Here is a 115,343-nt window from a genome sequence, read left to right on the forward strand (position 1 = left end):
ATTCTTCCGCCAGCAGGTCATTGACCAGCCGGTGCCGTGCCACCCGGTTCAGTCCGTCAAAACGCGCGCTTGTGATGGCGATGTTGAAATGCGTCTCACCTCCGCCACCGAGGGCTTTGGCTCCGGCATGATGGGCGTGGCGGGCGCTGTCATCCTGGATTTCGAGCTTTGTGGGCGTCAGTCCCTGCTGAAGAAGGATTGCAATCCGTTCGCGTCGGCTGGAGGGCTGTGCGGAAGGGTGTGAAGCTGTTTCAGGCATGATGAAAATCGTCCGGCTTGAGGAATGCCCGCTTGCATCGGGCGGCGGTGATTGCCCATATCAGACACCATGCAGCGCAAATCCACCAGACACCGGGCATTCGATCCCGATCCTGACGCGCCGGAACAGGTCTGCGACCATCCGGGCTGCAACGAGCTTGCCGGCTATCGTGCGCCGCGCGGGCGCGATGCCTTGCGTTCGTATTTCTGGTTCTGTCTTGAGCATGTCCGCGAATACAATTCCCGCTGGGACTTTTATCGCGGCATGACGCCGGGCCAGATCGAGGCGCATCTTCGGGCCGATGTTTCCTGGCAACGCCCCTCATGGAAGGTGGGCACCGGCACGGCGAACAAGGCAGAATTCAACGAAGACGACGTCATTGATCCGCTGGATATTCTTGGCGCGACGCGTCATAGCCGGGCGGAGCGGGCCAAGGATGCGGCACGACAGCGCGCGTCCGCTCAGGCCGCCGGAATTCCCGAGCCTCTGCGGCAGCCGCTGGCCACGCTGGACCTGACATGGCCCGTGTCTTTCGATGACGTGAAAAGCCGTTACCGTGCCCTCGCCCGCCAGCATCATCCCGACGCCAATATCGGCGATGCGACGTCCGAAGAGCGTTTCAAGGCCATTGGCTCGGCCTACGCCACGCTCAAAGTCCATTTCACGCGTCAGGACGATTTCGTTTCCTGAATTTTTAGACTGGAAGAGAGGGCGCCAAGGCCCCATCTTCTTCAGAACGTCCTGATCCAAGAGCCAGAGAAAGCCCCAGAGTCCCATGAGTGATTTTGCGACGATTGATACCCCGGAAGCCGTGACCACTGCTGAAAATTCCTCGGTCCCGACCAGCGTTCTCGGTGCGCCCGACCTCACGGTTTCCTCGGCAGAAATCTTCGGCATTCGCACGGACATGCAGGTTCCGGCCTATTCCATCCGCACGGAACATGTCCCCGATATCGATCCGTCTTACAAGTTCGATGAGGACACGACCCGTGCGATTCTGGCCGGATTCGCCTTTAACCGTCGCGTCATGGTTCAGGGCTTCCACGGCACCGGCAAATCGTCCCATATCGAGCAGATCGCAGCGCGCCTGAACTGGCCCTGCGTCCGCATCAATCTGGACAGTCACGTTTCGCGGATCGACCTGATCGGCAAGGACGCCATCGTGCTCAAAGACGGCAAGCAGGTCACGGAATTCCGCGAAGGTCTGCTGCCCTGGTGTCTCCAGCATCCCTGCGCCCTGATCTTTGACGAGTATGACGCAGGCCGTCCAGACGTGATGTTCGTCATCCAGCGCGTGCTGGAAGCGGAAGGCCATCTGACGCTTCTGGACCAGAACCGCGTCATCCGGCCGAACCCTGCTTTCCGTCTGTTCGCCACCGCCAATACGGTCGGACTGGGCGATACGACGGGCCTGTATCATGGCACGCAGCAGATCAATCAGGGCCAGATGGATCGCTGGAACATCGTCGCCACCCTGAACTATCTGCCGCTGGAACAGGAAGTCAGCATTGTCACGGCCAAGCTGAAAATCCCGGCGGACAATCAGGAGGCCACGACACTCGTGGAACGCATGGTTGCACTGGCGAACCTCACGCGTGCCGGTTTCATGGCGGGAGACATCTCGACCGTCATGTCGCCACGTACGGTCATCGCATGGGCAGAAAACAACCGTATTTTCAACGATGTGGCGTTTTCTTTCCGCCTGACCTTCCTCAATAAATGTGACGAAGCCGAGCGCGGAATCGTGGCGGAATACTACCAGCGCTGCTTCAACGCTTCGCCACTGGCCTGATCCCTTGTCCGCCCCCCAGACCTCCCTCACCGACGAAGAGCGGCAGGAACGCTTTCGTCAGGTCACCATCGCCACCCTGCGCGCCATGGGTGGCGCGCCGGAACAAGGCGTGGATTTTCAGGGTGCCGTCAGCGGAAACCGCAAGGCAGTGCCAGAAGCCGGAAATGTGGAGCTTCCCTATCTGTCGCGCCATATGCACGACTGGGAAATCCGCAAGATCCGGGGGGCTGCGGACGCTGCCGCTCTGCGAATGCGGTATCATGCGGACCGGAATACAAACGCCCCGGCTGAACCCGTAGCCCGGCAGGCTTTCGATGCGCTGGAGCAGGCGCGCTGTGAAGTCTACGGCTCCCGTCACATGGCGGGCGTCCGCGCCAATCTGGAGCAGAAACTCGCCCAGCATTGCGCCGAAATCGGCTGCAACCGCATGAAAACCCGCGAGGACATGCCTGCCCCGGTGGCGCTGGATCTGCTCGCGCGTGAAGCCATGAGCGGCCATCCGATGCCGGTTCAGGCAGGCCCTGCGCTTGATGAATGGCGCGCGGCTCTGACGCCTGCGGCAAAATCCGCCCTTGCCGACATGGCCCGCACCCAGAGCGATCAGACGGCCTTTGCACGCGCGACGACGCGCTTCCTCGGCGCGTGCCAGCTCACGACCGTTCCGGATGAAGACGAAGAGCAGGCCGCGCCGTCCGATCTGCCGTCCGATGAGGAAGAGACAACCGAAAGCGACGCTCCGGAAACCGAAGGGCAGGATCAGCAGGCTCCGGCCGCAACGGAAGAAGAAGACGGCTATCAGCCCGAAAGTGGCGAAACCGGCCTTTCGGGCGAAAGCGAAGCCACAGATTCCGCCGAAATGTCGGAAGATGGCACGGAAGAAGCCGCTGGCCCTTCGGATCAGCAGGCGGAAACAGGCCCGTCCGAAGCCCTCAATACCTATAAAGCCTACACCACGGATTTCGATGAGGAAGTGAACGCCTCCGATCTTTGCGATCCGGACGAACTGGACCGTCTGCGCCAGAAACTCGATCAGCAGATGTCCCAGCTTCACGGTCTGGTCTCGCGCCTCGCGCACCGTCTGCAACGCCGCCTCATGGCGCAGCAGCAGCGTCGCTGGGAGTTCGAGCAGGAAGAAGGCATTCTCGATGCCGGACGCCTGTCCCGCGTTGTGACAAACCCTACCCTGCCGCTGTCTTGCAAGCATGAATGTGAGACCGAGTTCCGCGATACGGTCGTCACCCTCCTGATCGATAATTCTGGTTCGATGCGGGGGCGTCCCATCGGAACGGCCGCTATCTGCGGCGATATTCTGGCCCGAACGCTCGAACGCTGTGGTGTGAAGGTGGAGGTTCTCGGCTTCACCACACGGCAATGGAAGGGCGGACAGAGCCGTGAACGCTGGCTCAAGAGCGGTCGTACTCCCCAGCCGGGGCGGCTCAATGATCTGCGCCACATCATCTACAAAGATGCGGACACGCCCCTGCGACGCGCCCGGCGCAATCTGGGCCTCATGCTGCGTGACGGCCTACTGAAGGAAAATATCGACGGCGAAGCCCTGCTCTGGGCCTGGAAACGCCTGCGTCGCCGGTCGGAGCACCGTCATATCCTGATGGTGATTTCAGATGGCGCGCCGGTTGATGACAGTACGTTCTCGGCCAATCCGCACAACTATCTGGAAGACCATCTGCGTCAGGTAATTGCCCGGATCGAAGCGGATCGGGCCACGGAGCTTCTGGCCATCGGCATCGGGCATGACGTGACGCGCTATTACCGCAACAGCGTCACCATCAGTTCCGCCGAAGACCTCGGCGGAACCATGATGGCTCAGCTCAGCGCCCTGTTCGCGCCTTCAACCGGGCATCGCGCAACGCAATAACGGCGTCCAGCATCCGGTTAGTATGGGTGGTTGTGGTGCGGTGATTGACGATCGCCGCACGCACCGCCAGCCGACCGTTGATCCTTGTCGTGGACGGCGCGGCGATTCCGCTTTCATGCAGATCCTGCACCAGTTCCGAGACTTCGGCATCTTCCAGACCGTCGAGTCCGAAACAGACGATATTCAATGTCACAGGCGCCAGCAGAACCAGTCCTTCGGTCCGTTCCACACGCCGCGCCAGATCGGCTGCAACGTCACAGCATGTCTCGACCATGTCTCCCATACGCTCGGACCCGTAATGGCCCAGCGTCATCCACACCTTGAGCGCCCGGAAGCCCCGCGATAGATCCGGGCCGAAATCGCAAAACCATGGGGCTCCTGCGGCAAGCCCGCGCTCCTCGCGCACGAGGTAATCAAGGGACTGCGCAAAAGCCGCTGCATGCTTATGGCTGTCTCGCACCAGCACGCAACCAGCGTCGTAAGGAACCTGCGCCCATTTATGAAAGTCAAACGCCAGACTATCTGCTTTTTCGATACCGGAAAGCTGATCTTTGAAACGTGGCGAAAGACAGGCCAGTGCTCCGAAGGCTGCATCCACATGAAACCAGAGTCCGGCTTCATGAGCGACAGCCTCGATCGCCACAAGATCGTCGATAGCTCCACAATCAACCGTGCCAGCCGTTCCCGCCACCATGAACGGCTCCAGACCAGCCTTGCGGTCTGCTGCGATCATGTCGCGTAATGCTCCGATATCCATCCGATGATCGGCCAGAACCGGAACACGCCGGAGCGCCTCGCTGCCGAGCCCAGCCAGATCGAACGCGCGGGGCAGACATCCATGGGCTGTTGTTGCGGCATAGCCGACAAGCCCGCGACCGCCGATCCCGTTTTTACGGATCGCAAGGTCCTGCGCGCGGCTCGCCGTAATGACGCTGATGAAATTGGCCATGGACGACCCCGTCACCAGACAGCCCGATCCGTCCTGAGGCATTCCGACCATCTGCAACGCCCAGCGGATTACTTCACGCTCGACTTCGATTGGCGCGTGATCGCGCCCACCACAATTGGCGTTCAGGCCCCCGGCCAGCATCTCGGCCAGCATGCCGACCGGCGTCCCTGCCCCATGCACCCATCCCATGAAACCGGGATGGGTATTTCCCACGCCATAAGGCACGACAAGTTCCTGATAGCGGCCATACAGATCGTCGAGGGAATGCCCCTTTTCCGGCAGACCTTCCTTCAGGCTCTGTCGGGCAGCAGACGGCATCGGTCGCCAGACGGGGCCGTCGCCCACATGTTCCATGCGATCGAAGACTTCATCCAGCATCCGATGTCCGATCTCACGGATGCCGTTCCAGTCCGTGGGGTCCAGTCCGGCCATGAAAATATCCCTTCACCTGAAATCCGTCAGGTGTCTGCGATACAGGGCCGGACACAGGATGTCACGTCAGCAGGGCATTCAGAACAGCGCCGAATACAGCGAAGAACTGCTGCTTGAACTGTCGCCCGTGAAAAGGGAAAGGATGCTGGTTGTGGAGCCGTTTCCTCCGTAGAGGGTCAGCATGCTTGCAGGTGTTGACGTCTTTGTGGGGTGGATCTGCAACAGAGCCAGATACTGCTGGGCGAACTGCTGGATTCCCTTGGTCGTACTGAGCTTGGACAGATCGAGTTTCGAGCCGAGCAGACGGACCTGCTGATCGTAATCCAGTGCCCCGAACTGCGTTGAATCGAAACCAGACACGACTTCCGCAACTTTCAGAAGTTTTGGGTCCGCCATCACGTTTTCAAGCGTCATATCCGTCCTGGCGGTCCGGGTGAAATACAGAGCATCTCCCAGACCCGGTGTTTCCGTCTCCAGACTGCTTTCATAGCTGTTGGTCAGATAGTTCTGGGTGATTTTCTGAATGGTGTCGGCGGAGGCCAACGGAGACGTTGACCAGTTGGAAAACGCTTTCGCAAATGCTTTCCATGACGAGTTGCCACTCGTCTGGGCAAGAGATTTGGCTGATGTCGGGTCCTGCGTCATCAGCTTCGTCAGAACGGCCGTCTCACCGATTGCCGAAGACATGCCATAGGCACCCAGCACGACTTTGAGGGCCTTGTAGTTTTTCAGAAGCTGCTGTGGCGTCTTGATCGAAGACGCATCATTCTGGAAAGCTGAAACAGCCTGCTGGGTAGGGACGCTTGTTTTTTCCCACTTGTTCGCTGAAGACTCTTCATTCTTGACGATGGAGACATACTGCGGAATGGCGGGCATAGCGGAAATGGAGGACGACACGCGCATTTCTCCGAAAGAGGAGGAGGTGCCATCATTTTACCGCTTCATTCCCTAATACGGTCTTAACGTTTCTTTCCCCTCTTCACAGTCCGGAACCCCCTCATGTCCCTGCGTCTTACCCTGCTCGCCGCGACTGCCGCACTCCTGACGCCCGTCATGGCCAGTGCGTCCGAACCTGCCGCCCTTCCCGCCTCGTGTATGACCTATGAACTGGGCGGCACCCAGAACACTGCACATGGACTGACGGCAAAGACCCTGCATGCCGCGCTGACCGGAACGGATATCACGCTCGACATTCATGGCGTGACCCTCTCCGACCCTTCCGGCCATGTCGAGACCGCAACTCTGGAGCGTTTCAATGCTGTTGCCGCCTATGCCGCACTCAGTGCCTTTCGCGGCGGCATCAGTCCCGCCTGCAAAAACCAGAGCCTGACAATCAACAGCAGCGACATTCGGGGTGGCACGCCGCAGGCCACATGGACGAGTGTGACGCTCGCTCGCCCCGGTCACGACATGACGATCCGCAAGGCGTCGATCCAGGCGGTCCAGACGACGCCGGATCTGCGCCTGAAGGTTGAGGGCACTGGCATCCACGATACCAAACAGCCACTCATGCCCACGCAGCTTTCAGCAGACCTGACGGTTCAGGGTCTCGACACCGCACGCCAGCAAATCACGATCAACGCCCTGCATGCCATCACGGGCAGCAGCGCCATCGACGGCAAGGGCACCATCTCGCCCGGCGCCACAGCATCTACGTCGACGGCGGACCTGCATATCGGCGTGACGAACGTCGATACCCTGATTGGTGAGATCCGTGATACGGCCCCCAAGAAAGTCGTGGCCGCACTCACAATTGCCCGACTGATGGGCCGTCAGAGCGGCGATACGACCCTGTGGGACGTCGGGCTGAGTGGCGGCGTCGTGACCGTCAACCGCATTCCGCTGCCGTTCTCAGTCCCCTGACGTTTCGGCTTCCAGCTTGCGGATCATTTTGCACAGGACGGTCGTGACCTTCTTGGCATAGCCAATGCGGGTCGCATTCGTCATTTCGCGGATGACCGCAAGCTTGTGATCGGGGCGGATTTTTACCCCTGATTCCTTCTTGCGCGTCACCCAGTCGATCAGCGCGGCGGGATTTCCGAAACGGTTGCGACGGAACTGGATCACCATACCCTTTGGTCCGGTCTCCAGACGCTCCACCCCGGCTTCACGGCACAGACGCTTGATCAGGACCACATCCAGCAGATTGCCGACTTCCGGCGGAAGCGATCCAAAACGATCAACCAGTTCCGCACGCATCGCCTCGACCTCGGCCTCGTTCGTCAACGCTGCAATCCGACGATACAGCCCCAGACGCACGGGCAGGTCCGGCACATAGGTTTCGGGGATCAGGACCGGCAGACCGAGAATGATGGTCGGGGTCCAGCTATCTTCTTCCTCCAGACGCTTGCCGCGTTCGCGACGCAGATCGACCACGGCGTCTTCCAGCATCTGCTGATAGAGTTCGATCCCGACTTCCTTGATATGTCCGGACTGTTCGTCACCCAGCAGGTTGCCCGCACCGCGCAGATCTAGATCGTGGGACGCCAACGTGAACCCGGCCCCGAGCGAATCCAGCGTTTGCATGATTTCGAGCCGCTTTTCCGACGAGGCCGAGAGCGGACGCGTCTGCGGCCAGGTCAGATACGCATAACCGCGCTGCTTGCCACGCCCTACGCGCCCGCGAAGCTGATAAAGCTGCCCCAGACCGAACATATCCGCGCGGTGAATGATGATCGTATTCACACTGGGCATGTCCAGCCCGCTTTCCACGATATTGGTGGAGAGCAGGATGTCGTATTTCCCGTCCGCGAACTCCGTCATGACCCGTTCGAGTTCGGTCGGCGTCAAACGGCCATGTGCCTGTACCGTCTTGGCATCCGGCACGATTTCCGCCAGACGCTCGGCCATCCTATCCATATCCGCCAGACGCGGCACGACACAGAAGACCTGGCCGCCCCGGAACCTCTCACGCTGGATGGCCTCACGGATCATGACGCTGTCGAAGGGCGTGATGAACGTGCGCACCGCCAGACGATCCGTCGGTGGCGTTGCGATCAGGCTCATTTCCCGCACACCGGACAGCGAGAGCTGAAGCGTTCTCGGAAGCGGTGTGGCGGAGAGCGTCAGGACATGTACGTCCTCCCGCAGCGCTTTCAAGCGTTCTTTGTGAGAGACGCCGAAATGCTGCTCTTCGTCGATGATGAGGAGGCCCAGACGCTCGAACGCAACACTTTTGGCCAGTAATGCATGAGTGCCGATCACGATATCCACGGTGCCATCCGCCATTCCTTCACGGACCTTCGTAGCCTCCTTGGGCGTTACGAGACGCGAAAGCTGCACCACATTGACCGGAAAGCCTTCAAAGCGTGCCGTGAAGCTCCGGAAATGCTGACGGGCGAGCAGCGTTGTCGGCACCACGACAGCGACCTGCATGCCTGAAAGCGCAGCCACGAATGCCGCCCGCAGTGCTACTTCCGTCTTGCCGAAGCCCACATCGCCACAGATCAGCCTGTCCATTGGACGCCCGGCGCTCATGTCTTCCAGCACATCCGCAATCGCACGGGACTGGTCCTCCGTCTCCATGAACGGAAAGCGCGCGCAGAACTCGTCCCACAGCCCCTCGGCGGGTGCGAGCGTTGGCGCGTCCTTCATGGCGCGGACTGCGGCGGTCTTGATCAGCTCGCCCGCCATGACGCGGATGCGGGACTTCATCTTGGCCTTGCGGGCCTGCCAGGCTGTTCCGCTAAGCTTGTCGAGCTGAACCCCGGCCTGCTCAGAACCGAAACGGCTCAGAAGCTCGATGTTCTCAACCGGCAGAAGAAGGCGCTGCTCCCCGTCATAGAGGATCGATAAGTAATCGTGCGCGACCCGGCCTTCCACGACCGTTTCAAGCCCCACATACCGCCCGATCCCGTAATCGGAATGAACGACCAGATCCCCGTCCGCAATTTCGCCGACCTGCGAAATGAACTGCTCGCCGCGCTTGCGACGGCGCGGCGGACGCGAGATCCGCTCGCCCAGAAGGTCCTGTTCGGAGACGAAGCACAGACGGTCCGAGACGAAGCCGCGCTCCAGCCCCAGCGTCAGCAGGCCGGTCGTGCCTTTCGGCATTCCCGCCGCATCCGGCCAGTCGTCATAGGATGTGACCGTGACGCCATGTTCTGCCAGAAGATGCGAAATCCGCTCCCGTGAGCCCCGGCTCCAGGCCGTAACATAGGTGCGCCGTCCGGCCTCGGCCCAGGTTTTCACCTGCTGGCCAAAAGCCTCGAACATCCCTGCCCGCGTTCCGTCCTTCGCACGCGCAAACAGTGGGCCGGGGCGGTATCCCGCATCCACGCCATGCGCCGTATCCGGCATGGCGAACGCGTTCAGAATGACGGACGGCACATCCGCCAGCATCGATTCCCAGCCGTGTGTATCCAGATAGAGCCGGTGCGGCGGCAGCGGACGATAGGGGATTTCGCCTTCACGCGTCGGAACGCGCCGGGCCTGATAATGATCGGCGATCATATCCAGTCGCGCCTTGAGGATCTCCGGTGCGTGCTGGTCGAAACTGACCGCACCACCCGGCAGATAATCCAGCAGCGTTTCCATCTGATGGCCGTCGCCGTCATGGAACAATGGTAGATAGTGCTCCAGCCCCGGATAGCGCCGACCGTCCGAGACATTCTCGTAAATTGTATCGGATATTGCAGCCGGGCCAAACGAATCGCGCCAGCCAGTGCGGAAGCGACTGATGCTGTCGGGGCCCAGCGAGAACTCGGATACCGGGCGCAGTTCGAAGCGCTTCAGGGTCTCGGTGGAGCGCTGCGTTCCCACGTCGAACGCACGGATGTTCTCGACTTCGTCTCCGAACAGATCGAGCCGGATCGGATCGCTTTCCCCGGCCGGGAACAGATCGAAAATGCCGCCGCGCGTTGCGAACTCGCCCGCTTCCATGACCGTATCGGTCCGGGTGTAGCCATTGGCGACCAGCAGTTCGATCAGCATGGCCTGATCAAGGCTCTCGCCCGTCTTCACGCTGATGGACTGTCCCCGAAACGCCGAACGCGGAGGCACACGCTGGATCAGGCTGTGCACGGTCGTCAGAACAATGCGCTGCGCCTTCGTGGACTCCAGAAGGCGGCAGAGCGTCCCTGCCCGTTCGGCGATCAGAACCGGATTGGGCGAGACGCGGTCGTAAGGCAGACAGTCCCAGGGCGGCAGTCGCAGGACTTCCACTTCGGGCATGAGCCACGCCAGCATGTCTGCCAGCGCCGCCACAGCAGCATCGTCTCGCGCGACGTGAAGCAGCGGGCCGTCATGCTCGGCAAGGCGCTGACGGAGAAGAAAGGCCACACTGCCATCAGGCACGCCCCAGACGGTCGGTCCGAAAGACCTGTCGAAGGACGTTGTGGACATTTCACGGGTCATGGTTTCGTTTTGTTCCATCCTGCTCATGCCCTATACCTTCCGTTCCATCGCCTGTCAGCCCGAGGAGCACGGGAAGCGCCCGTTGTCACGATGCCGTCCAAACAGTTCCTGCCCGATTTCGTCTCCCACGCCGACACAGAACACGCGCTCGCCCCGCTTTTCGAGCCGCTGACGAGCCTGCCCGGAATTGGTCCCCGACATGCCAGCCTGCTGGAAAAGATCGCGGGCGGTCGCCGGGTGCTGGACCTGCTGTTCACCTTGCCGGAGCGGGTGGTTGACCGGCGCATTCTGCGCACAGTTGCGGATGGACACAATCTCGTCCCCGGCGAAATCCTGACGGCGCATGTCCGGGTCGTTGCCCTGCGCAAGGCCGGGCGTCCCGGGCAGCCTTCCATTATCCGTACCGAAGACGATACCGGGAAGCTTGATCTGGTCTTCTTCCAGACGCGCAACATGCCCAGTCCGACCGTGGGCACCGAGCTTCTCGTATCGGGTAAAACCGGCAATTTTCAGGGCGAACTGACGATGCCACAGCCCGATCATGTCGTGAGCTGGGCCAAACGCGACAGTTTCCCCTCGCTCGAACCCGTCTGGCCGCTCACCGCCGGACTTTTCCCCTATACGGTCCGCAAGGCGATGCGTGCCGCTCTGCCCCTCCTGCCCGACCTGCCGGAATGGCTGGACCCGGCCCTTGTCACCCAAAGGAAATGGCCGTCCTTCACGCAGGCTTTGCGCCTGATGCAATCGCCCGAAATCATCCCGCCGGACATCGCGTGGGAGCCGGTCCGCAACCGTGCGCTGTCCCGTCTTGCGGCTGACGAACTGCTGGCGGATCAGCTCTGCTTCGGACTCGCACGCCTCAAGGCCCGCGAGCGGCACGGGCGCAGCTTTCCCGGAACCGGCGCGTTTCAGGAAGAAATGCTCCAGCGCTTCGGGCACAAACCCACCCATGCCCAGACGATGGCCATTGCAGAAATCGCCGCCGATCTTTCAGCCTCCAACCCCATGATGCGTTTACTTCAGGGCGATGTCGGCGCGGGCAAAACTTTCGTCGCAATGAACGCAATGCTTCAGGTCGTGGAATCCGGTGCTCAGGCTGCGCTCATGGCACCGACCGAAATCCTCGCTCGCCAGCATTTCGAAACGCTCTCCCGCCTCTGCCCGACGGAATGCGTCTATCTGAGCGGTACGATCAAAGGCGCGGCCCGGCGCAAGGTGCTCGCGGCCATCGCGGATGGCACGGCAAAAATCGTCATCGGAACGCATGCCCTGTTTCAGGATGGCGTGACCTTCCACGATCTCGGCCTCGCCGTCATCGACGAACAGCACCGATTCGGCGTCCGCCAGCGCATGAACCTGAGCGCCAAAGGCGAAGCGACAGACATTCTCGTTATGACCGCAACGCCCATCCCCCGAACGCTCCAGCTTATGGAATGGGGCGAGATGAGCGTCAGCCGTCTGGATTCCAAACCGCCCGGACGCCAGCCGATCCGCACGACCCTGCACAGCATGGACTCGCTCGACAGCGTGCTTGCAGGCATCAGCCGGGCTTTGCGTGATGGGGTGCAGGTCTTCTGGGTCTGCCCGCTCATCGAAAACAGTGAAACACAGGCTGCGGCAGCAGCAGAGGAACGCTGGGCCTCGCTGGAGCAGCGGTTTGAGGGGCTTGTGGGTCTTGCGCACGGCAAACAGGACATTACCGTCCGTCAGGAAGCGCTGGATACGTTCCGTCTGGGCAAAACGCGGCTTCTTGTCGCCACGACCGTCATCGAAGTCGGCGTGGACATCCCTGCTGCGTCCGTCATGGTGATCGAACAGGCCGAACGGTTCGGACTGGCCCAGCTTCACCAGCTTCGTGGCCGCGTCGGTCGCGGCTCGAAACAGTCCTTTTGTCTCCTTCTCCACGACCGGAGCGCCACGCCCACCGCTGTCCGGCGTCTGAGCCTCCTACGCGACACCAATGACGGTTTTCTGATCGCTGACGAGGACTACAGGATCCGCGGGGGCGGAGACATCGCAGGGGACCGCCAGTCCGGCCTTCCCGGCTTTCGTCTGGCACAGGGCGCGCGCCTCGCACTGCTGCTGACCGCCATGCAGCAGGATAGCGAACGTGAAATCGCCCGTAACCCACAGCTTGAAGGCGTGCGCGGCCATGCACTCAGACTTCTGCTTGAAATATTCGACCGCAATGATACCGACAGACTTTTGATTTCCGGTTAGACAGAAAAATTCACGCCGATATAATACTGTGAATTTATCAGTAATGCGTTCAACCGAATTTCATGGAGTCCACAAATGGTGAGCAGTCCTGCCAGAGACGCTCAGGAGAAGACAAAGCACGAATACTCTGGCGCCTCTTCAGAACGTCGATCGCTGCTCTTTCGCCTGCTTCTGCCTGCAACGGGTGGTTCGGCAGTCGCATTGCTCGACATTTCTGAAAACGGAACACCAGTCGTTCTCCAGTCCGCAGGAAGCCTGCCTGCCGCTCTGCACAAGATGGACGCAGGCAATATCATTCTGGATGCAGAACGCAGACGGGATGGCAAAACCGTTTTTTCGTGCCCGTTTTTTAAAGACTGGTCGCTTATCGGACTACCCATTGCGAATCAGGCATATGACAACGGCCCCAGACAGTTCCTCATTGCCCTTCGTCTGGAAGGCAACAGCTTTTCGTCTGTAGCTGAAAGCGCCATGCAGGGCGTTGCCAACCAGCTTTCAAGTGAAGCCCTGGAACATGCCGGAAGGTCCTCCCTTCCTGACCGCGAAGAAAGCCTTCTGGTTCTGAACCAGTTTATCGAAAGAACAGGAAAGCTTTCCCGCCGTGCGGTTTTCAGCCTCATTCATCTTAATCTCGATCATCTCTCACTGATCAACGAGCGTTACGGATGGGATACGGCTGACCTGATCCTGGCGGAAATGATCCGACGCTTAAAGTGCGTCCTGCCGGAAGGCGCTTTCCTGAGTTCGATCGGGGGCGGTCATTTCATGGTTCTGACCCCACCGGGCACAACGGCCGTCACCACCCGGTCTCTGGTGAACGCGATTCTTCAGATTTCCAGCACACCTGTTTCTCTGGAAATAGGGGCTGTTGCTTTCTCGATTTCTGCAGGCTGGAGCGTGTATCCACAGGATGCCGAAGATGCGAACCAGCTCATTCTCGCTGCACGCGCGGCTCTGACTGAAGCCAACCGTACCGGGGGCGGCCATGAGCGGCGCGCTAACGCAGAACTCACCAATACCTACGCCATCACGTCCAATCTTGAGCAGGATCTGCTCAAGGCCGTCGAGGATGGCGCACTTTTCCTCAAGTGGATGCCGATCGTCGATACGGAATCCCAGAAAATCGTTGGTCACGAAGCGTTGTTACGCTGGACCCGCCCCGGACACGGCGAAGTGGCACCGAACCTGTTCATCCGCTACGCTGAAGAAGCCGGTATCATCGAAGCGCTCGACAGCTGGAGTTTGCGCAATGCCTGTCTGGCTGCGCTGCGCTGGCCTACCCCGTTACGGGTTTGTGTGAATGTCTCGCCCGTCTGGCTGGTCAATGAGCGGCTTGCTCTCCTTGTCGATACTGTTCTGAAAGAAACGGGGCTTCCTCCGGGCCGCTTACAGATCGAACTTTCTGAATGTCGGCCATTCGGTCCATCCGATATCGCTTTTCGCGAACTCTCCCGCGTTCGCGCACTCGGCGTACGGCTTGCCATTGACGATTTTGGGGCTGGGTATTCTTCGCTAGAGCGTCTGCGGATTTATCCGCTGGACCAGATCAAACTCGATCGTGGCTTTGTCCAGTATCTGGGTGAAGACATGCGTGCTGACGAAGTGATGTACGCCATCCTGTCTCTGGCACGATCATTGAACATCACCTGTTGCGCAAAGGGCGTGGAAACCGAACACCAGATGGCCTTGCTGGATGCCAATGGTTGTGAGGAAGTTCAGGGCTATCTTCTTGGCGCACCAATCCGCGACAGCCATGTTCCACACCCTGCCATGACATAAAAAAGGCCGCCTTCTTTCAGAAAGACGGCCTTTTCGAATTGTCTGTCGGAGCAGTTCAGAACTTTACAGAAAGCTTGAGCGATCCATAGTTGAACAGACCGGCCTTTTGGGTCTGGAACTGTGCTGTCTGCCAGTTCTGGCTGTAAGACAGGCGTACGCCGTGCCACATCACCGCGACACCAGCATGAACCTCACCCACATCCCAGATCTTGTTCACATGCGGCGCATTGGGACGAACTGTGCTGCCTTGAAGCGTCACGTCATATCCCACGGCCTGACCTTCGACCCCACCGTAGAAATACCAGGCGAAAGGTCGAGTCGCACGGAACGCATCCGTTCCGTCCAGCCCCGGACCGATTGTCGCATTGCCGAAATCGCTGTCGAGCCCCTGACCGATACGGAACGTCGTCGCCACGTCGGCATAGGTCCGGTAATCACCGGCAGCTCCTGAGATCGCGGGCAGCACGTCAGCATGAATGCCATAAACATTCAGGACTGGCAGGCGCCAGATCCGCCCGGCCTGAACCTGAAAGATCGGCTGGTTTGCAAGCTGATGCCCCCAACCCGTGCTCGGCGTATCGCTGATGGCTTTGTGGAACCCATTCTGGACCTGACGCCCGAGTCCTGATGGACCAAGCATGCCGAACTGGACGCCCATTACGGTCCGGGACAGATCAGTATCGTTGATAAGATTGACAGTCCCCAGCAGCAGTCCCGCATAAGGCCGGTCACCCTGCGGGGGATTATCAGCCTGTGTATCGCGCGGCGTATCAATGATCTGCTGCAAACCGATGCTGATGCGCTGGACGCCTTCTCCCATCAGGATACGGTTCAGCTTTGCAATCGGGCGCGGCAGGTTATCGGTCCCGGAGGTCCAGTTGATGCGCAGACCAGACGTATAATACTGATCCGATGTGCCTTTCAGAGTGGAAATGGCGTCATTCTCACCCTGAACAGTCCAGGTTCCATAAGGATCCTGCAATGGTGTCGCCATGGCGGATGAAGACAGCGCCAGCACGGCAGTGGCTCCAATGGAAAAAGTCAGTCTGCTTCGCATGGGCACCTCTGTTACGCGCGGGATCCGGGACCATCAAGTACTGGAAAACGTGTGTATGTCATTTCCAGAAGCGAAATCAAAGTGTCGACGGGACACATCACAATCTTAAAATTAGCGCGAGTTATGTTTCAGCCCGATATTCCCTGTGGCAGAGAAGGAAAAAACCGTGCTACAGCTTATTACAGGAGAAAAGCAGCATCGTTTTTTTCCAAATTTTTGAAATTACGTCACGGCAGGGTCCGCCCTATCATGACACCCCAGTCTCGGGATTAGACCGTTGAGAAACAACAGAACCGACCGCAGCAGCTTCAACTCACCTCGCCGCGGCGGGTTTGACGACACATACTCGTCCCAGCCGTCCTATGGCGACCGTGGAGGCTTTGGTGGTGGAAATGGTGGCGGTGGTGGCGGCTACGGCGCACCTCGTCGCAGCAGCAACAGCTTCGTCGCAGCTTCAGGCCCGGAAATCAGCTCCCGCGTGAAGTGGTTCAACACCGAAAAGGGTTTCGGTTTCGTTGAACTATCCGATGGCTCGGGCGACATCTTCCTGCACGCCAATGCTCTCACCAATGCCGGTGTCAGCGCCGTGAACCCGGGCGCGACCGTTGTGGTCCGCATCGGCCAGGGCCCGAAGGGTCGTCAGGTCGCTGAAGTTCTCTCCGTTGACGAAAGCACGGCAGAAGCACCGCGCCCGCGCGCTGCTTTCGGCGATCAGCCCCGCTTCGGTGGCGCATCGGCACGTCCGGGCCGTCCGGCTCCTGACCTGTCCCGCGCTGAAGATATGCGTGGCACGGTCAAGTGGTACAACGCCACGAAGGGCTTCGGCTTCATTACGCCGGAATCCGGTGGCAAGGACATCTTTGTCCACGCTTCCGCTCTCGAGCGTTCCGGTCTGCCGACGCTTGACGAAGGTCAGACAATCAACGTTAAGGTTGTTCAGGGCCAGAAGGGTCCGGAAGCTGCTGAAATCAGCGCTGACTGAACGACCCGGACTTCGGTCTGAGTAAAAAGAGCCGCTGCCAGCTTCTGCTGCAGCGGTTTTTTTTGTGTCCAGAATTATAGCCGCTGTCTTAAGACATAAAAAAAGGCCGGATCAAATCCGGCCTTCAGGGTTTTTACCCATAGTCTTTACCACTACTGCGAACTAATCTGGCTTTGTCCCGTTTCCAGTCCCGCTCGGCAATAGCATGTCGTTTGTCTTCCTTGCGACGCCCCTGACCCAAGCCCAGCGTCACTTTCGCCATTCCGCGATCATTGAAATGGATATCAAGCGGCACCAGACTGGCGCCCGCACGACTGACCGAATCCAGAAAATGAACGATCTGCTTGCGATGCATCAGGAGCTTGCGTGGCGCTCGCGGCTCGAAGCGCGAGAGGACACCTCCCTGATATTCCGGAATATAGGAATTAAAGAGCCAGATTTCGCCATCACGCTCGGCTGCATAAGCCTCCGTGATCGTCGCCCGTCCAAAACGAAGGCTTTTAACCTCTGGTCCCTTCAGAACAATCCCTGCTTCCGTCGTCTCCAGAATCGTATAGTCAAACCGACCCTTGCGGTTCTGAGCGGCAATACCATGAGAAATCATGCCGCTTTTGGTTTTCTTCCCCGCCATACCTGTGCTCAATCCAAAAGTTCGAGAGCACGCAGGGCTTCGTCAATAGCCAGACGAGTCGCTTCCTGAGGCTCTGCCAGAGGAAGACGCAGCGTCGCACCGCACAGACCGAGCCGCGACATCGCGTACTTGACTGGCCCCGGATTGCTTTCCATGAACATCGCGTCATGCAGCGGGGTCAGATGGTCCTGAATGGCGATCGCATCTTCGATCCGCCCTTCCTGCCAGGCCAGATGCATATCCGCGCACAGATGCGGCACGACATTGGACGTCACACCAATACATCCATCACCACCCGCAGCCAGGAACGACAGAACGGTATTGTCGTCACCAGCAAGCTGGTTGAAAGGCTTGTTTACTGCCCGACGGACCGCGATCGGCCGTGCCATATTGGCCGTGGCATCCTTCGTTCCAACGATATTGGGATGTTCTCCCAGACGCGCCATGGTCGACACTGAAATATCGACAACGGATCGACCCGGAATACAGTACAGGAAAAGCGGTAGGGGGGTGGCATCTGCAATCGTCATAAAATGACGGTACAGCCCTTCCTGAGATGGCTTATTGTAATACGGCACAACGACTAGAAGACTGTCCGCCCCAACAGAATGGGCATGCTTTGCCATAAGAACGGCTTCAGAGGTGCTGTTCGAACCCGCTCCTGCCATGACTCGCACCCGGCCATTCGCAGTCTCGACACAGTGCGCGACAACCCGGCCATGCTCTTCATGTGAGAGGGTTGGGCTTTCACCTGTTGTTCCGGCAGGGATCAACGCCGTAGTGCCAGCGTCAATCTGGCGCTCGATAAGCTTCGCCGAAACGTCGAAATCAATCCGCCCGTCCGTATGCATCGGGGTCACCAGAGCCGTCAGCGACCCCTGATACATGCTCGTGTCAGCCATTGTTTCGCCTTCTGTCATGGATTCCTGTCCTGCCATCACGCTGAGTGCCGTGAGAGGCTGCTTGGGTAAACACCCAGAATTCTGAGATCATCGCTGACCTGCTCCAGTTCCGCGAACGCACTGGCCAGTGCTGCCTGTTCGGGATGTCCCTCGACATCCATCAGGAACTGCGTCGCAGTGAACGAGCCGTCCAGCATGTAACTTTCGATCCGCGTCATGTTGATACCATGCCGGGAAAATCCACCCAATGCCGCATAGAGCGCACCCGGACAGTTTCCGACCCGCATCAACAGTGTCGTCAGCACATCTGTGCGTTCAGGCGAGGGAATGCAAGACTTGCGGGAGACACGATAAAAGCGCGTCGTGTTGTGAGAGGCATCCTCCACATTGCTGCGCAGTACCTTCAGTCCGTTCAGTTCAGCCGCAAGTGAGGAGGCAATGGCCGCATCTTCTACCCGTCCCCACTGCGCGACCATTTCGGCCGCGCCCGCTGTATCGAACTGCACCACCGGCTCTACCCCAAGCTCGCTAATCAGCTTGCGAACCTGTCCCAGAGCAACCGGATGCGTATGAATGCGCCGGATATCCTCGACCTTTGCCCCCGGCACCCCCAGAAGACAGTGCTCTACGCGCTGGAAATATTCCCCAACGATATGAAGTCCGGCATCAGGCAGCAGGGAATGAATGTCCGGAACGCGCCCGGCGAGTGTGTTTTCGCAGGCCAGCAGCGCCTCTTCGGCGCGCCCGTCATGCACGGCGTCAATCGCATCGGCAAAGGTCGGGCAAGGCAGCGTTGTCCAGCCCGGACGCGCCTGACGGCAGGCCAGATCGGAATAGGCGCCCGGACGGCCCTGAAATGCAATGACCGGCATCAGACCAACCCTCTCACATGCTCAAGATCAGCAGGCGTATCCACCCCTTGGGGGGCATGGTCAATCCTCGCACAGCCGATCGTCATGCCAGCCTGTAGTGCACGAAGCTGTTCAAGGCTTTCCCGTCGCTCCAGAGCAGAAGGCGTAAGAGCCACAAAACGCTCCAGAGCGGTCCGTCGCCAGGCATACACGCCTACATGATGCCAGTGCGGTCCGTCACCCCACGGGATAGGCAGGCGCGAGAAATACAGCGCCCGCGTCACATCCGCTCCGTCAAAATCACACGCAATCTTGACGACCTGCGTAGCATCGCGCTCGGCATCGCTCATCACAGGAGCGGCCAGTGTTCCGATATCGATCGCCGGATCTTCAAGCGGTTTCAGAACGGCGGTCAGGCTGGAAGGCGCAATCAGGGGCAGATCGCCCTGAAGGTTGATGACCACATCATGAGCGCCATCAGGGTCCACGTCCGACAAAGCGGCATGAACACGATCGGAGCCGCTCGCCAGATCCGAGTCGGTCAGCACGCCCCTTACGCCGGATATCCCTTTGACGGCCTCCAGAATTTCCTCGTCTCCCGCTGCTACAACGACTGGGCCGATCTGTGCTGCCAGAGCCTGACGGGCGACCCGGACGATCATGGGAACGCCACCAATATCAGCGAGGGGCTTGCGCGGCAGACGGGTCGAAGCAAGTCTGGAGGGAATGACGATGATCGGATGCATGGCTCCTCTGATGCCGCCCGCCACCACGGGCGTCAATCTCATGCAGCGCTCACAGGACGGGAATAGACACAAATCATGACTGAAACCGTGGTGCAAAGTGCCATTGATGCCGCAACAGCCTGTGCGGATACCGCCCGCAAAATCGTCCTGCCCTATTTCCGCACATCTCTGCGCGCCGATGCGAAATCCGATGACAGCCCCGTCACCATTGCGGACCGTCAGGCAGAGCAGGCCATGCGCGACATTCTCGCAGAGCGCCTACCGGAACATTCCATTCTCGGGGAAGAAAGCGGCATCAGCGGCACGAATGGCGACTGGCTCTGGGTTCTCGATCCCATTGACGGCACCCGCGCCTTCCTGACCGGTCGTCCCACTTTCGGCACGCTCATTTCCCTTTTCCATAAAGGTCGTCCTGTGCTCGGGCTGATCGATCAGCCCGTGACCGGGGAGCGCTGGATTGGTGTTTCGGGACGACCCACGCAGTTTCTGTCCGATCGCCTGCCCGGCACGATTGGTACCCGTCTCTGCCCGAAAGCCGCGGACGCAGAACTGTCCTGCACTGCCCCGGAAATTATGACCGCCGGTCATGCGCCCCGCTTTGCCAACCTGCAGAAGCACACCCGCCGCACATCCTGGGGCGGAGACTGCTATGCTTACGGCCTCCTTGCCCTTGGGCAGATCGACATCATTGCGGAATGCACCATGAATCCGTGGGACTGGGGCGCGCTCGTTCCGGTTGTAGAAGGTGCGGGAGGCCGCATCACGGACTGGCAGGGACAGCGACTGACTCTCGAAAGCGACGGCACCGTCCTCGCCTGCGGAGACGCAACCCTGCTTCCCGAACTCGTGCGCCATCTTTCCTGAAACCCGCTGATCGGCTAGGGAGGGGACCCCGGCGGAAGTGGCGGCAGACATCAGCCGGGGCCGGTCTGGTCACGGCCAGATCTGGTAAAACCAGTTTGAATTGAAACCGGAGCCTTCCGGTTCATGACCGGGACGGATTTATGGAAACGCAGTTCTCTCTCCCCAAGAACAAGATCCGCATTCTTCTTCTGGAAGGCATTCACGAAAGCGCCGCTTCCCATTTCGCCGCAGAGGGCTATGCAGAGGTCACGCGGGTCAAGGGTGCGCTTGAAGGCGATGCGCTGAAAGAGGCCCTTCAGGGTGTGCACATGGTTGGCATCCGCAGCCGGACCCAGCTCACACAGGACGTCCTTGAATCCGCAGACCGCCTCATGGCCATTGGCTGCTTCTGCATCGGCACCAATCAGGTCGATCTGAATGCCGCACGCATGCTCGGCATTCCCGTGTTCAACGCGCCCTTCAGCAATACCCGTTCCGTGGCAGAACTGGTTATGGGCGAGATCGTCATGCTGCTCCGTCGCATCCCGTCGCGCTCGGAAGCCTGCCACAAGGGCGGCTGGGACAAATCCGCCACCAATGCCTGGGAAGTCCGCGGCAAGACGCTCGGTATCGTCGGCTACGGCTCCATCGGATCGCAGTTGTCCGTCCTCGCCGAGGCTTTCGGCATGCGCGTTCTGTATTTCGACGTGATGCCACGTCTGCCACACGGCAATGCCATCGCCGTTTCGACCCTGCATGATCTGCTGGCCGAGTCCGACATCGTCAGCCTCCACGTCCCGCAGACGCCTGAGACCGATCTGCTGATCGGAGAGACGGAAATCCGGGCCATGAAACCCAATTCCATCCTTCTCAATAACGCGCGCGGCAGCGTCGTGGACCTCGACGCCCTCGCTGCCGCCCTCAAAGACGGCCATCTTATGGGTGCTGCTGTCGACGTGTTCCCCGTCGAGCCCAAGAAGGCTGGCGAAGAATTCAAATCCCCGCTTCAGGGTCTGGAGAATGTCATTCTCACGCCGCATATCGGCGGCTCCACTATGGAAGCGCAGGAGCGCATCGGCGTTGAAGTCGCGCGCAAGCTGGTCGATTATTCCGACGTGGGGTCCACGATTGGGTCGGTCAACTTTCCCAGTGTCCAGCTTCCCGAACGCCCGCGCGGCACGCGCTTCATGCATGTCCACGCCAACCGACCAGGCATCATGCGCCAGATCAACGATCTGTTCGCCGCACACAACTGCAACGTGACCGCCCAATACCTCCAGACGGATGGCGAAGTGGGATATGTCGTCGTCGAAGCCGAGTCAGAAGGCTCTGACATGGACACGACGCTGCTGGACGGCCTTAAGGCACTGGATGGCACACTTCGTGCCCGTCTGCTGTACCAGCGCTCCTGAGATTTTCCGTTAACCAACAAGAAATAATTTCGGGCTAGGATTTGTCTCATGACGAGTCCTAGCCCGCATATACCTGCCCTTGCCCGTATCCAGAGCTTTGCCTTCTCGGGCATCGAAGCCGTTCCGGTTAAGGTCGAGGTTCAAGTGTCCAGCGGCCTTCCGGCGTTTCTCGTCGTAGGGCTGGCGGACAAATCCGTCGGGGAAGCCCGCGAACGTGTCCGTGCTGCATTAACAGCCATGGGACTGGCGCTCCCGCCCAAACGCATTCTCGTCAATCTCGTCCCTGCCGATCTTCTCAAAGAAGGCGCGCATTTCGATCTGCCCATCGCACTTGGGTTGCTTTGCGCTATGGGCGTTCTGTCTTTTGAGGCTGTCTCGGCCTATGCCGCCGTTGGCGAACTCTCACTGGATGGGCGGATCAACCCCGTTGCTGGCGTTCTTTCGGCTGCCATCGGCGCCGTCGCGGACAAACTCGGCCTGATCTGTCCGATCGCGCAGGCTCTTGAAGCACGCTGGGGCAATGGGAGCACGGACGTTCTCGGGGCGCCCACGCTTGCCGCTCTCGTCTCCCATTTTCAAGGGCAACAGATCCTGTCTCCGGCACCGCTGCCAAGTGAACAGGTTCTTGAATACGGACCGGATCTTTCAGATGTCAAAGGCATGGCGATCGGACGGCGCGCTCTGGAAATTGCCGCCGCAGGAGCACATTCCATGCTCATGAGCGGACCGCCCGGTGCCGGGAAATCCATGCTCGCTAGTCGTCTGCCTGGTATTCTTCCCAATCTGACACGCGAAGAAGCGCTTGAAACCAGCCGGATTCACAGTGTCTCCGGCATCCTACAGAATGGAAGACTGGTCGTTCGGCCGCCCTATCGCGCACCGCATCACAGCGCGAGCCTTCCCGCCATCGTCGGAGGCGGCGCGAAAGCCCGGCCTGGCGAGGTCAGTCTGGCCAATAATGGCGTCCTGTTTCTCGACGAGTTGCCGGAATTTTCACGCTCCTGTCTGGAGTCCCTGCGTCAGCCCATCGAAACCGGCAGCATTTCCATTGCCCGCGCGGCCCATCACACGACCTATCCCGCGCGCTTTCAGTTCATCGCGGCCATGAACCCGTGTCGTTGCGGCTATCTGGGCGATCTGGAGCGAAGCTGCCGTAAGGCCCCGCGTTGTGGCGAGGATTACACGGCCAAGATTTCCGGCCCGATGCTCGACCGTATGGATCTCTGCGTCCAGATCGAGCCGCTCTCTCCGATCGAGATCAGCCGAGCCCCGAAAGGCGAAAACAGCGCAGCGGTGCGGGCCCGCGTGGAAATTGCCCGCAGGCGCCAGATTGTCCGTCAGGGCGTTCCGAACTCGCAGGCGTCCCCGGACGATCTGGACATGGACGATGACGCCCGCTCTCTCGCTGAACAGGCTGCCGAAAAGCTGCGCCTATCCAACCGTGGCATCACGCGCCTGATCCGCGTCTCCCGCACCATTGCCGATCTGGAAGGAACGCAGAGCATCCAGCGCCATCATGTCGCTGAAGCCCTGACGTTCCGCCGCCGCTAAGGTTCAGAACTGAAGGCCATCCAGTCCGCGCGCCAGATCGGTTTTCAGGTCCTCAACGTCTTCAAGCCCGATATGGAGGCGGAACGTCGCCGATGTCGGACCGCCCTCACCCGTAACACGCCGGATATGCCCGGTCGTCGGCAGGACAAGGCTTTCATAACCGCCCCACGACGCCCCGATCCCGAACAGGCTCAGTCCGTCGATCATGCGTTCGGTTGCCTCGACGGAAATGCCCGGCTGAAGCTCAACCCCGAACAACCCGCAGGCGCCTGTGAAGTCCCGCTTCCAGAACTGATGTCCCGGACAATCTTCAAGTGCCGGATGCAGCACCCGTGCGACTTCGGGGCGCGTTTTGAGCCATTGCGCGATGTCCAGAGCTGACCGTGCCTGATGCGCCAACCGCACGCCCATCGTTCGCAGGCCGCGCAGCGTCAGCCAGCAGTCATCTGGCCCCGCGCACTGACCGAGTTGGATCGCCGCATCACGCAGCGTTTTCCAGTGAGCTTCGTCATTGACCGTGACCGATCCCATGATGACGTCCGAATGCCCGGCGGGATATTTCGTCAGAGCCTGAATTGACACGTCCACCCCATGAACGAATGGCTGAAACACGCCGATCCCCCAGGTGTTATCCAGCATGAGCAACGCCCCTGCCTCATGCGCCACTTCGGCCAGCATCGGCACATCCTGCACCTCAAACGTATGGCTACCCGGGCTTTCGGCAAACAGAACCTTCGTCTCGGGGCGGATGAGCGCCTTGATTTCGGCGCGTGAGGCCATGGGCGGATAATAGGTTGTCACCACACCCAGCCGCTGAAGCATTGTCCCTGCAAAACGTCGCGTGGGGCCATAAACCGAATCGGGCAGAAGCAGGTGATCGCCGCAGCCGAGAAACGCCAGAAGCGGCATCGTACATGCCGCCAGCCCCGAATTGACGACCTGCGTATGTGTCCCGCCTTCGATCAGGCTGAGCATTTCTTCAAGCTGGTGCTGGATCGGCGATCCCATCGCCCCATACACCGCCTTGTGCGCGTGGCTGCGTCCGTCTGTTCTGTTCATGGCCTCCAGCGTCGGGAACAGGACCGTCGAACCCCGGCTGACCGGCGCGTTCACGAACTCTCCCGTCTCGGGAAGATCATGCGAGCGTCCCTCCCGCACCAGCATCGACGCCATCCGGCCCCATCCTGCGCTTACCCGCTGCTCCAGATCACTCATGCTCATGCCTCTTCCGTCACAACCGGCGCGTCGGGATCACTTCCCCATTCCGCCCAGGACCCATCATACAAAGCCGCGTCGTCATAGCCTGCGATTGCCAGTGCCACCACGATCGTTGCAGCCGTCAGACCAGAGCCACAGCTTGCAATGACGGAGCGTCCTTCCGCAGCAGCCAGAATCTGTCTAAGTTCGTATGGCGGCAGAAAACGGCCATTTCCGTCCACAAGGCGCGTCCAGTCCATGCTCTGCGCACCCGGCATGTGGCCGCCTCTCACACCCTGACGGGGCTCCGGCACCGTCGCGGCGAAGCGACCTGCACTTCTTGCATCCAGCACCAGCGCATCCGTCCGTTTCAGCGCCTGACGTATATCGCTAGCGCCAGCCAGCAGCCCGTAACGCGGGCGGGGGCGGAAAACCGCAGGCGTGATCGTAGGTGCCGCACCACTTTCGACCGGGCCGCCTGCCTTCACCCACGCCTCAAGACCACCATCCAGAATCCGTGCTTTTCGGTGTCCGAACAGCCGAGCAAGCCACCATCCACGGCAGGCGCCCACACTTCCACGCCCGTCATAGAAGACGACCGGTGTCTCCTCACTCACGCCCAGTTCACCCATCAGCCGGGCAAACCGCGCCGCACCCGGGACCGTGTGGGGAAGAGAGCTCTCCGGATCGGCAAAGACGTCGATATCGAATCGCCGAGCAGTTGGGAGGTGCTGTGTGGCAAATGCGGAATCAGGATCGCCCTTCTGCCCCGGCAAAAGCACGCTGGCATCAAGGGGAATGAAGCGGCCGACCTCGGAGATCAGGGTCGCGGCATCAACAAGTGGCGAGATCGTCATGCCCACACCATAGGTCGAGGGATGCGCCCGGCGCCAGAGCGTGCCAATGTGTCGTTCAATGAGCACGCAGCCCACCCAGTCATGCAATCCGTGTCGTCCGTCTTTTTCCAGACAGGAGTACATCCACGCATGACGACCGAACGGATTATCCTTGGCTTGGTACTGGCGGGAATCGCTTATGGATGCGGCATCATCCTGTGGCCGTTTCTCTCGGCCATTCTGTGGGCCGCGATCCTCGCCTTTACGACATGGCCGATCTATCGGCGGATGCGTCGCCATGTCCGTCCGGTTCTAGCAGCCCTTGCCATGATGGCCCTGAGCGCATTGTTCATTCTGGTCCCGATGACGGTGCTGACAAGCGCAGGCATCAACGACATTCCCGGCACGATCTCGGAAATCGACACCCTGATCCTGCATGTCACCAGTGCGAACCCGCCCCCGGAATGGATGAACCGCATCCCCATGGCAGGCCCGCATCTCGTCAATGCCTGGCATCATTTCAGCCATGACGTCGGCGCTTTTGCGACTGAAGTTCTGCGCCCCTATGCCGGGCAGATCGCGCATGTCACCTTAACAGTGCTTTTACGTCTCGCAAGCGGTCTCGCCGAGTTGGTCATGGCGCTGTTTGTCGCATTCTTCCTCTGGCTGAACGGCGATACGCTCGGCAATACCATCGCGGCCCTGATTGACCGTATCGCTGGCCCGCAGACCACACCACGGCTCATCAACATCATTGGCCGCACCGTACGCGGAACGGTCTATGGAATCCTCGGTACGGCGCTGATCCAAGGTGTTCTGACCGGAATCGGCCTCATGCTGGCAGGAGTGCCGTCTCCCGTTCTGCTGGCGGGCATCACCGCTTTTGTTGCGGTCTTCCCGATCGGTGCGCCTCTGGTCTGGGTGCCAGCCGCCATCTGGCTGGGCATGACGCATCATGTCGGGCATGGGCTGTTTCTTGCGACTTATGGCGTTCTCATCATCTCCGGCGCGGACCACATCATCCGTCCGGCCTTCATCGCCCGGGGCGCCCAGCTTCCCTATCTGCTGACCGTCCTCGGCGTTCTGGGGGGGATCGTGACCTTTGGCGGCGTCGGTATCTTCCTCGGTCCCGTTTTGCTGGCGGTCGGCTACACCCTGACCAGCGAATTCGCTGCCGGTCCCCATCACCGCGAACGTAAACCTCTCTATCTGTCGGAGCCTCCGAAATGACGGTATTTCCTCAATCCGGAGCCTCTTTCAAGATCCTGAGCTGGAATCTTTACCGCTGGGAAGGTGCCTCGCTTGAGGACGTCCTGACCGTCATCCGTGCAGAAAACCCAGACATCGTCGTGATGCAGGAAGCGCAGGAGGCCGTGGACGAACTCCCCGAAATCCTCGGCGGCTATTACGATCGCATCCCGCTTCCCGGCCGTCCGCATGGAACCGCCTGCTGGAGCCGCCTGCCCTTCACCCGTCCGCCGTCATTCTGCCGCCTGCCGCGGGGCCTGCTGGTCAAACGTACGGCACAGCTTATTGATTTCGGCAGCTTTTCGCTCGCGAACGTCCATCTGTCTCACGGCCAGTTGCTCAACCGGCGGCAGCTTCGCAGCATCAGCACCAATATGCGACACCGTGCCGTCATCATGGGCGATTTCAATCTGGTCGGCCCTGTCCTGCTTCCCGGATTTCTTGATGTCGGCCCGCAGGAGAAAACGCACCGGATGCTGAACCATCTTCCCCTCCGGCTGGACCGCTGCCTCGTGCGCGGACTGGCGCGCATGGAGGCCCGCGCTCTGCCGCGCTTCGGCTCGGATCACCGACCCATCTGCGTTACGCTCAGGTTGGGCGCCTGACACCTCTCAGAGATACGGCAGCAGAAGCCTGACGGCATTATTGCGCATCCGGATCAGGAATGGCTTGCTGTCCAGATCATGATGGGTCAGCCGGTTGCGACGATGCGTTTCCATGAATGTGGCCAGCTCTTTCGCCACGTCCCGGTCATAGATTTCCAGATTAATCTCGAAATTCAGTCGCAGAGAACGCATGTCGATATTCGCGCTTCCGACAAAGCTCCATTCATCATCCACGACCATCAGCTTGGAATGATTGAACGGCGGGTCTGCCATCCAGACCCGGCACCCCGCATCCAGAAACTGCCGCAGATTGGCGTCCCGCGCATGATCGATCAGGGCATGATTGCTGCTCTTCGGTACGACGATATCAATGACCACCCCCCGAAGTGCCGCCAGAATAAGCTCGGTCGAGAAGCGGTCATCCGGCAGGAAATAGGGCGTCATCACCCAGATATGGCTCCGCGCCAGCGCGAAGGCCTGCAACATCCCGTATTCGATCTTTTCCAGATCCGTATCCGGCCCTGACGTGACGATCCGCATGGGAACGTCCCCTATCGGCAGCGGCTCAGGCAGATAACGCTCGCCCTGAAGCTCTTCACCCGTTGTGAACGACCAGTCCCACGCGAACGCAACTGCAAGCTGATGCACGATTGGACCGTGAAGACGAAAATGCGTATCCGCCACCGGCAGCTTTGTCCGCAGGCGGAGCATGTTCTCCTCGCCGATGTTCAAGCCACCCATGAATCCGACTGTCCCGTCCACCACAAGGATCTTGCGATGGTTGCGCAAATTGATAAATGGCATGCGCCAGGGCCAGACCGAATGCATGAAGCGCGCGCAGGCCACACCCTCCTGTCGCAGGCGGCGTTCAATGCCGCAGCGGAAATACCCGCTCCCGATCCCGTCCACCAGAACACGGACCTCCACGCCTCGCCGTTTGGCCGCCACCAGTGCCTCCGCGAAACGCTGACCGACCTTGTCGTCACGGAAAATATAGGAACACAGGATGATCGACGTCTTCGCCTGCTCGATTGCTTCCAGCATTACGGGATAGGCATTGTCCCCGTCATGCAGACAGGTGATGGAATTGCCCCGCATCAGAGGCCGTTCCGTCAGACGCCCCAGCATTTTTGAAAGTGGCGCCAGAGTGCCGTCCACGGTCTGCCGGTACTGCGCCAGCGGATCGCGCCCCTCCCACAGATGACGGTTCACCATTTTCTGCGCCCGGCGCCGGACGCGATTGATGCCAAACATCAGATACAGAACCGTACCCAGAAACGGCGCAATCCAGCAGATGCCGATCCATCCCGTACAGGACGCCGTGTTCCGTTTGTGCACGAGTGCGTGAATCGTCACCAAAAGAGGGAGAGCCCAGCGCAGGATCTGCACGAGAATATGGAAAACGGTCCAGTGCAGCATAAATTTCCTTGTTATGGACGATCCGTGCGGACCATCTTTCGTCATCCTTTCGCAAAGATCATGGATGCGCCAGCCCCTGTCCTTGCGATAGGATCATCGTTCAGCCCGTCATCTGAAAAGGAGAGCGTCCCATGCAGCACCGCCCACAGCTCTTCTACACGACGGCTCCGGCCCCGTGCCCCTACCTGCCCGACCGGACAGAGCGCAAAGTCCTGACCGAACTGGCTGGCCCCGACGCCGTTGCCCTGCATAACCGTTTGTCACAGGCCGGGTTCCGCCGCAGCCATGCTATCGCCTATGCGCCCGTCTGTGTCGGCTGCCGCGCCTGCACCCCCATGCGCATTCCGGTCGCAACCTTCGCCCCGACCCGGACCCAGAAAAAAATCAGCAAGCGCCATGCTGATCTTATCGTCGACATGGTGCCTCCGGTTCCCACCGACGAGCAGTTCCGCCTGTTCGAGATGTATCAGGCTGTCCGCCATCCCGACGGCGACATGGCCCATATGTGCTGGCGCGATTATGCCGAACTGATCGCCAACACGCCGGTCGAGACGTTTCTGGCCGAGTTCCGCCGCCCCGATGGAACGCTTGTCTGTGTCAGCCTGATCGACCGTCTCTCGGATGGGCTGTCTGCCGTTTACACGTTCTATGACGTCAACGATCTGACGGCATCTTGGGGGACGTTTTCGATCCTGTGGCTGATCGAACAGACCGCCCGGATGGGACTGAAGCACCTGTATCTGGGCTATTACGTCCCCGGCAGCCCCAAAATGGCCTACAAAGCCGCTTTCGGACCTGCCGAGGTTTTTCGTGACGGCCACTGGAGCCTGCTGACCGGGCCCCTCCCGGCCTAACTGCCCTTAGCCCTTACGCAGCATCCATTGCGGGGCCGCGCGGCCCACGGCTCCCCGACGGCCTTCAAGTGGCGTCAGATCGGCCGTTGCACGGACGCGCTGACCTTCCTGCCACAACAGCCCATCAGACAGGGTCAGGGTCCGCATGTCCCGCAGCGTACTATCGCCCAGTTTCTGGAACGCGACACCGGCGCCACGAGTCATTTCCGGTACCTGTTCCAGCGGGAAAATCAGCGCCCGCTTGTTCTGCCCCAGCGTCAGGACATGCGTGCCACCCACCGGAATACAGGCAAAGACCTCGTCGCCATCCTTGACGTTGAAGACCTGCTTCCCCGTCCGCTTTTCCGCCACAAGTCCAGCTTCGGACACGATCATCCCACGGCCGGACGCAGACGCAATCAGGCGACGTCCTTCGTCCGAAACCGGGAACAGAGTCACGATCCGGTCTTCCTGCGGCACTTCCACGACGGTCCGGAACGGCTGCCCGAACCCACGACCGCGCGGCAGGTCAGCAGCCTTGATCGTGAACGCCTTGCCACTGCTGGAAATCAGGCACAGCCGGTCCGTGCTCTGGCACTCCACCGACAGCCAGCCCTCGTCGCCTTCCTTGAAGCGATGCCCCTGCGGATCAAGGCCGTGGCCCTTCATGGCCCGAATCCACCCTTCACGGGACAGCAGAACCGTCAGCGGTTCGCGGTCAATTTCCAGTGCCGCCGAGATATCAACCGGCTCCGGCGCTGCGGCAATCAGCGTCCGACGGTCACCAAGCGGACCTGACCCGAATTTCTTGATCGTGCCGTCCAGATCCTTGCAGATCCGCGTCCAACGCCGACGTTCCGAACCCAGCAGCGTTTCAAGCGCCTTCTGTTCGTCGGCGAGTTTATCGCGCTCACGCTGGATTTCCATTTCTTCAAGCCGCCGCAAAGAGCGCAGCCGCATGTTCAGCACGGCTTCAGCCTGAATATCCGTCAGGCTGAACGTGTCCATCAGGCTGGCCTTGGGCTCGTCTTCCTCGCGGATGATGCGGATCACTTCATCAAGGTTCAGATAGACTGCAAGGAAACCATCAAGAATTTCCAGCCGACGCAGAACCGCTGCCAGACGATGGTTCGACCGCCGCACCAGAACTTCATGAACATGGTCCAGCCATGCCCGCAGAACCTCTTTCAGAGACAACACACCTGGAACCCGATCACCGCCCAGAACATTCATGTTCAGGCTGAAACGGTTCTCAAGTGCCGTATTGCGGAACAGCGTCTCCATCAGGACTTCGGGCTCGACACCCTTGGTCTTGGGCTCCAGCACAAGACGGATATCGGTCGTGCTCTCATCACGGACATCGCCCAGAAGCGGCAATTTACGCTGTTCCATCAGGTCCGCGATCTGTTCGATCAGGCGGGATTTCTGCACCTGATACGGAATCTCAGTGACAATAATCATCCAGGTGCCGAAGCGGCCCTGTTCGACCTCCCAGCGTGCGCGCGTTCTGAAACTGCCACGACCTGTTTCGTACGAACGGATAATGGAGTCGCGCTCTTCCACCAGAATGCCGCCTGTCGGGAAATCCGGCCCCGGAATCAGATCCACCAGTTCGGCGATCGTTACATCCGGCTTCTCGATCAGAAGCTTGGCGGCACGACAGATTTCAGCAGCATTATGGGGCGGAATGCTCGTCGCCATACCCACTGCAATGCCTGCCGCGCCATTGGCCAACAGATTCGGAAACGTCCCCGGCAGCACGATCGGTTCGTGATCTTCATTATCGTAGGTCGCACGGAAATCGACAGCATCGTCCTGAATACCGTCCAAGAGCGCCTGTGCCACTTCCGTCAGGCGGCTTTCGGTATATCGCATGGCCGCCGCGCCATCGCCGTCGATGGAGCCGAAATTACCCTGCCCCTCGACCAGCGGATAACGGACTGCGAAATCCTGTGCCAGACGCACCAGCGCCTCGTAAACGGACGCATCACCATGCGGATGGAATTTACCAATCACATCACCGACGACACGTGCACACTTTTTAAACCCTGATGTGGGATCAAGGCGTAACTGCTGCATCGCATAAAGGAGGCGGCGGTGGACCGGCTTCAGGCCATCACGCACGTCCGGAAGGGAACGCGACATGATTGTCGACATCGCATACGCAATATATCGCTCGCTCAGAGCCTCAGCGAGCTTGGTATCCTCGATATGACCAGCCAGATCCGTTCCCATGGCGCTCCCCTTTTTCGAGCAGGACTTAGACACTGGCGTGCCCTTCTGTCCAGCGCCCTCCTTGTCGGCACGGCCGCCTGTTCACCATACCGTCCGATCCAGAAAGCCGAGATGTCTCTCGCGCTGGCAGGCTTTACAGCACACCCGGCCGACACAACGGCACGCTGGGCCATGATGAACCTCCTGCCCCCCGACACATTGGCCTACCGCATGCAGAACGGGCAACCGATCCTGCTTTACGCTGATCCCATCGCGTGTGGCTGCGTCTATATGGGCGACAAGAATGCCTACGCCGCCTACAGAGCCAGCCATCCGGTCGACCTTGCGCAGGAACAGCGCATGACAGCCGAGATTAATCAGCATCCCGGCTGGGACTGGTCCGTCTGGGCGAGTACGGCCGACGTGGATGTCGTCAGCGGCCTGCGTCCCGGTCCCAGCCACGTTTTTTACTAAACGGAGTCCACTGCATTGTCCGGGGGAGCGACCTGAAGCCGCTGCACATAATCAACCAGCCGCTCCCGTGCTGCTGGCAGGGGCTGGTGCCGCACACCGAAGACCCAACGCGACAGGAAATGTCCTGTCAGCGCAAGGCCATTTTTCCAGTCTTCAGGCGTCCCGTCGTCTGCTTCATTCATCATCAACGCGGGCAACGGCAACAGACGGTCCCGCCACTCTCCCGCGCCGTTCTGACACACGGCATGGCCGGAACGGGGAGACACATATACCAGATCTTCCCGCGCGCCCGTCACAGCACAGTCCGACAGATCAAGCCCATAGCCCAGTCCGGCCAGAAGCTGGCTTTCCCAACGCAGATAAGCCCCCATCGGGGCCGGATCCGGAGCCACACTGATCAGCGTCAGAAGTCGCACCAGCCGCATGAACAGTTCCGGATGCGCCTCACCCTGCGGCAGTGCTCCATCCACCAGAACACACGCACTGCTCACCATCTCAAGCTGGAGCGGCGCATCCAGAATACGTCCTGCTACGCACTGCACGGGCTCGGCTGTCAGTGTACCGAGCTGGTCCGCCAATCGCGCCCTCCAGCGCGCCATAACCAGATTGCCAGTCTGCCACAGGGAGGCCTGCCGACGTGACGTCCCGCCCCGCACCATTCCGTGCGAAACGCCGTGTTCCTCACTGAACAGATGGACCAGCGCACTGCCCTCGCCATAAGGCCGGACCGACAGAACCAGTGCTGCCGCTTCCCATTCCATCCCTGATCCCTCCGCACTGGCCAAAAACAAAAAAGCCCCCGCGCGCCAGAGCGCACAGGGGCCTTTTTACAGACTTTCACGTCCGATCTGAACCAGACAGATCCGGCTCAGATCGGAAACGGAAAAACCTTACTTGGTGCCAGCGGCAGCGGCGACTTCAGCAGCGAAGTCGCTCTCTTCCTTCTCGATGCCTTCACCGAGCTGGAAGCGCTCGAAACCAGCCAGCTTTGCGCCAGCCTTCTCGACAACCTTGGAGACGCGGCTTTCGCCGTCCAGAACCCACACCTGCTCCAGAAGAACGACTTCTTCATAGAACTTGCGGATACGGCCTTCGACCATCTTCTCAATAATGGCTTCCGGCTTACCGGACTCACGAGCCTGCTCAATCAGAACAGCGCGCTCACGCTCCAGGGACTCCGGATCGACGCTGGCAACATCCAGTGCAGCCGGACGGGTGGCTGCAACATGCATGCCGATCTGGCGGCCCAGCGTCAGCAGCGCGTCAGACTCGGACGGAGCTTCGAGAGCGGCGAGAACGCCGATCTTGCCGATACCCGGACGCAGGGCGCTGTGAACGTAGCTGGCAACAACGCCGGACTCGACCGACAGGACCTTGGCGCGACGGATGGCCATGTTCTCGCCAATCGTTGCGATCAGGTGCGTCAGTTCGTCAGCAACCGTACGGCCGGACGGAACCTTGGCAGCCTTGATGATGTCCAGATCGTCACCGACTTCGAGAGCAACATGAGCGACCTGCTCGACGAATGCCTGGAAGGCTTCGTTACGACCCACGAAGTCCGTCTCGGCGTTCACTTCGACCATAGCGGCGCGGTTCTTGCCGGACACAACGCCGACCAGACCTTCAGCCGTCGTACGGCCGGACTTCTTTGCAGCCTGGGACAGACCCTTCGTGCGCAGCCAGTCGATGGCGGCGTCCATGTCGCCGGCAGCTTCCGTCAGGGCCTTCTTGCAATCCATCATGCCTGCGCCAGTGGCTTCGCGCAGTTCGCGAACCAGGGCTGCTGTGATTTCTGCCATTTATCTCATCCCTCAAAAAAGATCATGCGGCCGGACGAACTCGCCCGGCCGCATGCCATGTTTCAGTTGCCGTTTTCCATGACCGGACCCCGGCAGTCTGTTCAGCCTGCGGAAGCGGGAGCTTCTGCGCCTTCAGCAGCGGCGGCTTCAAGAACAGCCGTCTCAGCTGGCAGTTCTTCGACAGCACCGATGTCCTGACCCGAAGCAGCCAGCTCGGCGGAAATACCGTCGAGAACCGCACCGGAAACCAGATCGCAATACAGGGTGATAGCGCGGATGGCGTCATCGTTGCCCGGGATCGGATAGGTCACGCCAGCAGGGTTGGAGTTGCTGTCCAGAACGCCGATGACCGGAATGCCAAGCTTCGTGGCTTCTTCAATCGCCAGCTTTTCCTTATTCGTGTCGATCACGAACAGCAGGTCGGGCAGGCCACCCATTTCCTTGATGCCGCCGAGGGAACGCTCGAGCTTCTCACGGTCACGCGTGATGTCGAGAACTTCCTTCTTCGTCAGACCAGCCGTGCCATTGGACAGCATTTCGTCGATCTGGCGCAGACGCTTGATGGAACCCGTGATGGTCTTCCAGTTGGTCAGCATCCCGCCGAGCCAGCGGTGGTTGACGTAGTACTGGCCGCAACGCTGTGCAGCTTCAGCAACATGGTCAGCCGCAGCGCGCTTGGTGCCAACGAACAGGACGCGGCCACCGTTGGCAACGGTGTCACGGACAACCTTCAGGGCGCGGTCCAGCATCGGAACCGTCTGCTGCAGGTCGATGATGTGAACCTGGTTGCGCACACCGAACAGGTACGGCGCCATGGCCGGGTTCCAGCGACGGGTGTGGTGACCAAAATGAACGCCGGCTTCGAGCAGCTGGCGCATGGTGAAATCAGGCATTGCCATGATTCAGAATTCCTTGCGTCTGGTTAAACCTCCGCATGGCAACGTCCCTTTGAAAAGGACACCAGATAACCCGAGAGCCATGCGTGCGGATTGTTTCCGTCAGGACAGATCCCGACGAAGAACGCTCGCGATATGGCGGAAAATCCCTGCGGACGCAAGCTCTGTCCGCAGAATTTCATACAATATCCACACGCAGGATCAGACCTGCTGCGCCTTTTCCACCCCCCGGATCGTCCGCAGCCGCTCCGCCAGTCGGGGGGTTACGCGGTACAGTCCCGGAATGGAGATTTCCACGTCCTGCGTTTCCTCAACGGAAGGCAGGAGCTTCACCCGACCAAATCCTCCCTGAACTTCTTCCAGAAGAGCCGTAAGTTCGGACAAAGCACTTTCCTGCTTCAGCCAGACACGAATTTCCGACCGTTCTGCCGCCGCAGCGGCCTCAAGATCAATGACGCTCTGGGCCGTAATCCGCAGCGCATCCCCGTCAATCTTGAGTTCGGCATTCACCAGAATGGCCTGTCCGGCCACCAGCAGATCTCGACAGGAGATCAGTGTTTCTGAAAAGAGCGTAACCTCGCATCCTCCGCCGCTATCGGACAGATTGACCCATGCCATCTTCTTGCCGGTCCGGGTCGGCCGCTCCTTGCGATCGACAACGCAGCCTGCGATCTTGACGCGCGTTGTCCCTGTTTTTGCAGCGTTTTCCAGGGCGTTGGATGGTGTAACCCCAAGTCTGCGCAACACACTGCGATAGGCATCGAGCGGATGAGCACTCATATGAAAGCCGATAGCCGAGGCTTCAAGCGAAAGACGCTCGAAATCTGGCCAGGGGCGCCCTTCGTTCAACCGCAGGATCTCACGTTCCTGCCCAACGCCGCCAAACAGGCCCGTCTGACCTACTTTTTCTTCCTGCGCACGCGCCTGAGCACGACGCAGGAGAATGTCAGCACTGGCAAAAACCGTGTGTCTGTCTTTGAGAAGACTGTCGAAAGCTCCTGCTTTTGCAAGACTTTCGATCTGGATCTTGTTCAGGCTCTTTGGATCACAGCGTTCGGAAAAATCCGTCAGATCCTGAAATGGACGTTCTCCGCGCGAAGCAACGACGCTTTCCATCGCCACGGCTCCCACACGCTTAATGGCTGAAAGCGCATAGCGAATACCCTGCTGTCCGTCCTCCATCATCTCGATGGAAAAATCTGCCATAGATTTATTGATATCAACGGGTAACACGGGAATCTTCATCCTGCGTGCTTCCTGACACAATGCTGCCAGCTTATCCGTTTTTTCCCGAGCCAAAGACATGCAGCCGGCAAGAAACGCTACCGGATGGTTCGCTTTCATCCAAGCCGTCTGATAGGACACCAGTGCGTAAGCTGCTGCATGCGATTTATTGAAGCCATAATCGGCGAAACGAGCCATAAGATCAAAGACTTCGATCGCCTTATCCTGCGGAATACCGCGGGCTGTGGCACCTTCAGTGAAAATCGCGCGCTGTTTTTCCATTTCAGAGGCAATCTTTTTGCCCATCGCACGCCGCAGCAGATCTGCACCACCAAGACTGTAACCAGCCATCTTCTGCGCGATCTGCATGACCTGTTCCTGATAGACCATGATGCCATAGGTCTCTTCAAGAATGTCGCGAATTTCCTCGTGCGGAGGCTCCCAGTGCTCGCCGTGTTTGCGCCGACAGTAATCCGGAATATTGGCCATCGGTCCCGGACGATACAGCGAAACGCCCGCAATCAGATCTTCGAGCCTACTGGCCGCCATCTGTTTAAGCATGTCCCGCATCCCCGCGCCTTCGAACTGGAAGACACCGGCCGTATCGCCCTTGGCCAGCATTTCGAATGTCTTCGCATCGTCCAGCGGAATACGTGAGAGATCGACTGTAATTCCTTGTTCTTCAAGGAAATCCAGTCCGCGCTTAAGGATCGTGAGCGTTGTCAGGCCAAGGAAATCGAACTTTACCAGCCCGGCCTGCTCGACATATTTCATGTTGTACTGCGTCACGAGCATGTCGCTCTTGGGATCGCGGTACAACGGCACCAGTTCCACCAGTTCTCGATCACCGATCACCACGCCCGCAGCATGGGTGGAGGCGTGACGGTACAGCCCTTCGAGCTGCAACGCGATTTCCATCAGGCGCTTGAGCGACTCATCACTGTCGCGCATTTCCTGAAGCCGTGGCTCTCCGTCAATTGCGTCCGAGAGCGACACGGGCTTGGCAGGATTGTTCGGGATCAGTTCGGCTACACGGTTGACCATGCCATAAGGCAATCCCAACACACGGCCCACGTCCCGCACTGCCGCCTTGGCCTGAAGCTTTCCGAACGTGATGATCTGCGCCACCCGGCTTCCACCGTATTCCTCGCGCACATAACGGATCACCTCATCGCGACGATCCTGACAGAAATCGATATCGAAATCCGGCATGGAAACGCGCTCGGGATTCAAAAACCTCTCGAACAGCAGCCCGAACGGAATGGGATCAATGTCCGTAATCGTCAGTGCATAGGCCACAAGCGACCCTGCCCCTGACCCACGTCCGGGGCCGACCGGAATGTCGTGCGCTTTTGCCCACTGGATGAAGTCTGCAACGATCAGAAAGTAGCCCGGGAACCCCATCCCCACGATGATATCGAGTTCTACCTGAAGCCGTTCTGAGTAAAGTCTACGCTTTTCCTCATCCGCACTGACCGCTTCAAGACGCTTTTCCAGCCCTTCCCAGGCCATGGCGCGCAGAGTTTCTTCTTCCGTCGAACCTTCCCGAACCTTCGGGCAGATTGGCAGAAGCGGCTTGCGCGTGCAGGCTGCCACCGCGCATTTTTGTGCAATGATCAGTGTGTTGTCGCAGGCTTCCGGCAGGTCGTGAAAGACAGCGCGCATTTCAGCGGGCGTTTTGAACCAGGCCTGTGGGGACACATGCCAACGATCGTCTTCTGCAATGGTTCGCCCCTGCGCGATGCACAGCAGCGCATCATGGGCTTCATGCATTTCAGGCTTGGGAAAGAAGCACTCATTGGTCGCTACCAGAGGAATGTTCATCTCATCCGCCAGCGGGATCAGAACACTCTCGACCTCCTGTTCTCCAGCCTCTCCAAGTCGGTTCAGTTCGACCGCGATATTCCCCCGGAAAGACGCTTCCAGCCTTGTCAGCAGCGCCTTTGCCTCCGACTTCTGCTCTTCAAGAATCAGCCTGTTGATCGGGCCGCGATTGCCGCCAGTCAGCAGAAACAGCCCTGCCGCGTGCTGGCAGAGAAATTCGACCGCAATGGAAGGATCGGCAGGATCGCCGTTCAGAAATCCTTCGGAAGACAGGATCTGGAGGTTTGCGAGGCCTTCCTCGTTCCGCGCCAGAAGAACCAGAGGCTCTGAAACAGCTCCCGGTTTGGTCGAGCAAGGTGGAAGTGAAATTTGGCAGCCCACGATCGGCTGGACACCGTTGCTCCGACAATAGAGCGAGAATTCAAGCGCACCGAAGAGATTGCCACTATCCGTAAGGGCAACGGCTGGCATGGCATTTTTGGCGGCCAGACTCACGAGTTCGGGAATCCGGATCGCACCCTGACTCAGGGAATAGGCAGAGTGATTTCTGAGATGAACAAAATCGGCATGAGACATGCCGCAAGTCTATCAGGGACGGCCATCGGATGCAGGAGTTTTTGAAACCTGCCGCTTCGATTCAGCGTCCTATAGCGAAACGAGTTTTCCATCCCGCAACGTCACGGTCCGGTCCATACGTGAGGCCAGTTCGTCATTATGCGTAGCGATCAGCGCCGCTGCGCCCTCTTCCCGCACGACACGCAGAAGCTCTCCAAACACATGATCCGCCGTGCCTATATCCAGATTGCCGGTCGGTTCGTCTGCCAGAAGAAGCTTGGGCTGATTGGCCAACGCTCTCGCAATTGCGGTCCGCTGCTGCTCTCCACCGGACAGGCGACCGGGCAGCGATTCAAGGCGATGAGAGAGCCCAAAGCGGCCGAGCAGATCCTTGGCGCGTGCGCGAGCCTGCTTCGGGGAAACGCCAGCAATGAGCTGCGGCAGCATGACGTTTTCGCAGGCCGTGAACTCACCAAGAAGATGGTGGAACTGATACACAAACCCGATCTGATCCCGCCGGATCGCCGTCCGCAATGTATCGCTCAATCCGCTTGCCGGACGATCTGCCACGAAAACCGTGCCTTCAGACGGCGCTTCCAGCAGACCTGCAAGGTGCAGAAGCGTGGACTTTCCTGTGCCACTTGGCGCAACGAGAGCCACGATTTCACCGGCTCGCAGCTCGAACTCGGCTCCGCTCAGGATTTCAAGCGTCTCTTCACCCGACCGGAAACGGCGTTTCAGGCTTTCAAGACGCAAGGCACTTGCCCCGACTGAACGGTCATTCATGACGCAGGGCCTCAATCGGATCGGTTCTGGCCGCGCGCCAGGACGGATAAAGAGTCGCCAGAAGCGAGAGCGCCAGAGACATTCCGATCACTTCCCACACTTGAGACCACACCAGTTTCGCAGGCAGACGCTCCAGAAAATAGACTTCCGGATTGAACAGATTGGTTCCAGTCAAAGACTGAAGCCACTGTCGGATCCGTTCAATATTCAGCGCAAAAGCAATTCCCAGCGCGGACCCCGCTACGGTTCCGACAATTCCGACAGACGCGCCGCACATGAGGAAAATCCGCATAATCGCGCCTCTGCTCGCACCAAGCGTCCGCAGTACCGCGATATCCCGCGTCTTATCCTTGACCATCATGATCAGCGACGAAATCACATTGAACGCCGCGACAAGAATGATGAGCGTCAGGATCAGGAACATGACGTTCTGCTCGACTGTGACCGCATCCAGAAAACCGTTGGCGCTCTGCGTCCAGTCCAGCACCCGCAGACGCGGGTCTTCCAGAAGCTCGGCAATCGCCTTGCGCGTCGGCTGGACATTGGACGGGTCATTCGTCGAAACCTGAATGAGCGAAACAGCCGAAGACCCCAGCATCAGGAATTTCTGTGCAGCCGGTAGCGGCATCAGAACGATGCTGGAATTGTAATCGTTCCAGTTGGCATCGAAAATGGCAGCAACATGATAGGTTTTCACGCGTGGCATGGTGCCGAACGGCGTCGCCTGCCCGTCTGGAGACAGCAGCGTGATCGGGGAGCCAACTGTCAGCCCTGCCCGATCGGCCATCGTCGTTCCGATCGCAACCGCGTCATCACCGGTGAAGTTATTAAGATTTCCTGCGATGATCCCGCTGCTCAGCGCCGTCCAGTCCCGCAGCGACTGCTGGGACACGCCCTGCATTTCCGCTCCGGACGAGAAACGCCCCGCCTCCACCAAAACGGTTCCCTGCGCCATGGGGATGACGGATTTTACGCCCGGAACCTGCCGGATAGCGGCCACATCGTTTTCATAAACTTCGATAGGGCGCCCGTACCCATACACGGTCAGATCACCGTGCAGCCCGAGGATGCGTCCCATCAGATCGGCCTTAAAGCCGTTCATCACCGACATGACGATGATGAGAGTCGCCACTCCAAGCGCTATCCCGATCAGGGAGAAAATGGCGATGATCGAAGCGAAACGTTCGCCACGGCGGGCACGGAGATACCGTCCCGCCACCATGCGCTCAAAGCGGCCGAACATCAGGCAGCTCCGATTTTGGCCAGAGCATCCTCGACCGACAGCTCAAACCGCTCGCCTGTAGCACGCTGCTTGAGTTCGACCTTGCCTTCCTTGGCGCCGCGCGGTCCGACGATGATCTGCCAGGGATGTCCCATCAGATCCGCATCGTTGAACTTCACACCCGCGCGGTCCGAGCGGTCATCATACAACAGGTTCTCAGGATCGGTGCCGTAAATGCTCTCACAAATCGCATCGCAGGCCTCATCACCCTGACGCAGATTCAGGATTGCCGCACGATATGGCGCGACCGATGCGGGCCAGATAATGCCGGCCTCATCATGCGACGCCTCGATGATTGCGCCGACCAGACGCGACACACCAATGCCGTAGGACCCCATCTGCGGATGGAACGACGCCCCGTCAGAGCCGATCACTTCAATACCCATCGATTCCGTGTACTTCGTACCGAAATAGAAGATGTGACCGACTTCGATCCCGCGGCCTTCGCGCTTGCGCTCCTCCGGGATTTTGGCCCATTCGGCCTCGTCGTGCTTCTCATCCGTTGCCGCATAATGATCGGTCACGGTTGAGAAGAATGTGGCGAGACTTTCGTGATCGTCACAATCGACCGGACGACCCAGCCAGTCCTGCTCTTCGAGTGCGGCATCGAAGAAGACGCCGCTTTCACCCGTCGGAGCAAGAACGAGGAATTCGTGGCTCAGATCACCACCGATCGGTCCCGTATCGGCGACCATCGGAACAGCCCGAACACCCAGACGCTGGAAGATACGCAGATAAGACAGCATCATCCGGCGATAGCTGGCGACGGCATCCTCGTATGTCGCATCGAAGGAATAGGCGTCCTTCATCAGGAACTCACGCCCACGCATCACGCCGAAACGGGGACGCACCTCATCACGGAACTTCCACTGGATGTGGTAGAGTGCCTTGGGCAGATCCTTGTAGGATTTCACGGACGCTCCGAAGATATCCGTGATCATTTCCTCATTCGTCGGCCCGTACAGCAGATCACGGCCATGACGATCCTGAATCCGGAGCATTTCCGGACCATAAGCGTCATAACGCCCAGAGCGGCGCCACAGATCGGCGGACTGAAGCGTCGGCATCAGGACTTCCTGTGCGCCGATAGCATCCTGCTCTTCGCGAACGATCTGCTCGATATTGCGCAGAACCCGCAGGCCTGCCGGCAGCCAGGCATAGATGCCCGAAGAGGTCTGGCGCACAAGGCCAGCACGCAGCATCAGGCGGTGAGACGCGATCTGCGCCTCGGCCGGCACTTCCTTCAGCGTCGGCTGAAAGGCTTTCGTCAAACGCATATGTTACTTCTCTCAGACGCGCAGCAGATGGACATCGACAAGCGGGCGCTTCTGAAGCTTCCGCCCCAGAGCACGGCGCAGGGCCGTTTTGGCCGCATCGCGGAAGGCTGCATCATCCTGACGCAGTTCATCCGGGATCTGGTCGATGGAGTCGGCAAATTCTTCCTGAATGCGGATGCTTTCCGGATCATCCGATTCCAGCAGGCCCGGCGCACTGATCTTCGGCTCACCAATGACATAACCTTCGTCATCGACGGCAAAACTGGCCAGCACGATGCCGTTGAACAGCATCTTGCGACGGGCTGCGAGAACACCACCCGTCATCGGCAGCAGACGACCGCCATCCAGTGCCAGACGGCCCGTCGGCGCCGTATCGACAACCTTCACCTCACCCGGAGACAGGTTGAGGATATCGCCATCTTCCAGCAGGATCGGCTCGGAACCCATTTCGTGCGCCAGTGCGGCATGGGCGGTCAGGTGACGCCATTCACCGTGGGTTGGGATGCTGTATTTCGGACGGACAATTCGATAGAGCGTGCGAATGTCTTCGCTGGTGGCATGGCCAGACGTATGAACCTTGGCGTCCTTATCTGTCAGAACCGTCACGCCACGGCGCGACAGATTGTCCTGCACAGCCATGACGGCCTGCTCGTTGCCCGGAATCATCCGCGAGCTGTAGATCACCGTATCGCCTTCGCCGAGGGCGATGTTCGGATGCGTGTCAGACGCAATTCGCGACAGGGCCGAGCGCGGCTCGCCCTGACTGCCCGTAATGATCATCAGCAGGCTGTCATCATCCACATCCCGCGCGTCCTGCTCGGTCAGGAACGGCGGCAGATCCTGAAAATAGCCGCACTCACGCGCAGCGGTCTCAAGGTTACGCAGCGAGCGCCCGACGATCATGACCACACGCCCCGAAGCCTGAGCGGCCTTGGCGATGCTCTCAACGCGCGCCACGTTACTGGCAAAACACGTCACGGCAATGCGGCCTTCCAGCCCCATGATCAGATCCGTCAGGCCCTTGCGGACGTCTGCTTCGGATTCAGACTTACCCGGCTTGAGCACGTTGGTGCTGTCACCGACCATAGCCAGAACGCCTTCGTCGCCCAGCTTGCCAAACGTCTCAAGGTCCGTCACCGGCCCGACCAGCGGGTTCTCGTCCAGCTTCCAGTCACCCGTATGCACGATCAGGCCGTGCGGTGTCCGCAGTGCCACGGCCTGAGCCTCGGCGACGGAATGCGTGACGGACACAAACTGAAGATCGAACGGTCCAACTTCAAAACGCGAAGCCGGACGGATAACGTGGATCTTCACCTGATTGTTCAGATGAGCTTCCTGCAACTTGCGCCGCAGAACCGCAGCAGCAAACGGCGTTGCATAAACCGGGCAGCGCAGATACGGCCACAGATGCGCCACCGCACCCAGATGATCTTCATGCGCATGGGTAATTACCAGACCGCACAGATCGCGCACACGATCAGCAATAAAGGTCGGGTCCGGCATCAGCACTTCGGCTTCGGGTGTGTCATTACCCGAAAATCCGATGCCGCAATCGATGGCAAGCCAGGTGTCGCGACCGTTCTTGGTGAGGCAGTAGAGATTGAAATTCATGCCGATCTCGCCCGTCCCGCCCAAGGGCAGGAAAGACAGACCGTCCGGTTTTTCCGTCATGATAGTTCCTTGCAGATACGATATAAAATTAAAACGAGAGTCATTGCCCGATGCCCTGTGGGCGCTCAGGGGAATAGGAAAGAGGCGGACCTGTATTGCGGTCCGCCAGAAGGCGCAGGCCATCCAGCGTCAGATCGGGCGCCAGCACGTCGAAAAGCGGCGTTCCCTCAGAGAACAGCGGGGCCAGACCACCTGTTGCAATCACAGTCGGTTTTGCGTCCATTTCATCGGAAATACGACGGATCAGTCCCTCGACCAGCCCGACATAGCCCCAGAACAGGCCGGAGCGCATCGCAACGCTCGTATTGCGACCGATTGCCGTTGTGGGGCGTCCGATGCTCATGCGCGGCAGGCGTGCCGCAGCACGATGTAATGCATCAATCGACAGGTTTACCCCCGGAGCAATTGCGCCCCCACAGAACTGGCCCGCCGTATTGACGACATCAAACGTTGTCGCAGTACCAAAATCGACAACGATCAGAGGAGTGCCATAAAATTCACGCCCCGCCAGACCGTTCAAACGCCGGTCCGCACCCAATTCGTTCGGGTTTTCAACAAGGACGTCGATGCCCCAGTCCAGCCTTGCATTGGCGACAAGGGGCACGACATCCAGCCATTCACGACAGAAACGGCGCAGTTCATATAGCGCCACGGGAACCACGGTACCGATAATGGCGCGACTGATCTTTTTCGCATCCAGACCCAACCGGTCGAAAAGAGTCAGAAGCCACGCCGCATATTCATCTGCCGTCCGTGCTTCGTTCGTCGAGATTCGCCATTGTCCGAGCCACGACTTTCCGTCGTGTACAGCGAACACGATGTTGGTGTTTCCAGCATCAATGACGAGAAGCACGTTGCGATCCGGTCCTTCAATCCAGCAGAATATCGCCGGTTACAACCGGAATGGTTTCACCGTTGGAAAGGGTCAGCAGCAGGCGTCCCTGCGCATCAAGCCCTGAAAATGAACCTGTAATATAGGTTTCACAACCCTGAACCGCAAGCCGCGACCCGACCGGATGTGCACGGGCCAACCACGCGCTCCGGATCGGTTCAAATCCCTGCTCTACCAAAATGTCGGTCCAGCGCTCAATCTGCGCGACCAGAATCTTACCAAACGCTTTCGCGGATGGCGCAGCAGTTATTTCGGAAAGTGCGGCAAGACGGCGGCCGGGGATCTCGGGAGCCTGCGTCAGATTGGCTCCGATTCCCACGACGACCCATGGCCTGCCCTGCGGCCCACCCGCCTCGATCAGTACACCAGCCATCTTGCAGCCATCCAGCAGCAGATCATTGGGCCATTTTACCATAAAAGGCGTCGGGCCCACAGTCGCAGGATAGAAATGCGTAGCGGTCTCGTACAAGGCTACCGCAGTGAGAAATGGAAGAGCCGTTATGAACGCAACAGGGTCAGCGGGACGAAGCAGAAGCGAAATCGCAAGATTTCCTCCTGGGTCAGTCCAGGTCCGTCCGCGAGTGCCGCGCCCTGATGTTTGGGAAAAAGCCTGAACGGCCAGATATTCAGGCTCGCCAGCCTCAGCTCTGATTTTGCACAGATCGGAAGTGGAGCCGAGCGTTTCATAGTATTCGAAACGCCAGTTCATGGCTGCATTGTATTCATGATGGTGGGCGATGACGGGATTGAACCGCCGACCCTCTCGGTGTAAACGAGACGCTCTACCGCTGAGCTAATCGCCCTCAGAATGTTTGTGAGGTCTATATACACGGTTTCGGATGGCGGTAAAGCCACCCGAAACCGTTTTGTAAGCTTTCTCAGCTCACGGCGTCCTTCAGACCCTTGCCCGGCTTGAAGCGGACAGAGGTGGATGCCGGAATGTCGATTTCTTCGCCCGTACGCGGGTTACGGCCCTTGGCGGCCTTACGCGTTGCGGTCACGAAGCTGCCGAAGCCGACGAGACGGACTTCCTGCTTCTTGGCAAGCGTCGCTTCGATCGTGCTGAACACCGCATCGACAACTTCGCTGGCCTTTGCCTTCGGAAGATCGGCTGCGTCTGCAACGGCGGCGATCAGTTCCTGCTTGTTGAGGGGCTTCTCCATGATGTGCCTTTCTGGTGTTAGAGCGCCTGAGCCGGGCTCAGATGAGTCCCTTCTGGCTCAGGCGCCTTGTTCGATCTGCGGCCGCACTATGAAGCGGATTTTTCCGGCGTCAACTGCCAGAATCGCAGAAGATCGTCCGTGTTAGTGGGGAAGTGCCTGCGGAGCCGCTTTATCCACCGTTATTTCACTGATGGGATCAACATTTTCATCCCATTCAATGGCTTCCGGCATACGAGTCAGCGCAATCTTGAGCACTTCATCCACGTGGCTCACGGGAATGATCTTGAGCGCGTGCCGGACATTATCCGGCACCTCCGCCAGATCCTTCTCGTTATCCTTGGGAATCAGGACCGTCTTGATCCCTGCCCGCAGGGCTGCCAGTAGCTTCTCCTTGAGCCCTCCGATCTCCAGAACCCGGCCCCGCAGAGTGATCTCGCCCGTCATGGCGACATCCCTGCGGATGGGGATCTGCGTCATGATGCTCACCAGAGACGTCGCCAGCGCAATACCGGCAGACGGACCGTCCTTGGGCGTTGCACCTTCAGGAAGATGGATATGGATGTCCCTCTTCTCAAACAGCGGCGGCCGGATCCCGAAATCCTGTGCCCGTGAGCGGACATAGGAGAGCGCAGCCGAGATGCTTTCCTGCATGACTTCGCCGAGCTTGCCGGTCTGCTTGACGTTCCCTTTGCCCGGAACCATCACGCTTTCGATCGTCAGGATCTCGCCACCAACCTGCGTCCAGGCCAGCCCCGTCACAACGCCAACCATATCCTCCGTCTCGGTCTCACCGTGACGGAAACGACGGACACCCGCATATTTCTCAAGGTTTTTCGGTGTGATCTCGACATGCTTGACGCCGGTCGTGATGATTTCCTTGACCGTCTTGCGGGCCAGCTTGGCAAGTTCGCGCTCAAGATTTCGCACACCGGCTTCCCGGGTATAGGCCCGTATCAGTTCACGGATCGTGTCATCCGTAACTGTCCACTCACCTGACTTGAGATTATGCGCCTCGGCCTGTTTACCCAGAAGATGACGACGCGCAATCTGCACTTTCTCATCTTCGGTATAACCGGAGAGGTTAATGATTTCCATGCGATCCAGCAGCGGCTGAGGCATGTTCAGACTGTTGGCCGTCGTGACGAACATCACGTCTGAAAGATCATAATCCACTTCGAGATAATGATCGGCAAACGTAGAATTCTGTTCCGGATCCAGCACTTCAAGCAGAGCCGAAGACGGATCACCGCGCCAGTCAGCCCCCAGCTTGTCGATCTCGTCGAGCAGGAACAGCGGATTGGAGGTCCGCGCCTTCTTCATGCCCTGAATGATCTTGCCTGGCATGGAGCCAATATAGGTCCGCCGATGACCACGGATCTCGGATTCATCACGAACGCCACCCAGTGACATGCGGATGTAGTTACGGCCGGTTGCTTTGGCGATGGAACGCGCCAGAGAGGTCTTGCCCACACCCGGGGGCCCGACAAGGCACAGGATCGGCCCTTTAAGCTTCTGCGAACGCGTCTGCACCGCCAGATATTCGAGAATACGTTCCTTGACCTTCTCCAGACCGTAATGCTCGGCTTCGAGCACGTCCTCGGCATGCTGGAACTCGCGCGTGATCTTCGAGCGCTTCTTCCAGGGAATGCCCAGCAGCCAGTCGAGATAGTTGCGGACCACCGTGCTCTCGGCTGACATCGGGCTCATGCCACGCAGCTTCTTCAGCTCGGCATGGGCTTTTTCTTTGGCTTCGCGGCTCAGACGGGTCTTGTTGATCTTTTCTTCAAGCTCGGAATTCTCGTCCTTACCGTCCTCGCCCTCGCCGAGCTCCTTCTGGATCGCCTTGAGCTGTTCGTTCAGGTAATATTCGCGCTGGGTTTTTTCCATCTGCCGCTTCACGCGGTTTCGGATGCGCTTCTCAACCTGAAGAACGCCAATTTCCGTTTCGATATGAGCGAACACCTGCTCCAGACGCCGTGCGGGAGACGCCGTTTCCAGAATGTCCTGCTTCTCGGAAATCTTGAGGTTCAGGTGGCTCGCAATTGTATCAGCCAGCTTGGAAATACCCTCGATCTGATTGATCGAGACCATGACTTCCGGCGGAATTTTCTTGTTGAGCTTGATGTACTGCTCAAACTGAGAAACCGTTGAACGGCTCAGCGCCTCGGTTTCGCTTCCCGGCGCCGCATCCACGCCTTCTTCGGGAATTTCTTCAATTTCAGCTTCGAAATGTCCGTCCACATCAAACAGACGCGTGATATGCACACGACGCGTCCCCTCGACCAGAACCTTGACGGTGCCGTCCGGCAGCTTCAGCAACTGCAGAATGGTCGAGACTGTACCGTAACGATAGATATCATCGACCGAAGGATCGTCCAGAGAGACATCCTTCTGCGCCACAAGCAGGATCTGCTTGCTCTCGCGTGTCACGGTTTCCAGCGCCTTTACCGACTTTTCACGCCCGACAAACAGCGGCACGATCATGTGGGGAAAGACCACGATATTACGCAATGGCAGAACGGCCATCACATCGTGACGCATAGGCTCCTGCTCGACTTCTACAACAGCAGGCGCTGCAGCCTTGCGTGGCTTACGAACAGCCTTCTTGGGCGCTGTTACGGGTGTTTCTGCAACAACCACGTCATCCGTCTTTTTTGTCCGGCGACGGGTTTTCGGCTTGGTATCGTCAGTCATTCATTTGATCTCCAGAGGGACGATCTTGCGATACCGACCTGCCTTGCAGCGTCAGTATCGCATCTCTTTCATGCCTGAGAGGCATGAATTGGGACAACCTCAGTCAGTTATGTCGAACCCCGAAGGCTCCGACACAAGAGCCTAAACCATTTTTACGCAGACTGTTCGGCAGGCTCCGACTTGCCTTTTCCATAGACATAGACCGGCTGTGCCTTGCTTTCAGCCACTTCGCGATTGATGACGACCTCTTCGACCCCTTCAAGGCCGGGAAGGTCGAACATCGTACCAAGCAGGATGTTTTCCAAGATCGAACGCAGGCCGCGCGCACCGGTTTTGCGCTCGATGGCGCGTTTGGCGATGGCAGCGAGTGCATCATCCGTAAAAGTCAGCTTGACGCCTTCCATTTCGAACAGACGGCCGTACTGCTTTACCAGAGCGTTTTTAGGCTTGCTCAGGATCTGGATCAGAGCGGATTCATCCAGATCATTCAGAGCAGCGATGACCGGCAAACGGCCAATAAATTCGGGGATAAGACCGAATTTCAGCAGATCTTCCGGCTCCACACTCTGAAGGATAGCTCCCAGACGACGCTCATCTTCGGAACGGACATCAGCTCCAAAGCCAATCCCCGAACCCTTGCCGCGGGCCGAAATGATCTTGTCCAGACCGGAGAAAGCTCCACCACAGATGAAGAGCATATTAGTCGTGTCGACCTGCAGGAACTCCTGCTGCGGATGCTTGCGGCCACCCTGCGGCGGCACGGAAGCAACCGTGCCCTCCATGAGCTTCAGAAGCGCCTGCTGAACACCTTCACCCGACACGTCACGCGTGATGGACGGGTTGTCGGACTTGCGAGAAATTTTGTCGATTTCGTCGATATAGACGATGCCACGCTGCGCCCTGTCCACATTGTAATCGGCGGACTGGAGCAGTTTGAGAATGATGTTTTCCACGTCCTCACCGACATAGCCGGCTTCGGTCAGGGTCGTGGCGTCGGCCATCGTGAAGGGAACATCAAGAATACGCGCCAGCGTCTGGGCGAGCAGAGTCTTGCCCGAACCCGTTGGACCAATCAGCAGGATGTTGGATTTCGCAATCTCAATATCGGTGCTCTTCGCGGCATGGGCGAGGCGCTTGTAGTGGTTGTGAACCGCCACGGAGAGCGCACGCTTGGCCTCGAACTGACCGATCACGTAATCGTCAAGAACCTTGCAGATTTCCTTGGGAGTCGGAACACCATCACGCGACTTCACGAGATGGGTCTTATGCTCCTCACGGATAATATCCATGCACAGCTCGACGCATTCATCACAGATGAAAACCGTGGGACCTGCAATCAGCTTGCGGACTTCGTGCTGGGATTTCCCACAGAACGAGCAATACAGGGTGTTCTTGGAATCGCCGGATTTGTTGCTCACTGCTGCTTCCTTTCCCTTACGCACGACATGGCCGCATTCACGCAGCAGACATGCGAAAGAACTTTAACTTTAGGCCGAGGTCAAAGCCTTCGGCAACCCCGGAGCCTGAAAGGCCCAAGACACGAAAAGCGGCATATCGGAATGCCGCTTTTCGGTTCCAAGAGGAGCATCGTGCTCCCCGTTCTGGAAATGCCTTAACTCGGGTCTGCTGTCGTCTCGTGCGGATTACGCTCGACGACCTTGTCGATCAGGCCGAACTCGCGGGCTTCATGCGCCGAGAGGTAGCTGTCACGTTCGAGCTTTTGCTCGATCTGCTCCAGTGTCTGACCGGTATGCTCGCGATAGATCTCGTTCAGTCGCTGACGGATGATGAGAATTTCGCGAGCCTGGATCTCGATATCCGAAGCCTGCCCCTGTGCACCGCCGGAGGGCTGATGGACCATCACGCGGGCATTCGGAAGGGCGTAACGGTGTCCCTTCTCCCCACCTGCGAGCAGCAGCGACCCCATGGACGCAGCCTGACCGATGCAGACTGTGCTGACCGGGCAGCGGATGTACTGCATGGTGTCATAAATCGCGAGGCCAGCGGACACGACGCCGCCCGGGCTGTTGATATAGAACGAGATTTCCTTGGTGGGATTAACGCTCTCAAGATAGAGAAGCTGCGCGCAGATCAGGGAGGAAACCTGATCGTAAACGGGTCCGGTCAGGAAAATGATGCGCTCCTGAAGGAGACGCGAAAAGATGTCGAAAGCGCGCTCTCCGCGGGCAGTCTGCTCGACCACCATCGGCACCAGAGAGTTGCTCAACACCTCGAGGGGATCACGATCCCGAATGGCCATGCTGTCTGTTCCTCAATGCCCGATAGGCTTTCTTCTACTCCCTAACATGGACCCGACATGGCGTTCCGTCAAAGGGAGCAGGCAGGAAAAAACGGGCACCCCGAAGAGTGCCCGCTGGTTCCCACGCCGAAAGATCAGAGTTCGGCGGGCGGGATTTCTGCCAGTTCTTCCGGCGTCACGTCCTTGTCGGTAACGTCGGCCAGCTCGATCAGGTAGTCGACGACCTTGTTTTCCAGAATCGGGCCACGGAGCCCTTCAACGGCCTGCGGGTTCTTGGAGAAGAACTCGAAAACCATCTGTTCCTGGCCCGGATAACGCTGGGCTTCCTGCTGCATCGCACCCAGAAGCTCTTCACGGGAGACCTGGATTTCCTGCTTGCGGCCGATTTCAGCCAGCAGCAGACCCAGCTTCACGCGACGCTCGGCAATGCGACGGTAGTCTGCCTTGAGGGTCTCTTCGTCCTTGCCAGCATCTTCTTCGTCCAGACGACCGGCCTTGCGGTCTTCTTCGACGCGGGCCCAGATCTGGTTGAACTCGGCGTCAACCATGCTGGACGGTGCTTCGAAGTCCGTCTTCTCGGACAGGGCATCCAGAAGATCACGCTTGATGCGCAGACGCGAGAGCTGCTGGTATTCGCCTTCAGCCTGCTCGGTGATGATCTTGCGGATCTGCTCGAGGTTCTCGAAACCGATCGTCTTGGCAAGCTCGTCGTCGATGGCCGGATCAACGGCCTTCTTCAGGGACTTCGCCTTGATGTCGAAAGTCACGGCCTTGCCGGCCAGTTCTTCGGCCTGATAGTCGGCGGGGAACGTCACGTTGATGACGCGCTCTTCGCCAGCCTTCATGCCTTCCATCTGCTCGGCAAAGCCGGGGATGAAGCCTTCGCCACCGATTTCGACATTTACGTCGTCAGCCGTGCCGCCGTCGAACGGCGTGCCGTCCAGCTTGCCCACAAAGTCAACGCAGACCACATCGCCCTGAACGGCTGCGCGGTCTTCTTCGATCGTCTCGAACTTGCGGCTGCGACGAGCAACGTCGTTCAGGGCCTTCTCAACGGTCTCTTCGCTGACCTTGGCGCCAAGGCGCGTCAGCTTCAGGCCGGACAGGTCGGGAACTTCGATTTCCGGGAGAACTTCGGTCTCAACCTTGAATTCGAGATCCTTGCCGTCTTCGATGGCGGAGACCACTTCGACCTTCGGCTGCATCGCCGGACGGACGTTCTGCTCTGCGAACAGCTTGGTCGTGGCGTCGTTGATCACTTCTTCCAGCAGTTCCGCATTCACGGAATCGCTGTAACGCTGTTTGACGAGGGAGGCTGGCACCTTGCCCGGACGGAAACCGGGCAGCTTGATCGTCTTGGCGACTTCAGCGAGTCGTGCATCGCGACGGGCCTGCAGGTCAGCAGACGGGACAACGACGGTGAAGGCGCGCTTAAGTCCTTCGTTGAGCGTGGGCGTAACCTGCATGAGCCAGGCGATCCTCTCGGTCGGTAGGTTGGTCAAATCTCTTTCTCGGGAAGCCGGGTTGGTGCGGGCGGAGGGACTTGAACCCCCACGACTTGCGCCACCAGAACCTAAATCTGGCGTGTCTACCAATTTCACCACGCCCGCAGCGCTCGGCTTCCTGGCTCGTGTTACCGAACCTCGGAAGCGCGGCCTTTAGCGCATGAAACGCGACTTCACAACAGGGAGTGGATCGCCTTTTTGCGTCCAGCCTCCTGCGCAAGGCGCGTGGCGGTCGCACGGGCCGCGCCAAGAGGCAGGTCCAGATCTTCTACCACAGGCCAGCCGCCATGAGCTTTTCCGGCCTCGATCCCCGCCTCTCCATGCAACCAGACGCCCGCACAACAACCTTCCCAGACGTCCATTCCCGCCGCCAGCAATGCAGCGATCACACCTGTCAGCGTATCTCCCGATCCCGCGGTCGCAAGAGCAGAAGAGGCATGATTATTAATGGCAATTCGTCCGTCAGAGGCCGCTATAATGGTATCCGGCCCCTTCATGACGACGACGGCATTGAGGCGTTTTGCGGCAGTACGCGCAGCCTCAATGCGATTTCCTTCGACAGGGCCGAACAGTTTGCGGAACTCCCTGATATGAGGCGTGACGGCTGCCACCCCCTCCAGACGGGACAGATCCTCCGCTCCCCACGCCAATGCTCCGGCATCGGCGATCACCGTACGACCGGATTTCAGAAGTTGCGGCAGGGTTGCTGCGACTTCATCTTCGGTCAGACCGGGTCCGCAGATCCACACTTTGCGCCGGACATCTTCCAGCAGTTCAGAAAGGGGATCGGCGTCCACAACCAGACCGGGATCGCCGAGTCGATAAGCCGGCGCGCCCTCGCCCGCCGAAATTCGAACCAGCCCCGCGCCGCTTCGTCGAGCCGCCGCTGCCGCAAGACGGGTCGCGCCCGGCATCTCAACTCCACCACACAGGCTGACGACCCCGCGACGATATTTGTAATCTCCCTCACCCGAGACGGGCAGGCTCCACAAACCGGGCTTGTTATGCTGCACGGTCGGTTGAATTCCCTCCCAAGCACGCTCAGGCATGCCGATATCGGCACAGATCACCTCGCCACACAGTCCAGCGCCCGGTTGCAGGACATGGCCGGGACGCGGACGGACGAAAGTCACGGTGAGGAGACAATTACGCGCCCGACCAAGAATTTCGCCCGACGCCCCCGAAACTCCGCTTGGCATATCGATCGCCACGACCTGACAAGCGGCAGCCAGCACGGAAGCGATCTCGTCCGAAACGGGTCGTTTCAGCCCGGAACCGAAGACTGCATCCACCACCAGATCCGCCCGCCCCATTTCTTCAACGGAAAACGGAACCGTCAGTCCCGTCCATTGCGCAGCCATTTCCGCTGCCGGTGTTCCTGCCTTCGGACTGGAGAGCACAGCCACACGGACCGACCAGCCCTGACGCGCAAGATGGCGCGCAACGACATAACCATCGCCGCCATTATTTCCCGGACCGCAGGCCACAGTGACACGACAGGGCGAAAATCGGCTCTGGATCACGCGGGCAACAGCCCACCCGGCGTTTTCCATCAAAAGCGTGGAGGGCAGAATGGCTGCTGCCGCCCGGTCCATCCGGTCGCTCTCGTCAGGGAGAAGAAGTGCAAAAGGATGTCGGGACATATCGGGGCAATCTCCTGCCGGATTCATGATGCAAAGCGCGATCTGCTTTTGCGTTACCCGGTTCACGATGGCACTTGTGCAATCACTCTGGCGCAAAGAGGGCTGCGTCGGGTATTCAAGGGAAACGCATTTCGGGAATGATCTTTCCCTCTCTTTCAATTTTCAACCCTGACGAGAACCAATGACAGGATCGATCATCTGGAGCCTCGTGCTCGCAATTCATGTGCTGTGCATGACTTACTGGGTTGGCGGGTCAATCTATTCGACGCTGGTCGTCCGCTCCACGGTCGGACTGCTTGATCCCGGACCGCGCAATTCAGTTCTGCTTCAGGGCTATACGCGCTTTTTCCGCGGATTATATCAAGTGGTGCCGTTTTCGCTGCTGAGCGGCTGGGGACTGGTTTTTCATGAAGGTGGATTTGGTGCCGTGGCCTGGCCCGTCAATGCGATGCAGCTCCTGGGGCTGATCATGGCAGTGGTTTTCATCATGACCGTTCAGGGGCCATTCCGTCGGGCACGCCGGGCCATGCGCCCCCAGGCCGCCCTGTTTGACACACTGCGCAGCCGCACCGCGATCATGGCGGGACTGGGTGTTCTGACCATCCTTGTCGCAGCAATGGCACGCGGCATCTGAAATCGTATGCGATACGGCGCTTTTGGGGCCGTATCGCTTGCCATTTCTGCCATTTATCGATAACGCACCAGTTATAGCTGCGGGTCCCTGCCCCGCCCTCAACTCCGGCCCGCACCTGTTGGGGTGCGCACCGTCAACGAGAGTCTCGAGAGTCATTTGAGCGCGAAAACGACCTCCGGTCCTTCCAAATCCCGTACGACTGCCACCCCAAAACGTGGCCGCCCTTCCGCTTCGCGCAGTGCCGCAGCCGAGGTTTCCCCGACTATTGCCGATGAAGGCGACACGTCTGCGACACCGGAAGCCCCTGCTGCCAAGGCTCCGCGAGCGCGGCGCTCGAAGACCGTAGCTTCCGCAACCCCGGATAAGACGGACGCAGCGAAACCCGCTACGCGCCGCTCCCGCAAGGTGACGCCTCCGATTGCCGAGACAGCCACCGAAAACGAAGCGTCTGTTGCCAAACCTGCCGTACGTGGCAGGAAGACTGTTGCGGAGCCGAAAATAGCCAGCGAAACATCACCCGCTCCCATCCGTCGACGTTCCCCGAAAGTGGTGGATGAAACGGTAGCTGAAGCCACTCCAAAACGCCGCGGTCGTCCGCGCAAGGTCGTTGCTGTCGAACAGCCGGAACTGGAAGTCGCTTCGGAAGAGACATCGAAGCCTGTCGAAGCTCCGCGCCGCCGCGGACGTCCCCGCAAAACGGACGCAGTTGCCACGGAAGCCACCGTCGAAAAGCCTGTTGCAGAAAAGGCAGAAAAAAAAGCACGTCCGGCCCGTCGCAAGGCTTCTGCTCCGGCAGAAGACGTCGTCGCGCCCGTCGCCGAAGAAACCCCTGAGGCAACAGCCGAACCGACCAAGAACGAAAAGGCTCCGGCTCGTCGCCGCCGTGCCAAGATTGTTGCTGCGGACCCCACAGTCATCGCAGAGGACGAGGCGGTCATGCCTGCCGTCGCTGAGGCTGTCGTGATTGCCGAGGATGCTTCCGACAAGCCCCGCTTTGCTGATCTGGGCCTTGACGAACCAATCATGCGGGCCATCCAGGAACTGGGTTACGAGCACCCTACCCCGATTCAGGCGCAGGCCATTCCCGAAATCCTGAAAGGCCATGATGTTCTGGGCGTGGCCCAGACCGGAACCGGCAAGACCGCTTCTTTCACGCTGCCAATGCTTCAGAAGCTCTCCGGATCGCGTGCCCGCGCCCGGATGCCGCGTTCGCTGATCCTTGAGCCCACACGTGAACTGGCTTTGCAGGTCGCGGAGAATTTCAAGCTCTACGGCAAACATCTGCGCCTGACGCATGCGCTGCTGATCGGCGGTGAAAGCATGGCCGAACAGCGCGACGTTCTGAATCGCGGCGTTGACGTGCTGATCGCAACGCCGGGACGTCTGCTTGATCTGTTCGGACGGGGCGGCCTGCTTCTCACGCAGACCAGTACCCTCGTCATCGACGAAGCCGACCGCATGCTGGATATGGGCTTTATTCCCGATATCGAGAAAATCGTCGGGCTGCTGCCGCCCCATCGCCAGACACTGTTCTTCTCGGCCACAATGGCTCCGGAAATCCGTCGTCTCGCCGATGCATTCCTCCGTCATCCGGTTGAAATCACGGTTTCGCGCCAGTCTTCCGTTGCCACGACCATCGAAGAAGCTCTGGTGATCGTGCCTGAGGACGAGAAGCGCCGCACCCTCAAGAAACTGCTACGACGCGAAAACGTCCAGAGCGCGATTGTATTCTGCAACCGCAAGCGCGATGTGGACATGATCCAGCAGTACCTGACCAAGCACGGTATAGAAGCCGGACATCTGCACGGAGATCTGGCGCAGTCGCTTCGGTTCTCGACTCTGGAACGTTTTCGTTCTGGGGAACTGAAATTCCTGGTCTGCTCTGATGTGGCAGCACGCGGTATCGACATCGGCGGCCTGTCACATGTCTTCAACTACGACCTGCCGTTCAATGCCGAAGACTACGTTCACCGGATCGGACGCACTGGACGGGCTGGCAAGGAAGGCCATGCCTTCAGTCTGGCATCGCCGCGCGATCGCAGACTCCTTGAGGCGATTGAGACCCTGACGGGTAAGGTCATTGCACGCCCTGCTCTCGAAGGCATCACAACTGTCGACTGGACTCCGGAAGACGGCGAACGCCGTCCGACGGAGGCCGCTCCTGCGCCTCAGGATACCTCCGAGGACAGCGAGCACCGCGCGCGCAAGCGTCGTCGGGGTGGTCGCAAGCGTAACCGTGGCGACCGTGAAGAAAACGAGAGCGTTCAGCAGGCAACTCCCGTTGCCGTCCAGCCTTCCGTCTCCGTAATCGAGGCTCCTGTGAGCCATCGTTCGGTTGAGCTGGCGCCCGCCTTCGAAAACGATGGCCCGAAAACCGGATTTGGTGGAGATACACCCGCCTTCATGCTGGTTCCGCGCCGTCGGAAAATCACGGTGTCCGGTGACACCGATCTCGCTGCACCTGTTCAGCATGATGGACGCCATTACGGTAATGAATGAAACCTTGACCGGAGTTGCAGAACTCCGGATTGAAGGACTGGGTGCAGCAGGCGATGGCGTTGCGCATCTTGATGGCCAGAGCGTCTTTATTCCGGGCACGCTGCCCGGGGAAGACGTTCAGGTCCGCCTTGCTTCCGGTCATCCTGAACTGATTGATATCGTTCACTCATCCCCTGAGCGTGTAACGCCGCCCTGCGACCTGTTTGGGGAGTGTGGCGGCTGTGCATTACAGCATCTTTCCCTGCCAGCTCTGCTGGAATGGAAATCGCAGCGCGTCCTTCATGCCCTGACGGCCGCAGGTTTCACCGATCTGCCACCTGCACAGATGTTCCAAACGGTGCCTGAAACACGGCGGCGGATGGATTTTGCTGTTCAGCGCGTGCCGGGCGGCGTGATTATCGGGCTGCACCGTCGCAATGGCGACCCTGTGGACATGACGGAATGTCACGTCCTGCACCCTGCAATTTTCGAGCTTCTGACACCACTACGTGATGTTCTGGGCAGTTTGGGAGCCCTGACGAGTCGTGGAAGCCTGATGGTCAACCTGCTCGACAGCGGGCCAGATCTGACGCTTCAGACCCCTGCTCCACTAACCAGCGCGGACCGCATCAAGCTGGCGGCTTTTGCGCGCGAACATCATCTGTCTCGCATCTCCTGGCAGGACCCGAAAGATCAGGGAATCGAGACCGTCGCGCATTCGGGAGCGGTGCGGGAAGAGTTTGGCGGGGTAGTCGTTTCACCACCACCTTCCGCATTCCTTCAAGCAACGGCCGATGCCGAAAAAGCCATTGTCACGGCGGTTCTAGATGGCCTCCCATCGTTGAACAAAAAGGATGTGACGGTCGAACTGTTTGCCGGTTGTGGCACACTCACCTTCCCCATGTCGGAGAAGGGGCGCGTCATGGCTTATGAGGGTAATCTGGCGGCAGCAAACTGCCTCAAAGCGGCGGCTGGTGGCCGACGCGTGGATGGTTTTCATCGGGATCTGGGGCGCCAGCCGCTTCTGCCGCATGATCTGAAATCAACACGGGCGGTTGTGCTCGATCCGCCTTATGGCGGTGCGGGCGCACAGACTGTGCCTCTGGCAAAATCTGCCGTGCCGGACATCGTTTATGTGAGCTGCAACCCCGTCGCGCTGGAAAAAGACGGCAGAGCGCTTTGGAACGCAGGATTTTCAGTTGTTGGCCTGACGATCGTGGACCAGTTCCTATGGTCCACGGAAGTCGAAGCTGTCGTCGTGCTTTCGCGGGATGCGAAGCGGATCAAACGTGAAAGCTCTCGCCGCAGCCGCAACGACCCTTCTCGTTCGGATTCCTGAACGTAAAACCGGATTCTAGGTCCTTGACCTCGTAATCCATGACAGTGCCGGTCAGGAACAGGGTGGCCTTGCGGTCCACCAAAAGGGTCACGCCCTGATCCTCGACCCTCTCATCCGCAGGCTGTGGTTCTGTGACGAAATTCATTTCGTAAGACAGACCCGAGCATCCACGCGTTCCTACGCTGATCCGCAGAAGGTGTCCCTGATGAGAGCCTTCATAAAGAGCTTTTAGACGCTTGGCAGCCTGATCAGAAACGCTCATGAGCGCAGGCAGCGGACGGCGCGTTGCAACATCGGACATGATGGTTTTCCCCGGATCAGAACATGTTAAGGGCAAGGCGGGCATCATCGCTCATACGGCTCATGTCCCACGGCGGATCCCAGACGATTTCGATCGTCGCCTGACTCACGCCCGGCACATGAGAGACGGCATCACGCACCATCTCGGGCAGTTCCTGCGCGCTGGGGCAATTGGGCGCCGTCAGCGTCATCTCCATATGGACGCGGCCGTCGTCGTGCAGGTCGATCGCGTAGATCAGGCCGAGTTCATAGACATTCACCGGAATTTCCGGGTCATAAACCGTGGCGATGGCGGCGATGACCGCGTCCTGATCAGGCGCAGTTCCAGTGGTCGGAACGCAGGCTGTATCTTCGGTGGTGGGGATATCGGTCATGGCTTCACTCATGTGAGCATCATCCGGGCCCGTTCAAGGCCCTCGATAAACGTGTCGATTTCATCGGTCGTGGTATAAATGCCAAAGCTGGCGCGCGCTGTTGCCTGAACACCCAGACGTCGAACCAGCGGCTCCGCACAATGCTGTCCAGCACGAATGGCAATCCCAAGCTGGTCGAGCAATGTCGCAAGATCATGCGGGTGTGCACCATCCATAATGAAGGAAATCACGCCACCGCGCTCCGCAGGTTCACCCAGAACATGCAGACTGTTGATTCCACGCATTTTTCCCAATGCGTAGCGGGTGAGTTCCGCTTCATGACGGGAGATGGCCTCATAGCCGATCTCTTCCACGAAACGGACGGCAGCCCCCAGACCAATCGTTTCCAGAATGGCCGGTGTTCCGGCTTCGAACTTGTGCGGAACATGCGCCCATGTCGCGCGCTCGAACGAGACGTTCTCGATCATGTCACCGCCGCCCATGAACGGCGGCATAGCGTCCAGAAGCTCCATCTTGCCCCAAAGCACACCGATGCCTGTGGGACCATAGAGCTTGTGCCCGGTGAAGGTGAAGAAATCCGCGTCAAGCTCCTGCACATCAATCCTGCGATGCACGACGGACTGCGATCCATCCAGCAGGATACGCGCGCCATAAGCGTGGGCAATTTCCGTCAACTTGCGGGCCGGGGTAATCGTTCCAAGCACATTGGACATATGCGTGACGGCCACAAGCGTCACCTTGCCATCCGACAGCAGCGCTTCATAGGCGTCCAGATCAATGTCGCCAGCATCGTTGATGGGAGCGACACGCAGATCAATTCCCACCCGGTCCCGCAGCATGAGCCAAGGCACGATATTGGCGTGGTGTTCCAGTTCGGAAATCAGAACCGCCTGCCCTGGTTTCAGCAGACTGCCGAAACTGTGAGCCACCAGATTGATGGCCTCGGTGCTGTTGCGGGTGAAGACGATTTCGCGATGATCGGGCGCATTAAGAAGGCGGGCGACGTCATGACGGGCGCGCTCATAGGCTTCCGTCGTGCGCTCGCTCATCCAGTGCAGACCGCGATGGATATTGGCATATTGATGATACGCCGCATCCCGCATGGCCTCGATCACGACATCGGGCTTCTGGGACGAGGCCGCGCTGTCGAGAAAAACCAGCGGGCGGCCATAAACGGTTTCGTTCAGGATCGGAAAATGAGCGCGGATTTCAGCCGTCGTTTTGCGGGACGGGACGCTGCTGCCGGTCATGACGCCATGCTCCGCACCAGCAGATCACGCAGGGCCTCATCGGCGACGAGATCCAGTGCGTCGATCAGGAACGCCCGCACGAGAATATCGCGCGCCTGCGCTTCGGGAACGCCGCGGGAGCGCAGATAGAAAAGCTGTTCGTCATCAAGAGCGCCTACAGTCGCGCCGTGGCTGCATTTGACGTCATCGGCATAGATTTCCAGCTCGGGCTTGCTGTTGATCTGCGCCTTTTCGGACAGAAGCAGCGCCTGATTCATCTGGTAGCCATCAGTTTTCTGGGCCACACGATCCACGAGGATCTTGCCCTGAAATACACCCTGCCCGGCGTCGGACAGAACCGTCTTGACGGTCTGGCGGGAACTGCCGTCTGGCGCAGCATGATGGATCATGGAGGTCAAGTCGTTCAGCCGCTGACCGTCTACGATCTGCACACCATTTACATGCACCATGGCATGCGGCGCTTTCAGCGTGACGACGGCTTCGTGCCGGGCGAGGTTTCCACCCTGATTCAGGGTGAAACTGTCATACTCGCCCTTCTCCGACACGTCGGCGGACACGATCGCAAGATGCGTACCGCTCAGACTCTCGCGCTGCAATTTAATGTGACGCAGCGTGGCACCTTTGCCCACGACGATATCGAAGCGCGGATTGGCGATATACCGCCCTTCGCCTGCATTGACATCGTACAGTGTGAGTGATGCGCCATCTTCCAGCACGATACGATGCTGAAGATGCGTCGAAACAGTATCGCCGCTAGACAGACTGATGAGGGTCAGTAGTTCTGCGTCCGTTCCTGCCGGAATGTGAAGATCGAGCCCCTGTTCGCCCAGCGCCATATTCAACGTCGCGGAAAAGACGCCTTTGAGCGGGGAAATAGGGCCCGGAGCCTGCTGGTCAACGTCCAGAGGAGCAGACAGCCCCTCTAACAACCTGCCATTGCCATAAACCATGCGCGCGCCGCTTTCTGGTAACGGCAAATCGTTCAGGAGTGCATTGACGGTTTCAGACGCCAGAGGAGCAGCCTGTGTCCATGCCGTGTCCGCGATAGACCGCAGCGGCGTATAGCGCCATGCTTCGACGCGACGTGTCGGCAGGCCGACTTCGGCAAGAGCGGCCCCGCGTCCAGAGGCGCGCTGGATAAACGCCTCCAGAGCCGGGGTATCCTGCGCCACGATTGGCTGTACGCTCACGCTGCCGCCTCGAGAAACTGGGTATAGCCCTGCTTTTCAAGCGTCTTGGCGATATCAGGGCCGCCGCTATGGATGATACGGCCATGCGCCATGACATGCACACGATCCGGCACGATATAGTCGAGCAGACGCTGATGATGCGTGATGACCAAAGCGGAAAAATCCGGGCTACGCAGAGAGTTCACACCTTCTGCCACGATGCGCAGGGCATCAATGTCCAGGCCGCTATCCGTTTCGTCGAGGATGGCAAAGGACGGCTGGAGCAGACGCATCTGGAGCACTTCGTTGCGCTTCTTCTCACCACCCGAGAAGCCGACATTGACCGCACGCTTGAGCATGTCGTCGGACATGGACAGATGCTTGGTCTCGGCACGGACAGCTTTGAGAAAGGCCACGGCATCCAGTTCAGCTTCACCACGCGCCCGGCGAACCGCATTCACAGCAGTCCGCAGGAAATTCGCGTTGTTCACACCCGGCAGTTCGACGGGCGACTGAAATGCCAGAAACAGACCCAGAGCAGCCCGTTCTTCGGGTTCAAGAGCAAGAAGATCCTGTCCCTTGAACGTGGCAGACCCACCCGTCACTTCGTAGTCGTCACGACCGGCAAGTACATAAGACAGCGTGGATTTACCCGAGCCGTTCGGTCCCATGATGGCATGGACTTCACCCTTGGGGACTTCGAGATCGAGCCCCTTGAGGATATCCTTGGGCGTGCCGTCGGCGTCGATGCGGGCCTGAAGACCCTGAATTTTCAGAAAATCGCTCATATTAACCCACACTTCCTTCGAGGCTGATCTGCAGAAGCTTCTGCGCCTCGACCGCGAATTCCATCGGCAGCTCTTTGAGCACCTCGCGGCAGAAACCATTGACGATCAGACCGACTGCATCTTCTTCCGAAAGGCCGCGCGAACGGCAGTAGAAGAGCTGGTCTTCAGAGATTTTTGACGTGGTCGCTTCATGCTCCACGCGTGCCGTCATGTTACGGCTTTCGATATAAGGTACCGTATGCGCGCCGCACTGATCGCCAATCAGCAGGCTGTCGCACTGCGTGAAATTGCGCGCATTGCGGGCTTTCGGCTGCATACGGACCAAGCCACGATAGGTGCTGTCCGACTGACCGGCCGAGATCGTTTTGGCGATAATCGTCGAGCGCGTGTTCGGCGCCAGATGGATCATTTTCGTGCCGGTATCGGCCTGCTGGTGGTTGTTCGTTACCGCAACCGAGTAGAACTCCCCGACCGATCCTTCTCCTGCCAGCACGCAGGACGGATATTTCCAGGTGATGGCAGAGCCGGTTTCAACCTGCGTCCAGGAGATCTTGGACCGTGCGCCGCGGCAGATTCCACGCTTGGTGACGAAGTTGTAGATACCGCCACGACCTTCATCGTCGCCCGGATACCAGTTCTGAACGGTGGAATACTTGATCGAGGCGTCTTCCATCGCGATCAGTTCTACCACAGCCGCATGAAGCTGGTTCTCATCACGCTGCGGCGCTGTGCAGCCTTCCAGATAGGAAACGGTTGCGCGGTCTTCAGCAATGATAAGCGTCCGTTCGAACTGCCCTGTATTGCGCGCATTGATGCGGAAATAGGTGGACAGTTCCATCGGGCAGCGGACGCCCTCGGGGATGTAGACGAAGGAGCCATCGGTAAAGACGGCCGAATTCAGCGCCCCGAAGAAGTTGTCGGACACCGGCACGACCGTACCCAGATATTTTCGGACCAGTTCGGGATGCTCGCGGATGGCCTCGGAAATTGGGCAGAAGATAACGCCAGCTTCCGCAAGGGTCTTGCGGAAGGTCGTTGCGACGGACACGCTGTCAAAAACGGCATCCACGGCAACTGGCAGGCGCGCTTCTTCAGCACCTTCCACACCGGCCAAAAGCGCCTGTTCGTGTAGGGGAATACCCAGTTTGGCGTAGGTCTTGAGCAGTTCGGGATCGACTTCATCAAGGCTCTTGGGACCAGGCTTCTTCTTCGGCTGGGCGAAGTAATGCGCGTCCTGGTAATCGATCGGCGGGTGATGGATATGAGCCCAAGTCGGCTCTTCCATTTCCAACCACGCGCGAAAAGCCTTCAGACGCCAGTCCAGCATCCATTGCGGCTCGCCCTTGCGCTCGGAGATCAGGCGGACCGTTTCTTCATTGAGACCCTTGGGCGCGATATCCATTTCGATATCGGTTTCGAAGCCCCATTCGTAGCTGGATTTCGCGAGCTTTTCGACTGTCTCGCGGGTTTCCGTCACGGCTGGCATGGTGTGTTGTCCTTAACTGACCGCTTCGGTCACGGAGGGGGACTCCGCTCCAACGGTGGCGGCAGGAGCCAGAGCAGGGCCGCGTCTTGGCAGACGCTCCGCATGCCGACCCATATCCGCCAGTGTAATGCTGTTGAGTGTGCTGAGGATGGCGTCGTTCACGACGTCCCACTGGCCCGACAAACCGCACAATGAGCTATGCTCGCATTCACGCCCGTCACAGCAGGCGGTAATGGCGATCGGCCCGTCTACTGCCGCGATGACAGCGGCGACGGTCACCTTCTCAAGTTCGCCCGCAAGACGGTAGCCGCCCCGGGCGCCACGATGGGAAAGGACCAGACCGCTGGAGGCCAGTCCCTTGAGAAGTTTGGCCACGGTGGGTTCGGGAACGCCGGTTTCTACTGCAAGGGCTGCGGCTGTTGCCAGTCCTTCATGACGACCGAGATGGACCAGAAGGACAGTGGCGTAATCGGCTAGTTTGGAGAGCCTCAGCATCGCTTGCACACTCGCATCTTGTTCTAATTCAAGACTTGTTAAGTCCTGATTTATTCCAAATGGCCCATACCGGAGCAAAGGTCAAGACTTCTGTGCCTGACCTTTCCCTGACATGGAATGTCACACACCAAAAAACAGCCGAGAAACGCCGTCAAGCACCGCTCCGGCGAGAAAACCGACCACCGTGCCATTGATGCGGATATAGGCGAGGTCGCGCCCGACACGCGACTCCAGTCGCGTCGCCAAATCATTTCCGTCCCACCCCGCCATGACGGCGGCGATGAACCCGGACAGTTTCTCACGCAGACCTGGCAGGATCCGCTGGACTGTGCTTTCGACAGCCTGATTGACTTTCAAACGCAGGACGTCGTTGGATCGCAGAGCACTCGCAAGCTGGACGACCGCGGCATCAATGACCGTAGCGCTCCAGCCGTCTTCCCGACTGCTGTCCTCCTCCACCATGCGCCGCAGACGGTCCCACAGTTCCGAACTCCATCCTTTCAGGCTGGTATGGGTCAGGACGGAGGTGATGGTGTCGGCCATATCCTTGCGGCGGACGGGATCATGTTCGATCCGGTCGATTTCGCCGCGAACCCATGTCGTAAATCCGTGCCGCAGGTCCGAGTCCATCGGATCGACCCGTTCGAACTCGGCATGTAGCGCCATGAGAACACGACTGGCGACTGAGCCGCCAATCGCCCATCCCAAGAAACGACCACCCTGTTCGCGCACACGTTCTTCAACAAAATGTCGCAGGTCCGACTCACGGGACGTCACGGTGGTCTTGATGCGTTCAAGCAGGAAGGACAGGACCTCCTGATGCATTTCGCTGTCCACCATGGCACGCATGCCACGGGAGACGAGAGGAGCCATTTCCTCTCCATTAAGCAGGACCGGAAGAGCGCGTGAGATGGCAGCCTTGGCCCGCCCGTCCTCCAGATGATCGAACATCAGGGGGATCGCGGACCGCATACTGTTGACGAGCGTTTGGCGTGTCGCAGGCTCGCTCAGCATATCAGCGATCAGACCGGAGAGATCGATTTTCGACAAAGCGCGGCGGACGTCGTCCTCAGTGAAGAACTGTCCCGAAATGAAGCGGCCCAGTGCCTGTCCGAGGCGCTCTTTCTGACGCGGCAGAATGGCCGTGTGCGGAATGGGGAGCCCCAGCGGGTGGCGGAACAGCGCGGTCACTGCAAACCAGTCGGCAAGCCCACCAACCACACCTGCCCTCGAACCTGCTCTCAGAAGGCCAAATGCCAGACTACCATCGCCGATATGACGGGCCGCCGCCAGCGTCGTACCTGCGGCAAGTACTCCCATGCCAACAAGCAGGCCACCGGCCATGAACCTTGGCGACAGACCTGAAGGGCCGGATTTTCGGGAAACGGGATGGGGCGTGTCCGCGTGCATCCGCACACAGATAGCATCATCCTGACGGGCTGTCGCGTCCAGAGCAAGGTTGCACTTGGCGGCAGGGCGTGAAAAGTATTGCGGCCCGTTTTTGGTCCATTTTTCTTTTTTCGCAGAAGCGAGACTGCTGCCGATGTCTGACTGCGCCTCCCGGCTCGATCCGTCTCTCCATGACCGTATTGACGCGATGACGTCCCGGCTCCTCCACGAACGCGATGGCCTCGAAGACCTGATTGCGTCCATCGGGCAGGATCTGTCCGGCGAGGATCCAGACGCGAACAAAGCGCGGCTCACCGAGATCGGGAACGTCGTGCGTGCCCTGCGTGACGAGCACTTCGTGGATCGTGCTACCCATCTGCGCGCCTATGTCGGCCTTGATGATGCCGTACCGCAGGAGCGTCTTGAGGCTGTAGCAAAGCGTCTGGTCGAACAGGCCTCGGATGCGGGGTCGCTGACCGTGCCAAAGATTGCTGCGGTTTTTACTGCGCATCCGACCTTCGCACTGGCGGACGGTGTGTATGACATTTTGACGCAGCGGGCCGAAAATCCCGAAATGCCGATCCCATGCCTGAAAACGCATCGCCGACCGGCCCCACCCACACTGGCGCAGGAACAGGCGCTCGCGCTTGCAGCCATCCTGCGAGGCCGTGATGCCCTTGATGATCTGACGGCAGCACTCCTGCGAGAGATGTCATATCGCTGGTCAGGAGAGAACAGTCAGGTCGATCCGGCTCCTGTGGTTCTGGCGAGCTGGGTCGGCTTCGATACGGACGGGCGCAACGATATCGGCTGGTGGGACACGCTCCGTATCCGCCTAGAACTGAAATCGTCCCAGCTTCATCGTCTGACGGACGGGCTGGCACGCCTGGGTCTACAGGAGAGCGCTCTGGCCATGCGCGCCCGCCGGGCAATCGAAGCCGTCAAGACTCAGCACGCCGCCTGTCCGACCGGGCGGGATGCCGCGCCGGAAATGATCCGCGATTTTGCCCAGACGCTGATTTCGCACCGCGACAAGGCGCTTCTGGACGCGGCTGAACTTCTGCCGCTCTTTCAGGATGCCGCTTCGGGGCTGGACGAAGACAGCCTGTTGCACCTGCGGACGCTGCGCGCTGGCTTCATGAGCCACGGCCTCGGGATCGCACGCATCCATACCCGGCTGAACGCGGCACAGATCTATAATGTGGCGCGCACACGGCTGGGTCTGACGGATGACCCCGCCCTGCCCTCGCGTCGTCGCGTTCTGCTGACGAAGATCGACGAGGCCCTGTCGGACCTGACGCCGCGCGCTGTGGATTTCGGCTCGCTGCTGGTCGAACCTGCATCCGCCGCACGGCTAATGATGACCATGGCGCAGATCCTGAAACACATCGATTCAGGATCGCCCATCCGCTTCCTCATTGCCGAGACGGAGAGTGGCTACACGCTGCTAGCGACGCTCTGGCTGGCACGACTGTTCGGAATCAAGGACCACCAGATCGAGATTTCGCCGCTCTTTGAGACGGAAAGCGCGCTGGAAAATGGCGAGACCATTCTGGAAGAAGCCTTCCGTTCAAGCCATTGGCGCGATTATCTGCGGGCGAATGGGCGACTGTCACTTCAGTTCGGATATTCCGATTCGGGACGCTATGTCGGACAGCTTGCCGCCACCAATCTGGTCGAACGCCTGCGGATGCGGACCCTGGGCCTGCTGGCAGAACACGGACTTGAAGACGTTGCCCTGACCCTGTTCGATACGCATGGCGAAAGTATCGGACGCGGCGCACATCCTTTCAGCCTGCGTCAGCGTCTGGATTATTTCTCTCCTGCCCGCACACGACTGGCCATGCGCGAAGCCGGGATAGGGTGTCGCGTTGAAACCGCATTTCAGGGCGGTGACGGCTACACGCTGTTTGGAACGAAGGCGCTTGCAGCGTCCACGATTGCCACTCTTGCCGAACATACAGCTGAAGTCCCACAGGATACGAAAGATCCGGTCTATACACGCCCGGACTTCGCAGCGGACTTCTTCTCCACCATCGCGCTCGACATGGGCGCGCTGGTGGATGATCCCGGCTATGCGGCCTTGCTCAGCGCCTTCGGGCCGTCACTGATCGACAAGACGGGCTCACGACCATCGGCTCGTCAGTCGGATGCAGCGACCGTGACGCGCATCACCCATCCGGGGCAGCTTCGGGCCATTCCCAACAATGCGATTCTCCAGCAGCTGGGTTGGTGGGCGAATGTGCTGCACGGACTGGGCAATGCGGCGCAACGCCATCCCGAGACATTCGAGCAGTTCGCAACAGAATCATCGCGCTTCCGCGAAGCCATGGATTTCGCACGTCAGGCGCTGGCCCATTCCGATCTGGATGTCCTGCGGACAACAATTCATCAGCTCGATCCTGGAACCTGGCTGGACCGTGCGGCCAATGCACAGAGCGACGAAGAACGGCAGAGCCTGTTGAGCATTTCGCACGGGCTGGAACTGCTGCGCTTCTGGACCAGCGGCCCTGCAATGTTCCGGCGCATTCAGACGGACCACATCGCGCTCCGTGCCGCATGGCCCGATGCGCCGCGCATGGCGGCTCGTGAAAAACTCCTTCACGCAATCCGCTTCGCCCTCATCGACCGTCTGTGGGGTCTCTCGACGCGCATTCCCTATTTCGGCCCCCGCAACAGCCTGACGCGAGAGTCCATCACGAACCTGATCCTCTGCCTGGATGTGCCGCGCGCATTGCATCTACTGGACGATCTGTTCCCGGTCACCGTTCCCAGCGTTGCCAATCTCGATTTCGGAGAGCCGGGCGATGCGGCTGAAGCTGGCGGCTTTGCACGCGAGCATCAGGAAATTTTCGAGCCACTGTCGCACTGTTTTGCGCTGCTGCGCGAAGTGGGGATCGCGATCATGCATGCCAATCGCGCTTTCGGCTAAGGAATGATACGCAGCCGGAACCCTTGTCGGTAATGGCTGCGTCCGTTTAGAAAGGTCCCGTAACAAACCCTAACGGAAAGTTCCTCTGCATGCTTCGCAAGGCCCTTCTTCTGGGTGCAGCCATGATGGCTGTGCCTGCTCTGGCCGCAGGTCCCGCCACACCGGCACCCAATGCTGACAGCGTGACGAATGGGACGGTGACGATCAATGGCGTCACGATCCCCTACCGGGCTATTGCGGGAACCATTCTGGTCCATGGCGCCGACTACAATGACTCCAGCGATGTTCTGGCCAAGCGCGGCACGAAAATTGATGGCGGCAAGGATGACGACAGCAAGAATGCGCCTGTCGCGTCCATGTTCTACACGGCCTATTTCAAGGAAGGCGTGCCGTCCGAAAAGCGTCCGATCACATTCCTTTATAACGGAGGTCCGGGATCAGCTTCGGTCTGGGTTCATATGGGCACATTCGGGCCACGTCGCGTCAATACGCCGGGCGACACGCATCTGCCCGCCGCCCCCTACGCGCTTATTAACAACCCACAGTCTCTGATGGACGTGTCGGACGTGGTGTTTGTCGATGCGCCGGGAACGGGTTTTTCGCGGATCGCAGGCAAGGATGCGGTCAAGGAATTTCTGGGCGTTGATGGCGACGGCGAGGCGTTCACGCATTTTATCTCTAAGTTCCTCGCCAAATATCACCGCTACAACTCGCCCAAATACCTGTTTGGCGAGAGCTATGGCACGATGCGCTCGGCTGTGGTCATCAACGACCTTGAGCAGGACGAGAATATCGACTTCAACGGCGTGATCCTGCTGTCGCAGATCCTGAACTACGACAACAGCGATGACAGCCCGCAGTTCAACGCCGGCATGGACGACCCGTATGTGCTGGCGCTACCGACCTATGCGGCCACAGCGTGGTATCATCACTGCCTGCCCGCCGAGCACCCGGATCTGAAGACGTTCCTGCACGAAGTCGAGCATTTCGCGATGACCGACTACACACTGGCGCTGCGCCAGGGTGCGGATCTACCGGAAGATCAGCGTCAGGCGATTGCGGCAAAGCTGCATGACTATACGGGCCTGCCCGTCGATTACATTCTGCGGGCGGATCTGCGCGTCAATGGCGGCGAGTTCGATCAGCAGCTCCAGGCCAAGACCGGTATGGCAACGGGCCGTCTGGATACGCGCTATTCAAGCCCGACGATCGATCCGATGAGCCAGGAGGTGGATTATGATCCGCAGTCCAGCGCCATCAGTTCGGCCTATGTCACGGCCTTCAATGACTATGTTCGCAACACCCTCAAATACGGTTCGGACGAGGACTATCGCCTCTTTAACAGCCAGGGCCATTGGGACAGTCATCACCGTCAGCCAGGTCACGGCTACCAGCCCAAGGGCGAGCCAAACGTCATGACGGATCTGGCCATGGCGATGAAAACCAATCCGAACCTGCATGTGATGCTCAACGCCGGTTACTACGATCTCGCAACGCCATATTTTGAAGGCATTTACGAGATGAAGCACCTGCCGATGGCAAAGAGCCTGCAGAGGAACATCGAATACGCACAGTATCCTTCCGGCCATATGGTCTATGTGGACCCGACGACGCTCCAGCAGTTGCATGATAACGTTGCGGCCTTCATCCGCCGGACTGACAATCTGCACTGATCTCTGACGGGACCGGAAAAGGCGGCAGAGGGGAAACCTTCCGCCGCCTTTTTTATGCGCTGGTGAAACGGAAGAAATGGGACACCGGCTTCGTTCAGCAAAAAATCAGACACAAAAAACCCCGCCAGATTGCTCTGGCGGGGCTTGATGTTTCAGCGAGGCTGAAGAAATCAGGCGGACTTCGCGATAATTTCGTCGGCCACGTTCCGAGGAACGGCCTCGTAGTGATGGAACTGCATGGTGAAGGACGCACGGCCCTTCGTGGCAGAGCGCAGATGCGAGATGTAGCCGAACATTTCCTTCAGCGGCACCTGTGCCCGGATCATGACGGTCGAACCAGACGTTTCCTGGCTCTGAATGATGCCGCGACGACGGTTAAGATCGCCGACAACGTCACCGACATGGTCGTTCGGGGTCGTGACTTCGACGTCCATGATCGGCTCGAGAATGACCGGGCCAGCCTGCTTCATACCTTCACGGAAAGCAGCCTTGGCAGCGATTTCGAAGGCCAGAGCCGACGAGTCAACGTCATGGTACTTACCGTCAAGCAGCGTGAACTGGAAGTCCACCGTCGGGAAGCCGGCGAGAACACCCGTAGTGCTCTGCATGCGGATACCCTTTTCGACAGCCGGAATGTATTCCTTCGGAACCGTACCGCCGACAACCTTGTTCGTGAAGATGATCTCATCCGGCTTGTCAGACGGAGCGAATTCAATCTTGACTTCAGCGTACTGACCCGAACCGCCAGACTGCTTCTTGTGGGTGTAGGTCTCGATATGGGACTTCGTGATCGTCTCACGATAAGCCACCTGAGGTGCACCAATGTTGGCATCAACGCCGTATTCACGACGCAGACGGTCCACGATGATATCCAAGTGAAGCTCGCCCATGCCGGACAGGATGGTCTGACCCGTTTCCTGATCGGTCTTGAGGTGCAGGGACGGATCTTCAGCCGTCAGCTTCTGCAGCGCCAGCGTCATCTTTTCAACGCCGTCCTTGGTCTTCGGCTCGACGGAGATGTCGATAACCGGAACCGGGAACTGCATCCGCTCCAGAACCACCGGATCAGCGCCGTCTGCCAGCGTGTCACCCGTGACGGTGTCTTTGAGGCCCACGAACGCGGCAATGTCACCGGCACCGACGGACTTCACTTCCTGACGCTTGTCTGCGTGCATCTGGAACATGCGGCCGACGCGTTCCTTGTGACCCTTCGTCGTGTTCAGGATGGTGTCACCGGAGTTCAGGACGCCACGATAGACGCGAACGAAGGTCAGCGTGCCGTACTTGTCGGAGATGATCTTGAACGCAAGACCGGCAAACTTGCCATCCGGATCGACCGGAACGATCGGCAGGAAGTTTTCGTCGACTTCTTCACCTTCCGGCGGAGCAATACGGATGCCCTCGACTTCGTCAGGAGCCGGCAGGTAGTCGATGACGGCGTCGAGCAGGGGCTGCACACCCTTGTTCTTGAAAGCCGTACCGCACATGACGGGACGGAATTCACCGGAAATCGCACCCTTCTTGATGCACTTCTTCAGGGTTGCAACGTCCACATCGCCCTTCTCGAAGTACTCTTCCATGGCAGCGTCGTCGACGGCGAGAGCCGTGTCGAGCAGGACCTGGCGGGCTTCGTCAGCCTTTTCCTTCAGGTCAGCCGGAATTTCTTCGTAGTGGAACTTGGCGCCGAGTTCGCCGCCTTCCCACACGATGGCGCGCATCTCGACCAGATCGACAATGCCAACGAAGTTTTCTTCGGCGCCGATCGGGAGCTGCAGCGGCACGGCCACGATGTCCAGCTTCTCTTTCAGCGTGCTGAAAGCGTAGTAGAAGTCGGCGCCGGTACGGTCGAGCTTGTTGATGAAGATAACGCGCGGAACGTTGTAACGGTCAGCAAGGCGCCAGTTCGTTTCAGACTGCGGCTGCACGCCAGCCACGCCTTCGATCACGAAGATCGCGCCATCCAGCACGCGGAGCGAACGGTTGACTTCGATGTTGAAGTCAATGTGGCCCGGGGTGTCGATGATGTTGATGCGGTGGTCGTTCCACTCACACGTCACGGCAGCCGAGGTGATCGTGATGCCACGCTCACGTTCCTGCGCCATGTAGTCAGTGGTGGTGTTGCCTTCGTGGACCTCACCGATCTTGTGAGAGACACCCGTGTAATACAGGATACGCTCGGTCGTCGTGGTCTTACCGGCATCGATGTGCGCGGTAATACCGATATTGCGAATCTTCGAGAGAGCCGACTTGGCTTCCTGAACGCTTTCGGACACGGAGAACCTCCAAAATACAATGAAAGGTGTTTCAGCCTGGACCGAAACACCTCCGCTGCGGCCCTGTGAAAGGACCGAACCTGATTTATCCCAGTGGCGGCTGAATGACCCAGACCGTCATGGTTTTCAAGAGCAATCTTGTTACCGAACAAAGTTCGGCAAAGATTCCTCAGGCGGTCTGGGCAGCCTTGCGTTCCTGAACGCGCAGGATACGGCGCTTGATAACCTGGGCTTCCGTCGGAAGCTTGCGGTTCGGCGTACCCAGCAGGAACGAATCCAGTCCACCGTTGTGCTCAACCGTGCGGATACCGTTGGTGGACAGGCGCATACGCACCGAAGCACCGAGAATATCGGAGATCAGCGTGGTCTCCTGCAGGTTCGGGAGAAAACGACGGCGGGACTTGTTATTGGCGTGGCTGACGTTGTTGCCCGTCAGCACGCCCTTGCCCGTGATCTGGCAACGGCGAGACATGGTGATACTTTCCTCGATGCTGGATGACGCAGGACAGCGAGGCCCGGCGTGTTCCGTAAATCAGGCGCGGCTTATGACGTATGGTTGGGGGCTTCGTCAACCCCCGGAGACGTTCAAGCGGCGTTTTCCCCGGCCTGCGCGGCCCACATTGCGGCATAATGGCCACCTGCGGACAGCAGTTCCGGATGGCTTCCCTGCTCCACCACGCGCCCCGCGTCAAGCACGACGATGAGATCGGCATCCTGCACGGTGGACAGACGATGCGCGACAATGATCGTCGTGCGCGCCTGGGAGAGGATCGCCAATTCCTTCTGGATGGCGACCTCCGTACGAGTATCAAGCGCACTTGTGGCCTCGTCCAGCAGCAGGATACGCGGGTCTTTGAGGATAACGCGAGCAATGGCCACACGCTGCTTCTCGCCCCCTGAGAGCTTCAGCCCCCGCTCCCCGACCACAGTCTCATACCCATCGGGCAGTTCCCGGATGAAGGCGTCGATCTGCGCGCTGCGGGCCGCATTTTCAATGTCTTCGCGGGAGGCTGACAGATCGCCATAAGCAATATTGTCGCCAATGCTGGAATTGAAGAGCACCGTATCCTGCGGGACCGTCCCGATGATGTTCTGAATGTCGGTCAGAGCGATTTCACGCAGGTCGTGCCCATCAATGCAGACCGAGCCTTCCGTGGGATCATAGGCGCGTGTCAGCAGACGCCCCAGAGTGGATTTCCCGGAGCCTGTATGGCCGACAATGGCCAGAGACGTGCCTGCGGGCACAGTGATGGAAACATCATGCAGGATCTGCCTTGCGGGACTGTAGCCGAAAGAAACACGGCGGAACGCAACCGCCGCGGCTCCCGCCTCCGACAGTTTTCCAGCAAGATGCACGGGGTGTGGAGCCTGAATAACTTCGGAACGGACGGCCAGCAATTCGAGATAGTTCTCCAGATCGATGCGCGCATTGCGCCAGCCTGCACTAACGTAGTTCAGGGCCCCGACGGACGAATAAAGACCGCTCAGATAACTGCCGATCAGGACAAACTGCGCCACCGCGAGACGATGGAGCACGATGTCATGCGCCGCCATGGCCAGAAGCGTTGTGGTCGTCGCGGCAATCAGAAAACCCCGACTGATCTGGGACAGGCTGACATAACGCTGAAGGCTGATTTCCGCCTTCCGAAGATCCCTGCGGGCTGCGTCGTAACGCTCGATCTCATGGCCTTCATTGGCAAAGCTGCGCACCGTCTCGAAGTTAAGAATACTGTCCACAAGCTGATGCTGTGCCTGGTTGCTGGCACGGTTCCGCGCCCGTCGGGCCGTCATCCTCAGACGGGTAAATACATAGGAAACGGCGGAATACAGCCCCAACGCTACCAGAAGCAGCGCCACATACCGCCAGTCGAAGATTTTCAGGATGACGGTCAGCGTCATAATGAGTTCGATGACGTTGGGCAGAACGTTGAACAGCGCCAGTGAGAGCAGTGTTCCAACGGCATCGGCTCCACGATCGAGTGTCCGGGTCAGGGAGCCCGTCTGTCGGTCCAGATGGAACCGGACGCTCAGATCATGCAGATGTCGCAAGCCGAGAACCGCGACACGACGTTCGAGATCCGTTTCAACCGGCTTAACCAGAAACTCCCGCAATGGGCTGGCCAGTCCGGAAATAATGCGGATGACCGCATACTGGGCGATCAGCCAGACCGGGACGGCCAGAAGGGTTTCGGGACGCGAAAGACTGCTGACCATGCGGCTGAAGAGCCAGGGCGTTGCAACCGCAGTCGCGCTCTCCACCAGAAGAATGACCAGCGCAAATCCGATACGCGTGGCATCCGGCCAGAGTTTCTCCGGTCGGATCAGGGGCCATAAAACACGAAGGGAAAGCGCTTCAGACGTCGAATCGGTTTTTTTGAGCATGGATCGACTATGTGGAAGTGCTGACGGCGCTTTGCAAATGGCCGTCCTGCATGCGACATATCGAGTTGTGTCGAATAAATCTTTCTCCCGCACCCTTGAGCCGTTTCTGCGACATATCGCAGCCTGCAACAGCGCCGTCCTGCCGGGCGGTCGTACTCCGTTCTTCTGTGCAGGTTCACAGATTGGGTGGGTCGGTCCGTCCACGGTGCAGGCTCTTGAAACCCTTGATGTTCGCGAAGCGGGGCAATTCGGCGTCAGTGCCGGAACAGACCTCTTTCCCCTCTCCCAAACGCTCTGCGAGATGGGCCTCTACGCCTCCCACAACGAAGCATTCGACGTGCGCGACGACAGGGGCGCCGTTCTCGGACAGGTGGACCGAGGTGCCATTCCGGTTCTGGGGCTTGCGGCCGAGGGTGTGCATCTGAACGGGCTGGTCGAGCGTGCGGACGGACTTTTCCTCTGGGTCGCACGGCGCAGCATGAGCAAGCGCCTCGATCCGGGCAAGCTGGATCATCTGGTTGCGGGGGGCATGAGCGCCGGCCTCGACCCGCAGACGACCGTGATCAAGGAAGCGCAGGAAGAAGCCGGGGTCCCAGCCGAAATGGCCGCAACAGCGCAGGCGGTTGGTCGGATCCACTATGCTCTTGAGCGGCCTGAAGGGCTGCGGCGCGATGTCCTGCACTGCTATGATCTTCTGCTTCCCGAAGACTTCGTACCCATCGCGGAGGATGGAGAAGTGGAAAGCTTCCACCTCCTGCCCATTCAGGAGGTTATGACACTGGTCCGGGACACTGACGACTTCAAGTTCAACGTCAATCTCGTCCTGATTGACCTTTTCCTCCGCCGTAGTCTTTTTGATCCGATCGACGCCGCCATTTTACGCCGTGCCCTCTCCGGGCAGGTCGCGTGAGAAAGGCATTCGTTTCCCTGATCCTGATGACACCTTTGCTGGGCGGATGCATTGTTCCCGTCAGTGTCACACCCAATCTGTGCCGGGAAATCGGCGCACATGACGGATTGCAGATCCGTCTGGCATTCGGCCTGACCCGCCCGGATGGCAGTGTGATCGAGAGGCAGGATTGGCAGAAATTTGTGGACAGTGAAATCACACCGCGCTTTCCGGCGGGTTTTACCGTGATCGACGCTCAGGGACAGTGGTATGATGCCGCTGGTCACAAAGTCATTCAGGAAGGGTCACGAATCGTCTGGATCGTTGCTCCGTCCTCGGACCGCAATCTTCAGGCTCATCTGAGAGCCATTCGTCAGATCTATCAGAAACGTTTCAATCAGCAGGCCGTTGGACTGACCATCCAGTCTGGCTGCTCTTCATTCGAAAGCCTTCCCGTGGAATAGTTCCACACTACGGAACCGCGTTTCCCGGTTTTTCTGATGTCTTCTTCATCCGGACTTTTCTCGTCAAGGCAGATCTCTCTGTACGGGACGACAGTTCAGGCATGTTTTTCTCCCGGAAGTCCCATGACCGATCTTTCTTCTTCCTCATCACCCGACACCATCACGATAGAGGCTTCAGCCTCCACAGGAACGATCCAGCGGCGCGCACGAGGCTTTCTGGCACTCTTCTTCGTAGCGATAGGGCTTTACACCCTCAAGGGCTTCCTGCCGGCGCTCCTGTGGGGCTGTGTGTTCGCAATTTCGATCTGGCCGCTCTATCGCCGGGCTGAACTGCGCTTTGGCCGCAGCGACTGGCTACCAATGGTCTTCACTCTGGCAGTGGCGCTGATCTTTCTGGTGCCTGTCTCGCTGGTTGGGGTGAAAGTCGCAGATGAAGCACGAAGCGCGCTGGAATGGATTGATGACGTCCGCAATAACGGCATTCCGATGCCGGAATGGGTGCCTCGTCTGCCCTTTATGGCCACTCAGGCCACCAACTGGTGGCAGAACCACATGACCAGCCCGCAACGCCTCTCCCATCTGCTGCATTCCGTCGATGTCGGGCACGGAATGCAGATGACCAGACAGGTGGGCACCCAGCTCGCCCGCCGGGGTACATTGTTCGCCTTCTCGCTCCTGACATTATTTTTCCTACTGAAAGATGGCGACAGCGTCATTCGCAAATGCCTTCTGGGATCACAGCGTCTGTTCGGTGAGCAGGGAGAAAGCCTCGCCAAGCAAATGATTTCGTCTGTTCACGGAACACTGGCCGGACTGGTTCTGGTCGGTCTGGGTGAAGGCGCGATCATGGGCATCGTCTATATGTCGACGGGCGCACCACAACCCCTGCTGTTTGCAATGGTCACGGCTGTGGCTGCCATGATCCCGTTTCTGGCATGGCCGACGGTCGGGCTGGTGGCGCTGCTGCTGCTGGCAAAAAGCAGCATGATCGGAGCGATCGTCGTAGCCGCCATCGGCTCCGTTGTGATCTTCATCGCAGACCATTTTATCCGCCCCGCCCTGATTGGTGGCAGCACGAAAATGCCATTCCTGTGGGTTCTGCTGGGAATTCTTGGGGGCGCCGAGACCTGGGGGCTGCTGGGACTCTTCCTCGGTCCGGCCATCATGTCCGCCCTACATCTGCTATGGACGCTCTGGACAGAAACAAATCCCCGCAAAGGGATCTATGCAAGAGACACTGAATTTTAAGGAAGTGTTATTACCGCAGGACTGGTCGGGCAGGCGGGATTCGAACCCACGACCCCCAGTCCCCCAGACTGGTGCGCTACCAGGCTGCGCTACTGCCCGTCGTCCTGCGGTGGCGGTGGTTTAGCAGTGTCCCACTCTCACCGCAATGGGGGATTGTGACTAAACTGGTAGAAGATTTCGCAAATTCTGAAGCTCTTCGAAAATTTCGCGCAGTTCTGCCCGCAGCAGACCGTTCTCGGCTTCGGTCTTTTCGAGTGCGCTGAACAGAAGTTCGTTCTCGTCGCGCAGGGTCACGAGAAGAGCAGAGTCATGGGCTTCGGCTTCGGCTTCGGCTTCGGCTTCGGCTTCGGCTTCGGCTTCGGCTTCGGCTTCGGCTTCGGCTTCGGCTTCGGCTTCGGCTTCGGCTTCGGCTTCGGCTTCGGGTGTCTTCTCTTCTTCCGGAATGTCAACCACCTCAGTCACGATGGCATGATGAGCTTCAGCTGGAAGTTCCGGGAAAATGATTTCATCGTCCGGCTGAGTCGTCGAAGGGGCATCAATATCTTCATCACAGATAGCTTCCACGACCGGCGCTTCTTCTGTAAGTGCCTGCTCTTCCTCAACCAGCGCGGCGGTGACGACTGGCGCAGAAACCAGTTCCGCGGTTTCTGCTGAAATTTCGGGGACTGCTTCCAGAGCAACCTCTTCTACAGCTTTCTGACCGGCCCGTGCTTTCTGCGCACGGCGTTCCCGCAGCACGCGCAGAACCCCCTGCCCCTTGTAGCCCTGCACATAAAGCAGGTCCGAAATCAGTCGAAGTGTCTCGATATGCTCGGGGCTGTAATAACGCCGTCCGCTTTCGCCACGAAACGGCTTTACACCCGGATAAATTGTTTCCCATGATCGCAGGCGGTGCTGGGGAATATGCAGTTCTTCGGCGACTTCGCTAATGGTCCGATAAGCATCCGGAGCCTTCCTGACCTTTTCAACGCCTGGCGAAATATCGTCATTCGGCAGCAGCGCGACGGCTTCGGGCATAGACTTATCTGTCATGGGACGATGCCTCGGTAACGACCGTCTCGGAGCCGTTCATACGGTCCCTCAACAATTGGGAAGGCCTGAACACCAATACAGCTCTAGGGAGGATGGGAACTTCCACGCCCGTTTTGGGATTACGCCCAATGCGCTCCCCCTTTTGGCGAACAGAAAAGGTTCCAAACCCGCTCAGCTTCACGGATTCTCCCGCCTCGAGCCGGTTGGAAATCGCACCCAGAAGACTTTCGAGAATCATGGAGGAATCGTGTCGGGAAAGGCCGACACGACTATAGAGGTGCTCAACAAGATTCGCGCGCGTGACTGTGCTCATGTCACTTGCGTATCATGCCACTCAGAACAGTCAAAGGAATCAATCATTAACCTACCCTAAACGAGGAGCAGGTTACATCCGGACGAGAGCGGATCCCCATGTCAGACCACCACCCAGTGCCTCCATGAGCACCAGATCGCCTTTTTGGATCCGTCCGTCCCGCACAGCCTCGTTCAGAGCCAGCGGAATGGAGGCCGCAGACGTGTTGGCATGACGATCCACGGTCACGACGACCCGTTCCGACGGCAGCGCCAGCTTCTTCGCCATACCTTCGATAATCCGCAGGTTGGCCTGATGCGGAACCATCCACTGGATATCCTGCCCTGTCAGCCCATTGGCCTCCAGCGCTTCATCTACGGCCTGCGACAGCTTGACTACGGCATGACGGAACACCTCGCGTCCCTGCATCCTGAGCTGCTGCGTTGTGGATGCACATCCCGCAGCACCATCCACATAAAGAATATCGCCAGTCCGGCCATCGGAATGCAGGTGGGTGGAGAGAATGCCCTCCTCCCCGTCACTGCTGGCTTCCAGCAATACTGCCCCCGCGCCATCTCCGAAAAGAACGCAGGTGGAACGGTCAGTCCAGTCCAGAAGACGCGAGAAAACCTCGCTTCCGATAACAAGGATCTTTTTCGCCTGACCTGCCTGCATCAACGCGCGGGCCGTCGCCAGCGCATAGACAAAGCCCGAGCAGGCAGCGCTGAGGTCAAAACCGAAACCTGTCGTCATACCGAGCAGGGCCTGAACCTGCACAGCCACAGCTGGGAAAACCTGATCTGGTGTGGCTGTAGCGACCAGAACGGCATCGACTTCAGATGCCTCAACGCCGGCATATTCCAGCGCCTGTCGGGCTGCTTCAGCCGCCATGCTGGCCGTGGTTTCGTCACCGGAAGCGATATGCCGCTGGGCAATGCCGGTTCGGGTCCTGATCCATTCGTCCGAAGTCTCGATACCGTATTTCAGGGCAAGGTCGTCATTGGTTACGACGTCGCGCGGCAAATAGCCCCCGACACCCGTCAGATGGACACGAATGGGATCGGACATATTTTTTCAGCTCACAGGTTCAGGAACAGCCTTGATGGACACGGCCTCAGTCGGTTCGGAAGTCCCCATACCCAACTGCTCCAGACGATCACGGATCTTGTCGTTAAGATGGTGCGTGACGGCATCCATGGCAACATCGACAGCGGCGGCAAAGCTCTCGCCATCTGCGCCACCATGCGATTTCACGACGATGCCGTTCAAACCAACAAACAGGGCTCCGTTGTAGCGACGCGGGTCAATCCATTCCCGCATCCGCTCCAGCCCGGGTTTGACCAGCAGATATCCAAGGCGGGTCAGCAGATTAGTTTCGAAAACGCGCCGCAGGAGGCCAAAGGCGAGCTTCAGCGCTCCTTCGCCGGTTTTCAGCGCGATATTTCCTGTAAAGCCGTCCGTCACGATCACGTCGGTCGTCCCGGCGGTGATGTCGTGTCCTTCAACAAAGCCATGGAACTGAGGCGCTAGAGTGCTGGCTCTCAGGCGCTCAGAAGCCTGCCGGAGACGGTCGTCCCCTTTCAGCTCTTCCGAGCCGACATTCAGGAGGCCTATTGTCGGAGAAGGAAGTCCGAGAGCGGCCTGAGCGAAGGCCTCACCCATAATCGCAAATTCGACCAGATTGCGCGCGTCGCAGGCGATGTTCGCACCGAGGTCGAGCATCACGACATCTCCACGTGCAGACGGCTGAACCGCTGCCATGGCAGGTCGGGAAATTCCCGGGAGTGCTTTGACGATAATTTTCGCAAGCGCCAGCATGGCACCGCTATTGCCTGCAGAGACAACGCCACGCGCTTCGCCCGCCGCGACAGCTTCCATGGCCATGCGCATGGACGATCCCCGAACGCGCAAGGCGGACGTTGGCTTCATGTCCATGGGAATACTGGCTTCTGAGTGACGGATGTCACACAGGCGCGCGGCTTTGGGGTGTTTGGCCAGAGCGGCCCGGAGGACGGATTCATCTCCGATCAGAAGAATGCGGGCCTTCGGGTGCCGGTCGGCAGCCAGATCAAGTCCGGCAAGGACGATATCCGGGGCCCTGTCACCACCCATTGCATCAACGGCGAGGGCATAAGGCCCGGAGGCCGCGACGTCACGTTCGGGCGTGACAGGCGCATTGGTCATTGAGACAGTTTCCCGGACAGCATCACAGATGCGGGGCCGTGCTCCTGGGAGGCGACGGACCCGCAGGTAAGGATCAGGCGCGGACGGCGGTCTTCAGGCCCTTGCCGCTGTTGCCAGCAGCGACCACTTCACGGCCGTCATAGTGACCGCAATGGCTGCAAACGTGATGCGGACGCTTCAGTTCGCCACAGTTCGAGCACTCTGCGTGCGCCTCGACGGTCAGGGCATCGTGGCTGCGACGCATGCCACGACGGGACGGCGTAGTCTTTCTTTTAGGGACGGCCATGGCTTTTATGCCTCTTTCTGCTTCTGTGTCGGCACCCCTGCTCCGCTCCCCGCGGCATCCGGTGCCCTGTTGTTCGTCGTCTCGTATTTACGTCGAGTTCAGGCGGGCGGCTCTAGCAGAGCCTGAGGAAACCCGCAAGTCAGACGTGGGATTTTATTCTTTCCTGTCCCCGTTTTTCAGTGCGGAAAGCGCCGAAAACGGATTGGGACGGCGTGGACCATCCGGCCCTTCGCCAGACAACTCAGCCCCTTCTTCCCCTTCTACAGGCGCTACGTCAACTGCATTTTCCAGACCGACGCCGGGTTTGCGCGGATACGGGTCGAGCATCAGAGCAAGCTGTTCAGCTGCAGCTTCGCCAATATCAAGGACCTTGCCGTCATGCGGAACTTCGTCCGGACCATCCAGATCGATGGAATCGATATCGAACTCGTCTTCCGGCATTTCCTCTGCGGGGATGAACTTCAGAAAGAAGGTTTCGGCCAGAACATCCTTGAAGGGCTCTGACGTAATGACACAGACCTGCGTAAGCTTTGCGGCAAGATGCCCTTCCGCCAGAACACTTCGATTGGTTGAGGGTGTCAGACGGAAACGGCAGGTCAGGGTTTCGATCTCGGGGATTCCCAGACGAGCCGCAAGGGCTGCCCGCTCGGCGGGCGTCGCCTCGATCGTCTCGTCCAGTCCCGATCCCAGCCGGTTGAAGAGAATACGTCGGGAAAATTCAGGAGAATGGGACATTCAGGCACTCCAGCCCCCGGAATATGGGGGAAATCGTTGACATGCAGGCGCCATTCGGGCACGCGCTCAGTGGAGCGGTTCTCTTGCACAGGATAGTTTCCGGATCCATGAATAACGCATCTTCCCTGACGCCCCAAAGCAGAACACACATCCTTCGCCGTTTCGCACAGGCGGGAGTGGCATGTGTTCCGCTGCTGCTCGGCGGATGCTCGTTCTTTTCTCCGATTCCCGAGCCTCGTGGCTCCCTGATCGAAAAGACCGACTACGCACAGCTTGTTCCCGGCACAAGCACCCGTACGGACGTGCTCGATCTACTGGGGTCGCCGACAGCGCATGCGACCTTCGACGACAACACATGGATCTATGTTTCCATGATCACGTCGCCCACACCGCTGACCTTCCCGAGTGTGAAAAAACAGGAAGTTGTTGTCCTGAACTTCGATAATGGCGGCGTCCTGCGCAAGGTGGACACGCTTAACAAGAAGAACGCGATGTATGTCGGCATGGTGGGCGCAAAGACGCCGACCCCAGGCACCAGCTCGTCCATCCTTCAGGAACTGCTGGGCAATGTCGGCCGCTACAACCCGATGAGCGGCATGAGCAGCCAGTTCGGCGGAAGCTCCGGGCCGATGGGCGGTCAGGGCACCGGTAATGGTGGCTCAGGTAATTCGCTGCCCTAAGACTTTGAAAGCCTGATTATTTGGGGAGGCTGAGCAGAACGCCCAGACCTCCCAGCGGACTGTCCATCAGACGGATGGAGCCGCCATGAGCGTGGATGATGTCCCGCACGATTGTCAGCCCCAGACCCCCGCCTTGTCCATCATGACTGCTGCTCGTACCGTTGAGCTCCGAAATGGCAGCCCGACGGCTGGCGGACAGGCCCGGTCCGTTGTCCTCCACAGTGATTTCGATATTCCGCTCTCCTTCACGCAGGGAAAAACGCATCGCACCCCCATGGCGGCGAGCGTTTTCTGCCAGATTCGTCAGAACGCGACGCAGGGCGTCAGGTCGGACGACAGCTTCCACGCCTTCCCGGCCTTCGACTCCCAGCACCTCTCCGCCCGCACGCAAAGTGGCAGCTGCGACATCATCCAGCATGCCTCTCAGGTCGGTCAGGACAGGATCTTCGGCCCCTTCTCCCCGCGCAAATGACAGATAACTGCCGATCAGGCGTTCCATGTCCTCGATATCCGTGACCATATCCGCCAGATCCGGTTTAAGGCTCTCGGCGCGGATCGGACCGAAGGTGGGGATCATAGCAACCGTCAGGCGCAATCGCGTCAGGGGGGTTCGCAAATCATGCGAAACACCAGCCAGAACAGCCGTACGCTGCGCCACGAAGCGGTTCACCCGCGCCTGCATGCGATTGAACGCAACAGCGGCCTGTCGCACCTCCCGCGCGCCCTGAGGGCGGATCGGTCCTTCGTCCCGTCCCATCCCGAACAGTTCGGCAGCACGGCCGAGACGGCGGATGGCGCGCACCTGATTGCGCATGAACAGCCCGGCGATCAGGAACAGCAGAATGGAACTGCTGACAGCCCAAACCACGAAAAGCCAGATCGGACCGATATTCAGGCGCTTGACCGGAACCATGACCACCATCACACCCTGCGGCAACTGGATCGAAGCCCGCACCGTCTGAGGGGCTTCAGACCAGTCCACATCATAGGAAGGGCCAAGGTTTTGCCGGATCGAGCGGGCAAAATCGTCATCCATTGGTCCCAGTACATGATTGGTACCGTACCGGGAGAGTTTTTCGGCAGGATGGAATGAAAAGCCTAACTGGGTCCGCGAGGAGGCATCCTGAAGGATGAGCGACCGCTCCGCTGCGGATGATGCGTGCTCGGTCATGGCGATGACGAGCGAGATCTCCCCCGTTACGCCATCTGAGAGGCGGCGAGAGACGACGTTCAGATAGGTTCCGTAAAACAGGCCAAGCGCGATCGCCTGCGTCACCAGCAGCGGAATGAGTACGATCAGCATTGACCGCCCCATGAGGGAGCGGGGCAGGATACGCCTCAGCGGTCGATCCAGCTTCTGCCAGGCATCGTCCCGCTCAAGTGTCGGGTCAGCGTCCCGGTTTGAGAACATAACCCTTGCCCCGTACGGTATGAAGGAAACGGGGCTCCTTGGGATCGACCTCAATCCGCCGACGCAGGCGCGTGACCTGAACATCGACGGCACGTTCGCCGATTTCGTCCATCTCCAACGCTTTGGCGATGGCTTCACGCGACAGAACCGTTCCCGGCTGACTGGTAAGAACGCCCAGAAGCGCGGATTCTCCTCCTGTCAGATGCACGGCTCCCTGAGGACCACTGAGAAGGCCGCGCTTGACATCGAATTCCAGCTCCCCCAGCCGCAAGATGTCGGGAACTTCGTCAACCACAGACAGTGCAGGAACCACGCGTCGAAGATGAGCCCTCAGGCGGAGCAGAAGCTCACGCGGCTCGAAAGGCTTGCCCAGATAATCGTCCGCCCCGGCTTCAAGCCCCCCGATCCGGTCGGCAGGCTCCCCCCGCGCCGTCAGGAGCAGAATCGGAAGCGAAAGACCATCCCTGCGCAGGCTGTTGGTCAGGGACAGACCATCCTCACCTGGCATGGTGACATCGAGGACGAGCGCATCCGGCTGGATCCGTTGCAGAACGTCCCGGGCCGCCACAGCATCAAGGGCGGTGCTCACCCGATAACCGTTCTCGGACAGGTAGCGCTGAAGCAGCCGCAGAAGACGCGGATCGTCGTCAACGACCAGAATATGTTCGTCACTCATGGGACGGAACTCCCGACTGGCATCTGAAGTGGTGTGAGGACGCGGCGAAACCCTTCCACAGCCGTCATGCCGGCTTCACGATAAGCCCGGGTCATCACTTCGCGGATCATGAGGAACAGTTCACGTTCAAGGGCTTCCCCTGCTTCTGTCAAACACAGAGGACGCTTGCGGCGGTCATGGCGGTCTTCTTCCTGCACGAGCAGTTTGCGATCTCGAAGATCGCCCAGAGCGCGGCCAAGAGACTGTTTGGTAATGCCGAGACTGTTCAGAAGCGCCGTGGGAGTAATTCCCGGATGCGCGGCAGTCAGGAAAAGAATGCGGTGATGTGCCGGTCCCAGCTCTTTCTCGCGCAGAAGACTCTCACAATCGGCATTCAGCGTCCGCCAAGCCAGCATCATGGCCTCATAGGACTGACGGATCCGGTCTTCCCGCAGATAAAGATGGGCCGTCGCGGATGAGGGGATGTCCATGGTTCTAGCCGTCACCGAAGGGTTTCCTCCACATATCCGAAGCGGTCGAAATCGTTGATGCGCTGCGGATAAAGAATGCCGTTCAGATGGTCGTTTTCATGTTGCAAAACATTGGCATGAAACCCCGTCGCCTCGCCTTCGACGAGCACACCGTCCTGATCCAACCCCGAGTAGCGCACGGCAGCATAGCGCGGCACATCAGCCCGTAGTCCCGGAATCGACAGACACCCTTCGGTGCAAGTCATCATCTCTTCGCCCAGAGGCGTAATTTCGGGATTGATGAGAACGCGGGGCAGCAATGCCTCCTCGGGAGTCGCCACACGGCTTGCAGGAACGTGATAGACGAACATCCGCAGCGGCTGATGGACCTGAGGTGCTGCCAGCCCTGCCCCACGGGCATCGGCCATCGTTTCCATCATGTCTGCGATGAGAGACTGGATTTCCGGGGCTTTCGGGTCGGAAACGGCCCGTGCCACCTGATGCAGGACGGGGTTGCCCATCCGGGCAATCTTGAGCAGGGCCATGAAATCTTCTTCCTTCAGACGGGCATTGCATCAGGTGGAACGCACATGCACGCCGCAGAGTGCGCTTTGCGAAGAATCCATTCAAGCATGGCCGAATGAATTGCGTTCCCCGCAAAAGATGTGTTAAGGGCACCATCCTTAGTTGGATTGCCATATCACGGGTGGCGCTGAAGAGCGGGCCCATAAGGAGTTGACGGCACCGTGCAGGTTCTCGTTCGTGACAACAATGTTGACCAGGCGCTTAAGGCGCTCAAGAAGAAGATGCAGCGCGAAGGCGTGTTTCGTGAAATGAAGCTGCGTCGCCACTTCGAAAAGCCCTCCGAGAAGCGCGCCCGCGAAGCAGCTGAAGCTGTTCGTCGCGCCCGCAAGATGGAGCGTAAGCGTCTGGAGCGTGAAGGCTTCTAAGTCTTCCCGTTTTCCGAACGGAAAAAGCCGCCTCCTTCGGGAGCGCGGCTTTTTTAATGCTTGAAGCCCTGGACCTCCCTCTGCCCGCCATAAGCGGACAGAGGAGACGCATAGCTTATTGCGCGTCCATCAGGCGATGGCTGAGATAGATGGCTTCCAGAGCCCGTTCATGCGCGACCTCCGCCGCATTGACCGTACCGGCATGGCCGCCTTCCACATCCTCATAATACAAGAAGGGCTGTTTCAGGCTTTCCAGCCGGGCCGCGAAACGGCGCGCATGGATCGGGCCGACGCGATCATCACGCGTTGACGTGAAAATAAACGGTTCCGGATAAGACACGCCGGCTCTAAGGTTCTGCAAAGGCGACATTTTCTGCCAGAATGCGCGCGGCCCAGGCTCCGAGACGCTGCCATACTCGGCAGCCCAAGACGCTCCTGCCGCCATCTGCTCGTAATTCATCATGTCCAGAAGCGGCACGCCGATGATCGCAGCGTTCCACAGTTCAGGGTGCTGGGTGAACTCTACCCCCGCCAGCAGACCGCCATTGGACCGGCCCCGCAGCCCCAGATGCCGTGGTGATGTGATGTGGCGCGCCGTCAGGTCGCGGGCGACGGCGGCAAAGTCGTCATAAGCCTTCTGCCGTCCTTCTCGACGCGCGACATCGTGCCATGCGGGACCAAACTCTCCGCCACCACGGATATTGGCCATGACGTAAACGCCGCCCCGGTCAAACCATGTAATCCCGAGATCGGGATGATAGACTGGCAGGTAAGACAATCCAAAACCACCATAGGCCGTCATCAGCGTCGGACGTGCGCCGTCCTTCTGCCAGTCTTTGGCGTGCACAATGAAATAGGGAATGGCCGTCCCATCCGTGCTGGTCACCGACATTTGCTCGACAACCAGACTGGACACATCAAACAGATCAGGCTGGCGGTACAGAGGTTGAGCTGTCTGTGCTGACGTATTCAGGCTCCAGATCTGTGGCGCCTGAATGAAGCCTTCAAGCTGGAGATATGCCTGCGACAAGCCAGGATCTGACGAAACGATTTCCGCGGCCATATTCTTTGGAAGATCAATGGACCGCGAAATCCATGCTCCAGTTGCGGCCCTACGAAAGAGCTTCAGGACAGGCTGAACGTTGTCATACAGAACAACCACCAGACCCTCTTTTGTCACCGCCAGAGCGTCCCCCATACCATCCCCAACCGTCTGACGGGACGTCGGAGAAAGTATAAGCTGAGGAACGGCAGGATTTTTCAGGTCTAATGCGACAATGCTGTCAGCGTGAAATGTCTGACCCGACACTGTCCAGCCCTGCAAGAGATGCAAAACCAGTTGGCCATCCAGATAGGACAGGCTGTCATATTTTTCCGGCAGAGGCAGCCGGGTCAGCGTCTGCGTTGCAGGATTGAACAGACTGACTTCCGTATGAAAGAAGTCCCGATGACGGCTGATCAGAAAGAGTTCGTGGCCTTTTTCATCACGCAAGCGCTCCGGCGCCACATCCATATCCGTGATCTGACCACGATAGACTTCGACGGCCTGATCCAGCTTCTGCCCACGATGCAAAAGCCGAACCGAATAGGGGTAGCCCGAATGCGTCAGGCCGGCATTGCCCGCCTCCCAGTCCCGCGAGACCAGAATTGTATTGGCATCAACCCAGATGACCGTCTGTTTCCCGGATGGAAGGTCAAAACCACCTTTTACAAAAGCATCCGATCTCGTGTCATATTCCCGGACCACATGAGCATCTTCTCCTGCCTGTGACAGAGACATGAGACACAACCGATCCTGCGGACCAAGGCAGTCCAGACCTTCCATGACCCAGTTGGTATGCTCTTTGTGCGCCAGCGCATCGAGATCGAAACGCGTTTTCCATTTCGGATGGCCGGACTGGAAGGAAGAGGTGGACGCGCTACGCCATATCCCGCGGATATGCCGATCATCCTGCCAGAAATTCCAGATTTCCCCGCCCTGCTGTGTCGGGAGCGCAAGACGTGCCGGGGATTGCTGGGCCGTCAGGATTTTCTGGTAGAGAGGCTTGTAGCGGGGATCAGAAGTGAGCGTCGCTTCTGTGTGGGCGTTCTGTGCCCTCACCCACTCCAAAGCCTTGGCACCATCCGTCTGACTGAGTTCGGCAGGTGATGGAAGAGAAGATGGACCCGCATAGGCTGCCAGAGGCAGAATGGAGAGAGACAGACAAAGTGCTCTCGCAAGAACAGAAGACATGGAACGCCTTTACGATACCGACAATATCGGCATCGTAAAGACATCCGGTCGATCAGGCCACAGCTGCTGCGCTGACGGCTTCTTCCACTTCCTGAAAGCTCGGCATCAGATCAGACGGAATGCTCTTGCGACCGATCTCGACACTGACCTGAGGAGCATTGCCCTGAAGATGCGCCACAATCACGGATCGCACGAGATCGAGATAAGAGGCCTCTTCCTCAACCACGCCTCCCAGCCGACTGGCGATGGGGGCGACAATTCCGTAGGCAAGAAGAATACCAAGGAATGTTCCCACCAGAGCGCCTGCAATCATTTCACCTAGGACGATGGGAGGCTTGCTGATGGAGGCCATGGTCTTGATCACACCGAGAACGGCCGCCACGATCCCAAGCGCCGGCAGCGCATCGGAAATGGACTGAAGCGCATGAGATAGATGCATTTCCTCACGCATGTTTTTCTTGAGTTCATTCCCCATTACTTCATCCATCTGATATGGATCGGTAGCGTTCATACCTGCCATCCGCAGGTAATCGCAGATGAACGAACAGACATGGGAATTGTCCCGGATTTTCGGAAAAGCGCTGAAGACCGTGCTGCCCTGAGGATCTTCGATATGGGCTTCAAGCGCCATGAACCCTTTGGAAGAAGCCAGCTTCGCAATATGAAACAGCAGGCTCAAAAGATCGACATAGTCTGAACGGCCATATTGTGAGCCTTTCATAGCCTTCTTGAGGCCCCCCGGCAGGTGCTTCACGGCCGCCATGGAGTTGGCCATCAGAAAGGTTCCGACGGCGGCACCCAGAATGGTCAGAAGCTCGAAGGGCATTGAGGAGACGAGGGGACCGATGGCCCCTCCGGATGCCACGAACGATCCGAAAACACAGCCCAGAACAACAACCAGACCGATAATGATGAACATTCGAAAACTTCCTGACTGACCTGAATTTATTGAGAAATATCGGGCGACAGCACCAGCACGATGCGACGGTTCCGCGGGCTGAGAGGCTGAGCAGGATCAAAAAGATTCCGATCGGCATACCCGCTTACGGATTTTAGCCGCCCATCGGGAAAACCGTTCTGAACCACCAGATCCCGCACAGCGACCGCCCTTGAACTCGACAGGCTCCAGTTGCTCATCTGTCCGGGACGGTAGGGCGCAGCATCCGTGTAACCGGCGATGGACAGCTTGCCATGCAATTTTTCGAGATAAGGCACGATAGTCTTGATCAACTGAACCGCATGAGCGTCAGGCGTAGACTTGCCCAAAGCGAACATCGGTTGATGATCGGAATCTGCAATCTGGATATGAAGACCATCATCGCCTGCTGAAACCGAGACCTGCGAGCGGACATCGGCCAGTTCCGGCGCATTGCTGATCAGAGCTTGAATTTTCTGGGCCGCAGCCATTCTGGCAGCCTGTTCGGCCTTCTGGTCTGCATTCTGGGGAGAAGACGTGACAGGCGGTTCGCCGGGCTGGATCTGATTGTCATGAAGCACGACGATCTGGGCCGTATGAGCACTGGAGGCAGCCTGGTCTTTGGCAGTCTGCGCGCCGGAAGCCCCCCCCTGAACGGGTTTTCCATACTGATCTTTACCAGGCTTCAGAGCGACCGCTTTTGTTTCCAGAGAAACGGGCTCGGGGGCCGCAGGCAGAACATTATCCACGGGTGGCGGCATATCTTTCCAGACTGCCATCGGGTTGAAAAAGTTGGCGATACCCTTTCGCTGTTCTTCCGTCGTGGCATTAATGAGCCACATGACCAGAAAGAACGCCATCATGGCCGTTACGAAATCGGCGTAGGCGATTTTCCATGCCCCGCCGTGATGGCCACCTTCAACAACGTCAAAACGTTTGATGATGATCTTTCGTACTTCTTTGCCGTTCTGGTTGGACATCCCGCCTCCTGAATGACCTCAGTATGGCAGGCGAGTTCTTAAGGAGAGGTTTAAGAACGCTCCGGCAACCGCACGCCTGTGACAAAATCCGGCTCATGCAGCGTGTAACAGCGGATGGCCTGGCCTCTGACTTCGCGACAGGATGTTGCAGTCTCCTGCCCCTCCTCACCATGCCTCTGTTCTTCAATCACAACCGTTTTTGCTGCTGCTGCCGCAGGCAGGCGGAAAAGGTGCCAGCGTGGATCCGTTCCGATAACAGGCAGAATATTCTGCGTGAATGCCAGACGGGACGCCAGACCATAATCCTCTGCTGCCAGAACCGTCGCGCCTTGCGCTTTTGCCTGCAAAGCAACCTTCCGGGAAAACTCATCCCATCCTCCTGTAAGACGCAATACCGGATCGCGATGCGGAACAAGATGGAGCGGCGAAAATATCGCCTGAATGCAAACGATCATGGTGATGACCAGGCCGCTGACAACAGGCCAGCGAATACGCCATCCGGCTTCAAGGGCGGCGATGGCAAGCACCGGATAGATGACGGCAGGCCAGTTTGGCTGTACCCGGTCTCCGAAAGCATGAGTGACAAACACGACTGTCGGCACCAGAGCCAGCCACGCCAGAAGCCGGTTACGCTTGAGACATACCCACAGCCCGACCGCAAACAGGATAAAAATAAGCGGCGTGGCAAGTCCGATCTGTCCGCCGATCAGTTCCCCCATGAACTGAAGCGCCCGCGCCGGATGCCAGTCGCCCGTCCGCCCTCCCTGCCTGATAAAGCTGGCCCAGTGATGTCCCGCATTCCAAACAATGACAGGCGACATCGCCATAAACAGCCCCGGAAGAGCCAGCCAGGGACCGGGCTGCTGGCGCAGACGTTTCGTCGTAAGAACCGCCCCTCCCAGCCCAAGACCGATCAGGACGGCGGTATATTTTGAATCAAACGCCAGCCCCAGTAAAAGGCCAGATCCGACCCACCATGGAAGAGCTGCGCGAGGTGTCAGTGCCGGGTCGATCGCGCGACTGAGTGTGTAGAGAAACAGCGTGATGAAGAACAGCAGCGGCGTATCGGGCGTCATCGTCGCAGCACCCAGACCGAGCATCAGAGTGGCATTCAGCAAAAGCGCAGCATTGAGCCCTGATTGCGGCCACGAACAGTCGGGTAACAGCCGTCGCGCCGCGTGATACAGCGCCCAGCTTCCCGGCAAAACAGAAAGTGGCCCAAGCAAACGAACACCCAGCGTCGTGTCCCCGCCGAGCCACGTTCCAATACCGATCCACAGAGCCACCATGAACGGATGGTCCAGATAGCCGGGCTGAAGATTGCGCGACCAGACCCAGTAATACGCCTCGTCCGGCGTCAATGGCACACTGGCTGCAAGGTACAGACGGATGATCGTCAGCCCAGCCAGAAGCCCCCAAAACAGCCGGGTATTCCTTACATTTTCACTCATGGTCTCAGCGCCAGACCAGCGTGGAGGACACCGCATAGTTCCAGACCACACCAACCACGGCTCCCGCCGCAGACGAGCGGTCCCAATGACCATGACCTGCACTGTCCAGCATCATCCGGGCAATGCCAATATTGGCGACGGCACCCAGAGAACAAACTGCAATGAAGATGGCCAGCCCCCTCCAGAGCTTTTGCCCTTTGAGGCGGCGATCATGATAGGTGAAGCGGTTGTTCAGCAGAAAATTTGTCAGGATCGCGACAGCGGTTCCGGCGAGTTGTGCCCAGGAAAAGTTCAGGGCGCATGCTCTTCCCAGATTCAGAACGCTCACATTTACGACGACGCCGATAAGCCCGACCAACGCGAAGGCCATGAAGCGTGTTGGCAGCCAACCATATGTCAGCTTGTCGAGCAGCATGGTCGCAAACTGAAGCAGCACCACGACATCAAGTTTGCTTTCGCCCGCAAGGCGGGGGCGGAAGACGAACGGCACCTCGACAATCCGGACGGTTTTAGGAGCCGACATCACCAGATCGAGCAGGATCTTGAATCCCGTCCCGGATAGGCGCGGCAGCAGGGATTCAAAAAGATCCCGGCGCATGGCGAAGAAACCGCTCATCGGATCGCTCAGCGGATGCGGCATAACGGCCTGCGCGGCCTTGATGCCTGCATCCGAAAGGAGATGTCTCCAACGTCCGGCCAGTCCACCACTATCGCCGCCATCGACATGGCGGCTGGCTACGACCAGTTCAGCACCGCTTTGCAATTCGGCCAACATGGTCCGCAGAACGGATTCATCATGTTGCAAATCGCCGTCCATAACTGCAACCAAAGGCGCGCTGGAAGACAGAATGCCTTCGATTACGGCAGAGGACAGACCGCGGCGACCAACCCGGCGCAGCAGGCGGACCCTCGGGTCCAGACACGCAAGACGGGAAACCTCATCCGCCGTACCATCAGGTGAGTTGTCATCAACGAAAATAACTTCCCATGCATTCCCTTCAAGCGCTCCCTCCAGTGCCGCAACCATCGGCGCCACATTGGAAACCTCATTGTAGCAGGGAACAACGACGCTCAGTTCGGCCGGAAGCGGCAGCAGCCGGGAAGCGATCATGGCGTCAGCCGGTCAGATCGGCACGCCGGCAAGATCGCGGCTCGTATGGATGGTCTGGAGGGTCTGGACGCGGACGACGTGCGGGCTGTCAGTCAGCAGGCGTGTCAGGGCGTTCTGATGGGCGGCGTCACGGGCGACCAGGCGCACGAGAAAATCTCCGCCGCCGCGGATCATGTGGCATTCACGCGTCTCAGGCCATGCGCCGACCTGCGCTTCGAAGGCCTCGAGAACGCTTCCCTTCTGGCTCTCAAGACCAATCAGGGCATAGAAGTTCAGGGACCAGCCCAGCAGGGCAGCATCCACTTCGGCATGATACCCCTTGACGATTCCCAGCTCCTCAAGCCGACGGACCCGCCTTAGACAGGGAGGCGCGGAAATGCCCGTACGACGGGCGAGTTCCACGTTGGTCATGCGACCATCGGCCTGGAGTTCGGCAATGATCTGCCGGTCGATGGCATCCAGTTCAATCGGTGCGGAGTGCGGAGAAGCGTTCATTTCAATCTGACGTATATGTCAGCCGACATGATCCGCAAAGATGGCACATGCGTCCGAAGTCCCTATATGAAGGGGCCTGATATCATTTGAGGACCAATCATGCCCGAAATCCATCATACGGATCTGCTGGTCGTGGGCGCTGGCCCTGCTGGCTACACGGCGGCAATCTACGCGGCCCGCGCAAGTCTTAAGCCGATTCTCGTGACCGGAATGCAGCCCGGTGGTCAGCTGACAATTACAACGGATGTGGAAAACTACCCTGGCTTTGCGACTCCTGTGCAGGGTCCCTGGCTGATGGAGCAGATGCGCGCGCAGGCCGAGCATGTCGGAACGCGCCTGATTTATGACCTGATCGTTCAGGCCGATCTGAAGAAAGGCCCGGGGCCAGATGGGTATTTCCGGCTGATCGGAGATTCGGGGGACGAGTTCCGGGCCCGGACTGTCGTGATCGCTACGGGCGCGCAGGCCCGGTGGCTTGGCCTCGAATCGGAAAAACGTCTTCAGCGCGGCGGTGTCTCTGCTTGTGCGACCTGTGATGGATTCTTCTATCGCGGTAAGACGGTGGCCGTGATCGGCGGCGGCAATACAGCAGTCGAAGAAGCCCTGTATCTGACGCATCATGCCGACAAAGTGCACCTGATCCATCGCCGGGACAGTCTGCGGGCCGAGCGCATCCTTCAGGAGCGTCTGTTCTCCAACCCGAAAATCGAAGTGCACTGGAATCAGGCCGTCGAAGAGGTTCTGGGTTCAGGCGAACCGGAAGTGGTCTGCGGGATCGCACTGAAAGACACCCAGACAGGCGCACTCTCCAGACTGAACGTCGACGGCGTTTTCGTCGCCATCGGCCATACGCCGAACACGGGTCCTTTCCTGCATGAAGTCGCCTGTGACAGCGATGGATATATCCTGACCGAAAGCGGCGGAACTGAAACATCCGTCAAAGGCGTGTTTGCGGCAGGTGACATTCAGGATCGTATTTTCCGGCAGGCCGTCACCGCGGCCGGAACAGGCTGCATGGCCGCTCTGGAAGCAGAACGATATCTTTCTGGCATACCTGCCATGACAAAAACTTGACCCTCGCGCGTGCTTCAGACAGTTTCGTCCATTCAACGACATATCTTGACGGATAACGCCGGGACATATGGGTAAAAAGGACGAGGACCGTCGCCTTGGCGAACGGGGAGAAAACCAGATGGACTGGGACAAGCTGCGGATTTTTCACGCTGTAGCTGAAGCCGGCTCCTTTACTCATGCCGGTGACCGGCTGGGACTGAGCCAGTCGGCAGTATCCCGGCAGATTTCCGCGCTTGAAGACGTCCTGCGCGTGCCGCTGTTCCATCGGCATGCGCGCGGGCTGATTCTGACGGAACAGGGTGATGTCCTGAACCGTACGGTCCGCGAAGTCTTTTCGAAGCTGGCCCTGACTCAGGCTTTCCTGAGCGAAAGTAAGGAGCGGGCCGCGGGGAAAATCAAGATCACCACGACAACAGGTTTCGGCCTGTCATGGCTTTCTCCGCGCCTGAACCGGTTTCTTGAACTGCATCCCGACATCGAAGTCACGCTTCTGCTCGAAGATGCCGATCTGGATCTGGGTATGCGTGAGGCAGATGTCGCTATCCGACTGCACCCGCCCACACAGCCCGATCTGGTGCAGCGTCATCTCGCTAATTTCCCCATGCCGATTTATGCAAGCGCCGCATATCTTGAGCGCCACGGGACACCACAGTCTATCGAAGATCTGGCTCATCATCAGATCATCAGCTTTGCAGGGTGGCATCTGCCACTGCCCAATGTGAACTGGTTGCTTGATCTTCTGCGTCAGGAAGGTGTTGCACGGCAGGGCAGCCGTCGTCTGGCGATCAACAACATCTCGGCCGTCGCGAATGCTATTGCAGCCGGGACAGGCATCGGGTCCCTGCCCCTTTACGCGGCTGCAGGTTATCCAGATCTGGTCCGTATTCTGCCGGACCAGCAGGTACCTCTGGTAGAAGCCTATTTTGTCTACCCTGAAGAATTGCGGACATCAAAGCGGATTGCGGTCTTCAGGGATTTTCTGCTTTCCGAAATCAGCAACCTCAAAGGCCAGGACTAAGGATAAAAAATCAGGGGGCTTTATGCCTCCTATCCCCTGCGACCATGAGTTGGGGTACAGGCATGAGGCCGATTGCTGGAGCGGAAGACTGCTTCCCCAATCGGCGCAAATCCTCCACCCCGCCCAAGGCGATGCGTATTATTGGGCATCTGCGCAAGGACGATGACACCAGACGCCATCCGGTAACAGACTGCTACCTGCGATGATCGGGTCTTTTTGTCATGATGAGCCAGAGAGCTTTCGACAGGTTGTGGCGATCCGTGAGCCCATGACGCCGCGGGCGTCACAAGCGAAGCCCCAAGAGACAAGCCCATAACCCAGACAAAAATCACCAGAAAATGCGGAAAAGGCTTCATGGCCTCATGATACCGCAAAAGCAGCTTGTCGAACCAGTCTTGACCGGTCCCGGTTATCACCTTGCAGCGCCTCTGATGCGCTTCGGACACAATAATGTCAGTTACCGGATTTCATTGAAGACAAGCGCTGATTGACACGCTCTCGGAGTTCTTTGCCTACCTTGAAGAACGGGACGCTCTTTTCCTCAACAGGCACAACGTCGCCCGTGCGAGGATTACGTCCCGTCCGGGCCGCACGTTCACGGGGAAGAAATGCTCCAAAACCGCGCAGTTCCACCCGATCCCCACGCGCAAGCGCAGAGCCGATCTCGTCAAAGACCGCATGAACGATGCGCTCTATATCGCGGGTAAGAAGGTGCGGATATGCTTCCGCCAGTTCGGCAATAAGCTCGGATCGAGTCATGACAGTTCTTCCACCTGACTCCGCGTTCTGAAACAGGCCATCAGAGTTGCAAAATCGCAACGGCTCCGTCAAGGGCTTCACGGTCGAGAGCACTGGAGAAACTTCCTCCAAGCAACCCTGTCAGAAGCGCCCTTTTGCCGGGCCACTCATACCACCGCTTCGAACGTTCGGGCACCAGCGGAAGAACAGGATAGGACGATGTCCCTATATTCAGCCGCTTTCTGAGCCATAACCTTGCCGCGTCTTCGTCTCCAAGTTCATCGACGAGACCCAGAGCAATAGCCTGCCGTCCTGTATAAGCACGCCCGTCCGCCAGGCTACGGACTTTTTCCTCTGTCAGATGGCGACCATCTGCAACCATCGAAACGAATTGAGCAAACAGATCGTTGACGATGCCTTGAAGCATCTGCCGCCCTTCGGGCGTCAGCGCACTGGTTGGATCCGTCTGATCTTTCATGGCGCCCGATGTGATGGCATTGACCCCAATTCCCAGACGCCCAAGACCAACCGAGACGTCAGGGCGCTGAAAAATGACGCCTATCGATCCCGTCAGAGTTGAAGGCAAAGCAACGATATGCTGAGCCGGCACGGAAAGCATATAGGCCGCCGAAGCTCCCATATCGCCCATTGAGACGGAAACTGGTTTGACGGCTGCAAAACGTTTAACTGCGTCATGAAGCCTTTCCCCACCAGTAACACCTCCGCCCGGGCTATCGACAACCAGAAGTAGCCCAGTCACATCCGGCGCACTCTGAGCCTGCTTCAGCGCGCGCACGATCTGCGAGACATTATTCTGGACAACACCAGTGATGGTGAGACGAACAATATGTGGTCTGTTGGTGAAATTTGAACCAACAGACCCGCTATGGCCCATCATCGAAATGACAAGGGCGCTGCAAAAAGCCACCAGCGCCCCGATCCGCCATAACACCAGCTGCCGATGCTTTGTCTGACTTGCCAGAAAAAGGTTTAGCTCAGCACTCATGAAGCGAATCCTGCTTCCGTTTTTCAGACACGGTCAGAGAACAATCAGTCTTCTTTCTTGACGCGACGCCCACGAGCAGATTCTTTCTTTCCCTCGCCGTTTGCCGCACTGATCTTCCGTCCCAGACCAATCTCACGCGCCAAAGCCGAGCGACGCTGGGCGTAATTCGGAGCTACAAGAGGGTAATCTGCCGGCAGACCCCAGCGTTCACGATACTGTTCCGGTGTCATGTCATAGGCGCTCTGAAGATGGCGCTTGAGCATCTTCAGTTTTTTACCGTCCTCAAGGCAGATGATGTAATCAGGAAAAACAGAGCGCTTGATAGGTACTGCCGGTTGTGGGCGCTCGGCCTGCGGCGCTTCCTCGGGAACTCCAGCCTTTGAAAGAGCATCATATACCTGCCGGATCAGGGTCGGCAGTGTTTCCGCCTCGAGGGCTCCACGAGACGCTTGGGCAGCAACGATCCTGGCGGTAAGTTCCAGAAGACCTGTATTGGAAGTGCTATCAGACATAATATTTTCACCCTATCTGTTCGAATGAATTTTCAGTTCCTTAACGCCTGTACAGGGTCAGGTAAATGCAGCATGGAAATATTTGACGTATTCCTTTTCCAATCCATGATTATCATCATATCAAAATAACCCGCAAACAAAAATAAGCCTATGCGCTTACAAAAGTATTCTGCGCTGCAGTTCACAACTGGGATGACGACATGATCAGAGAAACTGTCACGCTCTCAACAGCAAGTGATTTTTCCGGCTGGCGTGCATGGGCACGCAAACTGCTTCACGACAGAGTTCCCGCCAGTTCAATACAATGGATCGTGAGCCCTCCACCATTCCTGTATGCCCCTTCTGCCACAAGGCTTCTTCCCAACGCCCCGTCCACAACCAACCTGCCCCGCGCCCTTGCTTCACTCTTCCCGGCTGTATTCGTATCCGAAGACCCCGATAGACTTCACCTGCTGTATCTCACGCTTCAGACTTTACGTGACGGCATGTCAGTGCCCGATCAACTTATTGAAAGCCTGCGCAGACTCGCTACGGAAAGCCGTAAAAGAGCGCTCGACCTGCGTTGTCAGATGCCCGACGCGCGCAATCCGGAATGGCAGATCCTCCGCACCTCCCATGCGGCAGCCCTGATCGACAGTCAGGCAGACGCACTATCAAATTTACGTCCGGAACCGTGGGTCGTGATAGCACCCGACCGAACACTGTTCTGGAACGCCGGGGAATATCGCTTCGGACCGGGCTTCACCGGCGATGACCTGCCTCCATCAGAGCTTATTGAGACTGCACGCAGCCTCGCCAGCGCCGGCAACAAAAATGCCTTCTGGGACGGAATTGCACAGGTGCGACTACATCCTGAGTCGGAAAACATTGCGGCTTCTCCTTCACTCGCCAGCCTCCGCGCCAAGGCGATCGACTGCCAGATGTGTGAATTGTGCAGACCAGCGACACGGACTGTCTCCGGCGAAGGCGATCCCAAAGCCAGACTCCTCTTTATTGGTGAACAACCCGGAGATCAGGAAGATCTTCAGGGACGCCCCTTTGTTGGACCAGCAGGACAACTATTCGACCGTGCCCTGCGAGAGGCTGGCGGAAACCGGGCCGAGACGTGGGTCACCAATGCCGTCAAACATTTCAAATTCATTCCCAGGGGCAACCGCCGCATTCATCAAAAACCAGATGCATCCGACATAAGCGCCTGCGCCCCCTGGCTTATGACGGAACGTCGGGTTCTGGCTCCCAGAGTGACGGTGATGCTGGGCGTTACAGCAGCCAGCGCTGTCCTTGGGCGTTCGGTCACAGTGTCGCGCGAGCGCTCGAAGCATATTCCTTTGGAGGATGGAAGTATCGGTCTGGTAACCGTACATCCATCTTATCTGCTGCGCCTTCCCGATGAGGAGTCCAAGACACGCGAATATACAAAATTCGTAAACGATCTCCGAATGGCAATTTCCACTCTCGCCGGATAGTGCCGTTAGGGCTAAGAAACCCACGCAATGAGTGGCAGCACCATCTCCTCGGGACAACCGACTCCGGATAATACGACCACACGGCCTGCACCGCTGCGGCCGCGGGCGCGCCCTTTCCTCTCGTGGCTGTACGCTCCCAGCGCTTCATCCGTCACGTTTGCCCTGCGCAATACCATTGCCGCCTGTCTGGCAATTGGAATTGCATTCTGGATGGAACTGGACGACCCAGCCTGGGCCGCAATGACTGTGTGGGCCGTCGCACAGACCAGCCGGGGCGAAAGCCAGTCAAAGGCCAAATGGCGCATCGTCGGCACCATCAGTGGCGGCGTTGCCGCCATCAGCATCATGGCGCTTGCTCCACAGGCGCCATGGCTGTTTTTTCCCATGATCGCATTATGGATTGGCCTGTGCAGCGGCTTTGCAACATTCGTTAGCAATTTCCGCTCCTATGCCCTTGTTCTTGCAGGATATACCTGTTCCATCATCTGCATGGGCGCAGCGTCCAACCCCGACAATATCTTCATGGTGGCCATGTCGCGCGGCACCTACATCGTGCTCGGCGTGCTGTGTGAAGCCTTCATGGGGCTCATTTTCGCCACCAGTCAGGAACGGCACGCCCGCGCGCAGCTCAGGCAGAAACTTGAATCGGCGCTGGTTCTCGTCACGACGACCCTATGCAGCCTTCTGGGCGAAGAACGCGGAGCGCTGAACGCAGCCCGCCGCCAGTTCGGCACAATCCTCACCATCAATGACCAGATCGAATTTGCCGAAGTCGAAATGGGACCGCACGGCCATGAAGGCGACCATGCGCGCGCTGCCCTCGCGGCTGTCTCAGCCCTTCTCTCGCGCGGGTTCGGAATGGCCATGCGCCTTCAGGTGCTCAACCATAACCACCCTGCATTTACCAAAACCGCAGACGAGATCCTCGCTTTTCTAAAGCAGTTTCCACAACGCCTGCCCGACCAGAATTCCGTCCCTGCCCTCCTCGCGGATTTACAGCATTTCCGGGATGTCTGCCGCCTATACGCTGCGCCACATCGCGAAACAGACATTCGCCCCGATCTTGAACCCATCCCCGGACATGAGCCCTTTGACGCAATCGATACCAGCCCGGAGATGTTGGATGACAGGCTGGACGAGCGCGTGCTTTTCGTCTCACTCGGAGAGCTTTTGGGCGATCTGGAACAGGCCATCAAGGAATACGAGGCCAGCACGCACCGCATCAAAGGCGATCACTTCCATTTCCAGCTCGAAACCCATCGAGACACACGTGAAGCCGTGCATAACGGCCTGCGGGGAGCCTGTGCGGTTCTGATCACAGCCTATATTTACGAAGTGACAGCCTGGCCAAACGGCCTTGGTTTCATCGCCATTACGACGCTGGTTTGCGGACTTTTCGCCACGAAGGAAAATCCTGTTCTTGGCACCACGGAATTCCTCAAAGGTGCCGTGGCAGCCTATATCGTCGCGTGGTTTCTGGTCTTCGTTTTGATGCCGAAGGTCACGACTTTCGAGACCTTGACGCTCTTTCTGGGTCCCGCAATGTTTCTGGGCGGACTGGCCAAAGGAAATCCAGCAACAGCCGGTGGCTCGGCCGCTTACGGACTTCTGCTTCCCGCCATGCTCGGTCTGGAAAACCATCACGTCATGAACGAGCTCGCTTTTTATAATGGCAACATGGCGACCGTTCTTGCTGTCGCCGTCAGCGTGATCGTTTTCCGAAGCGTCCTGCCCTTCAGCAGCGATGCCGAACGCCTCCGCCTCCGTCGCGTCATGCTGGGCGAATTGCAACATCTGGCCCATCCGGGCTTTAAGCCGCGCATTAGTGTCTGGATCGGACGCAATACGGACCGCTTTGCCCGCCTGATCCGTCATGCAGGTCCAACACCTGCCCCGCTGATCGAAGCCTGCATCCTCGGAACGCTGGCAACCCTCACTCTCGGATTAAATGTCATCCGATTGCGCGCTTTGCTGGATCGCGAATATCTCCCAGAGAGCGCAAGACGGCCAATTCTGCTGGTTCTGCATTATGTTGAAGAATCAACCCGTCGCCACGACAAAGCCGCCCGCATCGCAGAAGCCGCAGTACGACGGCTACGCGTTCTCGATGCCCGGGAGACGGATCTGGTAACCCGTCTTGAGCTTACACGCGCCATCACCTATCTGGTCGTGATCGCCCATACCATGCGGACGAACGAAGATTTTCTCGATGCCAGCAGACCATTCCGTGGCGAAAGAAATAACCGCGTTCTTAAAACATGATTTGAACACTAAATTTATTTGTAAACTATTTTCAGAGCTTATCTTCATCTCTTTAAATGATCCCATTGAGTCCTACTCAATGGGAATAACTGCTAAAGCTCCAGCAGTATGCTTTATATTCTGTACATTAACCGCACTATCGGAACCGATGGCCGGAAAAACCATACTGAGGGCACACATAAGCCTCCCAGACATATGCTCCAAAATCAAACATTCAGAAATGCGGAACCAAACTGCAACACAACCATTCATAAAATTGCAGAGTGGTTGTTCTATTCTGCTTCCATTCAAAGATACAGAAATGCCCATTCCAATGAGAAAACAAAAAACCTTTTTAAAATATTTGATTATAGCATCAATCAGCTCATACGCCTTTTTCAGTCCAACCCAAGAGGTACTCGCGCGCGATGCTCCCCAACCGAACCATACCCTGACCACTCAAGAGGCCGTTAACCGTGCCTACAATAATTACAAATCGACAACAGATGGGTCTAATGCGTCGTATATTCCGTATTTAGAGAAAGCCAATAAAAGACTTTATGGAATTGTCATTGTCACGATAGACGGAAAAATTTTCAAGGCTGGAGATTCTGATTATTCTTTTCCAGTTGAATCAATTTCAAAAGTTTTCACCTTAGCGCACGTATTAAAAATACAAGGCGCAAAGAACCTGCAAAATAAAATTGGCGTCAATGCCACCGGACTTCCTTTTAATTCTGCTTTAGCTATTGAACTTAATAACGACAAACTGACAGGCAGCCCCCCACCTGGCAATCCTCTCGTAAACGCTGGTGCAATTGCCACTGCAAGCCTTGTCGAAGGCAAATCACTTGAAGAAAAATGGAATACTGTCATTAAGACAGCTTCTGCTTTTGCAGGACGCCCACTAAGTCTAAACAAAGATGTTTACGACTCTGAAATGTCAGATAACCAGCACAATCTAGCCATAGCTATTCTTCTGAAAAGCTATAATTATCTTTATGCCGATTCAATCGAGACCATCGATCTATACACACGCGAATGCTCTTATGACATTACAGCAAAAGATTTGGCTGTTATGGGAGCCACATTGGCTAATGGCGGAAATAACCCTCTTACACATCAAAATGTCATCGACGAGGAAACAAGTATGAGAGTTCTCGCAGTCATGGCGACTGCTGGCCTTTATAACACCTCGGGCGAATGGCTTTACAATGTTGGATTGCCTGCAAAAAGTGGTGTTGGCGGCGGTATTGTGGCTGTTGTACCTGGAAAAATGGCAATTGCAGTCTACTCATCACCTCTCGATCCCGCAGGAAACAGTGTGCGTGGACAACTAGCTATCCAGTCTATCGCACATGATCTAGGGATAAATATTTTCAAAAAAAATAGATAGGTATTAAAAAATATTAGAGTGAGTGACTGATGATGCCGTATGCTGAATAGATGTTAATTATTATTTTCCATTATGGCATCATAAATAATGCTTTCTACTCGGATAGACAATCTTATCTTGTGATTTCTGATCGACAAAACCCTACTCAATAGGGCACCGGATTTGCTGTGGCTTTGGACACAAAACGATTGGGCTGGTGCCGCCAAGTTATGAATGCCTTTGTCGAGGAGTATAGAAATTATTAATACGTTACAATACGTCATCTATTACCTATGGCCTTATCCTCCATGCTTGTCGACAGACAAACTTAGTCTTCAGGACTTCGAAAAAAGGTCAATAAAAGCAGTTTCCATGACTAGCATAGACGGATCATTCTGTAATCCGCAAGCTTCTTTCAGAAGTTATGGGAGCAATCTTGGCTGCCATCATTGGAGTGAAAGATATAGTTTATCGACTGTCGACCATATTTCTGTGCCAATTTAGGTACGAGGGGGATAGACCCGTTGCCCTTTATCAACTACCCGCCACGATCCTCACCAACCTCAAATTCCACCTCTTTAAACTTAACGGCCATTCGGGACTGCTGAAGAAGCTTCTTTTTAGTTGCGGAAACGATATTTCATACGTCAGAGGCCCGAGCCATTCGGTTTGATCAGAATAAAAGGACTGCCTGCATCTAGAGGGTTGTAAGTTCCGCCTTCCGGATCAAGGTAACGGGATATGAATGTCCATCAGCATCGCTATCCCCAAGTCCAATTTAATATCCTGTAAACTGCCCCCGCAGTGTGTCCACCAAAAATTGTTATAGTGCGCCATAGAATCGTTAAATTCGTCGCAAGCGTGCGGAATTCAAAACCTAAATTTGCACTATGTAATATATAAAATGGCGGAGAGGGTGGGATTCGAACCCACGGTACCCGCGAAGGCACAACGGTTTTCGAGACCGCCCCGATCGACCACTCTGGCACCTCTCCGTACGGCTCTGCTGTTGCGCTGAACCTGATCGACGGACGGGCTTATGACGGGGTTTATCCGATATTGCAAGAGGCTAGAAACGACTTCCTTCAAGAAATCTGATTGCAAAGTGGTTTTTTCGTCGTTTCTGATTGACTGAAAGTCCTCACTTCTGTATCGACCGCGACTGTTCCATATGGCCGTTTCTTGTGGCCATCGTGGAGCCAACGACAAAAAGCGACTGGGTCGCGCCAGACCGGGAACACCCGGCAGCAGCGGCCACGAGATCGGAACAGAGAGAGTTTCCAGAATGTACGCAGTCATCCGCACCGGCGGTAAGCAGTATCGCGTTGCTCCCGAGAGCATCCTTAAGGTTGAGAAGCTCAAAGCTGAAGCCGGCAGCACCATCACCTTCACCGACGTCCTGATGGTTGGCGGCGAAGGCACCGTAACCGTTGGCGCACCACTGGTTGCTGGTGCGACCGTGACGGCAACTGTCGTCGCTCAGGATCGTCTGCCAAAGGTGATCATCTTCAAGAAGCGTCGCCGTCAGAACAGCCGCCGCAAGAATGGCCACCGTCAGCCGGTGACCGTCCTGCGTATCAACGCGATCAACGCGGCCTGATTGGCCAGACACTTTAGGTAAGGACAAACAGTCATGGCACAAAAAAAGGCAGGCGGCTCGAGCCGTAACGGACGCGACAGTGCAGGTCGTCGTCTGGGTGTGAAGAAGTTCGGTGGCGAAAGCGTCATCGCAGGCAACATCATCGTCCGTCAGCGCGGCACGAAGATGAAGGCTGGCGCCAATGTCGGTATCGGTCGCGACCACACGCTGTTCGCTCTGACGGACGGCCACGTGCAGTTCCAGCGCCGCGCAGAAGGCCGCGTCCACGTTTCCGTGGCACTGCCGGAAGCTGCTGAATAAGCAGCCCGCTGTTCCAGCGCGAGCAGAAAGGGCCGGTCCTGTTCGGGGCCGGCCTTTTTGCGTATAAAGCGCTCCACACCTTATTCTTTTCGGACAATACGATGAAGTTTCTCGACCAGGCCAAGATCTATGTGCGTTCCGGTGACGGCGGGGACGGCGTGATCGCATTCCGGCGCGAGAAATACATCGAGTATGGCGGTCCGGACGGTGGTGATGGTGGTCGTGGCGGTGATATTGTGTTTCGTGCTGTACCCGGCCTGAACACACTGATCGATTTTCGCTACACACAGCATTTCAAAGCCCGTAAAGGCGGAAATGGCGCAGGTTCCAATCGGACCGGTGCAGCCTCTGCAACCGTCACCATCAATGTACCGATCGGCACACAGATTTTTGACGAAGATCGCGAAACCCTGCTGGCCGATCTTGATGTGGAAGACAAGGAAGTCCTGCTGTGCCGCGGTGGCGACGGCGGTCTGGGCAACACCCATTTCAAAAGCAGCACCAACCGTGCGCCACGCCGTGCCGATAAAGGCTGGCCGGGCGAAGAGCGCTGGGTGTGGCTGCGTCTCAAGCTGATTGCCGATATCGGCCTTGTGGGCCTTCCGAACGCGGGCAAGTCGACACTTCTCTCCGTCGCATCTCGTGCGCGCCCAAAAATTGCTGATTATCCGTTCACGACCCTGCACCCCCAACTCGGTGTGGTTCGCCTGAATAACACCGAAGAATTTGTGATCGCCGACATTCCCGGCCTGATCGAAGGCGCCAGCGAAGGCGCTGGCCTCGGGGACCGGTTCCTTGGCCATGTAGAGCGCTGCGCCACACTTCTTCACCTGATCGATGGGACGGAGAGCCAGGTCGTCAAGCACTGGCGCCTGATCCGCAAGGAACTTCAGGCTTATGATCCAGAGCTTGCGGCCAAGCCCGAGATTATTGTCCTGAACAAATGCGATTCCCTGACGCCCACGCAGCGATCCGCCAAAAAACGGGCACTGGCCAAAGCGTCCGGTGCCGAAGTGCTGATGCTGTCTGGCGCGACGCAGGAAGGCCTGCCCGAACTACTCCGGATGCTTCAGGATCGCGTGACGGCTGCCAAAAAGGACCGCCAGGGATGATCACTGCGGCTTGTGCTCCTCATCTGGCGCAAGCCCGCCGGATCGTTATTAAGATCGGGAGCGCGCTTCTGGTCGATTCAGCCAACGCCACCCTGCGACAGCAGTGGTTGCAGAGCGTGTGCGCAGACATCGCCGAACTGCGCGCGCACGGTGCAGAGATCATTGTCGTCTCATCGGGCGCGATCTCCCTTGCGCGACATCGTCTTGGTCTCACGTCCCGCAGACTACGTCTGGATGAGAAGCAAGCCATGGCCAGTGTGGGGCAGATCGGGTTGGCACAGGGCTGGAGTGCAGCGCTCGCAGACCACGATCTGGTCGCGGCACAGCTTCTCCTGACGCCGGACGATACAGAAAACCGTGAGCGCCACCTGAATGCCCGCGCCACGCTCCAGACACTACTCGATCTGGGCTGTGTGCCGGTCATCAATGAAAACGATGCCATCGCCACCAGCGAAATCCGCTTCGGTGACAATGACCGTTTGGGCGCCCGCGTTGCCCAGATGACAGGCGCGGACTGTCTGGTGCTGCTGTCAGATATTGACGGTCTCTATACGGCGGATCCTCGACAGGACCCTTCCGCACTACATATTCCCGTCGTGGAACAGATGACTGACGACATCATGGCCATGGGGGGCGAGCCGCCACCCGGCTATTCGTCCGGCGGAATGCGCACAAAACTTCTGGCCGCAAGAATTGCAACGCGCGCCGGTGCCAACATGGTCATTGCAGCCGGACAGGAACACCATCCTTTGCGCAGGCTGCAAAATGGCGCCCTCTGCACTTGGTTCCTGGCCCAGACCGATGCGGGCTCAGCCCGCAAACGGTGGATTGGCGGCAGTCTACAGCCCAAAGGATCGCTGACAATTGACGCAGGTGCGTGTCGTGCCCTTCGGGAGGGTGCTTCCCTCCTTCCCGCAGGCGTAACCGGACTTGAGGGCACGTTCGGACGTGGCGATCTTGTCGTCATCCGAGATGTTGAAGGCAGTGTGATCGGGCGTGGCCTGATTGGTTATGACGCGGACGAGAGCCTGAAGCTGATCGGACATCGCTCCGGCGAAATGGAGCAGCTTTTGGGATATCGCGGGCGGGATGCGTTAATTCATCGGGATGATCTGGCCCTCGATCATCCCTGATACGCCCTGCTCTGCTGCTCAGCCCCGTGGGGGCCAGCGCAGCTTTGGTTCGGAACGGGGCTGGTAAGCGTCATTCTCAGCAACCAATTTTGCAGACTGCTTCTTGTCTATGACGCGACCAAGGGGCTGGCGGGCAGTCTCTGTTGCGCCTTGCTCCCACGGAGCGCGTGACCAAGCCCGTTCTGACGCACCGGACAGGTCTGGAGCTGGTGCAGCCTTAAAACCCCGACGCGGCAGGGTCTCAGGGTCGTCCCTCCCCATCGCGTCCCGTCCCGAACCAATCTGCTCCGGACCATCTTCATAGGAGGGCAGGTCAGGACGCAGAGTACGTGCTGGCATCAGATAGTCTTCATCTATCCGCGCCATGCGCTCCTGAGATGCAGGGGCAGTCTGCGCCACCGGCTCCGCAGACAGAATATCCGGACGCATCGAGACCGCCAGACGCAGATTCAATACCCGGAGTTCAGCACGCATCTCGGCAATCTGGAACTCCAGATCCTGTAACCGGGGCTTGGTACCGAACACGGCGAAGGGCATGCACAGCAGTGCCAGCACGAAAAAAGCGGCCACCACGACCAGGCACCCGAAGGCCCAGCCTGGCAGCCAGGAAAAATCAGACATCATGAGGAGGCCCGGTCCAGTCTGAAAGTGGCGTGTTCGATCTTCCGACGTTCGGAATTACATGCCAAGGGCGCGACGATAGATATCAAGTAGGGTTTCCTGCTCCTCGATTTCAGCCGGCTCCTGCTTGCGCAGACGGATGATCTGCTTGATGACTTTTACGTCAAATCCGGCCGATTTGGCCTCAGAAAAAATATCCTTGATATCGCCAGCCAAAGCTTTGCGTTCTTCTTCCAGACGCTCAACACGCTCGATGATGGAGCGCAGACGGTCCGCAGCGATCCCGCCCGTGGCAGCGCCTTCGTTCTTGATTTCTGCATCCATGGTCCGGTTTCCTTATGTCGTCTGGGCTATGTTTTGCCGACGCTGCGCAAACACAGCATCCGCCGCGCGGCTTATCGTGATGAGGGCAGGACGGTCAACGGAATTATGTGCACGTTTCATGAACGCGTGAGCATGACGAAGCTTTTCTCCCGATGTCGTGCACCGCTCGTCCCTTGACAGAAAGCCCGCCGACAGGGAACTAAACGGTGCCTGAAACGGCCTGAACCTTAACCCTTTTTTCCCGGTCTGCGGGTTCGAGAGGTCAGAGAGTCTTCCATGGAACATTTTCAGCAGGTCGAGCCCTTCGACTATGTCATCTTCGGCGCCACTGGCGATCTCACGATGCGCAAGCTGCTGCCCGCGCTCTATAACCGCCTCCGTCTGGGGCAGATTCCGGATGATGCCTGCATCATCGGAGCCGCCCGGACAGAGCTGAGCCGGGAAGCCTATGTTGCGCGGGCCCGTGAGGCGCTTGAGCGCTTTCTTCCTTCGGATGTCCTGAGCCCCGGATTGGTGGACCGTTTTCTGGCCCGTCTGGACTATGTGACCCTCGACAGCAGCCGCGAGAGCACACAGTGGGACAGCCTCACATCCCTTCTCGCCAAGGCGCAGCCTGATCGTGTGCGGGTCTTTTATTTCGCAACCGCGCCGCAGCTTTACGGCAGCATCTGCGAAAACCTGCACCGATATGGGCTGATCACCCCCAGTTCGCGGGTGGTGCTCGAAAAGCCCATCGGAACGGATATGGCGACCGCAACCGCCATCAATGACGGCGTAGGCCAGTATTTCCCGGAAAAGCAGATCTACCGGATCGATCACTATCTCGGCAAAGAGACGGTCCAGAACGTTCTCGCCCTGCGTTTTGCCAACCCGCTTATCAATGCGGCATGGTCGGCAGAGCATATCGAGAGCGTGCAGATCACCGCCGCCGAGACGGTCGGCGTGGAAGGTCGTGCCGCCTATTACGATACGTCGGGCGCATTGCGCGACATGATCCAGAACCATCTGCTTCAGGTGCTGTGTCTGGTCGCGATGGAAGCGCCGGATTCCCTTGAAGCCGATGCTGTCCGCAACGCCAAGCTGGCCGTTCTGAACGCTCTGCGTCCAATGACCGAAGCCAGTGTGGCGACCGAGACCGTACGGGCGCAATACACTGCCGGCGTGGTCGGCGGTGAAAATGTTCCGGGCTATCTTGAAGAACTGGGCACGCCCAGCGCCACGGAAACCTATGCCGCCGTCCGCGCCTGGGTTGATACGCCGCGCTGGAAGAACGTGCCGTTCTATATCCGCACAGCCAAGCGCTCAGCCCGCAAGGTCAGCGAGATCGTCGTGACGTTCCGCCCGGCCGCCACCACAATGTTCGGCGCCACCCCCGCCAGCAACAGGCTCGTGCTGCGCATTCAGCCCAATGAGGGCGTGGAACTGCGCCTGAACGTCAAGAACCCCGCGCTGGACGTGTTCAACCTCCACACGGCGGATCTGGACACCTCCATCCGCATGGAAGGCGGGATGCCTTTCCCCGACTCCTACGAGCGGCTGCTGCTTGACGCGGTCCGGGGCGATCCGGTCCTCTTCATCCGTCGCGACGAGGTCGAGGCTGCATGGCGGTGGGCAGAACCGATCCTCGACGCGTGGAAACACAACAAAGTCTCCATGCAGACCTACAGCGCGGGGTCCTACGGTCCCGATCAGGCTACTCGTCTGCTCGCCGAGCATAACGACACCTGGCACGAAGCCTCGGAGTGACCACATTTGAGTGATGATAAAAGCGCCACGCCCCGTCTGGGCCGCGCGCCGGGAAAAAATACACGTCGCCAGCCCCGCAGCTTCAAACAGCTTCTGCTGCGGCGGCTTCTGATTGTCATCCCGGCTTTTCTGCTCATGTTCATCGCAGTCCGAAGCGGACTGCTGGACATGTCCTATGACAAGATCACGTTCAGCAAACTGAGCTGGTTCGATAACACTGCCCTGGTGGAGCATCTCCGTCTTGCGGTGGTGAAGGACAATCTGACGGATCTGCCACGCAACTGCCTCGTCTTCGTTGTTAATGGCAATGCATCTGACAATACGCCGACAATGGATGTGCTCGGACGCCACGGAAATGGCTGTCCCGGCGCAACACCGTCGGCGGACAAGCTGTTCAGCCTGAAGATCAACCGTTCCGAACGGACCGTGCAGACCGACGCCGGAACCCCCGGCTCGTTTCACGATCTGCCCCTGTAGCGTTTCCTGAAAAGGGGGAACGTCTGAGTTAGGACGTTCCACCCCTCTCCCGCGCAAAAGCCTCGCGCAGGAACATCCCCCCTTCCCTCAACGCCCGACGTCCGTCCCGGAACAGCGCATAGCCGTTCAGGAAACCATGAATCATGTGCGGGAAATTTTTCAGCACAACCGGCACGACGGCCTCATCAAGACAGCGGGCATAAAGCTCGCCCTCGCCCCTGAGCGGATCAAACCCCGCAGTGACGATCATGGCAGGCGGAAGGTTACTGAAATCATCTGCCAGCAGCGGCGAAAACGCAGGATCGAAAAGCTGCTCCGGGCTCGCCAGCGTCTGTCCGCAATACCAGTATAGAAGCTCCGCACTCAGCATGTAGCCGTCCGCATAATCCTGACGGGAGGGCGGAACGAACGGGCCACTCAAAGCGGGATAATATAAAAGCTGCGCGCTGAGCGGGCGTGCCCCCCGCGCCCTCACCCATTGCGTAAGCGCCGCGGACAGATTTCCCCCCGCACTGTCGCCCGCCACAGCCACAGGCATATCGGATGGCACCGTCCTGAAAATCCAGTCCAGCGCGGCTTTGGCGTCGTCCAGAGCGGCTGGAAAACGATTCTCAGGCGCAAGACGGTAATCCACCGACAGCACCATCGCCCCTGAAGAGGCCGCAAGACGGCAGCAGATCCCATGATGGGAGACAAGATCGCAATGCACGAATCCGCCGCCATGCAGAAACAGCACAATACCCCTGACTTTTCCCCGCGGACGGTACAGACGCGCACTGCGCGATCCCTCGGCTCCGGGAACACGAATCTCACGCCACCGCCGGATCCGCAGCGATGAAAGGCTGACCGGGAAACTCGGACGCCCCGTCACACGGCGGATCTGCCGCAGGGCGTCCGCAGAAGGCTGTGGAGCAGGGATGGGCGGAATTTCGTCAAGGACGATTTTACGCGGGACAAAACCGCGCTTACGGCTCTGGCGGTTCAGCCAGAACAGGAAGATCCGCAATGTCAGGGCCGGGGTCAGTGGCTTGGGCAGGCTCGGGCGCATGTCTGCATTATGCCGACCTGTCCCTGAAAAGTCTGCCCTTGACCCCGCAGGCATCCCGGAGCAGTGTCTGCCCCGCCAGACGGCTGGACGATCGCTGTGTGTGCGATGAGGATCGCATACAGGGAGGAAAGTCCGGGCTCCACGGGAAAACGGTACCGGTTAATTGCCGGCGGGGGCGACCCCAGGGACAGTGCCACAGAAAACAGACCGCCCGCCGGACTGTTTCCCCAGCGATTTATCGCCGGGAAAATACGTTGCGGGTAAGGGCGAAACGGTGCGGCAAGAGCGCACCGCATCTCCGGCAACGGCGATGGTCATGGTAAACCCTACCGGGAGCAAGACCGAATAGGAACGGCAGGTTTCCGCAAGGAAACCGGGGGCTTCTCGCCCCGTCGTTCGGGTTGGTTGCGTGAGGCCTGCAGCAATGCAGGTCCCAGAGGAATGATCGTCCCGCTTTCGGGCGGACAGAACCCGGCTTACAGGCCGTCTGGCACCCTCTGAAAATCTGTTCTTCCAGTAATTATCCCCCCGCCCAAAGAAGAACAAAAACAGAACAAATAACGGCAGGTATAGATCCGCCTCCGCGATTATCCTTGATAAACCCTAATAAACCGCAAAAATTTCCGTCACATTTCAACTTTTGAAAATGCCGCAGTTTTCTGCGGTTTTTTAATGATATCTGTTTGACGTCCCATGAAATCCCATGATATCCCAATAAAGACCAAGCCAAATAATCAGCAGCCGAATACCCGGTTCTGAATGCAGGAAGGAGGCACATCGTTCATGAGCATGTTCCTCGGCACGCATCAGAACCGTTTCGATGCCAAGGGGCGCGTCTCCATTCCTGCACCTTTTCGTGCCGCCCTGAAATCCCAGGCGCAGCCGGGTGATCCGCTGGTTATTCTTCGTCCGTCCCATCTCCACCCGTGTGTTGAGGGCTGGACGGTTGGCGCGTTTGCCTCCCTTGCCACCCCGCTTGACGAATACGATCCGTTTTCGGAAGACCATGAAGATCTGGCCGCCAGTCTCTATGCGGATGCCTATCCGCTGGACAGCGACAAGGAAGGCCGCATCATTCTTCCAGAAACCCTGCGCACCCACGCGGCGCTGACGGACGAAGTGTCTTTCATGGGGCTGGGACGGACATTCCAGATCTGGCATCCCGCCGCTGCCGAACAGCGCCGTCAGGCAGCCCGCAGCCGCGCAAAAACACTTGCAACCAGCCGTCGCCCCATCAGCGCACCCGCTGCCACCAACACTGCCGGAGCAGCCGAATGAACGCGATCACTCTGGTTCATTCGGGCCATGTCCCGGTCATGCTGCACGAGGTCCTCGAAGCCCTCGCGCCACGCGCTGGCGGCCGTTATCTGGACGGCACGTTCGGAGGCGGTGGCTATGCCCGCGCCATTCTGAACGCCGCTGACTGCACACTCGACGGCATCGACCGTGATCCGGCAGCCATCGAACGCGGAAACGCCATGGCCGTACAGGCCAACGGGCGACTGCGGATGCATCAGGGCACGTTCGGAGACATGGAGGCCCTGGTCGGCGCAGAAGGGCCGTTTGACGGCATCGTGCTGGATCTGGGCGTCTCGTCTTTCCAGATCGATCAGGCAGAGCGCGGTTTTTCATTCCGGAACGACGGCCCACTGGACATGCGTATGGGTTCGGACGGCCCTTCCGCTGCCGATCTGGTCAATGACCTCAAGGAAGCAGACCTTGCGGACATCCTCTACCGATATGGCGAAGAAAAACTCTCCCGCCGCATCGCGCGCGCCGTAGTGGCTGCCCGCGCCGAAACTCCGATCACTACGACCGGCCAGCTCGCCCACATCATCCGGTGCTGCGTCCCCCGTGACCGCGCCAATATCGACCCCGCAACCCGCAGCTTTCAGGGGCTGCGGATTGCCGTGAACGACGAACTGGGCGAGCTGGAACGGGCGCTGGAAGCCGCACCACGCCTTCTGGCGCCGGGCGGTATTTTCGTGGTCGTCACCTTCCATTCCCTAGAGGACCGTTTGGCGAAGCGCGCCATGGCCGTCCTTGCAGGACGGACGGGAAATCCTTCCCGCTACGAACCGGCTCCGCTCCGTCAGGACGCGCCGGCTTTTTCCCTTCTCCATTCCCGCCCCCTCTCCGCTACGGACGAGGAATCCCGGGAAAATCCGCGCGCGCGCAGCGCCCGTCTGCGTGCACTGGTCCGTAATCCCGTCTCAGGAATGTCCTCATGATCCGGCCCTTCACCGTCGCCTGCGCCGTCCTTGCCGCAGGATCCGGCCTGTTTCTCTATACGAAGAAGCATGAGACCACGGTTCTGGACCAGCAGATCACGAAAATCGTGCAGGACACGCAGCGCGTGCGAAGCCAGACCGCCATGCTGCGAACGGAATGGGCACTTCTGAACCAGCCGGACCGCCTCAACACACTCGCCGCCCGCTTCGTTCCGGCACTGCATCCGATGGAGCCGGACCAGTTCATCCGCATGGCGTCTCTTGAAGCGCATCTCCCGGCTCCCGGCTCCAAGGCACAGGCCGCAGATCCTCGCGAAGGGCTGCATGAGGTCGTCAACAGGGCCGCAGAAGCCGCGCATCTTCCCCTGCCCGCTCCGCAGACTGTCGTGCATACGCAGCCTCCCATCCAGACTGCTCCAGCACCCCGGCCTGTGGTCGTAGCCATGGCAAACCATCCGGCCCCGGTCGCCAAGCCTGCTGCGATCCCGGCGCGCTCCTCCCATGCCCATGCAGCAGATGTTCAACTCGCTTCCGCCGCCTCCCGTCCGGCTATTGCTCCCGTTCACAGCCATGCGGACCCTGCACCAAACGTCCATCTCGTGAGCTATCGTGAGAGCCACCCAGCGCCGCTGATGGTTGCTGCCTGGCATCCGCAGACCGTACGCGTCAGCCATGCTGCGGTGCCGACCCGCCTTGCGGAAGAACGTCCGCGAGTGCGACACGCTCAACTTTCTGCTCTGGCAAATGCAAATGACGCATTGCCCGCGCCGGTGCCGTTGGCTAACTGAAAGCCCTTTCATCGTTAACCGCTCGTTCAGCATTTTCGGATAGCTTAGGGCGAGCCTTTTAACAGGACGCACCCCCGCACGATGCCACAGGACGTGCCACCTTCTTCCGGTTCGCAGCGCCCCGCGCGTCAGGATGTGCCGTCAGGACGTCTCCGGAAAGGTGCGGGATCACGGAGAGGCATCCGCCTGAATCTTGACCAGATGCACGGTCGCCTTCTCGGCGTCGGGATGGGCTTTCTCGCGATTTATGGCGCTGTGGCCCTCAAGGCGACCGTCGCCACAGTCCTGATGCCCATGGAGCCGGAAAAGCGTCAGATCGCCCCGCAAGTTCCTGAAATTCCCAAGAGCGATCCGCGCGGAGAAATGTCAGGCGATTTCGTGCTGCCGACCGTCAAGCGCGCCACCATCACCGATCGGACCGGTCAGGCTCTGGCGCTCTCGCTGCCCGTGGCGCAGGTTTATGCCAACCCGATGGAACTGATCGACCCGGCAGACGCAGCAGACAAACTCCGCAAAGTCCTCCCACAACTGGATCGGGATGAGACGATCCGACGTCTGTCGCTGAAAAAACAGTTCGTTTATCTGGCACGCGATATTTCCCCCGTTCAGGAAATCGCCATCAACAATCTGGGCATTCCGGGCATCTATTTCGAAGCGGGCGAACGCCGTCACTATCCGCTTGGCCGCACTGCCGCCCAGATCATGGGCAGCGTCGATATCGACGATCATGGCATTGCGGGCGTGGAGCGGTATTTCGACAAGCGCCTGAACTCCGACAAGTCTCCGCTACGCCTGTCGTTGGACGTGCGTGTGCAAACCGTCGCGCATGACGAACTTCAGGCCGCGAAAGACGAGTTCTCCGCCATTGGCGCCAGCGCGATCGTCATGGATGTGCGCACCGGTGAAATTCTGGCCATGGTCAGCCTGCCCGATTATGACGCCAACGATTTCGGCCATGCGCCCAATGATGCGCGCTTCAACCGCGCCGTCACCGGCATGTACGAACCCGGTTCAACCTTCAAGCTTCAGACTGCCGCAATGGGCCTGCAACTCGGTGTCGTTCATATATGGGACCGTTTCTCAACCATTCCGATCAGGGTCGGCCGTTTCACCATTCGGGACATGAGAACGGATCATTTCGCGCCCTGGCTTTCC

102 protein-coding genes, 4 tRNA genes and 1 other RNA gene (2 of these 107 running past the window's edge) are annotated in these 115,343 nt (G+C 58.6%); 40 read left to right on the forward strand and 67 right to left on the reverse strand.

The features are described 5' to 3' along the window. Window positions 1-259, reverse strand: the 5' portion of a protein-coding gene (locus HKD21_RS05370; protein WP_194254581.1) for a BolA family protein. The gene continues 56 nt to the left of window position 1, outside the view; the window shows 259 of its 315 coding nt (coding positions 1-259); its start codon is at window positions 257-259; its stop codon lies off the left edge, out of view. A gap of 69 nt (window positions 260-328) precedes the next feature. Between HKD21_RS05370 and HKD21_RS05375 the strand changes: the two genes are divergently transcribed. The 3 genes from HKD21_RS05375 (at window position 329) to HKD21_RS05385 (ending at window position 3,927) form a co-directional block, all read left to right on the forward strand. Continuing rightward, the gene (locus tag HKD21_RS05375) at window positions 329-949 is read left to right on the forward strand and encodes a J domain-containing protein (RefSeq protein ID WP_194254582.1); all 621 of its coding nucleotides are present in this window, start codon (window positions 329-331) and stop codon (window positions 947-949) included. Between the two features lie 85 nt (window positions 950-1,034). Continuing rightward, entirely contained in the window at window positions 1,035-2,051 is a 1,017-nt protein-coding gene (gene cobS, locus HKD21_RS05380) for a cobaltochelatase subunit CobS (RefSeq protein WP_194254583.1), read from the forward strand. 4 nt (window positions 2,052-2,055) lie between these two features. Further along, window positions 2,056-3,927 (forward strand): cobaltochelatase CobT-related protein, encoded by a 1,872-nt coding sequence (locus tag HKD21_RS05385; protein WP_194254584.1) that lies wholly within the window; start codon window positions 2,056-2,058, stop codon window positions 3,925-3,927. Here HKD21_RS05385 and HKD21_RS05390 read toward each other — a convergent pair. After that, window positions 3,881-5,308, reverse strand: coding sequence for a pyridoxal phosphate-dependent decarboxylase family protein (locus HKD21_RS05390; RefSeq protein WP_194254585.1), 1,428 nt, complete (start codon window positions 5,306-5,308; stop codon window positions 3,881-3,883). The two genes, HKD21_RS05385 and HKD21_RS05390, sit on opposite strands and share 47 nt — an antisense overlap. A gap of 78 nt (window positions 5,309-5,386) precedes the next feature. Beyond that, a complete protein-coding gene (locus tag HKD21_RS05395) occupies window positions 5,387-6,205 on the reverse strand; it encodes a DUF1217 domain-containing protein (protein ID WP_194254586.1) in 819 nt (272 codons plus the stop codon). A 102-nt stretch (window positions 6,206-6,307) separates the two neighbouring features. Between HKD21_RS05395 and HKD21_RS05400 the strand changes: the two genes are divergently transcribed. After that, a complete protein-coding gene (locus tag HKD21_RS05400; RefSeq protein WP_194254587.1) occupies window positions 6,308-7,171 on the forward strand; it encodes a DUF2125 domain-containing protein in 864 nt (287 codons plus the stop codon). Here HKD21_RS05400 and mfd read toward each other — a convergent pair. Continuing rightward, complete coding sequence (gene mfd / locus HKD21_RS05405; RefSeq protein WP_194254756.1) at window positions 7,160-10,681, reverse strand: transcription-repair coupling factor; 3,522 nt, start codon at window positions 10,679-10,681, stop codon at window positions 7,160-7,162. The genes HKD21_RS05400 and mfd overlap by 12 nt on opposite strands. 72 nt (window positions 10,682-10,753) lie before the next feature. On the opposite strand from mfd, the gene recG reads away from it, so the two are divergent. Both recG and HKD21_RS05415 read left to right on the forward strand, forming a co-directional pair. Continuing rightward, window positions 10,754-12,883, forward strand: coding sequence for an ATP-dependent DNA helicase RecG (gene recG / locus HKD21_RS05410; protein WP_194254588.1), 2,130 nt, complete (start codon window positions 10,754-10,756; stop codon window positions 12,881-12,883). 75 nt (window positions 12,884-12,958) lie between these two features. Further along, window positions 12,959-14,662 carry a putative bifunctional diguanylate cyclase/phosphodiesterase gene (locus HKD21_RS05415; RefSeq protein ID WP_228121021.1) on the forward strand — a complete coding sequence of 568 codons (1,704 nt, stop codon included), beginning with the start codon at window positions 12,959-12,961 and terminating at the stop codon, window positions 14,660-14,662. Window positions 14,663-14,717: 55 nt separating this feature from the next. On the opposite strand, the gene HKD21_RS05420 is transcribed toward HKD21_RS05415, so the two are convergent. Then, window positions 14,718-15,719: a lipid A deacylase LpxR family protein gene (locus tag HKD21_RS05420; protein ID WP_194254589.1), complete on the reverse strand. Its 1,002-nt coding sequence runs from the start codon at window positions 15,717-15,719 to the stop codon at window positions 14,718-14,720. A 277-nt stretch (window positions 15,720-15,996) separates the two neighbouring features. On the opposite strand from HKD21_RS05420, the gene HKD21_RS14560 reads away from it, so the two are divergent. Beyond that, on the forward strand, window positions 15,997-16,701 hold the full coding sequence (locus HKD21_RS14560) for a cold-shock protein (protein WP_194254590.1): 705 nt from the start codon (window positions 15,997-15,999) through the stop codon (window positions 16,699-16,701). A 133-nt stretch (window positions 16,702-16,834) separates the two neighbouring features. Here HKD21_RS14560 and smpB read toward each other — a convergent pair whose 3' ends face one another. Genes smpB through HKD21_RS05445 form a run of 4 tightly spaced genes read right to left on the reverse strand, consistent with a single transcriptional unit; the run spans window position 16,835 to window position 19,831 of the window. Continuing rightward, the gene (gene smpB / locus HKD21_RS05430) at window positions 16,835-17,332 is read right to left on the reverse strand and encodes an SsrA-binding protein SmpB (protein WP_194254591.1); all 498 of its coding nucleotides are present in this window, start codon (window positions 17,330-17,332) and stop codon (window positions 16,835-16,837) included. 8 nt (window positions 17,333-17,340) lie between these two features. Continuing rightward, the gene (dapA, locus tag HKD21_RS05435) at window positions 17,341-18,252 is read right to left on the reverse strand and encodes a 4-hydroxy-tetrahydrodipicolinate synthase (protein ID WP_228121023.1); all 912 of its coding nucleotides are present in this window, start codon (window positions 18,250-18,252) and stop codon (window positions 17,341-17,343) included. 17 nt (window positions 18,253-18,269) lie between these two features. Continuing rightward, complete coding sequence (locus HKD21_RS05440) at window positions 18,270-19,106, reverse strand: prephenate dehydratase (protein ID WP_194254592.1); 837 nt, start codon at window positions 19,104-19,106, stop codon at window positions 18,270-18,272. Next, window positions 19,106-19,831 (reverse strand): 3-deoxy-manno-octulosonate cytidylyltransferase, encoded by a 726-nt coding sequence (locus HKD21_RS05445; RefSeq protein WP_194254762.1) that lies wholly within the window; start codon window positions 19,829-19,831, stop codon window positions 19,106-19,108. Before HKD21_RS05445 ends, HKD21_RS05440 begins: the two co-directional genes overlap by 1 nt. Window positions 19,832-19,906: 75 nt before the next feature. Between HKD21_RS05445 and HKD21_RS05450 the strand changes: the two genes are divergently transcribed. The 3 genes from HKD21_RS05450 (at window position 19,907) to HKD21_RS05460 (ending at window position 23,637) form a co-directional block, all read left to right on the forward strand. Further along, the gene (locus HKD21_RS05450) at window positions 19,907-20,695 is read left to right on the forward strand and encodes an inositol monophosphatase family protein (protein WP_194254593.1); all 789 of its coding nucleotides are present in this window, start codon (window positions 19,907-19,909) and stop codon (window positions 20,693-20,695) included. A gap of 140 nt (window positions 20,696-20,835) precedes the next feature. Continuing rightward, window positions 20,836-22,086 carry a phosphoglycerate dehydrogenase gene (serA, locus tag HKD21_RS05455; RefSeq protein WP_194254594.1) on the forward strand — a complete coding sequence of 417 codons (1,251 nt, stop codon included), beginning with the start codon at window positions 20,836-20,838 and terminating at the stop codon, window positions 22,084-22,086. A gap of 48 nt (window positions 22,087-22,134) precedes the next feature. Next, the gene (locus HKD21_RS05460; RefSeq protein WP_194254595.1) at window positions 22,135-23,637 is read left to right on the forward strand and encodes a YifB family Mg chelatase-like AAA ATPase; all 1,503 of its coding nucleotides are present in this window, start codon (window positions 22,135-22,137) and stop codon (window positions 23,635-23,637) included. Between the two features lie 3 nt (window positions 23,638-23,640). Here the strand turns inward: HKD21_RS05460 and metC are convergent, their stop codons facing one another. Beyond that, a complete protein-coding gene (gene metC / locus HKD21_RS05465) occupies window positions 23,641-24,852 on the reverse strand; it encodes a cystathionine beta-lyase (RefSeq protein ID WP_194254763.1) in 1,212 nt (403 codons plus the stop codon). A gap of 2 nt (window positions 24,853-24,854) precedes the next feature. After that, on the reverse strand, window positions 24,855-25,757 hold the full coding sequence (locus tag HKD21_RS05470) for a sulfurtransferase (RefSeq protein ID WP_322782908.1): 903 nt from the start codon (window positions 25,755-25,757) through the stop codon (window positions 24,855-24,857). A 63-nt stretch (window positions 25,758-25,820) separates the two neighbouring features. On the opposite strand from HKD21_RS05470, the gene HKD21_RS05475 reads away from it, so the two are divergent. Then, window positions 25,821-26,900, forward strand: coding sequence for an AI-2E family transporter (locus HKD21_RS05475; protein WP_194254596.1), 1,080 nt, complete (start codon window positions 25,821-25,823; stop codon window positions 26,898-26,900). Next, window positions 26,897-27,523, forward strand: a complete 627-nt coding sequence (locus HKD21_RS05480) for an endonuclease/exonuclease/phosphatase family protein (protein ID WP_194254597.1) — start codon at window positions 26,897-26,899, stop codon at window positions 27,521-27,523. Before HKD21_RS05475 ends, HKD21_RS05480 begins: the two co-directional genes overlap by 4 nt. Window positions 27,524-27,529: 6 nt before the next feature. Here HKD21_RS05480 and cls read toward each other — a convergent pair whose 3' ends face one another. Next, window positions 27,530-28,942 carry a cardiolipin synthase gene (cls, locus tag HKD21_RS05485; RefSeq protein ID WP_194254598.1) on the reverse strand — a complete coding sequence of 471 codons (1,413 nt, stop codon included), beginning with the start codon at window positions 28,940-28,942 and terminating at the stop codon, window positions 27,530-27,532. Window positions 28,943-29,073: 131 nt separating this feature from the next. On the opposite strand from cls, the gene HKD21_RS05490 reads away from it, so the two are divergent. Further along, on the forward strand, window positions 29,074-29,796 hold the full coding sequence (locus HKD21_RS05490) for an arginyltransferase (RefSeq protein ID WP_194254599.1): 723 nt from the start codon (window positions 29,074-29,076) through the stop codon (window positions 29,794-29,796). A 6-nt stretch (window positions 29,797-29,802) separates the two neighbouring features. Here the strand turns inward: HKD21_RS05490 and parC are convergent, their stop codons facing one another. Next, window positions 29,803-32,010, reverse strand: a complete 2,208-nt coding sequence (gene parC / locus HKD21_RS05495) for a DNA topoisomerase IV subunit A (RefSeq protein ID WP_194254600.1) — start codon at window positions 32,008-32,010, stop codon at window positions 29,803-29,805. Between parC and HKD21_RS05500 the strand changes: the two genes are divergently transcribed. Next, window positions 31,987-32,463, forward strand: a complete 477-nt coding sequence (locus tag HKD21_RS05500) for a hypothetical protein (RefSeq protein ID WP_194254601.1) — start codon at window positions 31,987-31,989, stop codon at window positions 32,461-32,463. The genes parC and HKD21_RS05500 overlap by 24 nt on opposite strands. On the opposite strand, the gene recO is transcribed toward HKD21_RS05500, so the two are convergent. The 18 genes from recO to HKD21_RS05590 all read right to left on the reverse strand — a co-directional run bounded on the left by recO (window position 32,460) and on the right by HKD21_RS05590 (window position 53,934). Then, on the reverse strand, window positions 32,460-33,224 hold the full coding sequence (recO, locus tag HKD21_RS05505; protein ID WP_194254602.1) for a DNA repair protein RecO: 765 nt from the start codon (window positions 33,222-33,224) through the stop codon (window positions 32,460-32,462). The two genes, HKD21_RS05500 and recO, sit on opposite strands and share 4 nt — an antisense overlap. Window positions 33,225-33,353: 129 nt before the next feature. After that, on the reverse strand, window positions 33,354-34,262 hold the full coding sequence (tsf, locus tag HKD21_RS05510) for a translation elongation factor Ts (RefSeq protein ID WP_194254603.1): 909 nt from the start codon (window positions 34,260-34,262) through the stop codon (window positions 33,354-33,356). A gap of 101 nt (window positions 34,263-34,363) precedes the next feature. Further along, complete coding sequence (gene rpsB, locus HKD21_RS05515) at window positions 34,364-35,161, reverse strand: 30S ribosomal protein S2 (protein WP_194254604.1); 798 nt, start codon at window positions 35,159-35,161, stop codon at window positions 34,364-34,366. A gap of 198 nt (window positions 35,162-35,359) precedes the next feature. After that, entirely contained in the window at window positions 35,360-38,782 is a 3,423-nt protein-coding gene (gene dnaE / locus HKD21_RS05520) for a DNA polymerase III subunit alpha (RefSeq protein WP_194254605.1), read from the reverse strand. 69 nt (window positions 38,783-38,851) lie between these two features. Next, window positions 38,852-39,547 (reverse strand): ABC transporter ATP-binding protein, encoded by a 696-nt coding sequence (locus HKD21_RS05525; protein WP_194254606.1) that lies wholly within the window; start codon window positions 39,545-39,547, stop codon window positions 38,852-38,854. Further along, window positions 39,540-40,790, reverse strand: a complete 1,251-nt coding sequence (locus HKD21_RS05530; RefSeq protein ID WP_194254607.1) for a lipoprotein-releasing ABC transporter permease subunit — start codon at window positions 40,788-40,790, stop codon at window positions 39,540-39,542. Before HKD21_RS05530 ends, HKD21_RS05525 begins: the two co-directional genes overlap by 8 nt. Then, window positions 40,790-42,106: a proline--tRNA ligase gene (gene proS, locus HKD21_RS05535; protein ID WP_194254608.1), complete on the reverse strand. Its 1,317-nt coding sequence runs from the start codon at window positions 42,104-42,106 to the stop codon at window positions 40,790-40,792. The genes HKD21_RS05530 and proS overlap by 1 nt, the downstream gene beginning before the upstream one ends. A 12-nt stretch (window positions 42,107-42,118) precedes the next feature. Then, the gene (locus tag HKD21_RS05540) at window positions 42,119-43,777 is read right to left on the reverse strand and encodes a ribonuclease J (protein ID WP_194254609.1); all 1,659 of its coding nucleotides are present in this window, start codon (window positions 43,775-43,777) and stop codon (window positions 42,119-42,121) included. 40 nt (window positions 43,778-43,817) lie between these two features. After that, complete coding sequence (locus tag HKD21_RS05545) at window positions 43,818-44,630, reverse strand: type III pantothenate kinase (protein WP_194254610.1); 813 nt, start codon at window positions 44,628-44,630, stop codon at window positions 43,818-43,820. A 16-nt stretch (window positions 44,631-44,646) separates the two neighbouring features. Beyond that, on the reverse strand, window positions 44,647-45,378 hold the full coding sequence (locus tag HKD21_RS05550; protein ID WP_194254611.1) for a biotin--[acetyl-CoA-carboxylase] ligase: 732 nt from the start codon (window positions 45,376-45,378) through the stop codon (window positions 44,647-44,649). Window positions 45,379-45,397: 19 nt separating this feature from the next. Further along, window positions 45,398-45,472: transfer RNA gene (locus tag HKD21_RS05555), tRNA-Val, on the reverse strand. A 75-nt stretch (window positions 45,473-45,547) separates the two neighbouring features. Further along, complete coding sequence (locus tag HKD21_RS05560) at window positions 45,548-45,832, reverse strand: HU family DNA-binding protein (protein ID WP_011251684.1); 285 nt, start codon at window positions 45,830-45,832, stop codon at window positions 45,548-45,550. 141 nt (window positions 45,833-45,973) lie between these two features. After that, window positions 45,974-48,526 (reverse strand): endopeptidase La, encoded by a 2,553-nt coding sequence (lon, locus tag HKD21_RS05565; protein WP_194254612.1) that lies wholly within the window; start codon window positions 48,524-48,526, stop codon window positions 45,974-45,976. Window positions 48,527-48,678: 152 nt separating this feature from the next. Further along, window positions 48,679-49,944: an ATP-dependent Clp protease ATP-binding subunit ClpX gene (clpX, locus tag HKD21_RS05570; protein ID WP_194254613.1), complete on the reverse strand. Its 1,266-nt coding sequence runs from the start codon at window positions 49,942-49,944 to the stop codon at window positions 48,679-48,681. A 194-nt stretch (window positions 49,945-50,138) separates the two neighbouring features. Beyond that, window positions 50,139-50,786 (reverse strand): ATP-dependent Clp protease proteolytic subunit, encoded by a 648-nt coding sequence (locus HKD21_RS05575; protein ID WP_062029672.1) that lies wholly within the window; start codon window positions 50,784-50,786, stop codon window positions 50,139-50,141. 134 nt (window positions 50,787-50,920) lie between these two features. After that, window positions 50,921-52,252: a trigger factor gene (gene tig, locus HKD21_RS05580; RefSeq protein WP_194254614.1), complete on the reverse strand. Its 1,332-nt coding sequence runs from the start codon at window positions 52,250-52,252 to the stop codon at window positions 50,921-50,923. A gap of 59 nt (window positions 52,253-52,311) precedes the next feature. Then, window positions 52,312-52,396: transfer RNA gene (locus tag HKD21_RS05585), tRNA-Leu, on the reverse strand. Between the two features lie 68 nt (window positions 52,397-52,464). Then, complete coding sequence (locus tag HKD21_RS05590; RefSeq protein ID WP_194254615.1) at window positions 52,465-53,934, reverse strand: NAD(P)H-hydrate dehydratase; 1,470 nt, start codon at window positions 53,932-53,934, stop codon at window positions 52,465-52,467. A gap of 181 nt (window positions 53,935-54,115) precedes the next feature. Here HKD21_RS05590 and HKD21_RS05595 point away from each other — a divergent pair, with 181 nt between their 5' ends. The 3 genes from HKD21_RS05595 to HKD21_RS05605 all read left to right on the forward strand — a co-directional run bounded on the left by HKD21_RS05595 (window position 54,116) and on the right by HKD21_RS05605 (window position 58,385). Then, on the forward strand, window positions 54,116-54,568 hold the full coding sequence (locus HKD21_RS05595; protein WP_194254616.1) for a hypothetical protein: 453 nt from the start codon (window positions 54,116-54,118) through the stop codon (window positions 54,566-54,568). 549 nt (window positions 54,569-55,117) lie between these two features. Further along, entirely contained in the window at window positions 55,118-57,067 is a 1,950-nt protein-coding gene (locus HKD21_RS05600) for a DEAD/DEAH box helicase (protein WP_407646534.1), read from the forward strand. Next, window positions 57,042-58,385, forward strand: a complete 1,344-nt coding sequence (locus HKD21_RS05605; protein ID WP_194254769.1) for a class I SAM-dependent RNA methyltransferase — start codon at window positions 57,042-57,044, stop codon at window positions 58,383-58,385. Before HKD21_RS05600 ends, HKD21_RS05605 begins: the two co-directional genes overlap by 26 nt. On the opposite strand, the gene HKD21_RS05610 is transcribed toward HKD21_RS05605, so the two are convergent. The 8 genes from HKD21_RS05610 to HKD21_RS05645 form a co-directional block, all read right to left on the reverse strand. Next, window positions 58,330-58,686, reverse strand: a complete 357-nt coding sequence (locus HKD21_RS05610) for a HesB/IscA family protein (protein WP_194254617.1) — start codon at window positions 58,684-58,686, stop codon at window positions 58,330-58,332. The genes HKD21_RS05605 and HKD21_RS05610 overlap by 56 nt on opposite strands. 16 nt (window positions 58,687-58,702) lie before the next feature. Beyond that, the gene (locus tag HKD21_RS05615) at window positions 58,703-59,071 is read right to left on the reverse strand and encodes an SUF system Fe-S cluster assembly protein (protein WP_194254618.1); all 369 of its coding nucleotides are present in this window, start codon (window positions 59,069-59,071) and stop codon (window positions 58,703-58,705) included. After that, entirely contained in the window at window positions 59,068-60,309 is a 1,242-nt protein-coding gene (locus HKD21_RS05620; protein WP_194254619.1) for a cysteine desulfurase, read from the reverse strand. The genes HKD21_RS05615 and HKD21_RS05620 overlap by 4 nt, the downstream gene beginning before the upstream one ends. After that, window positions 60,306-61,499, reverse strand: a complete 1,194-nt coding sequence (gene sufD / locus HKD21_RS05625; RefSeq protein WP_194254620.1) for a Fe-S cluster assembly protein SufD — start codon at window positions 61,497-61,499, stop codon at window positions 60,306-60,308. Before sufD ends, HKD21_RS05620 begins: the two co-directional genes overlap by 4 nt. Continuing rightward, a complete protein-coding gene (sufC, locus tag HKD21_RS05630) occupies window positions 61,496-62,266 on the reverse strand; it encodes a Fe-S cluster assembly ATPase SufC (protein WP_011251696.1) in 771 nt (256 codons plus the stop codon). Before sufC ends, sufD begins: the two co-directional genes overlap by 4 nt. A gap of 1 nt (window position 62,267) precedes the next feature. Beyond that, a complete protein-coding gene (sufB, locus tag HKD21_RS05635) occupies window positions 62,268-63,752 on the reverse strand; it encodes a Fe-S cluster assembly protein SufB (protein WP_062029656.1) in 1,485 nt (494 codons plus the stop codon). A 12-nt stretch (window positions 63,753-63,764) separates the two neighbouring features. Beyond that, a complete protein-coding gene (locus HKD21_RS05640) occupies window positions 63,765-64,247 on the reverse strand; it encodes an SUF system Fe-S cluster assembly regulator (protein ID WP_194254621.1) in 483 nt (160 codons plus the stop codon). A 120-nt stretch (window positions 64,248-64,367) separates the two neighbouring features. After that, entirely contained in the window at window positions 64,368-65,657 is a 1,290-nt protein-coding gene (locus HKD21_RS05645) for a DUF445 domain-containing protein (protein ID WP_194254771.1), read from the reverse strand. A 133-nt stretch (window positions 65,658-65,790) separates the two neighbouring features. Here HKD21_RS05645 and HKD21_RS05650 point away from each other — a divergent pair, with 133 nt between their 5' ends. Next, window positions 65,791-68,568: a phosphoenolpyruvate carboxylase gene (locus HKD21_RS05650; RefSeq protein ID WP_194254622.1), complete on the forward strand. Its 2,778-nt coding sequence runs from the start codon at window positions 65,791-65,793 to the stop codon at window positions 68,566-68,568. Window positions 68,569-68,657: 89 nt separating this feature from the next. After that, entirely contained in the window at window positions 68,658-70,241 is a 1,584-nt protein-coding gene (locus HKD21_RS05655; protein WP_194254623.1) for a S10 family peptidase, read from the forward strand. A gap of 170 nt (window positions 70,242-70,411) precedes the next feature. Here the strand turns inward: HKD21_RS05655 and fusA are convergent, their stop codons facing one another. The 3 genes from fusA to HKD21_RS05670 form a co-directional block, all read right to left on the reverse strand. Beyond that, window positions 70,412-72,514, reverse strand: a complete 2,103-nt coding sequence (fusA, locus tag HKD21_RS05660) for an elongation factor G (protein WP_194254624.1) — start codon at window positions 72,512-72,514, stop codon at window positions 70,412-70,414. A gap of 169 nt (window positions 72,515-72,683) precedes the next feature. Continuing rightward, on the reverse strand, window positions 72,684-72,986 hold the full coding sequence (rpmB, locus tag HKD21_RS05665) for a 50S ribosomal protein L28 (RefSeq protein ID WP_041110511.1): 303 nt from the start codon (window positions 72,984-72,986) through the stop codon (window positions 72,684-72,686). A 113-nt stretch (window positions 72,987-73,099) separates the two neighbouring features. Continuing rightward, window positions 73,100-74,896, reverse strand: coding sequence for an ABCB family ABC transporter ATP-binding protein/permease (locus tag HKD21_RS05670; RefSeq protein WP_194254625.1), 1,797 nt, complete (start codon window positions 74,894-74,896; stop codon window positions 73,100-73,102). On the opposite strand from HKD21_RS05670, the gene HKD21_RS05675 reads away from it, so the two are divergent. The 3 genes from HKD21_RS05675 (at window position 74,895) to HKD21_RS05685 (ending at window position 77,497) form a co-directional block, all read left to right on the forward strand. Beyond that, window positions 74,895-75,806: an NUDIX hydrolase gene (locus HKD21_RS05675; RefSeq protein ID WP_407646530.1), complete on the forward strand. Its 912-nt coding sequence runs from the start codon at window positions 74,895-74,897 to the stop codon at window positions 75,804-75,806. The genes HKD21_RS05670 and HKD21_RS05675 overlap by 2 nt on opposite strands. Continuing rightward, window positions 75,803-76,249 carry a DUF3574 domain-containing protein gene (locus tag HKD21_RS05680; RefSeq protein ID WP_194254626.1) on the forward strand — a complete coding sequence of 149 codons (447 nt, stop codon included), beginning with the start codon at window positions 75,803-75,805 and terminating at the stop codon, window positions 76,247-76,249. Before HKD21_RS05675 ends, HKD21_RS05680 begins: the two co-directional genes overlap by 4 nt. Before the next feature lie 123 nt (window positions 76,250-76,372). Then, the gene (locus tag HKD21_RS05685; RefSeq protein WP_194254627.1) at window positions 76,373-77,497 is read left to right on the forward strand and encodes an AI-2E family transporter; all 1,125 of its coding nucleotides are present in this window, start codon (window positions 76,373-76,375) and stop codon (window positions 77,495-77,497) included. Between the two features lie 22 nt (window positions 77,498-77,519). On the opposite strand, the gene HKD21_RS05690 is transcribed toward HKD21_RS05685, so the two are convergent. The 7 genes from HKD21_RS05690 to HKD21_RS05720 all read right to left on the reverse strand — a co-directional run bounded on the left by HKD21_RS05690 (window position 77,520) and on the right by HKD21_RS05720 (window position 82,026). Continuing rightward, window positions 77,520-77,596 (reverse strand) — tRNA-Pro (locus tag HKD21_RS05690). Between the two features lie 60 nt (window positions 77,597-77,656). Next, window positions 77,657-78,529: a MerR family transcriptional regulator gene (locus HKD21_RS05695; RefSeq protein WP_194254628.1), complete on the reverse strand. Its 873-nt coding sequence runs from the start codon at window positions 78,527-78,529 to the stop codon at window positions 77,657-77,659. Continuing rightward, complete coding sequence (locus HKD21_RS05700) at window positions 78,519-78,842, reverse strand: integration host factor subunit alpha (protein WP_194254629.1); 324 nt, start codon at window positions 78,840-78,842, stop codon at window positions 78,519-78,521. Before HKD21_RS05700 ends, HKD21_RS05695 begins: the two co-directional genes overlap by 11 nt. Window positions 78,843-78,914: 72 nt before the next feature. Then, on the reverse strand, window positions 78,915-79,889 hold the full coding sequence (locus HKD21_RS05705; protein WP_194254630.1) for a beta-ketoacyl-ACP synthase III: 975 nt from the start codon (window positions 79,887-79,889) through the stop codon (window positions 78,915-78,917). A gap of 6 nt (window positions 79,890-79,895) precedes the next feature. Continuing rightward, window positions 79,896-81,005, reverse strand: a complete 1,110-nt coding sequence (gene plsX / locus HKD21_RS05710; protein ID WP_194254631.1) for a phosphate acyltransferase PlsX — start codon at window positions 81,003-81,005, stop codon at window positions 79,896-79,898. 73 nt (window positions 81,006-81,078) lie between these two features. After that, window positions 81,079-81,291, reverse strand: coding sequence for a 50S ribosomal protein L32 (gene rpmF, locus HKD21_RS05715; protein WP_062026921.1), 213 nt, complete (start codon window positions 81,289-81,291; stop codon window positions 81,079-81,081). Between the two features lie 153 nt (window positions 81,292-81,444). Beyond that, the gene (locus tag HKD21_RS05720; protein WP_194254632.1) at window positions 81,445-82,026 is read right to left on the reverse strand and encodes a DUF177 domain-containing protein; all 582 of its coding nucleotides are present in this window, start codon (window positions 82,024-82,026) and stop codon (window positions 81,445-81,447) included. A 107-nt stretch (window positions 82,027-82,133) separates the two neighbouring features. On the opposite strand from HKD21_RS05720, the gene HKD21_RS05725 reads away from it, so the two are divergent. Next, window positions 82,134-82,706: an outer membrane protein assembly factor BamE gene (locus HKD21_RS05725; protein WP_194254633.1), complete on the forward strand. Its 573-nt coding sequence runs from the start codon at window positions 82,134-82,136 to the stop codon at window positions 82,704-82,706. A 16-nt stretch (window positions 82,707-82,722) separates the two neighbouring features. Here HKD21_RS05725 and HKD21_RS05730 read toward each other — a convergent pair whose 3' ends face one another. From HKD21_RS05730 to def, 4 genes are read right to left on the reverse strand one after another with little or no spacing between them, the layout of a single operon-like run. Next, window positions 82,723-84,117: an ATP-binding protein gene (locus HKD21_RS05730; protein ID WP_194254634.1), complete on the reverse strand. Its 1,395-nt coding sequence runs from the start codon at window positions 84,115-84,117 to the stop codon at window positions 82,723-82,725. Continuing rightward, window positions 84,095-84,793, reverse strand: coding sequence for a response regulator (locus HKD21_RS05735; protein WP_194254635.1), 699 nt, complete (start codon window positions 84,791-84,793; stop codon window positions 84,095-84,097). The genes HKD21_RS05730 and HKD21_RS05735 overlap by 23 nt, the downstream gene beginning before the upstream one ends. Then, window positions 84,790-85,278 carry a MarR family winged helix-turn-helix transcriptional regulator gene (locus HKD21_RS05740; protein ID WP_194254636.1) on the reverse strand — a complete coding sequence of 163 codons (489 nt, stop codon included), beginning with the start codon at window positions 85,276-85,278 and terminating at the stop codon, window positions 84,790-84,792. Before HKD21_RS05740 ends, HKD21_RS05735 begins: the two co-directional genes overlap by 4 nt. Next, entirely contained in the window at window positions 85,275-85,787 is a 513-nt protein-coding gene (def, locus tag HKD21_RS05745; RefSeq protein WP_194254637.1) for a peptide deformylase, read from the reverse strand. Before def ends, HKD21_RS05740 begins: the two co-directional genes overlap by 4 nt. A 201-nt stretch (window positions 85,788-85,988) precedes the next feature. On the opposite strand from def, the gene rpsU reads away from it, so the two are divergent. Beyond that, window positions 85,989-86,192: a 30S ribosomal protein S21 gene (gene rpsU, locus HKD21_RS05750; RefSeq protein WP_011251722.1), complete on the forward strand. Its 204-nt coding sequence runs from the start codon at window positions 85,989-85,991 to the stop codon at window positions 86,190-86,192. A gap of 115 nt (window positions 86,193-86,307) precedes the next feature. Here the strand turns inward: rpsU and HKD21_RS05755 are convergent, their stop codons facing one another. From HKD21_RS05755 to HKD21_RS05780, 6 genes are read right to left on the reverse strand one after another with little or no spacing between them, the layout of a single operon-like run. Further along, a complete protein-coding gene (locus tag HKD21_RS05755) occupies window positions 86,308-88,425 on the reverse strand; it encodes a prolyl oligopeptidase family serine peptidase (RefSeq protein ID WP_194254638.1) in 2,118 nt (705 codons plus the stop codon). 52 nt (window positions 88,426-88,477) lie between these two features. After that, window positions 88,478-89,344, reverse strand: coding sequence for a flagellar motor stator protein MotA (gene motA, locus HKD21_RS05760; protein WP_194254639.1), 867 nt, complete (start codon window positions 89,342-89,344; stop codon window positions 88,478-88,480). A gap of 26 nt (window positions 89,345-89,370) precedes the next feature. Further along, a complete protein-coding gene (locus tag HKD21_RS05765; protein ID WP_194254640.1) occupies window positions 89,371-90,321 on the reverse strand; it encodes a flagellar motor protein MotB in 951 nt (316 codons plus the stop codon). 50 nt (window positions 90,322-90,371) lie between these two features. Further along, the gene (locus tag HKD21_RS05770) at window positions 90,372-91,772 is read right to left on the reverse strand and encodes an ArnT family glycosyltransferase (protein WP_194254641.1); all 1,401 of its coding nucleotides are present in this window, start codon (window positions 91,770-91,772) and stop codon (window positions 90,372-90,374) included. A 4-nt stretch (window positions 91,773-91,776) separates the two neighbouring features. Further along, window positions 91,777-92,883 (reverse strand): glycosyltransferase family 2 protein, encoded by a 1,107-nt coding sequence (locus HKD21_RS05775; RefSeq protein ID WP_194254642.1) that lies wholly within the window; start codon window positions 92,881-92,883, stop codon window positions 91,777-91,779. Window positions 92,884-92,895: 12 nt separating this feature from the next. Next, entirely contained in the window at window positions 92,896-93,378 is a 483-nt protein-coding gene (locus tag HKD21_RS05780) for an Lrp/AsnC family transcriptional regulator (RefSeq protein ID WP_194254643.1), read from the reverse strand. Window positions 93,379-93,477: 99 nt separating this feature from the next. On the opposite strand from HKD21_RS05780, the gene trxB reads away from it, so the two are divergent. Next, a complete protein-coding gene (gene trxB / locus HKD21_RS05785) occupies window positions 93,478-94,452 on the forward strand; it encodes a thioredoxin-disulfide reductase (protein ID WP_194254644.1) in 975 nt (324 codons plus the stop codon). A gap of 118 nt (window positions 94,453-94,570) precedes the next feature. After that, complete coding sequence (locus HKD21_RS05790) at window positions 94,571-95,470, forward strand: LysR family transcriptional regulator (RefSeq protein WP_194254775.1); 900 nt, start codon at window positions 94,571-94,573, stop codon at window positions 95,468-95,470. A 29-nt stretch (window positions 95,471-95,499) separates the two neighbouring features. Here HKD21_RS05790 and HKD21_RS05795 read toward each other — a convergent pair whose 3' ends face one another. Genes HKD21_RS05795 through HKD21_RS05810 form a run of 4 tightly spaced genes read right to left on the reverse strand, consistent with a single transcriptional unit; the run spans window position 95,500 to window position 97,726 of the window. Continuing rightward, complete coding sequence (locus tag HKD21_RS05795; protein WP_194254797.1) at window positions 95,500-95,886, reverse strand: hypothetical protein; 387 nt, start codon at window positions 95,884-95,886, stop codon at window positions 95,500-95,502. 37 nt (window positions 95,887-95,923) lie between these two features. Next, window positions 95,924-96,229 (reverse strand): integration host factor subunit beta, encoded by a 306-nt coding sequence (locus HKD21_RS05800; RefSeq protein ID WP_194254645.1) that lies wholly within the window; start codon window positions 96,227-96,229, stop codon window positions 95,924-95,926. A gap of 40 nt (window positions 96,230-96,269) precedes the next feature. Beyond that, complete coding sequence (gene sppA, locus HKD21_RS05805) at window positions 96,270-97,214, reverse strand: signal peptide peptidase SppA (protein ID WP_194254646.1); 945 nt, start codon at window positions 97,212-97,214, stop codon at window positions 96,270-96,272. Window positions 97,215-97,258: 44 nt separating this feature from the next. Beyond that, on the reverse strand, window positions 97,259-97,726 hold the full coding sequence (locus HKD21_RS05810; protein ID WP_194254647.1) for a MucR family transcriptional regulator: 468 nt from the start codon (window positions 97,724-97,726) through the stop codon (window positions 97,259-97,261). A gap of 200 nt (window positions 97,727-97,926) precedes the next feature. On the opposite strand from HKD21_RS05810, the gene HKD21_RS05815 reads away from it, so the two are divergent. From HKD21_RS05815 to glsA, 3 genes are read left to right on the forward strand one after another with little or no spacing between them, the layout of a single operon-like run. Continuing rightward, entirely contained in the window at window positions 97,927-99,192 is a 1,266-nt protein-coding gene (locus HKD21_RS05815; protein ID WP_194254648.1) for a UdgX family uracil-DNA binding protein, read from the forward strand. 27 nt (window positions 99,193-99,219) lie between these two features. Beyond that, on the forward strand, window positions 99,220-101,454 hold the full coding sequence (locus HKD21_RS05820) for an FUSC family protein (RefSeq protein WP_194254649.1): 2,235 nt from the start codon (window positions 99,220-99,222) through the stop codon (window positions 101,452-101,454). Further along, complete coding sequence (gene glsA, locus HKD21_RS05825) at window positions 101,402-102,829, forward strand: glutaminase A (RefSeq protein WP_215748018.1); 1,428 nt, start codon at window positions 101,402-101,404, stop codon at window positions 102,827-102,829. The genes HKD21_RS05820 and glsA overlap by 53 nt, the downstream gene beginning before the upstream one ends. An 884-nt stretch (window positions 102,830-103,713) precedes the next feature. Here glsA and HKD21_RS05830 read toward each other — a convergent pair. Then, a tRNA-Ser gene (locus HKD21_RS05830) sits at window positions 103,714-103,803 on the reverse strand. 290 nt (window positions 103,804-104,093) lie between these two features. Here HKD21_RS05830 and rplU point away from each other — a divergent pair. The 4 genes from rplU (at window position 104,094) to proB (ending at window position 106,953) form a co-directional block, all read left to right on the forward strand. After that, window positions 104,094-104,408 (forward strand): 50S ribosomal protein L21, encoded by a 315-nt coding sequence (rplU, locus tag HKD21_RS05835; RefSeq protein WP_194254650.1) that lies wholly within the window; start codon window positions 104,094-104,096, stop codon window positions 104,406-104,408. A gap of 33 nt (window positions 104,409-104,441) precedes the next feature. Next, window positions 104,442-104,708, forward strand: coding sequence for a 50S ribosomal protein L27 (gene rpmA / locus HKD21_RS05840; RefSeq protein ID WP_194254651.1), 267 nt, complete (start codon window positions 104,442-104,444; stop codon window positions 104,706-104,708). Window positions 104,709-104,809: 101 nt separating this feature from the next. Beyond that, a complete protein-coding gene (gene obgE, locus HKD21_RS05845; RefSeq protein WP_194254652.1) occupies window positions 104,810-105,820 on the forward strand; it encodes a GTPase ObgE in 1,011 nt (336 codons plus the stop codon). Continuing rightward, window positions 105,817-106,953, forward strand: coding sequence for a glutamate 5-kinase (gene proB / locus HKD21_RS05850; protein ID WP_194254653.1), 1,137 nt, complete (start codon window positions 105,817-105,819; stop codon window positions 106,951-106,953). Before obgE ends, proB begins: the two co-directional genes overlap by 4 nt. An 18-nt stretch (window positions 106,954-106,971) precedes the next feature. Here the strand turns inward: proB and HKD21_RS05855 are convergent, their stop codons facing one another. Continuing rightward, a complete protein-coding gene (locus tag HKD21_RS05855) occupies window positions 106,972-107,577 on the reverse strand; it encodes a hypothetical protein (RefSeq protein ID WP_194254654.1) in 606 nt (201 codons plus the stop codon). Between the two features lie 54 nt (window positions 107,578-107,631). Next, window positions 107,632-107,898: a DUF2312 domain-containing protein gene (locus HKD21_RS05860; RefSeq protein WP_099286501.1), complete on the reverse strand. Its 267-nt coding sequence runs from the start codon at window positions 107,896-107,898 to the stop codon at window positions 107,632-107,634. Between the two features lie 276 nt (window positions 107,899-108,174). On the opposite strand from HKD21_RS05860, the gene zwf reads away from it, so the two are divergent. Further along, window positions 108,175-109,644 carry a glucose-6-phosphate dehydrogenase gene (gene zwf / locus HKD21_RS05865; RefSeq protein WP_194254655.1) on the forward strand — a complete coding sequence of 490 codons (1,470 nt, stop codon included), beginning with the start codon at window positions 108,175-108,177 and terminating at the stop codon, window positions 109,642-109,644. Between the two features lie 6 nt (window positions 109,645-109,650). Further along, window positions 109,651-110,121 carry a hypothetical protein gene (locus HKD21_RS05870; RefSeq protein ID WP_194254656.1) on the forward strand — a complete coding sequence of 157 codons (471 nt, stop codon included), beginning with the start codon at window positions 109,651-109,653 and terminating at the stop codon, window positions 110,119-110,121. Between the two features lie 28 nt (window positions 110,122-110,149). Here the strand turns inward: HKD21_RS05870 and HKD21_RS05875 are convergent, their stop codons facing one another. Then, window positions 110,150-111,145 carry an alpha/beta hydrolase gene (locus tag HKD21_RS05875; protein ID WP_194254779.1) on the reverse strand — a complete coding sequence of 332 codons (996 nt, stop codon included), beginning with the start codon at window positions 111,143-111,145 and terminating at the stop codon, window positions 110,150-110,152. 99 nt (window positions 111,146-111,244) lie between these two features. Here HKD21_RS05875 and rnpB point away from each other — a divergent pair. From rnpB to HKD21_RS05900, 5 genes are all read left to right on the forward strand, one after another. After that, an RNA gene (rnpB, locus tag HKD21_RS05880) (RNase P RNA component class A) lies at window positions 111,245-111,664 on the forward strand. Window positions 111,665-111,952: 288 nt separating this feature from the next. Next, window positions 111,953-112,447, forward strand: a complete 495-nt coding sequence (gene mraZ / locus HKD21_RS05885; protein WP_194254657.1) for a division/cell wall cluster transcriptional repressor MraZ — start codon at window positions 111,953-111,955, stop codon at window positions 112,445-112,447. After that, window positions 112,444-113,400 (forward strand): 16S rRNA (cytosine(1402)-N(4))-methyltransferase RsmH, encoded by a 957-nt coding sequence (rsmH, locus tag HKD21_RS05890; RefSeq protein WP_194254658.1) that lies wholly within the window; start codon window positions 112,444-112,446, stop codon window positions 113,398-113,400. The genes mraZ and rsmH overlap by 4 nt, the downstream gene beginning before the upstream one ends. Next, window positions 113,397-114,188 carry a cell division protein FtsL gene (gene ftsL, locus HKD21_RS05895; RefSeq protein ID WP_194254659.1) on the forward strand — a complete coding sequence of 264 codons (792 nt, stop codon included), beginning with the start codon at window positions 113,397-113,399 and terminating at the stop codon, window positions 114,186-114,188. Before rsmH ends, ftsL begins: the two co-directional genes overlap by 4 nt. Before the next feature lie 81 nt (window positions 114,189-114,269). Continuing rightward, window positions 114,270-115,343, forward strand: the 5' portion of a protein-coding gene (locus HKD21_RS05900) for a peptidoglycan D,D-transpeptidase FtsI family protein (protein WP_194254660.1). 912 nt of this gene lie beyond the right edge of the window; only the first 1,074 of its 1,986 coding nucleotides appear in the window; the start codon lies at window positions 114,270-114,272; the stop codon falls past the right edge of the window.

The sequence above is a fragment of the Gluconobacter cerevisiae genome (assembly GCF_015244675.1).
Taxonomy (GTDB): Bacteria; Pseudomonadota; Alphaproteobacteria; order Acetobacterales; family Acetobacteraceae; genus Gluconobacter; species Gluconobacter cerevisiae.

Coding starts and splice junctions, on each gene's coding strand:
- obgE (WP_194254652.1), top strand. CDS start 104,810: ATGAAGTTTCTCGACCAGGCCAAGATCTATGTGCGTTCCGGTGACGGC.
- HKD21_RS05525 (WP_194254606.1), bottom strand. CDS start 39,547: ATGAATGACCGTTCAGTCGGGGCAAGTGCCTTGCGTCTTGAAAGCCTG.
- HKD21_RS05550 (WP_194254611.1), bottom strand. CDS start 45,378: ATGAACTGGCGTTTCGAATACTATGAAACGCTCGGCTCCACTTCCGAT.
- serA (WP_194254594.1), top strand. CDS start 20,836: ATGGAAACGCAGTTCTCTCTCCCCAAGAACAAGATCCGCATTCTTCTT.
- rplU (WP_194254650.1), top strand. CDS start 104,094: ATGTACGCAGTCATCCGCACCGGCGGTAAGCAGTATCGCGTTGCTCCC.
- HKD21_RS05450 (WP_194254593.1), top strand. CDS start 19,907: ATGACTGAAACCGTGGTGCAAAGTGCCATTGATGCCGCAACAGCCTGT.
- HKD21_RS05595 (WP_194254616.1), top strand. CDS start 54,116: ATGACAGGATCGATCATCTGGAGCCTCGTGCTCGCAATTCATGTGCTG.
- HKD21_RS05390 (WP_194254585.1), bottom strand. CDS start 5,308: ATGGCCGGACTGGACCCCACGGACTGGAACGGCATCCGTGAGATCGGA.
- ftsL (WP_194254659.1), top strand. CDS start 113,397: ATGATCCGGCCCTTCACCGTCGCCTGCGCCGTCCTTGCCGCAGGATCC.
- HKD21_RS05575 (WP_062029672.1), bottom strand. CDS start 50,786: ATGGCCATTCGGGATCGTGATCCCCTCGAGGTGTTGAGCAACTCTCTG.
- HKD21_RS05415 (WP_228121021.1), top strand. CDS start 12,959: ATGGTGAGCAGTCCTGCCAGAGACGCTCAGGAGAAGACAAAGCACGAA.
- HKD21_RS05735 (WP_194254635.1), bottom strand. CDS start 84,793: ATGAGTGACGAACATATTCTGGTCGTTGACGACGATCCGCGTCTTCTG.
- HKD21_RS05540 (WP_194254609.1), bottom strand. CDS start 43,777: ATGACGGAAAAACCGGACGGTCTGTCTTTCCTGCCCTTGGGCGGGACG.
- dapA (WP_228121023.1), bottom strand. CDS start 18,252: ATGACAGAAGGCGAAACAATGGCTGACACGAGCATGTATCAGGGGTCG.
- HKD21_RS05700 (WP_194254629.1), bottom strand. CDS start 78,842: ATGAGCACAGTCACGCGCGCGAATCTTGTTGAGCACCTCTATAGTCGT.
- HKD21_RS05705 (WP_194254630.1), bottom strand. CDS start 79,889: ATGTCCGATCCCATTCGTGTCCATCTGACGGGTGTCGGGGGCTATTTG.
- HKD21_RS05855 (WP_194254654.1), bottom strand. CDS start 107,577: ATGATGTCTGATTTTTCCTGGCTGCCAGGCTGGGCCTTCGGGTGCCTG.
- HKD21_RS05620 (WP_194254619.1), bottom strand. CDS start 60,309: ATGACCGGCAGCAGCGTCCCGTCCCGCAAAACGACGGCTGAAATCCGC.
- HKD21_RS05500 (WP_194254601.1), top strand. CDS start 31,987: ATGACCAGCCAGATCCGTTCCCATGGCGCTCCCCTTTTTCGAGCAGGA.
- def (WP_194254637.1), bottom strand. CDS start 85,787: ATGGCCCTGCTCAAGATTGCCCGGATGGGCAACCCCGTCCTGCATCAG.
- cls (WP_194254598.1), bottom strand. CDS start 28,942: ATGCTGCACTGGACCGTTTTCCATATTCTCGTGCAGATCCTGCGCTGG.
- smpB (WP_194254591.1), bottom strand. CDS start 17,332: ATGGCGGGGAAGAAAACCAAAAGCGGCATGATTTCTCATGGTATTGCC.
- HKD21_RS05590 (WP_194254615.1), bottom strand. CDS start 53,934: ATGTCCCGACATCCTTTTGCACTTCTTCTCCCTGACGAGAGCGACCGG.
- HKD21_RS05440 (WP_194254592.1), bottom strand. CDS start 19,106: ATGCCGGTCATTGCATTTCAGGGCCGTCCGGGCGCCTATTCCGATCTG.
- proB (WP_194254653.1), top strand. CDS start 105,817: ATGATCACTGCGGCTTGTGCTCCTCATCTGGCGCAAGCCCGCCGGATC.
- zwf (WP_194254655.1), top strand. CDS start 108,175: ATGGAACATTTTCAGCAGGTCGAGCCCTTCGACTATGTCATCTTCGGC.
- HKD21_RS05460 (WP_194254595.1), top strand. CDS start 22,135: ATGACGAGTCCTAGCCCGCATATACCTGCCCTTGCCCGTATCCAGAGC.
- recG (WP_194254588.1), top strand. CDS start 10,754: ATGCCGTCCAAACAGTTCCTGCCCGATTTCGTCTCCCACGCCGACACA.
- HKD21_RS05765 (WP_194254640.1), bottom strand. CDS start 90,321: ATGTCCAACCAGAACGGCAAAGAAGTACGAAAGATCATCATCAAACGT.
- HKD21_RS05605 (WP_194254769.1), top strand. CDS start 57,042: ATGGACGCCATTACGGTAATGAATGAAACCTTGACCGGAGTTGCAGAA.
- HKD21_RS05800 (WP_194254645.1), bottom strand. CDS start 96,229: ATGACTCGATCCGAGCTTATTGCCGAACTGGCGGAAGCATATCCGCAC.
- plsX (WP_194254631.1), bottom strand. CDS start 81,005: ATGACCAATGCGCCTGTCACGCCCGAACGTGACGTCGCGGCCTCCGGG.
- HKD21_RS05480 (WP_194254597.1), top strand. CDS start 26,897: ATGACGGTATTTCCTCAATCCGGAGCCTCTTTCAAGATCCTGAGCTGG.
- HKD21_RS05695 (WP_194254628.1), bottom strand. CDS start 78,529: ATGACAGATAAGTCTATGCCCGAAGCCGTCGCGCTGCTGCCGAATGAC.
- metC (WP_194254763.1), bottom strand. CDS start 24,852: ATGAGTGATCTGGAGCAGCGGGTAAGCGCAGGATGGGGCCGGATGGCG.
- mraZ (WP_194254657.1), top strand. CDS start 111,953: ATGAGCATGTTCCTCGGCACGCATCAGAACCGTTTCGATGCCAAGGGG.
- dnaE (WP_194254605.1), bottom strand. CDS start 38,782: ATGTCTCATGCCGATTTTGTTCATCTCAGAAATCACTCTGCCTATTCC.
- HKD21_RS05790 (WP_194254775.1), top strand. CDS start 94,571: ATGGACTGGGACAAGCTGCGGATTTTTCACGCTGTAGCTGAAGCCGGC.
- HKD21_RS05530 (WP_194254607.1), bottom strand. CDS start 40,790: ATGTTCGGCCGCTTTGAGCGCATGGTGGCGGGACGGTATCTCCGTGCC.
- HKD21_RS05560 (WP_011251684.1), bottom strand. CDS start 45,832: ATGGAGAAGCCCCTCAACAAGCAGGAACTGATCGCCGCCGTTGCAGAC.
- trxB (WP_194254644.1), top strand. CDS start 93,478: ATGCCCGAAATCCATCATACGGATCTGCTGGTCGTGGGCGCTGGCCCT.
- HKD21_RS05445 (WP_194254762.1), bottom strand. CDS start 19,831: ATGCATCCGATCATCGTCATTCCCTCCAGACTTGCTTCGACCCGTCTG.
- HKD21_RS05640 (WP_194254621.1), bottom strand. CDS start 64,247: ATGCTGAGGCTCTCCAAACTAGCCGATTACGCCACTGTCCTTCTGGTC.
- HKD21_RS05655 (WP_194254623.1), top strand. CDS start 68,658: ATGCTTCGCAAGGCCCTTCTTCTGGGTGCAGCCATGATGGCTGTGCCT.
- rpmA (WP_194254651.1), top strand. CDS start 104,442: ATGGCACAAAAAAAGGCAGGCGGCTCGAGCCGTAACGGACGCGACAGT.
- rpmF (WP_062026921.1), bottom strand. CDS start 81,291: ATGGCCGTCCCTAAAAGAAAGACTACGCCGTCCCGTCGTGGCATGCGT.
- HKD21_RS05400 (WP_194254587.1), top strand. CDS start 6,308: ATGTCCCTGCGTCTTACCCTGCTCGCCGCGACTGCCGCACTCCTGACG.
- HKD21_RS05775 (WP_194254642.1), bottom strand. CDS start 92,883: ATGATCGCTTCCCGGCTGCTGCCGCTTCCGGCCGAACTGAGCGTCGTT.
- cobS (WP_194254583.1), top strand. CDS start 1,035: ATGAGTGATTTTGCGACGATTGATACCCCGGAAGCCGTGACCACTGCT.
- rpmB (WP_041110511.1), bottom strand. CDS start 72,986: ATGTCTCGCCGTTGCCAGATCACGGGCAAGGGCGTGCTGACGGGCAAC.
- HKD21_RS05780 (WP_194254643.1), bottom strand. CDS start 93,378: ATGAACGCTTCTCCGCACTCCGCACCGATTGAACTGGATGCCATCGAC.
- lon (WP_194254612.1), bottom strand. CDS start 48,526: ATGACTGACGATACCAAGCCGAAAACCCGTCGCCGGACAAAAAAGACG.
- HKD21_RS05375 (WP_194254582.1), top strand. CDS start 329: ATGCAGCGCAAATCCACCAGACACCGGGCATTCGATCCCGATCCTGAC.
- parC (WP_194254600.1), bottom strand. CDS start 32,010: ATGGGAACGGATCTGGCTGGTCATATCGAGGATACCAAGCTCGCTGAG.
- tsf (WP_194254603.1), bottom strand. CDS start 34,262: ATGGCAGAAATCACAGCAGCCCTGGTTCGCGAACTGCGCGAAGCCACT.
- HKD21_RS05645 (WP_194254771.1), bottom strand. CDS start 65,657: ATGCACGCGGACACGCCCCATCCCGTTTCCCGAAAATCCGGCCCTTCA.
- rsmH (WP_194254658.1), top strand. CDS start 112,444: ATGAACGCGATCACTCTGGTTCATTCGGGCCATGTCCCGGTCATGCTG.
- HKD21_RS05860 (WP_099286501.1), bottom strand. CDS start 107,898: ATGGATGCAGAAATCAAGAACGAAGGCGCTGCCACGGGCGGGATCGCT.
- HKD21_RS05475 (WP_194254596.1), top strand. CDS start 25,821: ATGACGACCGAACGGATTATCCTTGGCTTGGTACTGGCGGGAATCGCT.
- proS (WP_194254608.1), bottom strand. CDS start 42,106: ATGCGTTTGACGAAAGCCTTTCAGCCGACGCTGAAGGAAGTGCCGGCC.
- tig (WP_194254614.1), bottom strand. CDS start 52,252: ATGCAGGTTACGCCCACGCTCAACGAAGGACTTAAGCGCGCCTTCACC.
- rpsB (WP_194254604.1), bottom strand. CDS start 35,161: ATGGCAATGCCTGATTTCACCATGCGCCAGCTGCTCGAAGCCGGCGTT.
- sufC (WP_011251696.1), bottom strand. CDS start 62,266: ATGAGCGATTTTCTGAAAATTCAGGGTCTTCAGGCCCGCATCGACGCC.
- motA (WP_194254639.1), bottom strand. CDS start 89,344: ATGTTCATCATTATCGGTCTGGTTGTTGTTCTGGGCTGTGTTTTCGGA.
- HKD21_RS05675 (WP_407646530.1), top strand. CDS start 74,895: ATGGATCGACTATGTGGAAGTGCTGACGGCGCTTTGCAAATGGCCGTC.
- sufB (WP_062029656.1), bottom strand. CDS start 63,752: ATGCCAGCCGTGACGGAAACCCGCGAGACAGTCGAAAAGCTCGCGAAA.
- HKD21_RS05670 (WP_194254625.1), bottom strand. CDS start 74,896: ATGCTCAAAAAAACCGATTCGACGTCTGAAGCGCTTTCCCTTCGTGTT.
- HKD21_RS05610 (WP_194254617.1), bottom strand. CDS start 58,686: ATGTCCGATGTTGCAACGCGCCGTCCGCTGCCTGCGCTCATGAGCGTT.
- HKD21_RS05615 (WP_194254618.1), bottom strand. CDS start 59,071: ATGAGTGAAGCCATGACCGATATCCCCACCACCGAAGATACAGCCTGC.
- HKD21_RS05755 (WP_194254638.1), bottom strand. CDS start 88,425: ATGTCTTCTGTTCTTGCGAGAGCACTTTGTCTGTCTCTCTCCATTCTG.
- HKD21_RS05815 (WP_194254648.1), top strand. CDS start 97,927: ATGATCAGAGAAACTGTCACGCTCTCAACAGCAAGTGATTTTTCCGGC.
- mfd (WP_194254756.1), bottom strand. CDS start 10,681: ATGGAACAAAACGAAACCATGACCCGTGAAATGTCCACAACGTCCTTC.
- glsA (WP_215748018.1), top strand. CDS start 101,402: ATGCCAGCAGACCATTCCGTGGCGAAAGAAATAACCGCGTTCTTAAAA.
- HKD21_RS05810 (WP_194254647.1), bottom strand. CDS start 97,726: ATGTCTGATAGCACTTCCAATACAGGTCTTCTGGAACTTACCGCCAGG.
- recO (WP_194254602.1), bottom strand. CDS start 33,224: ATGGAATGGGAAGCGGCAGCACTGGTTCTGTCGGTCCGGCCTTATGGC.
- sppA (WP_194254646.1), bottom strand. CDS start 97,214: ATGAGTGCTGAGCTAAACCTTTTTCTGGCAAGTCAGACAAAGCATCGG.
- HKD21_RS05720 (WP_194254632.1), bottom strand. CDS start 82,026: ATGTCCCATTCTCCTGAATTTTCCCGACGTATTCTCTTCAACCGGCTG.
- HKD21_RS05730 (WP_194254634.1), bottom strand. CDS start 84,117: ATGTTCTCAAACCGGGACGCTGACCCGACACTTGAGCGGGACGATGCC.
- HKD21_RS05490 (WP_194254599.1), top strand. CDS start 29,074: ATGCAGCACCGCCCACAGCTCTTCTACACGACGGCTCCGGCCCCGTGC.
- HKD21_RS05770 (WP_194254641.1), bottom strand. CDS start 91,772: ATGAGTGAAAATGTAAGGAATACCCGGCTGTTTTGGGGGCTTCTGGCT.
- HKD21_RS05420 (WP_194254589.1), bottom strand. CDS start 15,719: ATGCGAAGCAGACTGACTTTTTCCATTGGAGCCACTGCCGTGCTGGCG.
- HKD21_RS05650 (WP_194254622.1), top strand. CDS start 65,791: ATGTCTGACTGCGCCTCCCGGCTCGATCCGTCTCTCCATGACCGTATT.
- HKD21_RS05820 (WP_194254649.1), top strand. CDS start 99,220: ATGAGTGGCAGCACCATCTCCTCGGGACAACCGACTCCGGATAATACG.
- HKD21_RS05725 (WP_194254633.1), top strand. CDS start 82,134: ATGAATAACGCATCTTCCCTGACGCCCCAAAGCAGAACACACATCCTT.
- HKD21_RS05685 (WP_194254627.1), top strand. CDS start 76,373: ATGACCGATCTTTCTTCTTCCTCATCACCCGACACCATCACGATAGAG.